This is a genomic window from Aquibacillus albus, from assembly GCF_016908325.1.
GTDB classification, from domain to species: domain Bacteria; phylum Bacillota; class Bacilli; order Bacillales; family Amphibacillaceae; genus Aquibacillus_A; species Aquibacillus_A albus.
This window is the reverse complement of the sequence record NZ_JAFBDR010000013.1, coordinates 1-107826: the sequence shown is the minus strand read 5'-3', so window position 1 is coordinate 107826 and position 107826 is coordinate 1. Positions and strand designations below refer to the sequence as shown.

At 36.3% G+C, this 107826-nt stretch carries 102 protein-coding genes, 2 tRNA genes, 1 riboswitch and 4 other annotated features; of the genes, 9 read left to right on the top strand and 95 right to left on the bottom strand.

The genetic code is table 11. From position 1 onward, the window contains the following. The 4 genes from safA to nadB form a co-directional block, all read right to left on the bottom strand. A partial coding sequence (safA, locus tag JOC48_RS12455; RefSeq protein ID WP_204500166.1) for a SafA/ExsA family spore coat assembly protein occupies window positions 1-1031 on the bottom strand: 1031 nt, incomplete at its 3' end. Between the two features lie 216 nt (window positions 1032-1247). Further along, window positions 1248-2354, bottom strand: coding sequence for a quinolinate synthase NadA (gene nadA / locus JOC48_RS12450; RefSeq protein ID WP_204500165.1), 1107 nt, complete (start codon window positions 2352-2354; stop codon window positions 1248-1250). After that, window positions 2351-3199, bottom strand: a complete 849-nt coding sequence (gene nadC, locus JOC48_RS12445; RefSeq protein WP_204500164.1) for a carboxylating nicotinate-nucleotide diphosphorylase — start codon at window positions 3197-3199, stop codon at window positions 2351-2353. Before nadC ends, nadA begins: the two co-directional genes overlap by 4 nt. Then, window positions 3196-4776, bottom strand: a complete 1581-nt coding sequence (gene nadB / locus JOC48_RS12440) for an L-aspartate oxidase (RefSeq protein ID WP_338024300.1) — start codon at window positions 4774-4776, stop codon at window positions 3196-3198. Before nadB ends, nadC begins: the two co-directional genes overlap by 4 nt. Before the next feature lie 183 nt (window positions 4777-4959). Between nadB and JOC48_RS12435 the strand changes: the two genes are divergently transcribed. Both JOC48_RS12435 and JOC48_RS12430 read left to right on the top strand, forming a co-directional pair. Beyond that, window positions 4960-6096 (top strand): IscS subfamily cysteine desulfurase, encoded by a 1137-nt coding sequence (locus JOC48_RS12435; RefSeq protein WP_204500162.1) that lies wholly within the window; start codon window positions 4960-4962, stop codon window positions 6094-6096. After that, window positions 6089-6625 carry a transcription repressor NadR gene (locus JOC48_RS12430; RefSeq protein WP_204500161.1) on the top strand — a complete coding sequence of 179 codons (537 nt, stop codon included), beginning with the start codon at window positions 6089-6091 and terminating at the stop codon, window positions 6623-6625. The genes JOC48_RS12435 and JOC48_RS12430 overlap by 8 nt, the downstream gene beginning before the upstream one ends. 49 nt (window positions 6626-6674) lie before the next feature. Here JOC48_RS12430 and pheA read toward each other — a convergent pair whose 3' ends face one another. The 27 genes from pheA to JOC48_RS12295 all read right to left on the bottom strand — a co-directional run bounded on the left by pheA (window position 6675) and on the right by JOC48_RS12295 (window position 30753). Next, window positions 6675-7547: a prephenate dehydratase gene (gene pheA / locus JOC48_RS12425; RefSeq protein WP_204500160.1), complete on the bottom strand. Its 873-nt coding sequence runs from the start codon at window positions 7545-7547 to the stop codon at window positions 6675-6677. 16 nt (window positions 7548-7563) lie between these two features. Then, a complete protein-coding gene (locus JOC48_RS12420; RefSeq protein WP_204500158.1) occupies window positions 7564-8013 on the bottom strand; it encodes an ACT domain-containing protein in 450 nt (149 codons plus the stop codon). 105 nt (window positions 8014-8118) lie between these two features. Beyond that, window positions 8119-9399: a GTPase ObgE gene (gene obgE / locus JOC48_RS12415; protein ID WP_204500157.1), complete on the bottom strand. Its 1281-nt coding sequence runs from the start codon at window positions 9397-9399 to the stop codon at window positions 8119-8121. A 15-nt stretch (window positions 9400-9414) separates the two neighbouring features. Continuing rightward, a complete protein-coding gene (locus JOC48_RS12410) occupies window positions 9415-9954 on the bottom strand; it encodes a Spo0B domain-containing protein (RefSeq protein ID WP_239584350.1) in 540 nt (179 codons plus the stop codon). A gap of 465 nt (window positions 9955-10419) precedes the next feature. Next, entirely contained in the window at window positions 10420-10710 is a 291-nt protein-coding gene (rpmA, locus tag JOC48_RS12405; protein ID WP_204500155.1) for a 50S ribosomal protein L27, read from the bottom strand. A 14-nt stretch (window positions 10711-10724) separates the two neighbouring features. After that, complete coding sequence (locus JOC48_RS12400) at window positions 10725-11057, bottom strand: ribosomal-processing cysteine protease Prp (RefSeq protein ID WP_204500154.1); 333 nt, start codon at window positions 11055-11057, stop codon at window positions 10725-10727. Window positions 11058-11069: 12 nt separating this feature from the next. Next, a complete protein-coding gene (rplU, locus tag JOC48_RS12395; protein WP_204500171.1) occupies window positions 11070-11378 on the bottom strand; it encodes a 50S ribosomal protein L21 in 309 nt (102 codons plus the stop codon). A 15-nt stretch (window positions 11379-11393) separates the two neighbouring features. Further along, window positions 11394-11467 (bottom strand) — a sequence feature (ribosomal protein L21 leader region). 36 nt (window positions 11468-11503) lie between these two features. Continuing rightward, window positions 11504-12964, bottom strand: coding sequence for an Rne/Rng family ribonuclease (locus tag JOC48_RS12390; protein WP_204500153.1), 1461 nt, complete (start codon window positions 12962-12964; stop codon window positions 11504-11506). 16 nt (window positions 12965-12980) lie between these two features. Continuing rightward, window positions 12981-13847: a M50 family metallopeptidase gene (locus JOC48_RS12385; RefSeq protein WP_204500152.1), complete on the bottom strand. Its 867-nt coding sequence runs from the start codon at window positions 13845-13847 to the stop codon at window positions 12981-12983. Next, window positions 13834-14604, bottom strand: a complete 771-nt coding sequence (locus tag JOC48_RS12380; RefSeq protein ID WP_204500151.1) for a M23 family metallopeptidase — start codon at window positions 14602-14604, stop codon at window positions 13834-13836. The genes JOC48_RS12385 and JOC48_RS12380 overlap by 14 nt, the downstream gene beginning before the upstream one ends. Before the next feature lie 214 nt (window positions 14605-14818). Further along, window positions 14819-15616, bottom strand: a complete 798-nt coding sequence (minD, locus tag JOC48_RS12375; protein WP_204500150.1) for a septum site-determining protein MinD — start codon at window positions 15614-15616, stop codon at window positions 14819-14821. Then, window positions 15609-16295, bottom strand: coding sequence for a septum site-determining protein MinC (gene minC / locus JOC48_RS12370; protein ID WP_204500148.1), 687 nt, complete (start codon window positions 16293-16295; stop codon window positions 15609-15611). Before minC ends, minD begins: the two co-directional genes overlap by 8 nt. Before the next feature lie 198 nt (window positions 16296-16493). Beyond that, on the bottom strand, window positions 16494-17027 hold the full coding sequence (gene mreD / locus JOC48_RS12365) for a rod shape-determining protein MreD (protein WP_204500147.1): 534 nt from the start codon (window positions 17025-17027) through the stop codon (window positions 16494-16496). Then, a complete protein-coding gene (gene mreC / locus JOC48_RS12360; RefSeq protein ID WP_204500146.1) occupies window positions 17027-17911 on the bottom strand; it encodes a rod shape-determining protein MreC in 885 nt (294 codons plus the stop codon). The genes mreD and mreC overlap by 1 nt, the downstream gene beginning before the upstream one ends. Before the next feature lie 14 nt (window positions 17912-17925). Next, entirely contained in the window at window positions 17926-18966 is a 1041-nt protein-coding gene (locus tag JOC48_RS12355) for a rod shape-determining protein (RefSeq protein WP_204500144.1), read from the bottom strand. 255 nt (window positions 18967-19221) lie between these two features. After that, window positions 19222-19911, bottom strand: a complete 690-nt coding sequence (gene radC, locus JOC48_RS12350; RefSeq protein ID WP_204500143.1) for a RadC family protein — start codon at window positions 19909-19911, stop codon at window positions 19222-19224. 21 nt (window positions 19912-19932) lie between these two features. Further along, a complete protein-coding gene (locus JOC48_RS12345) occupies window positions 19933-20508 on the bottom strand; it encodes a Maf family protein (RefSeq protein ID WP_204500142.1) in 576 nt (191 codons plus the stop codon). Window positions 20509-20689: 181 nt separating this feature from the next. Further along, on the bottom strand, window positions 20690-21673 hold the full coding sequence (locus JOC48_RS12340; RefSeq protein ID WP_204500140.1) for a hypothetical protein: 984 nt from the start codon (window positions 21671-21673) through the stop codon (window positions 20690-20692). A gap of 119 nt (window positions 21674-21792) precedes the next feature. Further along, window positions 21793-22413, bottom strand: a complete 621-nt coding sequence (gene pilO / locus JOC48_RS12335) for a type 4a pilus biogenesis protein PilO (protein ID WP_204500138.1) — start codon at window positions 22411-22413, stop codon at window positions 21793-21795. 1 nt (window position 22414) lies between these two features. Next, a complete protein-coding gene (locus tag JOC48_RS12330; RefSeq protein ID WP_204500136.1) occupies window positions 22415-22963 on the bottom strand; it encodes a PilN domain-containing protein in 549 nt (182 codons plus the stop codon). Between the two features lie 26 nt (window positions 22964-22989). Continuing rightward, the gene (gene pilM / locus JOC48_RS12325; RefSeq protein WP_204500133.1) at window positions 22990-23925 is read right to left on the bottom strand and encodes a pilus assembly protein PilM; all 936 of its coding nucleotides are present in this window, start codon (window positions 23923-23925) and stop codon (window positions 22990-22992) included. Window positions 23926-23963: 38 nt separating this feature from the next. Continuing rightward, window positions 23964-24719, bottom strand: coding sequence for a prepilin peptidase (locus JOC48_RS12320; RefSeq protein WP_204500131.1), 756 nt, complete (start codon window positions 24717-24719; stop codon window positions 23964-23966). 55 nt (window positions 24720-24774) lie between these two features. Beyond that, complete coding sequence (locus JOC48_RS12315) at window positions 24775-25140, bottom strand: competence type IV pilus major pilin ComGC (protein WP_239584342.1); 366 nt, start codon at window positions 25138-25140, stop codon at window positions 24775-24777. Between the two features lie 74 nt (window positions 25141-25214). Further along, a riboswitch (cyclic di-GMP riboswitch) is annotated at window positions 25215-25299 on the bottom strand. A 63-nt stretch (window positions 25300-25362) separates the two neighbouring features. Beyond that, window positions 25363-26577: a type II secretion system F family protein gene (locus tag JOC48_RS12310; protein WP_204500129.1), complete on the bottom strand. Its 1215-nt coding sequence runs from the start codon at window positions 26575-26577 to the stop codon at window positions 25363-25365. Between the two features lies 1 nt (window position 26578). Then, window positions 26579-27613, bottom strand: a complete 1035-nt coding sequence (locus JOC48_RS12305; protein WP_204500127.1) for a type IV pilus twitching motility protein PilT — start codon at window positions 27611-27613, stop codon at window positions 26579-26581. A gap of 12 nt (window positions 27614-27625) precedes the next feature. After that, window positions 27626-29254, bottom strand: coding sequence for a GspE/PulE family protein (locus JOC48_RS12300; RefSeq protein WP_239584349.1), 1629 nt, complete (start codon window positions 29252-29254; stop codon window positions 27626-27628). A gap of 212 nt (window positions 29255-29466) precedes the next feature. Then, complete coding sequence (locus JOC48_RS12295; RefSeq protein WP_204500122.1) at window positions 29467-30753, bottom strand: bifunctional folylpolyglutamate synthase/dihydrofolate synthase; 1287 nt, start codon at window positions 30751-30753, stop codon at window positions 29467-29469. 205 nt (window positions 30754-30958) lie between these two features. Here JOC48_RS12295 and JOC48_RS12290 point away from each other — a divergent pair, with 205 nt between their 5' ends. After that, window positions 30959-31846, top strand: a complete 888-nt coding sequence (locus tag JOC48_RS12290; RefSeq protein ID WP_204500119.1) for an ATP-grasp domain-containing protein — start codon at window positions 30959-30961, stop codon at window positions 31844-31846. A gap of 111 nt (window positions 31847-31957) precedes the next feature. Here the strand turns inward: JOC48_RS12290 and JOC48_RS12285 are convergent, their stop codons facing one another. After that, complete coding sequence (locus JOC48_RS12285) at window positions 31958-34609, bottom strand: valine--tRNA ligase (protein ID WP_204500117.1); 2652 nt, start codon at window positions 34607-34609, stop codon at window positions 31958-31960. Window positions 34610-34675: 66 nt separating this feature from the next. Beyond that, window positions 34676-34915, bottom strand: a binding site (T-box leader). Between the two features lie 165 nt (window positions 34916-35080). On the opposite strand from JOC48_RS12285, the gene JOC48_RS12280 reads away from it, so the two are divergent. Beyond that, the gene (locus JOC48_RS12280; protein ID WP_204500116.1) at window positions 35081-35269 is read left to right on the top strand and encodes a hypothetical protein; all 189 of its coding nucleotides are present in this window, start codon (window positions 35081-35083) and stop codon (window positions 35267-35269) included. Here JOC48_RS12280 and JOC48_RS12275 read toward each other — a convergent pair. From JOC48_RS12275 to hemA, 8 genes are all read right to left on the bottom strand, one after another. Next, on the bottom strand, window positions 35266-36306 hold the full coding sequence (locus JOC48_RS12275; RefSeq protein WP_204500115.1) for a protein kinase family protein: 1041 nt from the start codon (window positions 36304-36306) through the stop codon (window positions 35266-35268). The two genes, JOC48_RS12280 and JOC48_RS12275, sit on opposite strands and share 4 nt — an antisense overlap. A 111-nt stretch (window positions 36307-36417) precedes the next feature. Next, complete coding sequence (gene spoVID / locus JOC48_RS12270) at window positions 36418-37557, bottom strand: stage VI sporulation protein D (RefSeq protein ID WP_204500114.1); 1140 nt, start codon at window positions 37555-37557, stop codon at window positions 36418-36420. Between the two features lie 392 nt (window positions 37558-37949). Beyond that, window positions 37950-39239, bottom strand: coding sequence for a glutamate-1-semialdehyde 2,1-aminomutase (hemL, locus tag JOC48_RS12265; protein ID WP_204500113.1), 1290 nt, complete (start codon window positions 39237-39239; stop codon window positions 37950-37952). 14 nt (window positions 39240-39253) lie between these two features. Then, on the bottom strand, window positions 39254-40231 hold the full coding sequence (gene hemB, locus JOC48_RS12260) for a porphobilinogen synthase (protein ID WP_204500111.1): 978 nt from the start codon (window positions 40229-40231) through the stop codon (window positions 39254-39256). A 6-nt stretch (window positions 40232-40237) separates the two neighbouring features. Next, a complete protein-coding gene (locus JOC48_RS12255) occupies window positions 40238-41029 on the bottom strand; it encodes a uroporphyrinogen-III synthase (RefSeq protein WP_204500109.1) in 792 nt (263 codons plus the stop codon). After that, complete coding sequence (gene hemC, locus JOC48_RS12250; RefSeq protein ID WP_204500107.1) at window positions 41029-41958, bottom strand: hydroxymethylbilane synthase; 930 nt, start codon at window positions 41956-41958, stop codon at window positions 41029-41031. The genes JOC48_RS12255 and hemC overlap by 1 nt, the downstream gene beginning before the upstream one ends. Before the next feature lie 40 nt (window positions 41959-41998). Next, window positions 41999-42817 carry a cytochrome c biogenesis protein gene (locus tag JOC48_RS12245; protein WP_204500104.1) on the bottom strand — a complete coding sequence of 273 codons (819 nt, stop codon included), beginning with the start codon at window positions 42815-42817 and terminating at the stop codon, window positions 41999-42001. A 111-nt stretch (window positions 42818-42928) separates the two neighbouring features. Next, window positions 42929-44296, bottom strand: coding sequence for a glutamyl-tRNA reductase (gene hemA / locus JOC48_RS12240; RefSeq protein WP_204500098.1), 1368 nt, complete (start codon window positions 44294-44296; stop codon window positions 42929-42931). Window positions 44297-44529: 233 nt separating this feature from the next. Here hemA and JOC48_RS12235 point away from each other — a divergent pair, with 233 nt between their 5' ends. Next, on the top strand, window positions 44530-45012 hold the full coding sequence (locus tag JOC48_RS12235; RefSeq protein ID WP_204500095.1) for a LiaI-LiaF-like domain-containing protein: 483 nt from the start codon (window positions 44530-44532) through the stop codon (window positions 45010-45012). Between the two features lie 200 nt (window positions 45013-45212). Here the strand turns inward: JOC48_RS12235 and yihA are convergent, their stop codons facing one another. The 19 genes from yihA to JOC48_RS12140 all read right to left on the bottom strand — a co-directional run bounded on the left by yihA (window position 45213) and on the right by JOC48_RS12140 (window position 65503). Continuing rightward, entirely contained in the window at window positions 45213-45800 is a 588-nt protein-coding gene (gene yihA / locus JOC48_RS12230; protein WP_204500093.1) for a ribosome biogenesis GTP-binding protein YihA/YsxC, read from the bottom strand. Further along, window positions 45781-48120, bottom strand: coding sequence for an endopeptidase La (gene lon / locus JOC48_RS12225; RefSeq protein WP_204500091.1), 2340 nt, complete (start codon window positions 48118-48120; stop codon window positions 45781-45783). The genes yihA and lon overlap by 20 nt, the downstream gene beginning before the upstream one ends. A 123-nt stretch (window positions 48121-48243) precedes the next feature. Beyond that, window positions 48244-49911 (bottom strand): ATP-dependent protease LonB, encoded by a 1668-nt coding sequence (gene lonB, locus JOC48_RS12220; protein WP_204500089.1) that lies wholly within the window; start codon window positions 49909-49911, stop codon window positions 48244-48246. Between the two features lie 175 nt (window positions 49912-50086). Next, the gene (gene clpX, locus JOC48_RS12215; protein WP_204500087.1) at window positions 50087-51364 is read right to left on the bottom strand and encodes an ATP-dependent protease ATP-binding subunit ClpX; all 1278 of its coding nucleotides are present in this window, start codon (window positions 51362-51364) and stop codon (window positions 50087-50089) included. A 450-nt stretch (window positions 51365-51814) separates the two neighbouring features. Continuing rightward, window positions 51815-53101, bottom strand: a complete 1287-nt coding sequence (gene tig / locus JOC48_RS12210; protein WP_204500085.1) for a trigger factor — start codon at window positions 53099-53101, stop codon at window positions 51815-51817. 280 nt (window positions 53102-53381) lie between these two features. Then, on the bottom strand, window positions 53382-54359 hold the full coding sequence (locus JOC48_RS12205) for a tetratricopeptide repeat protein (protein ID WP_204500083.1): 978 nt from the start codon (window positions 54357-54359) through the stop codon (window positions 53382-53384). A 180-nt stretch (window positions 54360-54539) separates the two neighbouring features. Then, window positions 54540-54613 (bottom strand) — tRNA-Arg (locus JOC48_RS12200). Between the two features lie 165 nt (window positions 54614-54778). After that, window positions 54779-54852: transfer RNA gene (locus JOC48_RS12195), tRNA-Gly, on the bottom strand. Window positions 54853-55119: 267 nt separating this feature from the next. Then, window positions 55120-55638, bottom strand: a complete 519-nt coding sequence (locus JOC48_RS12190) for a metallophosphoesterase family protein (protein WP_204500081.1) — start codon at window positions 55636-55638, stop codon at window positions 55120-55122. Between the two features lie 16 nt (window positions 55639-55654). After that, window positions 55655-56248 (bottom strand): XTP/dITP diphosphatase, encoded by a 594-nt coding sequence (locus JOC48_RS12185; RefSeq protein WP_204500078.1) that lies wholly within the window; start codon window positions 56246-56248, stop codon window positions 55655-55657. Beyond that, window positions 56241-57005 (bottom strand): ribonuclease PH, encoded by a 765-nt coding sequence (gene rph, locus JOC48_RS12180; RefSeq protein ID WP_204500076.1) that lies wholly within the window; start codon window positions 57003-57005, stop codon window positions 56241-56243. The genes JOC48_RS12185 and rph overlap by 8 nt, the downstream gene beginning before the upstream one ends. A gap of 148 nt (window positions 57006-57153) precedes the next feature. Continuing rightward, window positions 57154-58542: a group II intron reverse transcriptase/maturase gene (ltrA, locus tag JOC48_RS12175; RefSeq protein ID WP_204500075.1), complete on the bottom strand. Its 1389-nt coding sequence runs from the start codon at window positions 58540-58542 to the stop codon at window positions 57154-57156. 478 nt (window positions 58543-59020) lie between these two features. Further along, on the bottom strand, window positions 59021-60148 hold the full coding sequence (locus JOC48_RS12170; protein WP_204500074.1) for a GerMN domain-containing protein: 1128 nt from the start codon (window positions 60146-60148) through the stop codon (window positions 59021-59023). Window positions 60149-60385: 237 nt separating this feature from the next. After that, entirely contained in the window at window positions 60386-61192 is an 807-nt protein-coding gene (gene racE, locus JOC48_RS12165) for a glutamate racemase (protein WP_204500073.1), read from the bottom strand. A 1-nt stretch (window position 61193) separates the two neighbouring features. Then, window positions 61194-61694, bottom strand: a complete 501-nt coding sequence (locus JOC48_RS12160) for a MarR family winged helix-turn-helix transcriptional regulator (protein WP_204500072.1) — start codon at window positions 61692-61694, stop codon at window positions 61194-61196. 203 nt (window positions 61695-61897) lie between these two features. Beyond that, the gene (locus tag JOC48_RS12155; RefSeq protein WP_077621319.1) at window positions 61898-62122 is read right to left on the bottom strand and encodes a helix-turn-helix domain-containing protein; all 225 of its coding nucleotides are present in this window, start codon (window positions 62120-62122) and stop codon (window positions 61898-61900) included. A gap of 184 nt (window positions 62123-62306) precedes the next feature. Next, window positions 62307-63068 carry a succinate dehydrogenase iron-sulfur subunit gene (gene sdhB / locus JOC48_RS12150; RefSeq protein ID WP_204500071.1) on the bottom strand — a complete coding sequence of 254 codons (762 nt, stop codon included), beginning with the start codon at window positions 63066-63068 and terminating at the stop codon, window positions 62307-62309. Window positions 63069-63086: 18 nt separating this feature from the next. Then, window positions 63087-64838, bottom strand: coding sequence for a succinate dehydrogenase flavoprotein subunit (gene sdhA / locus JOC48_RS12145; protein ID WP_204500070.1), 1752 nt, complete (start codon window positions 64836-64838; stop codon window positions 63087-63089). Between the two features lie 44 nt (window positions 64839-64882). Next, on the bottom strand, window positions 64883-65503 hold the full coding sequence (locus JOC48_RS12140) for a succinate dehydrogenase cytochrome b558 subunit (protein ID WP_204500068.1): 621 nt from the start codon (window positions 65501-65503) through the stop codon (window positions 64883-64885). Between the two features lie 278 nt (window positions 65504-65781). Between JOC48_RS12140 and JOC48_RS12135 the strand changes: the two genes are divergently transcribed. Further along, the gene (locus JOC48_RS12135; protein WP_204500066.1) at window positions 65782-66216 is read left to right on the top strand and encodes a DUF2507 domain-containing protein; all 435 of its coding nucleotides are present in this window, start codon (window positions 65782-65784) and stop codon (window positions 66214-66216) included. A 90-nt stretch (window positions 66217-66306) separates the two neighbouring features. On the opposite strand, the gene uvrC is transcribed toward JOC48_RS12135, so the two are convergent. From uvrC to zapA, 11 genes are all read right to left on the bottom strand, one after another. Continuing rightward, complete coding sequence (uvrC, locus tag JOC48_RS12130) at window positions 66307-68085, bottom strand: excinuclease ABC subunit UvrC (protein ID WP_204500064.1); 1779 nt, start codon at window positions 68083-68085, stop codon at window positions 66307-66309. A 112-nt stretch (window positions 68086-68197) separates the two neighbouring features. Further along, on the bottom strand, window positions 68198-68512 hold the full coding sequence (gene trxA, locus JOC48_RS12125; protein ID WP_204500062.1) for a thioredoxin: 315 nt from the start codon (window positions 68510-68512) through the stop codon (window positions 68198-68200). Between the two features lie 310 nt (window positions 68513-68822). Further along, window positions 68823-69803 (bottom strand): electron transfer flavoprotein subunit alpha/FixB family protein, encoded by a 981-nt coding sequence (locus tag JOC48_RS12120; RefSeq protein WP_204500060.1) that lies wholly within the window; start codon window positions 69801-69803, stop codon window positions 68823-68825. Window positions 69804-69966: 163 nt separating this feature from the next. Beyond that, window positions 69967-70740, bottom strand: coding sequence for an electron transfer flavoprotein subunit beta/FixA family protein (locus tag JOC48_RS12115; protein WP_204500058.1), 774 nt, complete (start codon window positions 70738-70740; stop codon window positions 69967-69969). Window positions 70741-70793: 53 nt separating this feature from the next. Continuing rightward, window positions 70794-71384: a TetR/AcrR family transcriptional regulator gene (locus JOC48_RS12110; RefSeq protein WP_204500056.1), complete on the bottom strand. Its 591-nt coding sequence runs from the start codon at window positions 71382-71384 to the stop codon at window positions 70794-70796. A gap of 123 nt (window positions 71385-71507) precedes the next feature. Then, window positions 71508-73214 (bottom strand): AMP-binding protein, encoded by a 1707-nt coding sequence (locus JOC48_RS12105; protein WP_204500054.1) that lies wholly within the window; start codon window positions 73212-73214, stop codon window positions 71508-71510. Window positions 73215-73560: 346 nt separating this feature from the next. Continuing rightward, a complete protein-coding gene (locus tag JOC48_RS12100; protein ID WP_204500052.1) occupies window positions 73561-73968 on the bottom strand; it encodes a DUF350 domain-containing protein in 408 nt (135 codons plus the stop codon). Between the two features lie 48 nt (window positions 73969-74016). Then, window positions 74017-76359, bottom strand: coding sequence for an endonuclease MutS2 (locus tag JOC48_RS12095; RefSeq protein ID WP_204500050.1), 2343 nt, complete (start codon window positions 76357-76359; stop codon window positions 74017-74019). Beyond that, window positions 76356-78092: a DNA polymerase/3'-5' exonuclease PolX gene (polX, locus tag JOC48_RS12090; RefSeq protein WP_204500047.1), complete on the bottom strand. Its 1737-nt coding sequence runs from the start codon at window positions 78090-78092 to the stop codon at window positions 76356-76358. The genes JOC48_RS12095 and polX overlap by 4 nt, the downstream gene beginning before the upstream one ends. Before the next feature lie 89 nt (window positions 78093-78181). After that, on the bottom strand, window positions 78182-78736 hold the full coding sequence (locus JOC48_RS12085; protein ID WP_204500046.1) for a CvpA family protein: 555 nt from the start codon (window positions 78734-78736) through the stop codon (window positions 78182-78184). Then, complete coding sequence (gene zapA / locus JOC48_RS12080) at window positions 78729-79010, bottom strand: cell division protein ZapA (protein WP_420829219.1); 282 nt, start codon at window positions 79008-79010, stop codon at window positions 78729-78731. The genes JOC48_RS12085 and zapA overlap by 8 nt, the downstream gene beginning before the upstream one ends. Before the next feature lie 169 nt (window positions 79011-79179). On the opposite strand from zapA, the gene rnhC reads away from it, so the two are divergent. Next, the gene (gene rnhC / locus JOC48_RS12075) at window positions 79180-80112 is read left to right on the top strand and encodes a ribonuclease HIII (protein ID WP_204500044.1); all 933 of its coding nucleotides are present in this window, start codon (window positions 79180-79182) and stop codon (window positions 80110-80112) included. Window positions 80113-80275: 163 nt separating this feature from the next. Here rnhC and pheT read toward each other — a convergent pair whose 3' ends face one another. From pheT to JOC48_RS12060, 3 genes are all read right to left on the bottom strand, one after another. Beyond that, entirely contained in the window at window positions 80276-82702 is a 2427-nt protein-coding gene (gene pheT / locus JOC48_RS12070) for a phenylalanine--tRNA ligase subunit beta (RefSeq protein ID WP_204500043.1), read from the bottom strand. 21 nt (window positions 82703-82723) lie between these two features. Further along, window positions 82724-83758 carry a phenylalanine--tRNA ligase subunit alpha gene (pheS, locus tag JOC48_RS12065; protein WP_204500042.1) on the bottom strand — a complete coding sequence of 345 codons (1035 nt, stop codon included), beginning with the start codon at window positions 83756-83758 and terminating at the stop codon, window positions 82724-82726. A gap of 48 nt (window positions 83759-83806) precedes the next feature. Next, window positions 83807-84049 (bottom strand) — a binding site (T-box leader). Window positions 84050-84147: 98 nt separating this feature from the next. Then, complete coding sequence (locus JOC48_RS12060) at window positions 84148-84897, bottom strand: TrmH family RNA methyltransferase (RefSeq protein ID WP_204500040.1); 750 nt, start codon at window positions 84895-84897, stop codon at window positions 84148-84150. 383 nt (window positions 84898-85280) lie between these two features. On the opposite strand from JOC48_RS12060, the gene sspI reads away from it, so the two are divergent. Beyond that, window positions 85281-85496, top strand: a complete 216-nt coding sequence (sspI, locus tag JOC48_RS12055) for a small acid-soluble spore protein SspI (RefSeq protein ID WP_239584341.1) — start codon at window positions 85281-85283, stop codon at window positions 85494-85496. Between the two features lie 141 nt (window positions 85497-85637). Here sspI and JOC48_RS12050 read toward each other — a convergent pair whose 3' ends face one another. Both JOC48_RS12050 and JOC48_RS12045 read right to left on the bottom strand, forming a co-directional pair. After that, window positions 85638-86723, bottom strand: coding sequence for a M42 family metallopeptidase (locus JOC48_RS12050; RefSeq protein ID WP_204500036.1), 1086 nt, complete (start codon window positions 86721-86723; stop codon window positions 85638-85640). 109 nt (window positions 86724-86832) lie between these two features. Continuing rightward, window positions 86833-87318: a dUTP diphosphatase gene (locus JOC48_RS12045; protein ID WP_204500034.1), complete on the bottom strand. Its 486-nt coding sequence runs from the start codon at window positions 87316-87318 to the stop codon at window positions 86833-86835. Window positions 87319-87435: 117 nt separating this feature from the next. Between JOC48_RS12045 and JOC48_RS12040 the strand changes: the two genes are divergently transcribed. Continuing rightward, entirely contained in the window at window positions 87436-87825 is a 390-nt protein-coding gene (locus tag JOC48_RS12040) for a sigma-w pathway protein ysdB (RefSeq protein ID WP_204500033.1), read from the top strand. 18 nt (window positions 87826-87843) lie between these two features. Here the strand turns inward: JOC48_RS12040 and JOC48_RS12035 are convergent, their stop codons facing one another. The 20 genes from JOC48_RS12035 to JOC48_RS11940 form a co-directional block, all read right to left on the bottom strand. Beyond that, window positions 87844-88431 carry a TVP38/TMEM64 family protein gene (locus JOC48_RS12035; RefSeq protein ID WP_204500032.1) on the bottom strand — a complete coding sequence of 196 codons (588 nt, stop codon included), beginning with the start codon at window positions 88429-88431 and terminating at the stop codon, window positions 87844-87846. A gap of 111 nt (window positions 88432-88542) precedes the next feature. After that, window positions 88543-88812, bottom strand: coding sequence for a DUF1294 domain-containing protein (locus JOC48_RS12030; protein WP_239584340.1), 270 nt, complete (start codon window positions 88810-88812; stop codon window positions 88543-88545). Window positions 88813-88912: 100 nt separating this feature from the next. Then, window positions 88913-89269: a 50S ribosomal protein L20 gene (gene rplT, locus JOC48_RS12025; protein WP_204500031.1), complete on the bottom strand. Its 357-nt coding sequence runs from the start codon at window positions 89267-89269 to the stop codon at window positions 88913-88915. Window positions 89270-89527: 258 nt separating this feature from the next. Next, complete coding sequence (gene rpmI, locus JOC48_RS12020; RefSeq protein WP_204500030.1) at window positions 89528-89722, bottom strand: 50S ribosomal protein L35; 195 nt, start codon at window positions 89720-89722, stop codon at window positions 89528-89530. Window positions 89723-89780: 58 nt separating this feature from the next. Continuing rightward, window positions 89781-90284: a translation initiation factor IF-3 gene (infC, locus tag JOC48_RS12015; protein WP_204500028.1), complete on the bottom strand. Its 504-nt coding sequence runs from the start codon at window positions 90282-90284 to the stop codon at window positions 89781-89783. A gap of 126 nt (window positions 90285-90410) precedes the next feature. Continuing rightward, window positions 90411-90533, bottom strand: a sequence feature (ribosomal protein L20 leader region). A 238-nt stretch (window positions 90534-90771) separates the two neighbouring features. Beyond that, window positions 90772-92721 (bottom strand): threonine--tRNA ligase, encoded by a 1950-nt coding sequence (gene thrS, locus JOC48_RS12010; RefSeq protein WP_204500026.1) that lies wholly within the window; start codon window positions 92719-92721, stop codon window positions 90772-90774. A 406-nt stretch (window positions 92722-93127) separates the two neighbouring features. Next, window positions 93128-93982, bottom strand: coding sequence for a sporulation protein YtxC (gene ytxC / locus JOC48_RS12005; RefSeq protein WP_204500023.1), 855 nt, complete (start codon window positions 93980-93982; stop codon window positions 93128-93130). Window positions 93983-94131: 149 nt separating this feature from the next. After that, window positions 94132-95067, bottom strand: coding sequence for a primosomal protein DnaI (dnaI, locus tag JOC48_RS12000; protein WP_204500021.1), 936 nt, complete (start codon window positions 95065-95067; stop codon window positions 94132-94134). Between the two features lie 38 nt (window positions 95068-95105). After that, window positions 95106-96467: a replication initiation and membrane attachment family protein gene (locus JOC48_RS11995; protein ID WP_204500018.1), complete on the bottom strand. Its 1362-nt coding sequence runs from the start codon at window positions 96465-96467 to the stop codon at window positions 95106-95108. Window positions 96468-96545: 78 nt separating this feature from the next. After that, window positions 96546-97007: a transcriptional regulator NrdR gene (nrdR, locus tag JOC48_RS11990; protein WP_204500015.1), complete on the bottom strand. Its 462-nt coding sequence runs from the start codon at window positions 97005-97007 to the stop codon at window positions 96546-96548. 30 nt (window positions 97008-97037) lie between these two features. After that, entirely contained in the window at window positions 97038-97433 is a 396-nt protein-coding gene (locus JOC48_RS11985) for a cytosolic protein (protein WP_204500013.1), read from the bottom strand. 289 nt (window positions 97434-97722) lie between these two features. Further along, the gene (speD, locus tag JOC48_RS11980) at window positions 97723-98100 is read right to left on the bottom strand and encodes an adenosylmethionine decarboxylase (protein ID WP_204500011.1); all 378 of its coding nucleotides are present in this window, start codon (window positions 98098-98100) and stop codon (window positions 97723-97725) included. Window positions 98101-98446: 346 nt separating this feature from the next. Continuing rightward, on the bottom strand, window positions 98447-99046 hold the full coding sequence (coaE, locus tag JOC48_RS11975) for a dephospho-CoA kinase (protein WP_204500009.1): 600 nt from the start codon (window positions 99044-99046) through the stop codon (window positions 98447-98449). A gap of 48 nt (window positions 99047-99094) precedes the next feature. After that, window positions 99095-99733 (bottom strand): sporulation membrane protein YtaF, encoded by a 639-nt coding sequence (gene ytaF / locus JOC48_RS11970; protein ID WP_204500007.1) that lies wholly within the window; start codon window positions 99731-99733, stop codon window positions 99095-99097. A gap of 63 nt (window positions 99734-99796) precedes the next feature. Continuing rightward, the gene (gene mutM / locus JOC48_RS11965; protein ID WP_204500005.1) at window positions 99797-100627 is read right to left on the bottom strand and encodes a DNA-formamidopyrimidine glycosylase; all 831 of its coding nucleotides are present in this window, start codon (window positions 100625-100627) and stop codon (window positions 99797-99799) included. A 19-nt stretch (window positions 100628-100646) separates the two neighbouring features. Next, window positions 100647-103289: a DNA polymerase I gene (polA, locus tag JOC48_RS11960; protein WP_204500003.1), complete on the bottom strand. Its 2643-nt coding sequence runs from the start codon at window positions 103287-103289 to the stop codon at window positions 100647-100649. Window positions 103290-103446: 157 nt separating this feature from the next. Next, window positions 103447-104376 carry a protease modulator HflC gene (gene hflC / locus JOC48_RS11955; protein ID WP_204500000.1) on the bottom strand — a complete coding sequence of 310 codons (930 nt, stop codon included), beginning with the start codon at window positions 104374-104376 and terminating at the stop codon, window positions 103447-103449. Further along, on the bottom strand, window positions 104366-105346 hold the full coding sequence (gene hflK / locus JOC48_RS11950) for an FtsH protease activity modulator HflK (protein ID WP_204499998.1): 981 nt from the start codon (window positions 105344-105346) through the stop codon (window positions 104366-104368). Before hflK ends, hflC begins: the two co-directional genes overlap by 11 nt. Before the next feature lie 116 nt (window positions 105347-105462). Next, complete coding sequence (gene pnpS, locus JOC48_RS11945; protein ID WP_204499996.1) at window positions 105463-106836, bottom strand: two-component system histidine kinase PnpS; 1374 nt, start codon at window positions 106834-106836, stop codon at window positions 105463-105465. Continuing rightward, window positions 106833-107531 carry a response regulator transcription factor gene (locus tag JOC48_RS11940; protein ID WP_204499994.1) on the bottom strand — a complete coding sequence of 233 codons (699 nt, stop codon included), beginning with the start codon at window positions 107529-107531 and terminating at the stop codon, window positions 106833-106835. The genes pnpS and JOC48_RS11940 overlap by 4 nt, the downstream gene beginning before the upstream one ends. Window positions 107532-107826 lie beyond the last annotated feature (295 nt).

Below are 107826 nucleotides of genomic sequence, written 5' to 3'. Positions count from 1 at the left end.
GCTCCCGGAGTCTGCCCATATCCTTGGCCTGGTCCTCCTGGTGCTGGCCAATATCCTTGACCCTGTGCTCCCGGAGTCTGCCCATATCCTTGACCTGGTGCTCCTGGTGTTGGCCAATATCCTTGACCTGGCGCTCCTGGTGTTGGCCAATATCCTTGACCTGGCGCTCCTGGTATTGGCGCATATCCTTGAGAATCCATACCTTCGTACATACCTTGTAAATGTGTAGGCATTTCAGGCATTTCCATGCTGGATGATTCCATTAGTTCATCCTCATTAATTGGAACGTTGTTTGCACCTGGTTGCGCATAAGCATTATTATTGTAACCTGCGTGATGATGAACTGGATAAGGTACAGGATTTGTTGGGACACAATATGGCATGGATGGATAATTAACAGGCATCATTGGTTGATGATGAGCTGGAAATGTTGCTTGATGATGCGGCATTGCCTGGTGATTTGATGGAAATGTCGGTTGAATTGGTACAGTAGGTTGAGTTTGTGTATGATGATGAAATTCTTTTTCCTTTGTAAAATGAGGAACTTGTGGGATATCAGCTTTATCTGGAGATTCCTCCATATAATGTTCCATCATTGGCATTTTTGGTAAGTCTAATGGTTTTTTTGGTAATTTTTCTTTTCCTTTTTTTGGTTTTTTATAATCATCTTCTTTTATTTCTGGAATTGATTTACCTTTCGTATCTTGAAACAAAGGTTTTGTATCCTCTTTTTCTTTTTTTTCCTTTTTTTTGTCGGTTGTAGGGATTTTTTTCATTCCCTTATCTAATGGCTGTTCCTTCTTTTTTGAGTAATCTTTTGGTTTATCTTCTTTTTTCAATTTGTCAACAGGTTTTTGTTCCTCCTTCTTCACCTGTTTTGTTGAAGATGGAATTTTGATTTTCATTCCAGGCATGATCATATCTGGATTAGATAAATGACTATTTAACTTCTTTAACTCTTCGAAATCAACACCGTATTTTTGTGCAATTTTCCATAAAGTCTCGCCTTGTTGCACTACATGTATTTTCACAATTGGAACTCCCTTCTGTTCGTAATTAATATAGTCAGACAACATAGTAAGTCAATATCAACATATGCGAATTACCCAAAATGTTGAATAAAAAATTAAAAAAGCCCAACATTTTCTTATACTTCATTCCTTAAAATTTTATGCTTTCTTAACGTGCAAAAAAGCAAAGAGATGAAATAGAAATCTCTTTGCTTATCGTGAATGAATGATTCAATTTTAGGATTGCTTTAACATGCGATTTAACGCAAGGATCGCATAATCTGTTGTCTGATTATCAACAACAATTTGATTGATGACATTATCCTTGTCTAATTCCTCAAGTGTCCATAATAAATGTGGTAAATCTATTCTGTTCATCGTTAAACAAGGGCACATGTAAGGATTTAATGACACGATTTCCTTATCCCGGTGATTGTTTATTAATCTGTTAACTAAGTTCATTTCTGTACCAATTGCCCATTTACTGCCTGCTGGAGCTTTTTCAATTGTATCAATAATATATTTGGTTGAACCAGCATAATCAGAAAGAGCTACTACTTCTCTACTACATTCTGGATGCACTAATATATTCATGTCAGGTTGCTGTTTTCTAATGTTTTCTACATTTTTCACTGTAAAATTCTCGTGGACAGAACAATGTCCTTTCCACAGAATTACCTTTACTTCTTCAATATTTCCCTCATATTCAAAGTTATCCGTATGAGGATTCCAAATAGCCATTTTGTCCAATGGTACGCCTAAATCATATGCGGTATTACGCCCTAAATGCTGGTCAGGTAAAAATAGGATTCTTTCTTTTTGTGTAAAGGCCCACTGTACCATATCTTTTGCATTGGAAGATGTAACTGTAGCGCCACCATATTTTCCAACAAAAGATTTTATTGCTGCTGTCGAATTAACATAAGTTAAAGGAAGAACTGTATCTCCAAACGTTTGCTGAATGATTTCCCAGCTACGTTCTGTCTGGTCGATATCAGCCATATCTGCCATTGAACACCCTGCACGCATATCTGGTAAAATAACCTTTTGATTATCTTGCGTTAAAATGTCAGCAGTTTCTGCCATAAAATGAACACCACAAAAGACGATGAATTCTGCAGCTTTATTCTGAGCAGATATTTGTGCAAGCTGTAAAGAATCCCCTGTAGCATCTGCAAACTGAATGACTTCATCTTTTTGATAATGGTGTCCTGGAATAAATAATCGTTCACCAAATTTTTTCTTAATTTTACGCACACGATTCTCCATTTCTTCTATGGATAAATCTTTGTAATGCTCAGGCATTTGATTTGAATCCGTATTTAACATCTCTAAAATATTCATTTTTCTCCCCCCTGATTTTTTACATTAAAGCTGATATCTAATGATTTTGTTGAATGGGTTAAAGATCCCATAGATATATAATCTACATTGCACTCTCGATATTGTGAAATTGTTTCAAGCGATATATTCCCTGATGCCTCTGAAATAATCGTACCTGGAATTAGTTGCACCATTTCAAATACTTCCTCAGGTGTTCGATTATCTAACATAATCACATCTGCCCCTGCTTCTACAGCCTCCAAAACCTGTTGTTTACTCTCCGTTTCAACCTCTATCTTCACCATATGACCAAGCTGCTGTCTCACTTTTTGTACAGCTGTTGTTATGGAACCACAAAAAGCAATGTGGTTATCTTTGATCATGACACCATCGTATAGCCCAAAACGGTGGTTATATCCTCCACCACAAGTGACAGCATATTTTTCAAATGTTCTAAGTCCTGGTGTCGTTTTTCGAGTATCACATATTTTTGTTTTTGGACTATTTAATTCTTTAACTGCTTCGTTCGTCATCGTAGCAATACCACTCATCCGTTGCATTAAATTTAATATAATTCTTTCCCCGGATAATATCGAACGAACATTTCCTGACACAGTTGCAATCCTATCACCCTTTTGAAGAACATCTCCATCCATTATATCTACAGTGATGTCAATGGATGGATCAAGTAAATGGTAAACCTCTTTAATAATTTGCGAGCCAGAAAGAATTCCTTCCTCTTTAGCGATGAATTCTCCTTCCCCTTGTAACCCCTCAGGGAATATGGTTTCAGTCGTAATATCGCGATCTCCGATATCCTCTAATAAAAATTGTTGTAAATGCTCCCTTATTTTTAAGTGATTCATGATTCCACTCCAGTCATTTGCAAACTTTTATTTCGATTTTCGTTTTTATGTCGGATAATATGCCTCGCCCCCCACTCCAAATCGTTAGTCTTAGGATAATCGCTGCGATAGTGTCCTCCTCGACTTTCCGTTCTCATTAAAGCAGAGGTTATGATTAACCAACAGCTAGTAAGCTGATTTATTTTTTCTAGTTGTTCATTTGTGTAGTCGGATATATGTTTTTGATTAAACTGTTGAAAATTAAAGCGTTCCATCCACTGTTTAGCAAATAAAAGCCCTTCACGCGAACGTTCGATACCAACATATCTCGTCATAACTTCTTGTATTTCTTCTTTTGATGGTAATTCTAGATGGTTTCTGCTTGGGTTTGATTTTTGTTCAACTCTTTGTTTTATCGTGTTCGATTGACCTGGAAAAGAAAGCAACCGGTCAGCTAGTAAATTAGAAAAAACAATCCCCTCTAATAATGAGTTACTAGCTAATCTATTTGCACCGTGTACACCATTACATGCAACTTCTCCAATTGCGTAAAGTCCCTCAACATTTGTCTCTCCATACAAATTTGTTTTCACTCCTCCCATTAAAAAGTGAGCACCCGGAGCCACTGGTAGTAATCCATTTTCAATGAATATGTTAGCTTTTTCACATATCGATGTAATCGTGGGGAATTTTTGCTGAAAATCTTCAATCATCGATATATCCAGATAAATAGTTTCTCCATTGTTTAAATACGTTTGAATTTCCCTTGCAACAATATCTCTTGGTGCTAAATCTTTCAAAGGATGCACCCTTTCCATAATTGGCTTCCCATCCTTCGTTTTAAGAACTGCCCCTTCACCACGAACAGCTTCTGACACAAGACCATAGCACCGATTATTGGTATAAAGCATTGTTGGATGAAATTGCATAAATTCTAAATCGTTTAATTCAGCACCCGCTCGATAAGCTAGTGCAATTCCATCACCGGCAGTAGTTGAGTCGTTTGATGTAACTTGATACAAACCTCCACAACCACCCGTCGCCAAAATAACATGGTCTGCAGTATAGTAGTTCAGATTACCATTTTTATTGCTTGTTATAACACCAACACATTTCGTTCCATCCATGATTAAATCAAGGACATTTTCACCTTCTATTACTGATATTTGTAAATGCTTGATTAAAAAATCCATTAGTACATTTCCAGTTGCATCTCCACCAGCATGCAAAATTCTTCGATGCATGTGTGCGCCCTCTTTACCTAACAACAGTTCACCTTTAGCATTTTTATCAAATGGAAGACCTCGGTCCATTAGTTTTTTAATATAATGTGGGCCTTTTTTCACTAATACTTCTACTGCTTGTTCTTCATTGAAAAAACACCCTGCAGTCATCGTATCCTGATAGTGGCTTTCCCAGTGATCGCCTTCCCCAACAGATGCGGCAATTCCTCCTTGAGCCTTAACAGAATTACTTCGGTGTATCGTTGACTTTGTTAAAACAATCACATTTTTATCTCCAGAAAGTCTTTCAGCTATCGTTAATGCAGCCAAACCACTTCCAATAATAACAACATTTTCTTTTTCGATTGTAATCACACCTAACCTAAGTGTCTTTACACCTATATTTACACATAACTATATAGATGACAAGACTTTTTTTAAAATGTTATGATAACAATATAAGTGCGTGTTCAATAAGTCGGTAAATTAGCTTATCATTTGGTGACTTTTTTGAACAACCTCTGTAAAAAACTTTTGTTAAAAGAAAGGAAAAGTATCATGATATACTTAGATTACGCGGCAACTACTCCAATGAATGAACATGCATTACAAGTATATACAGAAGTTTCACAACGCTTCTTCGGTAATTCCAATAGTTTACATGATGCAGGTACTACTTCTAAAGCCCTTTTAGAGCAGTGTAAAGAAGAGCTTGCAAAACTAATACATGGTCAATCAAGAGGGATTTTTTTCACTAGTGGCGGGTCTGAATCGAATGTATTAGCAGTTAAATCGTTGTTACATGCTGCGAACGCTAAAGGTAATCATATTATTACAACTAGAATGGAACATTCATCCTTAATCAATTATTTTGATTACTTAAAAACCGATTGTGGATATGAGATTACCTATTTACCGGTAGATCAAACCGGGGTAGTAAATATTCATCAGCTCAACGAATCTATCTGCGACGAAACAGTGTTGGTTTCTATTCAACATGCTAATTCTGAAATCGGAGCGGTTCAGCCTCTTGAGGAAATTGGACAGCTGCTTCATAACAAGGGAATTTTATTTCACAGTGATTGTGTCCAAACTTTTTGTAAATTACCTATTCAGGTAGAATCCTTTTATTTAGATAGTGTTTCTATATCTAGCCATAAGATTTATGGACCTAAAGGTGTAGGAGCAATATATCTTCATCCCTCATTAAACCTATCTAAATACATTTCTAACATTCGTCCAGGCACCATGGATGTCCCAGGCATTGCTGCATTTGTATCAGCTTCACAACAGGAAACACATAATATGGAGCAGGAGCAACAACGATTATCACGAATTCGACAACAATTTGTTGATCAGATTAAAAAACGCAGATTAAACGTTGAAATCATTCAATGTAACCAGCAATTACCTAACATTATTGGTTTATTTGTAAATAACATGCAAGGGGACTATTCGATGCTGGAGTTTAACCGGAATGGAATTGCAGTATCAACAGGTAGTGCCTGTACAGTTGGACAACAGGAACCGTCAAAAACATTATTGGCAATTGGAAAATCTCCAGAGCGAGCCAAACAATTTATTCGTCTATCACTAGGAAAACAAACAACTAGTGAACAAATGGATAGAGTTGTTAACGTATGTGAGTCCATTATCCAATCAAACCAAAAGAAAGGACTAACAACCAATGTGTAAGAAAGATAAAGTATTAGGTAAGGATCGAAAGGAGCTTATTTTAAAATGGCTAAAAGAAAGCAATACACCAATGACTGGTGGAGAACTTGCAGATAGAACGAATGTCAGTAGACAGGTAATTGTTCAAGATATCTCTTTGTTAAAGGCTAGAAATGAACCAATTCTGGCTACAAGTCAGGGGTATATGTATATGAAACAAAATAAACCAAAGCAATTCGAACGAGTGATTGCTTGTAAACACACACCAGAAGAAACTAGAAAAGAACTAGAACTAGTTGTTGATCATGGGGTTACCGTTAAAAACGTTTTTATCGAACATCCTGTATATGGGGATTTAGAGGCATCCATTATGGTAAGTAATCGCAAAGAGGTAGATCAATTTATTCAAAGAATTAAAGAAACAAATTCTCCATATCTTTTACAATTAACAGGTGGTATTCACTTACACACAATAACTGCAGATACTGAAGAAAAGTTAGATTTGGCTTTTAATGCTCTTGATCGTGCAGGAATTATCATTGAATCATAAAGGTCCATTCCCTCCATTTGTATGAGAATGGACCTCTTTTTTGCCGTCCTTAAATGGATAAGCCATTATATAAAAAATACGGATAGCTACCGAGAATTTCTACTGTACATCCTAGTGTTTCCAACTCCTGAATGGCATTGGGAATTAGAATATTATCAATTTTTTGCTCAATGTCAACTAAGAAAAAATAGTTACCTAACCCTGTTTTCATCGGTCTTGACTCTATTTTTGACAAGTTTAAATTTCGCCAAGCAAACGCAGACAACACCTGATGAAGTGCACCAGGATGATCATCAGAAGGTAACGTAATCATTAATGTTGTTTTGTACCCCTTCACTTCCAGCCTTTTTGAATAATGCTCTGAATCGCCTTTATGCAATACAACAAAACGAGTATGATTATTTTGGAAATCATGAATATCCCGTTTCACGATAGATAAGCCATATTCCTCTGCTGCTAAATGATTACCAATTGCTCCAATGTTAAGCTCCTCATGTTGACTAACATAATCAGCAGCTGCACCAGTAGAAGACAAATATTCCGTTTTTGCATGCTTCATTTCTGTATGAAGGAATCGATGGCATTGGGCAATGGCATGCGGATGGGAATACACACAATTTAGGTCTTCCCAGCTTGTTTGATTTGATGGATGAACCATTAAGTGCTGTCGAATCGGAACAATAATCTCACTAATTATTTTTAGTCGTTTTTTTTGAATAATATAGTCAATCGTTAAGTTGACGGATCCTTCTAATGCATTCTCCAATGGTAGTACACCATAATTTATATTTCCTTGGTCAACTGCATCAATACACTCAGGAATTGTTTTGTAGCTTACTTTATCCTCTCCGTTAAAAAGGGCATCTACTGCTACTTTTGTAAAAGTTCCTTTAGGTCCTAGGTAACCAATTCTGTGTTTCATCTATTTCTCCCCCTGTCTAAGCCCCTGTACTTAAGATTTCTACTTTATCTACAAAGTCTAATTGTGTCAATTCTTGCAACAATGTATCTATACTTATTGCCATTCCAGCTGTATTTAATGAAATGGTCACGTTTGCTTTCCCTTGTAGTGGAATCGTTTGATGAATGGTTAAAATATTTCCACCTGCACCAGCTACAGTTGCAAGTAATTTAGACAAAGTCCCTGTTCGATCTTCTAGGTGAAAAAAAAGTGTGATCATTTTTTCTTTAACCATCTTTTGGAAAGGAAAGACAGCATCTCTATATTTATAAAATGCGCTTCGTGATAAATTCAATTGCTTTACAGCTTCCGCTATCGAGTCTACTTTTCCTCGTTCGAGTAGTTCCTTAGCTTCTATTGTTTTTCGCATTGATTCGGACAAAAAATCACTACGGATTAAATAAAACTTCTCATCTTTTTTTTCCATTTGTACTCCCCTTTAAACAAACGATCGAATGATGTCGTTAACAACGTCTTTTTGCTAAAGAGAAACTAGCCAAAAAGACGTCCTTAACACAATCTTCCACTATACCTACTCAACAAATTCAAATTCATAGTCTAATAAACGGACGGTATCCCCATCTTTGGCACCTCTATCACGAAGTGCATCATCTATCCCCATCCCTCTTAATTGACGTGAAAATCTCTGGATCGACTCGTCTCTATTAAAGTCTGTCATCTTAAATAGCTTTTCTAGCTTATCACCAGAAAGGACGTAAGCTCCATCTGGATCTCTTGTAATATGGAAGTCATCTTTTTCTTGATGGTGACGATAAACGACTCGTTCCTCTTTTTGTTCTATTGGAGTTGTATCTTTAGGAATTGTTTCTAGTTTATCTGCAATTGCAAATAGTAATTCCCTTAATCCTTGCTTGGTAACGGTAGATACTGGATATACAGGGAAATCATCTGTCAATTGTTCCTTGAATTGTGTTAACTGTTCCTCTGATCCTGGAATATCCATTTTATTAGCAACAATAATTTGTGGACGCTGCATCAGTAATTCGTCGTATTCCCTTAATTCTTTATTAATCGTAACATAATCGTTGTAAGGATCTCTCCCCTCTGTTCCGGCCATATCAATAACATGAACGATAATTCGTGTGCGCTCTACATGCCTTAAAAACTGATGTCCTAAGCCGATACCTTCATGAGCACCTTCAATTAGCCCAGGTAAATCGGCTAACACAAAACTACGTTGGTCTTCTGTCTCGACTACTCCTAAATTAGGAGCTAACGTCGTAAAATGATAATCTGCAACCTTTGGCCTGGCTGCACTGACAACAGAAAGCAAGGTTGATTTTCCTACACTTGGAAAGCCAACTAACCCAACATCAGCTATTAATTTTAATTCAATTTGAATATTCCTTTCAGAACCTGGTTCCCCGTTTTCAGCGATTTCAGGGGCAGGATTTCGTGGAGTAGCAAACCGAATATTGCCTCGTCCACCACGCCCGCCTTTAGCTATAATAGCTTGTTGTTTATGTTCAATTAAATCAGCAATAACTTCACCAGTATCATCATCACGTACCGTTGTACCAGGTGGAACAGATAATATTAAAGGCTCAGCATTTTTGCCGTGCTGACCTTTACTCATTCCATTCTCACCACGGGTGGCTTTAAAGTGTTTTTTATAGCGAAAGTCCATCAACGTATTCAAGCCTTCATCAACTTCGAAAATGACATCACCACCGTTACCACCGTCACCCCCTGCTGGTCCACCCATCGGTACATATTTTTCTCTTCGATAGGCAACAAGCCCATTGCCACCATCGCCTGCTTTTACATAAACTTTGACTTGATCAACAAACATGCGTAGAACACCTCTTTAGTTGCAAATATACGTCATTGTACATTGGATTTTTTTATTCGATAATGGAGATAGGTTTACTTTATGTAGTTGTTGATTTTCTACTAATTCTTTTTCTAAAATTTCTATGTGTGAAAAAGTTCCGCTTATCGAGAGCACTAATTCTGTTGCTCCTTTTTTATTGGTACTTTCCTTAATAACAATCTTGACATGATAAAGTTCCATCTCATCACTTTGTGAAGAAAATAATTTTATTAGTCTTTCTAGTTGATTATGTATTTGATCGTCATAGGATGCAAGGTTATTGTTTGTCTCCACTTGATAATCCATTCGAAAGTTATCATATCTCCAATTAAAACTAATAAGCCAAATAGCAGTTTTAGGAATAGATAAACGATCTAAATTACGTTCTTTGTTTGCCCCTTCTATGACTTCCTTTAATTTATCTTGTACTTTGTCCAACTTCCCCATAGATGAATAGCCCATTAATAATTGAACTTCATTCAACCAATCATGCCGGTAGTGGCGCAAAAGATCAATCATATCCTCTTCCTTCATCAATTGACACTGCCCCCTATGTTTGAAAAAAATTATAGCGTTGTATACTGTAAAAATTTTTTGTTTGAAGTGTCCTCTTAAAGTGCACGTTCAAACCTCTAAAAGGATGACATAATTAATAATAACAAAATTGTTGAACAATTACGAAAACAATTAAAGAACAAAAGCGCAAGCGCCCTGGTAGTGACGTATGGACTGGACAGAACCGCAGGAGATAAAGGAAACATGCCCCTTCATAGGGGTATGCCGACGTTGGGCGCAAAGCCCGGTTTTAGTCGGCCTTCCTTAAGTTGGAACCGATGTTGAATTATCGTACGGAGGTGAGGGAAGTCTCACTAGTCGCTGGGCGCTGGAGCTGGACGTCGCTAACCTACACCATTTAACCACAAACCAGACATTTTATAATTTCCTATAAAATTAAAAAGAACTCTAACCACAAAGGCTAGAGTCCTTTAAGTTTTTTCATTAAGCTTCTTGAGCTACTGGATACACGCTAACTTTTTTACGGTCGCGTCCTAAACGCTCAAACTTTACAACACCATCTGTTTTTGCAAATAGTGTATCATCACCACCACGGCCAACATTTTCTCCCGGATAGATCTTTGTTCCGCGTTGACGGTAAAGAATAGATCCACCTGAAACAAATTGTCCATCAGCACGCTTCGCACCTAAGCGCTTTGCTTCTGAGTCACGACCGTTTTTTGTACTACCTTGACCTTTTTTCGTCGCGAAAAACTGTAAATCTAGACGTAGCATTGGTTCGCACCTCCTTATTTTTCGTAGATGGATATATAGGAACCATAATCACGTTCAATGGTCTCCAAAGACACCAACATACCCTCAAGTATGATTGCTGTTTTCTTCTGAATTTCATCTGTTAAGCCTTCAGGAAGTTCCATTCTTAAGTACCCGCCTTCATTACCAGCTTGCTCAATGATTGGATCAATATCACAAAGCTTAATAATAGCATTGACAGAACCAAATGAAACGGCTGAGACACCAGCGCAGACTAAATCATATCCTTCAGACACACTGTTTGCATGACCACTCAGTTCAAAACCATATATATTGCCATCACTACGGTAAACTGTCACTTTTATCATTCTGTACTAACCTTACGCATTAATTTTTTCAATTGTAAGTTTGGTATACGGCTGACGATGACCTTGTTTACGATGGTAGTTTTTCTTTGGCTTATATTTGAAAACAGTTACTTTCTTCTGACGGCCTTGCTTCTCAACTTTAGCAGTTACTGAAGCACCATCAACGTACGGAGAGCCGACTTTTACATCTTCTCCTCCAACAACAAGCACTTTATCGAAAGTTACTGAATCCCCAGCAAATCCATCAAGTTTTTCTACAAAGATAGCTTGGCCTTCTTCAACTTTCACTTGCTTACCACCAGTTTCAATAATAGCGTACATACTATATGCACCTCCTCTAAGACTAAGACTCGCCATACAGGTGCTATAATTATAGCTTAATAACCTGTTCTGTGCGGTTGTAGTAACGGGTGCTACTACAAATAACGGATTAATATTACCATAAATTAAAAAACTTTGTCAATAGCGTCGCTAGAAATTCTAGATACTTGCTCATTTATCAAAGCAATACTACCCGCCAATTTTACACGGTACGACTCAATCCCTTTCGCTTTTACCATATACACTTCCTGTCCAACTTTCTCTTTTACATTTTTTATGGATATGGATTGAAAAAAAACTTGGTAAAGTTTAGGATTTATCTCTATAAGCATTGCTTCTACATTACTTCCACGATAGCTTAACAGCTCCCTCTCTAATAAATAAGCTTCCGTAATCCTTGAAAATTTTTGTTTACTCTGGTCTTTATCCAATAATAAATTAGGCAATGTATCCAATTCTCGTTTCCTTGTCATCTCAAGTAAGCCAAGCTTTGTAAATCCATATATTTCAGATCGGATAGGGTCATTGGCGAATGCCTTTTTTAAAGTTGCAATAATATTCTTTCGATGGCTTTCCATTTTCATGCTAATAAAGTCAATGATAATAATGCCTGATAGATTCCTTAATCTGACTTGTTTCGCTATTTCAACGGCTGCGTGTATATTCGCTTTTGCAAGGGTCTGTTCTTTGTTTGACCTTCCTGCAAAAGTAGCAGTATTTACATCGATAATCGTCATTGCTTCTGTTTGCTCAATAATAATTTCTACCCCTTTAGAAGTGACGACCTTTGGAGCAACTACCTCCTCCATTAACCGATATATGCTATATGGCAATTGTTTTTCAATATCATTCAGCCACTTAACTTTTTCTTTAACATTTGGATAAGTTTTTCGAACGTAATTAGCAAGTGATAAATCATCGATATAAATGGTCTTAATCAATGATGGAGGAAATTTACGTACGATTCGATCCGGAACTGTTTTATCCTCTAAAAGGCAACAAGGGACTTTCTTACTTTTATTTTGTTTTTCGAGTTCTTGCCAACGTGTTCGAAGGCTAATGAATTCTTGTTCAACTTCCTTCTCAGGACGATTTTTTGCAGATGTTCGAATAATTGCTCCCTCTTGTAAAATCTTTATTCGACTCACATACGTACTTAAACGACCACGGTCATCATCTGATAGCTTCCGTGATGCTGCAACATAATTACCAAATGGCAAATATATAATATCTATCCCAGGAATCGTGATATTCGCTGTTAAACGTGGCCCTTTCTCACCATAGGCATCTTTAATAATTTGAACAACGATTGTCTGTCCTTCTGTTATCAGTGATTCGATAGGTGGATTGCTATCATCTCGAGCACTTGGTATTTCCTTCTTCTGCAAAAAACCAAGCTTCTCATTACCTATATCAATAAAAGCTGCTTGCAATCCCTTTTCAATTGAATTTACTTTCCCAAAATAAATATTTCCGACCTGATTCCTTACACCAGGCCGGTCAATCACTAATTCCTTTATTTGCTTTTCTTCTTCTATAATCGCAACACGTTCCGTTGTTTGAGATTGGATATAAATGGAAACCATCTTTCATCACTCTTTTCTAATACCGTAACCGTGTCATTTCCCCTACAGTGATTTCGTACTGCTTCAAACGAAAGTATGTACGCAAACAATCTTCCTCATCAATTTTTAAAGACCGACTATTCCAATTGTCTTTCACATGAATGTCATGACGATAATTCCGTCTGAAATAAGCAAAAACTTTTCGAAGCGGAAGATCTGGATGAACCACGATCGGGCTAACTCTTTTTATTTCTTTAAGATATATTTGTCTATTCAATAAAAAGCGAATAAACGTATAATACCTTCGTTTCCATTCTAGTCTATTTTCCCATAAGATAAAACCCAGTAGCAGTAATGTACTCATAGAATAGGTATAAAAAAGAAAAAATAAACTAGTTGTACACAACAAGCAAAGAACGGAACAGATTATCATAGCTGAATGTGCGGTTTTATAAGGGAGAAACGATGATAAAAAAAGCATTAGAAGTTTACCACCGTCTAATGGCCATATTGGCAATAAGTTAAAAATCAGAATGGTTATATTGAATTGTAATGCTAATTCAGTAATGGAGGGGGATAGAAAGCCGGTTCCTGCACAATAAAGTAGAAGAAAGTGAATCCAAATATGCTGAACTGGTCCCGCCAATGTAATGAGAAGCTCTTGTTTCATAGGCTTACTTGTATGTTCTTCTGTTTCCATGACCCCTCCAAAAATCCAAAGATTAATTCTCCTTATTCTCCATCTGAAATATCTAGCAACTACATAATGGCCAAATTCATGAAACATAACAATTAAAAAAATAAAACTTAATTCAACAAATGTCCCTGTCAATATGGATATAAGAATAAAAAAGCCTAAGACTGGATGTATATATAAAGGTGGTAATAGCTTAAGGACGCTCATCAACTTGCATCACCTTTACTGGATCAAGATATTGATTGTCCTTTTCAATAGCAAAATAAACATTACTAGCATTAGCTTCTGACGGTTCAAATTCACCGATAATAGCATTGCTTGCTACAAACTGATAGTGATGTACATGAATAGATGATAAATTTCCATAAATTGTTTTACTCCGATCTGGATGTTGAATAACAACTGTTTTATTTGTTTTGGAATCATTCCCAGCAAAAATTACCGTACCTTGTTCTACAGCGGTAACTTTCGTTGCCCCTTCTGCCTTTATCATTATTCCTTCACCATTCATTTCAAATGACTGACTAACTGTACCATTGACCGGTAGTGTTGCTGGATTCTCGCTATTTTGTCCGTTGTTAGGAGTAAGTGCTAATGTTGATCCAAATTTCTTTTGATACCATGCGTTCACAGTAGCAAACGGAAACTCTTCCGTTAATGCATTGCTTGTCCATTGTTTTGGTGTATTTAGCCATTCTCCTTCCATACGCATGAATATAGCTACACCAAAAAAAAGGACTGCTGCTAAGATGCTCTTCATTAAAAAGGATGCAACAAATGTATCCTTCATGCTTTTGCTAGAACTTACCGATTCGGAAATAGGCATATAGCCGTGCTTCTCTTCGTCTTGAGGAAAGACATGGTTAACGAAGCTCTTTTTGGGAACACTCATATTGCTTGTTAATGATTTTTCTCTTTTTCTTTTTGCAATACTTTTTCGTACCTTATAAATGTCTCTTCTCATATACACTTCACTTTCCTTCACGTTATATTTGTACAAGTCTATGAAGTAAAAATGAAAGATATTCAAAGAAACATAAGAAAGTAGATAGAGAATAATTGAAGTTTTGATATGTCCAATTGTTTTACTTATACTTTCAACCAACAAAACTTCTAAATTCTAAAAGTGTAATAGAAAAACCTCCTTTTCTTGAAGGAGGCTTTTTATAACTTATCTATTATGACTTCATACCAAAAAACTTTTTCACCCTCGAGAACATTCCCTTTTCGTCTTCCAATGATAATAACGGAACTGATTCGCCTAGGATTCTCCTAGCTATATTTCGATATGCTATCGATGCTCTTGTATTTGGTTGAAAAGCTACTGGCTCTCCATGATTGGAGGCCTTTATGACTTCATCATCATCCGCGACAATTCCAAGCAATTCTACTGAAAGTATTTGAACGATCTCATCTACATCTAGCATATCCCCGTTTTTTACCATATGATTTCGAATTCTATTAACAATCAAATGCGGCGGATCAACGTCCTCTTGTTCCAATAGCCCTATGATTCTATCAGCATCACGCACACTAGATTTCTCAGGAGTGGTTACAACAATAGCTTTATCTGCACCCGCAACAGCATTTTTGTAACCCTGCTCAATACCAGCTGGACAATCGATTAATATATAGTCGTAGTCTTGTTTTAATTCGGAAATTATTTCTTCCATACCTTCTGGGGTAACTTCCGATTTATCACTTGTTTGAGCAGCTGGCAAAAGATACAAGCATTCAAATCGCTTGTCTTTAATAAGCGCTTGATTAAGCTTACACCGCTTTTTAACAACATCAACAATATCATAAATAATTCGGTTTTCAAGGCCCATTACTACATCTAAATTTCGGAGACCAATATCTGTGTCAATTAAGCAAACTTTCTTCTCTAATAATGCTAGGGCTGTTCCTAAATTAGCTGTTGTTGTTGTTTTTCCAACCCCACCTTTACCAGAAGTAATAACAATTGCCTCACCCATTTAAAATTCTCCTTTCAAACCCGTTTAAATCCGGTCGTTTTTGTGAAAGAACCTGAAGTCGGTCAATAACTATTTTAGACTTTTCTTCATCAATTAAGCCGCATTCCATGTACACACCATCTGACTCATAATCTGGAGAACGGCTAATCATATCAGCAATACGGAGTTGACTTGGTTGCATATAGGAAGCAACAATAACTGATTCTCTATTCCCATAAAACCCAGCATGAGCAACGCCGCGCAGACTACCTAATACAAAAATATTCCCACTCGCCATTATTTTCCCACCTGGGTTCACATCTCCAATTAATAAAAGGTCCCCTTTTACTTCAAACACTTGCCCCGAACGGACAATTTTATTAATAACTTTAATATCACTTTCCTCTTTCCACTTGAGTGCTTGTTCCTTCGTTATTACATTAGATTCAATGGATTGTACAACTAACTTATTTTTTTTCCGGATAATTTCTTTCAATTCCTCTTCTTGATTTTTATGTAAATAACGATTACCCAATTGAACGGTAACCGTAATTAATGGATCATTTTTATCAGTATATTTTGTTGACAGCACTTGCTCTAATTCTTGTAATACCTCATCAAAGGAACACGAATCATCTATGTATAATGTAAGACCGTCTCGCGTCCCCTTTATTGTTATTAATTGCTTGTTGCCTATCACGATAGGTTCACCCCAAAAGATAAATTTCAACTCTTAATGATAGTGGATGTTTAAAATTTTCAAATACTATAACAGCGAATTAATCTTTAAATTGTTGGTAAGAGGAGGTTAAGCGGCCATCTCTTCGTTGGCTCGTTCTTCGCTGCCTCAACCTGCTTTTCTTCTAATTTACCGACTTTTTGAACACGCACTAATAAGTTATTTTTTGATATCAAATTGCTGTGACGACCATCTAATAAGTTTTCTTTTTATAAATGGATAAATAACTAAGAAAAATAGAACATTAGCAATAACAGTAGGAGCTAATCGATAAATAATATAGTTATTCCATAGCACATCATTTATTCCAATAAAGTAATAAATGATATAAATACCCAAATCTGCTAATCCCACTCCAATAATACATGACAAAAGGGCTACAAAAACATTCGTGTGCAATACTTTCCGGATGCCATGAATAAAGTATATGACTATGGCATAAATAAACATATAAACACCAATTACATTTGTGTATACTATATCTACTATTAAACCAAAAATGATTGCATATAGCACGGAATAATACGTGTCTTCAAAATCAAAAAAAATAGTAATCATAATTAAAAAAACAAATAACCAGTGTGGGATAATCATCCAATTACCAGCAACAAGGCTTCTCGGAAGAAAGTCGTAAGCGACTCCCTCTATTACAATAGTTAATAATAAGAAAAAGGGGAGATAGAACCGGTGCATTACTCTCCCCCCTCTTGGGATTGTCCATCTATCTCATCTGGCTGAGCGATTGATCGATCAACAACAATCACATGATTTAGTCGATTCAAATCAGCAGATGGTTGCACGTAAGCAATTTGTGTTAGTCCATATCTATCAGGTGATACTTCCTTTATTGTACCTATTTCTAGCCCTTTTGGAAATACCCCTCCTAAACCAGAAGATACGACGAGCTCTCCCTCTTTCAGTTTCGTATCGTATTCATTAAGCTCAAGCTCAAGCAATTCACTTTCTTCATCATAACCGACAATAAAACCGGGCACATCATCCTCAAGCTCCTCACTATTAACGTAAGCAGAGATACGGTTTGTACGATCAAAACCAGATAGCAATAAAACAGTCGAGGAAAACTGTGAAGCTGATTGTACTTTACCAATCATACCTTTTCCTGTAATAACAGCCATATTTGCCTCGACTCCATCCTGTTTGCCTCGATTGATTTTAACTTGCTGAAACCATTGTTCGGGTCCTCGTGCAATTACAGTGGATTGAATGGGACGAAAATCGGTGATTGATTCTGTTTTCTCTAAGATATTCCTAAGATCCTCATTGTCTTGGCGGAGTTCTTGTACTTCATAAATTAAATTTTTATATTCATTTAAACGTGACTTTAATATTTGATTTTCATCATAAGTATTACGTATATCATCGATATTGGAGAAAAAACTAGTTGTAAATTCTACCGGTACATGAACAATGCTTTGAAGCCACCCAACTGTATCATGCAAAAACTGTTCAAATGTAGACAAATCATCCCGATCTCTTAATGAGAATCCGATTAGTCCAACTAGGATGATAAAACCTATAAGGATGGTAAATAGTCGTTTTCTGCGAAAAAAAGACATCCAATTACACCTACTTATTCCATTGTAGAGCGTGACGATACATTAGGGTGAGATTTAAAGTGTTGAATATAATCCAATGATTTACCGGTCCCAATTGCAACACTATCGAGTGGCTCCTCTGCTACAAACACAGGCATTTTTGTCTCGTCACTTATTACTTGATCAAGATGTTTTAAAAGTGCGCCACCACCGGATAAAACGATCCCGCGATCCATGATGTCGGCTGCTAATTCTGGTGGGGTTCTTTCTAATGTCATTTTTACTGCTTCTACAATCGATGAAACAGTATCTTCTAGTGACACAGCAACCTCTTTAGCTGTAATCGTAATCGTTTTTGGTAAACCAGTTAATAAATCCCTTCCCCTGATGTCCATTTCTTCGTTTTGCTGTGGTTTTCCTGCTGATCCAATATCCATTTTAATGGACTCGGCGGAACGTTCCCCAATCATCAGATTATAATGTTTTCGAACATATTGAATAATCGAATCATCCATGTCATCCCCAGCTATTCGAATCGATTGACTTTTAACAATTCCACCTAAGGAAATGACAGCAACATCTGTCGTCCCTCCACCAATGTCCACAATCATACTTCCAGTTGGTTCCCAAACTGGTAATCCGGCTCCAATTGCCGCTGCAAAGGGTTCCGCGATCGGAAATGCTTCTTTTGCACCAGCCTGTTTTGTTGCATCCAGAACAGCACGCTCTTCCACCATGGTAATTCCAGACGGAACACAAACCATGACGTTTGGCCGCTTGGCAAAGGATGACCTATTTTTTTGAGCTTGTTTAATATAATATTTCATCATTGCAGCTGTTGTATCATAATCAGCAATAACTCCATCTTTCATCGGTCGAATGACAGATATATTTCCCGGTGTTCTTCCAATCATATTTTTGGCAGAACTACCCACTGCTTCAATCTCTCCAGTTGTTTTATTAGTAGCCACAACAGATGGTTCACGAACGACAATACCCTTCCCTTTAACAAAAACTAATGTATTTGCTGTACCTAAATCTATCCCTAAGTCTTGTGAAAAACTAAATCTTGCCAAAGAAATCTCCCTTTCCAAAAGCTATCTTAAATTTTCTATTGTTAATACCTATATGTTAGTGTTAGTTTTTCTATAACGTTTCCTATCATAACATACAAAAAAAGCCAACATTACTTTTTCTCTGCTAACATCCTTGTGTTTTTGCTTCGTCGAATTATGTAATGAGAATAAGCGCCACTTACAAGCAATTACCTTGTGAATGGCGCTAACAGCTTTGATAATAATTATACGAAAAAATGATGAAAATAGATAGTATTATAAATATCCTTTTTCTTTTAATGACACAAATTTGTGATCACCAATAACTAAATGATCTAATAATTCTATACCGATCATTTTACCACATTCAGATAATCGTTTTGTTACATGGATGTCCTCTTGTGATGGGGATGGATCTCCAGAGGGGTGATTGTGTGCGCATATAATAGAGGCTGCGGAGCGCTTAACTGCTTCACGAAATACTTCTCGTGGGTGGACGATTGAGGCATTAAGGCTGCCGATAAAGATCGTTTGCCTATGTATAATTTGATTCTTAGTGTTCAGAAACAGGCAAACAAAATGTTCTTGATTTAAGTTTCTCATTTCTTCCATAACATAATCTGCTCCATCTTCTGGGCTTCTTACAACATAGCGTTCATGGACTTTAAATTGATGCATTCGTTTTCCAAGTTCAATCGAAGCCAAGATAAGCACTCCTTTTACCGCACCAATTCCTTTAATTGCAGTCAACTCTTCAATCGTTGAGTCACGTAGTAAGCTCAAGCCTTCAAAATGCATTAACACTCGCTGGGCTAACGTGTTGACGGACTCTTCTTTTGTACCAGTTCCTAATAGGATGGCTAATAATTCTTGATTAGATAAATTGCTTGGGCCATACTCCAATAACCTTTCCCTTGGTCGATCTTGCTTTGGAACGTCCTTCATCGACATGTTGCCATTTGCCATATACATATCTCCTTTATCATTTTATTTAAAAAACGATGGATAAATATGAAACCGAATTAATTCTTGTACAACTCTTGATATTGGTAAACCAACTACATTGAAATAATCTCCTCTGATTTGTTTTACCAAAAATGCTCCTACTGATTGGATACCGTAACCCCCTGCCTTATCAAAGGGTTCTCCTGTGTTCATGTACTGTAATAATACTTGTTCAGGTACATTCCAAAATTCAACATTCGTAACCGTAGAAAAAATAACTTCTTCAGACAAGGATCGAATCATTACACCTGTATATACTTGATGTTCCTTGCCATTTAACATGTTTAACATCTGCAAAGCTTGGTCATCATTGTCCGGCTTTGTTAATACATTCCCCTCATAGCATACGACTGTGTCAGCACTAAGTACTACTTGTTTTTCCTTCAATGATATCGCTTGTCCTTTACGTTGGGCTAGACTTTCCACTAATGCCTTAGGGTCATCAGCTGTTACAAATGATTCATCAATATTTGTAGAACGAACAACAAAAGAAAAACCAACCTGTTCTAATAAATCTCTTCTTCTTGGTGAACCAGATGCCAAAACTAACTCCGCCATTCTTTTTCTCCTTTCATCTATTCGTTAATCCTTATTTTACTCATTATTAACTACTTCAACAACTTGACATTTTATTAGTATAGTGAACCTTTATATCATAAAAATTCTATTTTTCCTTAGTTATTTTTAAAAAGTTTATCTCACTCTACATAAAAAAAGAATAAGTAAGTAAACAACCTACTTATTCCTTTCCGATATTCGTATAGGCTTTCCACATATGCAGTAGTTGAATTTGTAACTGATTCATGCTGGCATCATCATTAACTACTTCAACAAATGCTTTTGCTTCTTCACTCAAACCTTGTAATAAGCTATTTTCTGTATCTGGTGTTTTTTCCAACCACTGCTCCCAAGTTGTAGCAAGTTCCGAATGACTGGAATCCTGATTGATTAAGCTTAAAGTGCTGTTCCAGTTCATTAGGAAACCTTCTAACCAATCAGCAGCACTAGACGAAACATCTACACTAAATCCATCTGTTTGCCAAGGTCTAATATAAAGTTCAAGATCAACATTAGACATTCCAGAGACCTTTTCATCCAGATAGACCTCGCTATCACTGATACCTGCAAAGATTCGGTACTCATCACCATTCTCCCAAATCATCGTTGGAATACCTACAGAATCGAAATGCTGTTGCCATACCTGTGCTTGATCCATTGATGAGAAAACACCACCTTGTACAATATATGCTTCCATCCCATCTAATGTAAGAGCAGTTGTTGAAGCAGAATTACCTGGATTGGATTCCTCTGTCGTTTGATTAGAAGCTTCATTTGTAGAAGTTACAGCCGGCGGGTTTATCTCTGTCGATTGCGCAGCCTCTACCCCTTCATTATCAATCCCAGCAAACATTCGAAGCATAATAAAACCTAATGATACACCAATTAGGGTCGCAGAAATAGCAGCAAAGCCAAAAACCTTAAATACTGGAGGTATCCTTTTATGAGACTTTATAGGTCTGTTCAGATTAAGCCATTCATCAATATCTCCAGAATTATGTTTTTTTTCGTATTCTACTAAATCGTCCGGCTCATAGCTATTTTCTATTGAAGCTGCTTGTTCTTGATAAGAAGACTCTAACGAATCATTTTTTTGCCCGTTATTACTAGGAATGGTTGATTCTTTTCCGTTCAACTTAATTGAAATTGTTTTATAGTTGTCCACTTGCTCCCCTCGCTTCTAATAGAGTTTATTCAACTCTATCACAGCATGTCTAAAAAGTAAGACGAGGTTTGTCAAATGGTATTTGCTAGATTACAACAAATAATTCCATTCTTCCTATCTTAATTGAATCTTTCCAACGGTACTGTTTTCTGAGCAGGTTCTTCGTAATCAATAACAGGTGCTTCCTCTAGTAACTTTTCAAAAGATGGATTGTAATAAGCAGAGAAACTGACACTATAGGTCATTATATTATTAGAACCTGATCCAAACTGAAAGCTGTGAATATTTATAATTCTTTCTAATTGATCTAACTCTGTTAAAAAAGCACGAAAACGACGATAGTCCGGAGCTGTAACTTCTAATTCAAATCCTACTTTTTTCAATTGATCGGAAATGAGCATATCATCACTGTTTTTATCAGTTATTGTCGAACTATTATTGTCTATGACAAAATTAGTGATTATATTATTTGTCTTATCTTCTATATTACTTAACTCGACTAATAATTGATCAATCGCTTTTTTCACTGGCAACTGCCTTTGCAGATTTGTAGACGTAGATATAGCATTTTCTTCCGTTTTTTGTTCATCCAGTAAACGTTTTTGTATTTCTAGCTGTGTCGTTAAATTATCAGCTTCTTTTTTAACTGGTAGCACATGATAATAGTAACCATAGCTAAATAAAAGCAACGTAAAAATAACGATACCTATTAATAGATAAAGAGGCTGTTTTCGTGACATTTTAGTTTGCCTCCTTTATCCAACTTTGATTATTAATTGTGATTATGTAGGAAGCAATATAAACATTCTGATTAGACGCTTCTTGTCTTCCTTGAATTGAAGCTACGTCCACATTGGTTATATAAGCCTCTCTTTCCAGTGCAGAGGTATAAGCAGCTATTTCCATCAAATCATTCGCTTTCACAACAATTTCTAGCCCGGTACTAGCATCAAATGTGTAGCTCTCAAAATAACCGGTTGCAGGTAATAAAGCAACCATGCGGTCTAACAAAGTAGTTGAAGGGAATACTTGTGAACGAAGTTGATCAACCTGCTGACTGAATTGTTGTCGTAAACGATCAAGGTCATTTGCACTTTGATCATTTGTTGTTTGTTGAACAGTGGCATCCAGTTGCTGTTGAAGGTCATTTCTTTGCTGAACAGCTGATTCATATTGAATATATAAAAGGGTTGCGGCTGACAATATAAGAAAAAGACAGGCTATTCCTAAAAAACTAGGAACGATTTGCTTATTTTTTTCCTTTTGCAAAAAGTTTATTTCTACTACCATCTTCTTTTCTCCTCATCACAAGCTTTTTAATACTTTTTGATTGCCAAGCCTACGACATCTGCATATTTTCCTGGTGCATGAAACCTTTCCTCATACAATGCCATATATTCAATACTCCCAGTAAAACGTTCCGATAATAAAGCCTTTACTCGTTCCAAATAAGGATAATCCCCAGACAATAAGACCTTTGTAATTTGATCATTACCATGCATGACTGAATATTGATAAAAATCCATAAACCGTTCAACCTTCGTTAGCTGTTCTTCTTCATATGCTTCTAATGAGATTTTTTTATCTGACCAGATAAGCTCGTTTTCCTGAACATCCCATGTCCATCCCCCTGCATCTAAAGAAGATTTAATATACCTAGTAAAAACTGGCTTATTTTGATTAAATGCTGTTAATACGATAGAATCCTTATCCCATTGAACAGATAAAAGATGCTCTTTCGCAGACGGTAAATCCAATGTAAAATACAACCGAAAGATCGACAACGAAGAAATGTCTGCCACAATTGGCTTTAGGCCAAGATTAACAAAGAGGTTGACATAGGATTCTAATCGTTCCTTTGGATAAGCAAAAAGAAGAATTTTCGTTTGTTCATCTTCTTCCCCGATAATCTCAAAATCAATGGCTGGGTTTGTAAACGGTAATCGAATACTTTCGTCTAACTCCATCATTATATACTGTTTGATTTCATCTTTCGTCAAACCTTTCGGAACCATTTGCTCTCGTATCGAAATTGCAGCATCCGGAACACAAAAATATAGTGGTTTGTTTTTCCATTTTTTGTCCCTTATTAAACGGTCTAATACGGCATTAAATGCTTTCTCATTAATAATTTTTCCGTCTTCAATAATGTTTTCCTGAAAAAACCTTTCTCCATAATCAATCACGTCATCAAAGGAGGAGCCAGTTGAAACTACATACCGAATCACTTGATCCTTAATAATTAGATTCACGTGTTTTTTCATCCTAGTAATCAATGATGTCACCTACTTTAGAAAAAAATTGAAAGATACCAATCAATCACCTTGTCGCCAAAAAAATAAGCCACAATGGTTCCTATTACAATATAAGGACCAAACGGAATTGCTTTTTTTCGATCCACCAGTTTAACTCCTACTAAAATCCCACTAACAATTGCACCAATTAGTGTTGCTAAGAAAAAGGCTACCAATACTTTAGATATTCCCAACACAATCCCAAGTAATCCGAATAGCTTCATATCTCCACCGCCCATACCACCACGGCTAACGATAATAATTATTGCCAAAAGTCCAAACCCAACGACCGCTCCAAACACACTTGACCACCACGGGTCTAAAGGCTCAATAAAACGAAGAATTATAAAAAGTGGCAGGAAAAAAAGTAAGATTTTATCTGGAATCAACATATATTTAGTATCTGATACTACAATAATAGACAATAATGACAGGAGTAGCAATGATAGAAGTAATTCTATTTGAAAGCCAAAATGCAAAAAGCTGTACGCAAATAGGACACCTGTCATAAACTCAATGATTGGGTAAATACTAGAAATATGACGTTTACAGTGGCGACACCTTCCGAATTGGAGGATAAAGGAGAGAATTGGGATTAGTTCATACCATCGAAGTGTATGGGAGCAGTGAGGGCAGTACGAACGTTGTGATTGAAAGAGCTGTTTGTTTGGGACTCGCAAGCCGACAACATTAAAAAAGGAACCGAATACCGTTCCAGTCACAAAAAAATAGATAAGATAGAAAGTTTGCATAAGTTATTCTCCTGTTTATATGTATAGAGACCCCTGCAAGAGGGATCTCCATAATTTAATCATTAACATAAGTATACTCATTATCATCGATTTCAACATAATCAGCATCATCACTGTAAGCATCTGTATCATCAACGTCTAAATAACCTTCATTTTTGAGAGTGGAGATCAAAAATCCATTCTCAGAACCATCTCCCACGTCATCCAAATCTACCTCACCTTGAATATGCGCTAACCTCGCAGCCTCAATTACCATCTCTTCGTCGATTTCCTCTGCATCTTCTCTAGCATTATCAATCACATTTCCAATACTCGGTACAGCAATTGCAACAATAATTCCTAAAATCGTAATAACTGCCAATAACTCTACTAACGTGAAACCTTTTTGTTCCTTGAACTTGTTCATTATTTTTTTAATCAACAACTTCTAACTCCCCCTCATACATTTATATATTTTGAATATTTTGGTAAATTACAAAAAAAGACTCACTATATGTAATAGCCAGCCGGTTGCACTACTTGCTCCCAACCACCTAAGTGCCCACATACAGATGGAAGATCGTTGCTCTCTGTTTTATATATTATATTAATATCGTACTCTATATTACTATTCTTTGTCTACTACTTTTATACTAGATTTTAATTAAAACGTATCAAATACAGCGAATAAAGGTAATATTATTGCTAGAACTATTGAACCAACAACTACCGCTATAAAAATAATTAATAAGGGCTCAATCAGCGTTTTTAATTTTTCAGCAGCATTGTCCAGTTCCATCTCATAAAAGTTTGCCACCTTATGAAGCATTTCATCTAGTTCACCAGTCTGCTCTCCTACTGCAATCATTTCTGTAACCATCGCTGGAAATACCCAATGCTTTTTCATTGGAATGGCCATAGACTCTCCTTCTTCTAACGACAACTGACTTTTCTGTAATACATGTTTTATCACACTGCTATCAACTACGTTTTCCGTAATCTTCACCGCTTCAACAATAGGTACAGAGCTGTGCAGCAAAGAACTTAATGTCCGAGTCATTCGTGCCAAAGCTGCTTTTTTCACCATATTACCAAAAAGAGGAATTTTCATTTTGATAGAATCTAAACGATACGCATAATTAGGTTTAGTAGCGAGGTATTTATTAAGAACAACAAATCCTACAAATAATAATGGAATCATCCACCAAAAATACTGTAAAAAACTGCTAATACGAAGTACAAATGCTGTATATAAAGGAATTTCTTCTCCAATGGAAACAAACATGTTTACAAATGTCGGTACAACAAATGCTAATAAATAAATGGTGATAAATAACGAGACGATCCCAACTACCATTGGATAAGTAAGTGCAGTAATAACTTTTTGCCGTTGTTCGTATTGCTTTTCATAATAATCTGCCATATTCTCTAAAATCTCATCTAAATTACCGCTAACTTCTCCTGCATGAACCATATTAACGAGAAGTTCAGGAAAAATAGATGGGTACTTTTTCATTGATTCAGATAATGATTGTCCTGCCTCTAATTGGTCAATAACCCCAGTTAATGCATGTTTTAAATGTTTATTTTCGGTTTGATCTTCTAAAATCGTTGCAGATTCCACTAAGGAAATACCAGCATCAACCAGTGTGGCGAATTGCCTAAGAAATATAATAAAATCTCGCTTTTTTACTTTGTTTCCTAATTGAATCCCTAGGTTGATTTCCTTATAAAGCACGCTATTTAATTCACGAATATCAAATACAACAATTCCATCACGTTTTAACTGGGAAATGGCATCTCTTTCTGTTTCAGCTTTCAGCTTCCCAACCTTTCGTTTTCCACTATTATTTCTTCCCTTATAACGAAAATATGCCATACTAATCACCCTTTCGTATATAAGGAATTGCATGATCCTCTGTAATGATACCATTTTGTAATAACTGTTTAATATCCATTGCCATCGTATGCATCCCGTGATCCTTTGAACTTTGCATAAATGTGGGGATTTGATGCATTTTTTCATTACGAATTAAATTTTTAATCGCGGTCGTATTACGTAATATTTCTGTTGCCGCTCTTCTTCCACAATAATCTGCTGTTTGAAAGAGGCGTTGTGAAATAATTGCTTGTAATACATTGGCTAATTGAATGCGAATTTGGCTTTTTTGATGGGACGGAAATACGTCTATGATTCGATCCATCGTCGAAGCTGCATCTGTCGTATGTAATGTCCCCAAAACTAAATGTCCTGTTTCTGCTGCTGTGATAGCAGTAGAAATTGTTTCTAAATCGCGCATTTCTCCTACTAAAATAACATCCGGATCTTGACGTAAGCATGCCCGTAATCCATTTGCGAAATTATGCGTATCAAAACCAACCTCCCGTTGGTCAATAACGCAATGTTGATGAGAATGTAGGTACTCAATTGGATCTTCTAATGTAATAATATGTCTCTTCATTGTTTTGTTCATATAATCAATCATTGCAGCAAGTGTTGTACTTTTCCCACTTCCGGTCGGGCCTGTCACAAGCACTAATCCTTGATTACTTTGTGCTATTTTTTTTAACGCTTCCGGCATATGTAAATCTTCCAAGCTAGGAATCTCCTTTGGGACTACACGAATGGCTAAAGAAATACAATTCCTTTGAAAAAAGGCATTGATACGAAAACGAGATAGTCCTGGAATGCTATACGAAAAATCCAGCTCTCTATTCTCTTCAAACTGGCTCCATTTATGATCAGGAATGACTGTCCTTGCCATTACCTCTGTGTCCTGTGGCGTCAACACGTTGTCTCCGTGTGTTTGTAAATCCCCATGAATACGAAACACAGGAGGAATGCCCACAGTCAAATGAATATCTGATGCAGACATACCAAATGCTTCTCGTACTAACCCTTCCAAATGATCCATCTTTTTATCCTCCTACATATCTGATGCTACTCTTAGTACTTCTTCAATTGTCGTCAACCCTTGTTTCACTTTTGCTAAACCGTCATCTACTAAAAATTTCAAGCCATTATTCCTAATATACTGACGAATTTCGGTTATTGATTGGTTATTCATCATCATTTGTCGAATATCATCATCTATAACAATTAATTCATGAATAGCCATTCTACTTTTGTATCCGGTATGCTGACAGCTATTACATCCTTTCCCATAAGCAATCTCGTTCAATTCAATGCTGTGCCTATTCAGCAGCTTCTTTTCCATGTCCGTAATTGATCTTGCCGTTTTACAATCTCGACAAATACACTTCACAAGCCGCTGTGCCATGATTGCGGATAAAGAAGATACAACTAAGTAAGGTTCGATATCCATATCAATTAGCCGTGGAATAGCAGCAACTGCACTATTCGTGTGGAGTGTGCTAAAAACTAAATGACCTGTTAAAGATGCTCTGATTGCAATTTCAGCAGTTTCTGTATCTCTGATTTCACCGACCATAATAATGTTAGGATCCTGACGTAAAATCGACCGTAACCCCGTTGCAAACGATAGTCCAACCGAGTTGTTCACTTGTACTTGGTTAATTCCATCTAATTGATATTCAACCGGATCTTCAATCGTCATAATGTTAACTTCTTCCCTATTTAAATGATTAATAGAAGCATATAATGTTGAAGTTTTTCCTGATCCAGTTGGTCCTGTCAATAAAATTAATCCAGATGGTTGCTCAATAAGCTTTACATATTTTTCATAATTATCTTCACTAAAATCTAGCTGGAGTAAGCTTTTCAACACATTTTCCAAATCTAAAATTCGGATAACAATCTTTTCTCCAAATACAGTTGGTAATGTAGCTATTCTCAAATCTACTGGAACTTGATCAATCGTTGTTCGAATACGCCCATCCTGCGGGAGTCTCGTTTTAGTAATATCTAAATCGGCAAGTATTTTAACTCTTGCTGTTAACGAATTTTGCATATCTTTTGGAATTGCTCGCTCAGTACGCAAGATCCCGTCCACTCGGTATCGAATAAGGATATTGGTATCATTTGGATCAATATGAATATCACTCGCTTTTAACGTCACACCTGTTTGTAGTAATTGATCGATAATTCTTATTGCAGGCGCATCATCTTCTTCGGAAGTGGCAATCGTTTCCGTTTCCATATCATTAATGTTGTAGTACCTGTTAATTGCTTGGAGTATATCATCTTTAGTGGCAATCACAGGAGAAATTTGAAACCCAGTTGATAATTCCAGATGATCAATTGCATAATAATCCATTGGATCTCGCATCGCAACCGTAATGGTATTGTCCTGCTGAGAAACAGGAATTAGCAAATTCTTTCTAGCAAATTCTTTTGGTACAAGTTTCACTAATGCTGCATCAATAGGATAACGATAAAGCGCTACACTAGGTATTCCCAATTGGAATTCCAGGACCTCGATTAGCTGTTGTTCTGTTATAAGCCCTCTGTCTAATAATGCATCCCCTAATTTTTGTCCCTCTTTTTTCTTCTGTAACGTTTCCTCTATTTGTTCTTCCGTAATGAAGCCAGATTCTTTTAATAAGTCACCTAATTTTTTTCTTCTTTGCACCAGTATCCCCTCATTCCACTTTCACTAGTAGCTGTTCGTTTCACTTAATTTTTCATCGATTGCTTCCTTGTTTCGACCTTATTGTTTGGAAACCAACCGGATGCGGTTCTAAAGAATCAAGGACAAAAGCATTAAATAGAAATAAAAATTGCATAACATAAGAAAATCATGGGAAAATCCGACCATTTGTTAGTTCAAACATATCATAATTTCAATCAACTCACAAAATAAGTTCGAACTACTTGAATAAAATTTAAGGATCCTGTAACACATAAAATAGCTTCATCATCACCGTTTTTAATATACTCCTGTAGAAAGTTCTCCCATGAAGGTATTATTCTCTTAACATTATGATGAGACAATTGATACAATGCCTCTGCCCTTTCAGCTCTTGGATGATGAAAGCTAGTGTACATCACTTTATCAAACACTTCATCCATTCTTTTAATCATCGGATCTAAAGGCTTATCCTTGAATGCCGCAAATAAAAGTAACTTTTTGTGATTCGGATAGTATTCGTTTATCGTCTGAATCATTGTAATTACACCTTCTAAATTGTGGGCACCATCAAGAATGACTGTAGGTTTTCTACTAATTACTTCGAACCTTCCAGGATGAGAGGTACGATAAAGACCGTGTTGAATGTTCTTGATACTTATAGTCAATCCTCGTTCCTTTAAAATGATCAGAGCCATACATGCTAGCGATGCATTGATTACTTGATGTTTCCCTTTCATTGTCAAAGATATAGGAATTGAATAGTTATTGGAATGAAAAAGAAACGACTCTTCCATTTCTGCATTTAATTGAGTACATTTGACTGAAAAATCCTTTTGATATTGAATGACTGGTGCAGCCTTGTCGTCCGCCTCAGCTTTTATAATAGCCATTGTCTCTGATTTAGTTTCACCGACTACTAACGGTACATCTTTCTTGATGATTCCTGCTTTATGTTTTGCGATTTCTTCATATGAATTTCCTAGGAACTCTACGTGGTCCAGTCCAATATTAGTAATGATTGTTAGGATGGGATTGATAAAGTTTGTGCAATCTTCTCTTCCACCCATGGCAGCTTCAAAAAGAACAATATCTACTTTTTCATAATAGAAATGAAGGGTTGCCATCATAACTAGAATTTCAAATTCTGACGGAGGATTATTTTTTTGATCTAGCAAATCAATGATTGGTTTCATTAAATTCACTAAGTGAACAATCGAATAACTATCGATAGACTGTTGATTAATTTGGAAATGATCTTGTAAAAGGGCATGAGGTGAAGTGAAGGCCCCTACCTTATAGCCACTATCCTTTAAGACCTGACTTAAGAAAGCTAGCGTAGAACCCTTCCCATTTGTTCCAGCAATATGTATGAATGTAAGTTTTTTATCAGGCTGCCCAAAATAATCAAGCATTGCTTCTATACGTGACAAACCTGGTTTTATTCCAAGTTGCCTCCTTGACTGGAGAAAATTATACACTTCTTGAATGGTTTCCATTTTCATCGTTTATCTACCTCTTAACAGAAAGAATTAATAGCTTAGAATAATGTAAATACTTTTATCACAGTTGTCCATGTTTCACCGTTATTTCCATTTCATTATACACTTGCTAAAATAGATTAGAAACATGCACTAGATTTTACTCCTACAGCTAATTGCATTTATTTTTACAGGAAATAAAACTATCGTTCAGAAAGGATAATATATAATGTACGGATGGGTCATTTACAATGGGCACTTACCAGGAGACACGTTTATAAATTTTGCTAAATGGATAAGAAATGCGGGCTTGGAAAAAGGAATTACAATCGACATCGTTAAAAATAATTCACTGTTTGCTGAGCTTTCTAAAAATAAAAATCAACTGATCCGAACTGTGTTACTGAAAAATCCAGATTTTGTTATTTTTAACGACAAGGATATTCCTTTAGCGAGACAATTAGAAGCTATGAATATTCCTGTGTTTAATTCTTCTTCCGTCATTGAAATATGCGATAACAAAATAGATACGTACCAACGATTAGTTCAGCATAAGCTTCCAATTCCAAAATCCTTTATTTCACCAAAAATATTTCCAGGTGTAGAAGAAATAGACATGGAAAGCTTTCTTATGCTCGAACAGCAGCTAGACTATCCTTTTGTTATCAAAGAGGCATACGGTTCTTTTGGTGAGCAGGTGTATTTGATTAAAAACACAGAGGAGTTTACAAAAAAACTAAATGAAATAAAAGAAAAGCCTTTCGTTATTCAAGAGTTTATTTCTACAAGCGTTGGTAGAGATGTTCGGCTGAATGTTGTTGGAAAACGGGTAGTTGCCTCCATTTTGCGGAAAGCTAATAATGATTTCCGGGCTAATGTGCAGGCGGGTGGAACGACAGAACAATATACCCCCACTAAACAGCAATGTGAGTTAGCGATAGAAGCAGTATCAGCAATCGGTGCAGATTTTGCTGGGGTCGATTTATTGTTTGGAAAAAATGGTGATCCTATCATTTGCGAGGTTAATTCGAATCCCCATATCCAAGGAACCTATCGTGCAACTGGTATAAACGTGGCAGAACATATCATTGATTATATCGAAGAAAAACTCCGATAAAGCAGAATACGAGGCTGTCCCCTTTGCTTTTGGGACAGCCTCGTATTTAACATTTACTTTTAGAGGATGTTCAAAAAGTCCGGCCACGAACTTCTATTTGAACACATACTACTACGATTGTAACTCTTTTATTCTTGCCTCAACCTTTGCTCGCTTATCCAAGTAATCTTTTTCTTTTTGTCGTTCTTCTTCTACCACTTTCTCCGGAGCTTTCTTCACGAATCCTTCGTTTGATAATTTTTTTTGTACACGGTTAACCTCTTTTGACCATTTTTCTAATTCATTATTTAGTCGTTCAATTTCTTTATCAACATCAATTAGACCTTCAAGAGGAAGGTAAATTTCAGCACCTGTAATAACAGCAGACATTGCTTTTTCTGGCGCAACAACATCAGTCGCAATTGTCAGTGTACTCGGATTACAGAACTTTTCTAAATAATGACGATTTTCGCTCAACTGTTCAACAACCTTATCGTCCTTTGCTTGAATCAGTAATTGAATCTGTTTAGACATTGGTGTATTAACTTCTGCCCTAATATTACGTACGGATCGAATAATTTCAACAAGGCGCTTCATTTCTTCAGCCGCTTCTGAATCATGCAGGTCCTGTCTTATTTTTGGCCATTCTGCTCTTGTTATCGAACTTCCTTCATGTGGTAGCTGCTGCCAAATTTCTTCTGTTACAAATGGCATAAACGGGTGAAGCATACGCATAATGTTATCTAATACATAAGCTAATACAGATCGGGTCGTATGCTTCTCGTCCTCATTTTCTCCGTATAAAGGTAGTTTAGCCATTTCGATATACCAATCACAAAACTCATCCCAAATAAAATTGTACAAGTGTCTTCCTGCTTCACCGAACTCATATTTATCAACGTTTTTATTTACCTGCTCTATCGTTTCATTTAATCTGGTTAAAATCCATTTATCTGCAACAGATTTCTTACCAGATAAATCGATGCTTTCTTTATTTAAATCACCTAGATTCATTAACACGAACCTGGATGCGTTCCAAATTTTATTAATGAAGTTCCAGGTTGACTCAACCTTTTCCCATTGGAATCTAAGGTCTTGGCCTGGAGTAGAGCCTGTTGATAGAAAATACCTTAAGGAATCAGCACCGTATTTCTCGATAACCTCCATCGGATCCACACCGTTACCGAGTGATTTACTCATTTTTCGACCTTCTGCGTCTCGAACCAATCCATGGATTAAAACATCTTTAAATGGACGTTGATCATTAAACTCAATCGATTGGAAGATCATTCGTGCAACCCAGAAAAAGATAATGTCATAGCCAGTAACCAATACATTGGTTGGGAAGAAATGCTTAAAGTCTTCATCGTCTGTATTTGGCCAATTTAACGTTGAGAAAGGCCATAAGGCAGATGAGAACCATGTATCTAACACATCATCATCCTGTACCCAGTTTTCTATGTCTGAAGGTGCCTCTTTCCCTACATAAACTTCACCAGTCTCTTTATGATACCAAGCTGGAATACGATGACCCCACCATAATTGACGAGAAATACACCAGTCGCGAATGTTTTCCATCCAATGTAAATAGGTTCGTTCAAAACGATCTGGAACAAAGTTTACTTTTTCTTCCTCAGACTGTTTTTGTAAATCCACTGCTGCATCTGCCAATGGCTGCATGTTCACAAACCATTGGGTAGAAAGATACGGTTCTACAACGGCGCCGCTACGCTCGGAATGGCCAACGGAATGCATGTGTTCTTCAATTTTGAAAAGAACTCCCTCATCCTGTAAATCTTTAACAATTTGCTTTCGACAATCAAAACGGTCCATCCCTTGATATTTATCAGCATTTTCATTCATCGTTCCGTCTTCGTTCATAACTAATACCCGTTCAAGGTTATGACGATTTCCAATTTCAAAATCGTTTGGATCATGAGCAGGTGTAATTTTAACAGCACCAGAACCAAACTCCATATCTACATAATCATCAGCAACGATTTCTATTTTACGACCAACGATTGGCAAAATTACCTTTTTACCAATTAATTTCTTGTATCGATCATCATCTGGATGTACTGCAACGGCTGTATCTCCAAGCATCGTTTCTGGACGAGTGGTTGCCACCTCTATATGACCAGAGCCATCTTCTAATGGATATTTCATATGATAAAAGTGACCCTGTACCTCTTCATAAACTACTTCTATATCAGATAAGGCCGTTTTCGTTGCCGGATCCCAGTTGATAATATATTCACCACGATAAATTAAGTCTTTTTCGTAAAGCTTTACAAATACTTCACGTACCGCATCTGATAATCCCTCGTCCAATGTAAAGCGTTCCCTGGAATAATCCACACCTAATCCTAATTTAGACCATTGTTCTCGAATAAAGCTAGCATACTCTTCCTTCCAATCCCATGCTTTTTCAAGGAACTTTTCTCTTCCAAGATCATGCCTGCTTTGTCCTTGTTCACGGAGCTTTGCTTCCACTTTCGCTTGTGTTGCTATTCCTGCATGATCCATCCCTGGCAAATACAGCACATCATAGCCCTGCATACGTTTTATTCTTGTAATAATGTCCTGCAATGTTGTATCCCAAGCGTGCCCGATATGAAGTTTTCCAGTAACATTCGGTGGTGGAATTACGATAGTAAATGGCTCTTTTTCCTTGTCACCACTCGCTTCAAAATACTTTCCATCCACCCAAAATGTATAACGATCCTTTTCCACTGCAGTAGGATCATACTTGGGCGGTAATGATACCTCTTTATTTTCCTCCATCTAAAATCCTCCTTTATCTATACCATGGTTATCTCCATTTTTGCCATTAAAAAAACCTCTTCATCCAAAAAGGACGAAAAGGATTATTTCCGTGGTACCACCTTCATTTGCAGAATAAGAATCCATTCTCCATCTCATCTGCACACTCATGAACATAACGGCATTTAACCGGCTTCTTCTACTATGATTCAAAGAAGCTGCATCCGAGGCGACCTTCCAAAGAAAATGCTCCTAGGAAACCTTTCAGCTGACGATTTCCCTCTCTTTAGGTATTTACTTTGTACTCTTCCTCATCATGGCATTTCATCTATTTATATTTGTTATTTTATCCAAAAAATCACATATAAGTCAATAGCCACTTGTTTTAAGTTAAAAAAAGAACGTTCCATCCTACATATTCATTTATTTTTATGCACAATTATATAATATTTAAGCATAGAATACACCAAAAGGAAAGGGAGAGGTGAGAGTATGGCACGCTTTTATCGATATCGATTACCACCATGGGCAAGATATTGGTTGTTAGTATGTGAAAGGTGTACATTACCAATTGTAATATTTCAAGCAATTCGAACCATTTTTTTCCCAACTACCTTTGATGTATTGCTGCTTGGAATCTTAATTGGTATCTTTTTCGCCTTCTACTTGGAGTGGATTTAATCGTCTGAATCATTTTGCGCTTCCCATTCTTTTCTCTTTATTTCTTGTCGAACCTGATACAAATGATGTTGAATCTTTAGTCCATGAACAAGCTGACGATATCCATACTCTAATTGCTTAATCTGAAAGGGCTGACTGATTCTAAATGCTTGACTTTTATACTTTTCTATTATTTTAAGATACCTAGTCGGATAAAGTAAATAAACCGCTAACAAGCTACGCTCACTTGCTAAAAGTGGATTATATTTTTCATATACAGAAAATGCCTGATTAACATCATCGATATAAGCATCATGATACTTCAGTTCTTGATAAAAATATCGACCTAGATCCTCGATGGGACTTCCAATAAACGTATTCTCCCAATTAATTAAATAAGTTTGATTCGCTTGATAAATTTGGTGAGACCGGCGCAAATTACCATGACATAGAGAAATGGAGACTTTTTCATCACTTTTCATATCCTCAAGATAATAGTCGTACCATTCATCTAATAATGAAATAGCCTTCTCTATGTCTCGGTATTGCATACATACCCGAAGTTCAAATGGTGACATGAACCTTTTACGCTCAAATGTCTCGATATGATAAAGGAGTTTCTTTCTATACTCATCGATCTTTTTCTTCTCATGAGATATATATTGCTCGACTTGTTGTAAATTTACAGATTTTTCTTGCCTGGTTTTATGGTGAATTTCTCCAATGACATGAAAAAAAGATTCTAACTCATGTTCAGGTTTATCATCATTTTTTGTTTCTTTCCATGGTGAAAGATAATAAATTTGCTGTTGATCAACTATGTACGGCTTATTTGTTCTTGTTAAATAAACGGATAAAATTGGTGACAAGTGGTGTTGATTCGCTTGAACAAATACGTGCTCCCAGCGTTTTAACGATTCGGCTGATAACCTCGAACGTTTCAAGGCATACGTATAATTATGACTATGAACCTTGTAAACTCGTCGTGTTATCGGGATTATCTCAGTCGGTTCAATTTGGTATTGCCCTATTAAGCCACTTATATTTGTCATTTCCATCCACTCCACCTTTAATGGTTTAACTAAACTAAAAAAGTTACTCTCTTGAAACAAAATCCCTTGTCACCATATCTTTGTGGCAAGGGATTTCACTTGTTTGCTACTGACTGATTAGCTCTTAACTGGTATATATAATATTTGCCCAACCGACAATTCATCATCCATTAGTTTATTTGACTGCGAAATTTGATAAGCAGAAATTTCATACCTTTCTGCGATCGAATCTAACGTATCATCATCCTGGACGATACACATTTTCAAACTAGAGTACCGTTCCTCTTCCTCTTCCTCTTCTTTATGATCAAAAATATTTAATAAGTAAGTAGGATCCTGCTTGATTTCTTCTTCTCTAGGTGATTCTATTTCATCATCAGGAAACTCATCTTTACCATAAGCCGAGTAGTTTATCACACTTTCTTCAAACTCACTGGACTCCTCCATATTAATAATTTCTTCCTCCTCATTATATTCCTCAACACTTTCTTCCTTTGGTTCCTCTTCCTTTCCAAAGAATTCTGCAAATGATTGTGACTTTTTATATTTCCACCTATCTTTTTCTGGAGCTTTTGCAGTTTTTTCTTCTTTTTCAAACGCTACTTCTTTTTCTTTTCCAAAATTAACATCCTTTATGGATTCAGCACTTTTCATGGGTTCCTTTTTATCAAGCTCTTCTTTTTCTTTTATATCAAACTCAAAAGTTTCTTTACTAGGAAGCTCTGGTGGCTTTTCTATTAACTCTTCTTCTAAATCAATGTCAGAATTAACTAGATCATCATCTGGTTCTTCTTCTCTTAGTTCCTGTTGACCTTCATCTTGCACTCCATGAATAGCAATGGTAGCACTAAGCTTTAGCTGACTTTGCTCAGGAATCTCATAATCAAATGACTCTATCCCAACCATAACATCATCTAATTCATCAATACGGTATTTAGGAATAGATACTTCAACCGGAAAATGATGGAAAAACTCATTGATTCCATCCTCATAGCTTTCTACTCGATCAACAAATCGTTGACTCGACTGATCATTAAACGAAACAACCTGATCTTCTTCCACCTCATCCTTGTTTACTTGAAAATATTCTCCTTTTAATTCAATGACACCACGAATAGAAACAAAATCATCATAATCATGAATAGATATCTCAGGCTCGAGTGAAATCCCCATTATTTCCTTTACTTCCTGTCCTTTTTTAAACCACAACGACTCATATAGATCAAATGTAAAAACTCCTTGACCTCCATTACTCAACACGAATTCCTCCCCTCAAAATCTATACGCAATACGTACCATATCCCTCATTTCAGATATATGAAAAAAATTATGAATTATGCATATAGCTTTGCGTTTGCAATAATAGGATGCCTACAGAATTATCCAAAGAACAAAAGCGCAAGCGCCCTGGTAGCGACGTATGGACTGGACTGAACCGCAGGAGATAAAGGAAACACGGTGAACAAAGTGAACCGATGTTGACTTATCGTACGGAGGTGAGGGAAGTCTCACTAGTCGCTGGGCGCTGGAGCTGGACGTCGCTAACCTAGGCCATTTATCCATAAGCCAGCCATTTTATAATTTCCTGTATACCATAAAAAAAGAGACACTCCAAATGTTATCCTTTTAGAAGTGTCTCTTTATGATTGCTATGATGTAATTCTTTTAAATGCTTTTCGTGCTGCTTCAATTGTTTTTTCAATATCACTATCGGTATGAGCAGTTGACAAGAAAGTTCCTTCAAACTGTGAAGGTGGCAAGAAAATTCCTTCCTCAATCATCATCCGATAATAACTAGCAAAATGCTCCAAATTTGACTCGCTTGCCGATTGATAATTTATGACCTCATTTTCATTGAAGAAGAATCCAACCATCGAACCAGCCCTATTTACTTGTAAAGGAATGTTAAATTCTTCTGCTGCAGACTTATATCCATCTACTAATCGATCAACTTTTGCATTGATTTGATCATACTCTTCTGGTGTCATTGCAACGAGTGTTTCATAGCCTGCTGTCATCGCTAATGGGTTACCAGACAACGTTCCTGCTTGATAAATATCCCCTGTAGGAGCTACCTTTTCCATAATTTCTCGCTTTCCGCCATATGCTCCAACCGGCAAGCCTCCTCCAATAACTTTTCCTAAACAAGTCAGGTCTGGAGTGACGCCAAAATGACCTTGGGCACAGTTATACCCAACACGGAATCCGGTCATTACTTCATCAAAAATAAGTACTGTTCCATGCTGTTCTGTGATGTCACGAAGCTTTTGTAAAAAATCATTGTTTGGTGGAACCACTCCCATATTACCTGATACTGGTTCAACAATAACTGCTGCTAAATCATCTCCAAACTGTTCAAAAGCATAATCCACACTTTCCATATCGTTATAAGGTACAGTAATTGTATTTTTCGCAATCGATTCTGGTACACCAGGACTATCAGGCAATCCCAAAGTCGCTACACCTGAGCCTGCCTTAATTAACAAGGAATCCCCATGGCCATGATAATTTCCTTCAAACTTAAGTATTTTATCTCGTCCAGTATAACCACGCGCTAGGCGTAAGGCACTCATTGTGGCTTCAGTTCCAGAATTAACCATTCGAACCATTTCAATTGATGGTACTCGTTCAATCAATAGATTTGCTAATTTATTTTCAATTAACGTCGGAGCGCCAAAGCTTGTTCCATTTTCTGTTACAGTTTTTAGTTTTGAAACGACCCTCTCATCAGCATGGCCAAGGATAAGAGGTCCCCAGCTTAACACATAGTCAATATATTCGTTTCCATCAATATCAAAGATTTTGGATCCTTTTCCTCTTTCCATAAAAATAGGATTCATACCAACAGATTTAAATGCTCGAACAGGTGAGTTTACCCCACCAGGCATTAATTCCACTGCTTCTTTATAAGCATCTACCGACTGCTCAAAGTTTTTCACTTTATAACCTCCTCTTATCGATTTATCCATTTAGCTGCATCTTTTGCAAAATAAGTAATAATAAGGTCTGCACCTGCCCGTTTCATCGATGTTAATTGTTCTAAGACAATTTCCTTTTCATCAATCCAACCGTTTTGTGCAGCTGCTTTTACCATGGCGTATTCTCCACTTACATTGTAAGCCACCAATGGCGCATTAAACCGTTCTTTTACATCACGTATAATATCCATATATGATAGAGCTGGTTTTACGATTAAAAAATCAGCACCCTGAATTATATCAGACCCCGCTTCTCTAAAGGCCTCTAAACGGTTTGCTGGATCCATTTGATACGTTTTTCGATCACCAAATTGAGGTGCTCCTTCAGCCGCCTCACGAAAAGGTCCATAATGGGAAGATGCATATTTAACAGCATAGGACATTACAGGTATATTCTCAAAACCAGCATTATCTAATCCTTTACGAACTGCTGTAACAAAACCATCCATCATGTTCGATGGAGCGATAATATCTGCACCAGCTTTGGCCTGAGAAATAGCAGTTTCAACAATCAATTCAAGTGATTCATCATTGTGTACATCTCCATTATGGATAACACCACAATGACCATGAGACGTGTATTCGCACAAGCATGTGTCAGCAATAGTAATTAACTCAGGTACATCTTGTTTAATTTGCCGAAGTGCTTCTTGTATAATTCCTGTTTCACAATAGGCTTGAGAACCAACTTCATCCTTTTCTTTCGGTATCCCAAAAAGTAATACAGAACGAATCCCTAATTGAACAAGTTCTTTCATCTCATCCGTTAAATAATCAAGCGAAACCTGAAATACTCCTGGCATAGAAGAAACCTCTTTTTTAATATTACTTCCTTCCACAACAAATATTGGGTATATTAAATCATCCGGAGTCAGCTTTGTCTCCCTTACCAATGCCCTCATATTTGTTGAATTTCTTAATCTCCGATGCCTCTTAAATGAATGATTTTCCATATATTTTCACCATACCTTTTCATTAAAATACGTGATTAATTCTTGAACCATCCCATCAATCGTAAATTCATTCGGAACACGGACATGGTTGAACCTAACATCTTTTGCTCGTTCTAATGTAGTTGTTCCAATACATAAGCATAATTGTGTCTGCTTTATCCTGTTGATATCCCCTGATAGATGACTAGTTAATGTCTCAAAGGCATCAATCGTTGACGGACTTGTAAAGGTAAATACATCAATAGACTCCTTTAATAACACATGCTCTAACTGTGATTGAATTTCCCAATTAATGTGCGTGTCATATACATCTAAGCGGTCAAAGCGCACCTCATGTTTTTGTAATTCATTCGGAATATCGTCCCTAGAAAGGTTTCCACATACCAATAAAATTTGCTGTTCCTTCGAATATTCTTTAAAAAATTCCTTTACCATCTTCTTCCCTTGAAAGAACTCCGGAGTAAAATCAGCAGTGAATCCAAAGGTTTCCAGCATCTTATTCGTCTTCTCACCAACAACAGCAATATGTAAATGATTGACAGCTGTTGTTGGAATAGCTAACCATTCAAGCTGCTTGAAAAAAAACTTCACGCCATTGGCACTTGTAAAGAACACCCATGTGAAGTCGTGAAGTTTATCCAATACGTTATTGCTTTCAGTTAACAATCGCGGTTGGATGGTAAGTAAAGGTGCAACGATAGGAGTTGCACCTACTTTCTTTAATTGTTGTGCAAACACATCTGCTTGTTCCTTAGCACGAGTAACTAATATTTTCTTTCCGTATAACGGAAGGTCCATTATTGGTCAAGCTCCTCTTTCGCATCATCAATGATTTTCTGAGCTCCCTGTTTTTTCATTCGGCTAGCTGCTTCTAATCCAATAGCTACTGGATCGTTGCCACGAACCTCTTCCTTAAGAACTGTTTTACCATCTGGAGTAGCTACCAACCCAAGAAATACGACCTCATCGTTGTCTAAATAGGCATAACCACCAATAGGTATTTGACATCCTCCATTCAGTTCATGTAAAAAGGTTCTTTCAGCTGTTACTGTTCGTGTTATTTTTGGATTCCTTATTTTTTCTAACCAGTCTCTTAGATCCGCATCGTCTTCTCTACATTCAATCGCAAGTGCACCTTGCCCAACAGCTGGAACACAAACTTCAGGGTCTAGGTATTCTGTTACTACATCATCTCCCCAGCCCATTCGACTTAATCCAGCTGCAGCAAGAATAATTGCGTCAAAATCTTCGTCTTTTAATTTTCTTAGGCGCGTTTCTATATTTCCACGAATCCATTTTATTTCAAGATCTGGTCGGGCTACTAAAATTTGTGATCCTCTACGTAAACTACTAGTTCCCACAATTGAACCTGATGGTAAATCTTTTAACAAAACATTTCCGTTCGAAATAAACGCATCACGATGATCTTCTCGATCTGGAATTGTACCGATGGTTAATCCCTCTGGTATTTCTGCCGGCATATCTTTCATACTATGAACAGCCATATCAATTTCTTTGTTATACATGGCTTGTTCAATTTCTTTTACAAACAATCCCTTACCACCAACTTTAGAAAGGGTTACATCAAGAATTTTATCTCCTTTCGTCACAATCTTTTTAATTTCAAAGTCAAATGGAGCACCAATTTCTTTCAGTTGCTCAATCACCCACTCTGTTTGTGTAAGTGCTAAATTACTTTTCCTTGAACCGATAACTATTTTTCTCATGGATGATCCTCCCGATCTTGATATTTTAAATTAGAGTTGTTCAAAATTGAAAGTGAAAATTTGATAATGAAGTAAACAACAAAAAGTTTGTTAATAAAAATAAAAATGCACCTGAATTAAAGATGGAAATAGTTTTCCCTTGGTATCCCCTGCCGAGCCTTAAAAATAGATAAATAGTATAAACAAACAGAACGATGATTGATCCAATTGTTTTTATATCGTACCAATAAAACTCTGCACCTGAAGAATATGCCCAGACAACACCGAGAATAATAGAAATTAACAACGAAGGGACACCCAATGTAACGGTTTGAAATGAAAGTCGATCTAGCCGTTCTAAATCACCTAATCTTCTTAACCATCGGTATCCTTTTTTATTTTTTAATAATTTATATTGCAATAAAAACATGATTGAAAATACAAAGGATAACGTAAAAAAACCATAAGAAGTTAAAGCCAGCGTAATATGAGCAATCAATAACTCATCAAATAACCTTACCCCTCGTTCCCCATTGGATGCATTGGAAGTAATATGCAACAACATAATAAAGAAACCTAATAGATTCGTAAAAAAAACGATAAAATCCATCTTAAAGAAACGATTTACAAATAAAGAAAATGTAACAAGAATCCAAGCATAAAAAAACAAACCATCATAAATAGAGAATACTGGAAAGTTCAGTCTTTCTATTACTTGATATAACAAAAAAAAGGTTTGTAATATCCAAACCATCATAAGTAACCAGAAGGCAAACTGATTTACCTTCCGGTTACGCTGTACAAAATCAATAAAATATCCGAATACACTTGCTCCATATATGAATAATATTAACTCTTGCAACCATCTTATTTCCAGCATTAGTGAAATCCTTTCAGAGGAATGTCCAAAAAGGACAAAAGATAGACCAATAACAGAGTCGATATAAGCAACATTACCGACTTATTTTAACTTTTGAACACTTGGCATCCATTAATTGATTGTAGCGTTTTTAACAGAGCGAAGTGATATTTCACCGCTTTTTTTAACCGTAACAACTTTATTTTTTTCCTGTTTATTTAATTCATCACGAACCATATCTTCAATACCAAAGATTCGCATAAATAATTGGAGATTTTCATCCGCATTAGACTCTCCAGCAATTTCCTTCGCCTGTAAAATTGGCTGTTTTAATAATTGATTAATAATACTCTTTGTATGTTTGCTCAGCACTTTTCTTTCACGATCAGTAAGATTAGGAATTTTCCGCTCAATACTTTTCATCGTTTCGGATTGAATAGAAAGTGCATGTTCTCTTAATGCAGAGATGACAGGTACGACTCCTAACGTCTGTAACCATTCTTTAAACATAACAATTTCATTCTCAATCATTAGTTCAATTGCAGTTGCAGCCGTTTTTCTTACTTCTTTGTTTGCATCAACTACACCTTGCAAATCATCAATATCATACAAAAATACATTATCCAAATCACCTAAGTTCGGATCTAAATCACGAGGTACTGCAATATCCACTAGAAATAAGGGCTTACCTTTTCGTTTTTTATGAATGGGTGCCAATACTTCTTTTGTTAATACATAATTATTAGACCCAGTTGAACTAATTAATATATCTGCATCCTTCAATGTTTCGACAAGAGCTTCAACTGGTTGCGCTTCACCTTGAAACTGTTTTGCCAAAGCTTGAGCTTTTTCAAGTGTCCGGTTAAGTACCGTTACTTTTCCTACCCCCGACCCTTGTAAATTTTTGGCAGCTAACTCACCCATTTTTCCAGCACCAAAAATCATCACATGCTTACTAGTTAAATCACTAAAGATTTTCTTTGCTAACTCAACTGCTGCATAACTAACGGAAACGGCATTTTCTCCGATTTCTGTTTCTTTATGTGCTCGTTTCGCCAGAGTAATGGCTTGCTTGAACAATTCATTAAAAATTGTTCCTGTAGCCTCTGATTGTTGTGCAAGCATAAATGATTGTTTTATTTGACCCAATATTTGTGTCTCACCAACCACCATTGAATCTAAACCACTTGTTACTCGAAACAAATGCTCCATCGCACCATCATTTTCATAGATCTTTAAATAGGAAGAAAACGCTTCTTTTTCTATACCGAACCAATCAGCTAAAAATTGCTTGATATAATATCGACCAGTATGGAGTTGATCAACCACTGCATATATCTCTGTACGATTACATGTGGAAATAATCACATTCTCCAATATGCTTTTTCTTTGATTTAACATCTGCATGGCATTAGTGAGCATGTCCTCATCAAACGTGAGATTCTCTCTAATTTCTACTGGGGTGGTTCTATAATTTATACCCACCACTATTATGTGCATAACATCTACCCCCAAAAACATCAACCGTAACAATCATACTATAGTTTATTATAACATGAGTATTCTTTGTTTTTTCTCTTAAATTTGAACAGATTTTGAATTCTTTATGGTAATATATTGTAAGAAAGATTTATTATATCACTTCATTAAATACGTATGTACTTTACCATATCCATTATACATAATCAAGAAATTAATACTAATTAATAATTATTTTAATCTAGGAGTTTGCAATGAGAAAACAAAATGCTTTTATTGGATACTTATTAATAGGAATCGGTGCTTTTTACTTATTTAGGCAATTGCAATTACCCATATTTACAAATTTTTACTCATGGCCTACATTGCTAATCATTATTGGAATCTCATTTCTACTACATAGTTATGGTGCCAAAGAATACGGAAATTTATTCCCAGGAGCTATCCTATTAGGATTGGGACTTCACTTCCATAGCGTAAACCATTACTCCTTTTGGATAAACCATTGGGGAATGTATCCACTCATCATTGGAATAGCTTTTTTACTAAGTTATTCAAAAACTAGATCAGGTTTGATTCCCGGATTGATACTACTGTTTATTTCTTTGTTTGCAATTTTTGTAACAGATAAACCGGAGTGGTTTGGATGGATTAATGAAATCGTTCTTCTAGCGACCAACTTTTGGCCAATCATTCTTATTATTGGTGGCGGTTATTTTCTATTAAAGAAAAAATAGCTTAATTATTTAAAATATGCATAAAGAGACTGTCCCATAAGGGTCTGACACCTCGTTATACTACAACAATTAATGTTTATTATAATATTACTAGATGTTGTAGTTGAGAGGTCTGACCCTTTGCTTGTAGGACAGCCTCCCTAGAAAAATTCATTGTTCATCTTATAATGGTTTATTTCTCCGCTACAATTTTATTTGTCTCAACGTGAAATAAATCCTTGAATAGCCTTCCACGCATCATCCTTCCCTTCTCCAGTTTCTGAAGAGAATGGGATGATTAAATCTTCTGCTTCTAAATCCATTTTTTTTATTGCACGTTGTAAATGATTCACTCGCTTATTTTTTGAAATCTTATCTACCTTCGTTGCAATAACTATAACTGGAAGTTCATAGTGTTTTAAAAAATTATACATTCGAACATCATCAGCTGTTGGTTCATGCCGAATATCAGTAATTAAAGTAGCCACTTGAAGATTTGATCGTTCCGTAAAATATTGCTCAATCATTCTTCCCCATGCTTCTCTTTCTTTTTTTGAAACCTTGGCATATCCATAACCTGGTACATCAACAAAATAAAAAGCTTCATTTATTTTATAGAAATTAAGGGTTTGTGTCTTACCAGGCTTTGAAGAAGTTCGAGCCAAGTTCTTACGATTAATCATCTTATTGATAAAAGATGATTTTCCTACATTTGACCTGCCGGCTAACGCAATTTCAGGTAATTGATCACCTGGATACTGTTTACTAGAAACAGCGCTAATGACTATTTCAGCGTTGGTTACCTTCATTTTTCTCCTCCGATAATGCATGTTCTAATACTTGATCCAAATGACTAACTGGAACAAATGTTAATTCATCTCTAATACTTGCGGGTATATCTTCTAAATCCTTTTCATTATCTGCAGGGATAATAATTTTTGTTATCCCCGCTCGGTGTGCACTAAGTGACTTTTCCTTTAGACCACCAATTGGTAATACTCTTCCCCTCAGTGTAATTTCACCAGTCATACCAACTTCTTTTCTAACGGGTCTTCCAGTTAAAGCAGAAACAAGTGCTGTAGCCATGGTAATTCCAGCTGAAGGACCATCTTTAGGTGTTGCCCCTTCAGGCACATGAATATGAATATCATTATTTTCATGAAAGTCAGGATCAATATTTAGTTCTGTGGCACGTGATCGTATATAACTAAAAGCGGCTTGTGCGGACTCTTTCATCACATCTCCCAACTTGCCTGTTAATGTTAGCTTCCCTTTCCCTGGATAAAGACTCACTTCTATCGATAATGTATCTCCACCAGCTGTTGTGTAAGCTAAACCAGTGGCAGCACCCACTTGGTCTTCCTCCTCCATCACTCCATAACGAAACTTAGGCTTTCCTAACATCACTTCTAGCTGTTTTTCTGTAATAATTACACGTCGCTTATTTTCAGATACAATAATTTTTGCTGCTTTCCGGCACAAGGAAGCAATCTGTCTTTCTAAACCTCGCACACCAGCTTCTCTCGTGTACATACGGATTAATTTTAACAGTGCTTCATCTCTTATCTGCACCTGACTTTTTTTCAATCCGTTTTCCTTGATTTGCTTTGGAATTAAATGATTTTTTGAAATATGGAGCTTCTCTAATTCCGTATAGCCAGCAATCGTTATTACTTCCATTCGATCCAACAATGGACCTGGGATAGTAGTTAAATTGTTAGCAGTTGCAATAAACATAACTTGCGATAGATTATAGGTTTCTTCAATGAAATGATCACTGAATGTACTATTTTGTTCAGGATCCAATACCTCCAACATAGCTGATGATGGATCACCTCGAAAATCACTTGCCATTTTATCAATTTCATCAAGAAGAAATACAGGGTTTATCGTTTCTGCCTTTTTCATCCCTTGAATTATTCTTCCGGGCATTGCACCTACATAAGTTCTTCTGTGGCCTCGAATTTCTGCTTCATCTCGGACTCCACCTAAGGAAATTCGGACAAAATTTCTATTAATTGCACGAGCAATCGAGGTCGCTAGGGAGGTCTTCCCTACACCAGGGGGTCCAACTAGACACAGTATTGGGCCTTTCAGAGATTGAGTAAGCTGTTGGACAGCTAAATACTCAAGAATACGTTCTTTGACTTTTTCCAAACCATAATGGTCTTCATCCAAAATAGCTTGAACATGACTTATATCCAATGTATCTTCAGTCTCATTATTCCATGGTAAAGCTAATAGCCAATCCACATAGTTTCTAATAACGGAGCTTTCTGCAGAGCTTTGTGGTACTTTTTCGTACCTGTCTAACTCTTTCATTGCAACGTTCATTATTCGTTCAGGCATATCGGACTTTTCAACCTTATCTCTTAATTGAGCGACTTCACCGGCCTTACCGTCTTTATCGCCTAGCTCTTTTTGAATCGCCTTCATCTGCTCACGCAAATAATACTCTTTTTGTGTCTGTTCCATTGATTTCTTAACACGTTGACCGATTTTCTTTTCAAGGTTTAAAACTTCACGTTCATTAGAAATAATATTAATTAATTGTTGCAATCTTTTTTTAATGTTTTCCGTTTCTAGCAATTCTTGCTTATCTTTAATTTTTAGTGATAAATGAGACGTGATAATATCTGCGAGACGTCCTGGTTCATCAATATCAGAGACAGTTGCTAATGTCTCTGGAGTAATTTTCTTTGAAATTTTTATGTATTGCTCAAATTGATCAAGCAATGAACGCATAAGCGCTGATTCTTCATTTTTGTTACCATGAATGTCTTTGAATTCCTGAACCTCTACGAGAAATTGATCATCATCCTCCAAAAATTGAATGATTTCTCCTCGATGAATTCCTTCTACTAATACTCGAATCGTACCATTCGGAAGCTTTAACATTTGCTTAACCTTTGCTAATGTACCAATTCGATAGATATCCTTTGCATCTGGCTCATCAATTGCACTTTCCTTTTGTGCAGCTAAGAAGATGTTATTATCCTCCATCATTGCTTTTTCGAGCGCATTTACTGATTTATCACGTCCTACATCCAGATGTAATACCATTGTAGGAAAGACTAAAATGCCACGTAAAGGTAGGAGGGGGATGTGAATTTTATTTGGTTCTGCCATTTATTGCACCTCCATTAGTTAGACGCTTTTTACCATTATATTTTGCTTTGATAAAATAATCCTTAATACCTAGTTATAACTAGTTTTCTTAAAGTTTAAAGAAAAGTTTAGATTTTGTAAACTTTAAGCTGATGAGCTTGGAAGAAAAAGCTCATCATCCTTCCCTTTATTTTCTGATAGATATTTTAAATCTAATATTAAAGGCAGTGCCTCTTTAAATGTTTCAACTGGAAAAATTTCGATTCCTGTTATTTTGTCACAAATTGCTTGGTAGTTTGCCTTTGGAATAACAACACGCGTTGCTCCTGCCTGTTTTGCTGCTTTAATTTTCGTTAAAACACCACCAATTGGCTTAATTTCTCCATAAAGGCTAACTTCTCCAGTCATTGCCGTATCATAACGAACTGGTATTTTTCGAATAGCAGAGTATATTCCAGACGCCATTGCTAAACCAGCCGAAGGTCCATCTACAGGGATACCACCTGGAAAATTGACGTGCACGTCGTATTCATGCGCAGGTATTCCAAGTGATTTAAGTAATGTCATCACATTTTCGACAGAACCTCTCGCCATACTCTTCCTTTTAATTGATTTAGATTGGTTACCAATCGTTTCTTCTTCTGCTATTCCTGTTATGGTTATCGTTCCTTTATCGCTGCACGGTAAAACCATGATTTCTATTTCCAGTAAATTTCCGGTACTCGGTCCTTGCACTGCAAGTCCATTCACTTTACCGATTTGGTTCTTTGGTGTCACATTTGGCTTCAGTCTTGGTGATAAGCGACTAGAATCAACAACCCATTCCATATCAGATTGTGAAATTAAGTCTCTAGCCTCTTTCATTGCAATACTTGCAGCAATCTGTATCATATTTACAGCTTCTCTTCCGTTACGAGCATAAACAGATAATACCTGCAACGCATCGTCTGAAATTTTACAATTTATCTTTTTGCTTGCCCTCGTTGCTACGTTTATTATCTCTTCAGGTTCTAATTCTCGAAAGAATATTTCTAAGCACCTTGAACGTATAGCAGGAGGTATTTCCTCTGGCATTCTAGTTGTTGCACCAATTAAACGAAAATCAGCTGGTAACCCATTTCTAAATATTTGATGTATATGTGTTGGGATATTTTTGTTTTCTTCGCTGTAATAGGCACTTTCATATTGTACTTTTCTATCTTCTAATACTTTTAATAATTTATTCATTTGAATTGGGTGCAGTTCCCCTATTTCATCTATAAACAACACGCCACCGTGAGCATTTGATACTGCGCCCCTTTTAGGCTGTGGAATTCCTGCTTGGCCCATAGCACCTGCTCCTTGATAAATCGGATCATGTACAGATCCCATTAATGGATCTGCAACACCTCTTTCATCAAATCTTGCAGTCGTTGCATCGATTTCAATAAAAGGAGAAGTCTCTCGAAATGGTGAATTTGCATTCCGCTTTGCCTCTTCCAGTACGAGCCTAGCTGCAGCTGTCTTACCAATCCCTGGTGGGCCATAAACAATAACATGTTGCGGATTACTACTACAAAGCGCTGCACGTAATGCTTGAATACCATCCTCTTGGCCGATAACCTCAGACAAGCTACTTGGTCTAATTCTCTCCGATAGTGGTGCAGTTAGTTGTACCTTTTTCATAGCACGAAGCTTTTCCATTTCTTTCTCAGATTCTTTTTCAATTGCATTTTTATTTGTTCGTTGGCTCCTAAGTAAATTCCAAAAGTAAAGCCCAATCACAACACCAAAGAATAGTTGAATTATAACTACAATACTAACAAGATCCATGATGTACCTCCAATAAAATGTGATACTCGTTAGTATTTCCGCAGCTATAACTTACTAAACACTTATTATTAAAAGTCTTCACAAAACTTGCAGGGTAAAGTTTTCTATCACACTGAAATCCCTTGCTATCGAAATAACAAGGGATTTATGACTAAATTTATATTTGTTTAAAGTTTTATGCACTTTCTTTCGGTGATTCTTTATTTTCATCCTTAATTGTACCGTCATTCATTACAAGTTTAGGACGGCCATTTTCCAGTGCGACGGTTTCTTTTGTAATAATACACTTTTCTATATCATCACGAGAAGGAAGCTCAAACATAACATCTAACATAATGCTTTCTATAATAGAGCGAAGTCCACGTGCACCTGTTTTTCGCTCAATTGCCTTTTTAGCTATTTCTATTAACGCTTCTTCTTCGAACTCTAATTCCACATTATCCATTTGGAATAGTTTGTCATATTGCTTCACTAATGCATTTTTTGGTTTAGTTAAGATTTCTACTAATGCATCCTCATCTAACGGCTCTAGACTACCAATTACTGGTAATCGACCAATGAATTCTGGAATTAATCCAAATCGAAGTAAGTCTTCTGGCAGTACTTTCGAAAGCAATTCACCTTTATCCATATCCTGATTTGCTTCTTCAGCACCAAATCCAATTACTTTTTTACCTAAACGACGCTTAATAATTTGTTCAATACCGTCAAACGCTCCACCACAAATAAACAGTACATTTGTTGTATCAATTTGAATGAATTCTTGGTGAGGATGTTTACGTCCCCCTTGTGGAGGAACACTTGCAGTTGTACCTTCAAGAATCTTAAGCAACGCTTGTTGCACACCTTCACCTGAAACATCCCTTGTAATTGAAGGATTTTCTGACTTACGAGCTACTTTATCAATTTCATCGATGTAAATAATACCTTTTTCTGCTTTTTCTACATCATAATCAGCAGCTTGAATAAGTTTTAGTAAAATGTTTTCTACATCTTCACCGACATAACCCGCTTCCGTTAGGGAGGTTGCATCAGCTATTGCAAATGGAACATTTAAGATTCTAGCTAAGGTTTGGGCAAGTAACGTTTTACCACTACCAGTTGGACCAATCATAGCGATATTACTTTTAGCGATTTCTACATCGTCAGATCCTTTTGATGAATTAACACGCTTATAATGGTTATAAACGGCGACAGATAAATTTTTCTTCGCTTTTTGTTGACCAATTACATAATCATCAAGAATTTCACAGATTTCTTGTGGTTTAGGAATATCTTTAAATTCAACTTCCTCTTCGTTCCCTAGCTCTTCCTCAACAATTTCCGTACACAATTCAATACACTCATCACATATATAAACGCCAGGACCAGCTACTAACTTTCGAACTTGATCTTGACTTTTTCCACAGAAAGAACATTTCAATTGCCCTTTTTCTTCATTAAATTTATACATCTCTATTTCACCCCTCTAATTAAAGTATCTATATAGGAATTATTCATACAATATCACATCTTTAGCTCATCATATCAGATTAATGAGCGATTACAAAACAATATACATTTGGATGAATATTCCTAAAAAGTTTACGAAAGTTAATGATGATAAGTAGGCTAGAACTCTTTATTGTTATAACACTTTTATAGACTACCTTATAAGAAGTCTTTCCAAGTATCGATTCCTATAAACTGTTCCATAATCTTTTTAGTAAATTGCCCAAAATTCAAATATAAATAAAGGTACATTTAATTATGTATAAACCTGACAAAAAGTCAAATGATATATACCTTAGTATATGTAACAATTCTTTTTAAAAATACGTATTTTTCACAAAAACGTTAATCTTTATTTTTAGAGAAAACAAGGCACGAAAACTCGCGCCTTGTTTATCTATCTACACATGTCTTATTTTGTTTTACTTTGATCAACTAGCAAGTCAATTGCCTTTTTGAACTTAAGGTCTTCCTTAATTGCATTTGTGTTCCCACCAAGCATTTGAGTTAGTTGCTCAACATCCGCCTGGTACATAGAAGCCATAGATTCCAATTCTTTATTAACATCTTCATCTGATACCTCTATATTTTCTGTGTTTGCAATAGCTTCAAGCGTTAAATTCGTTTTGACACGTTTTTCAGCATCTATTTTCATTTGCTCTTTCAATGCGTTTTCATCTTGACCAGAGAATTGATAGTACATATCAATTGTCATACCTTGCATTTGAAGTCTTTGCTCAAATTCTTTAAGCATCCGATCAAGCTCACTATCTACCATCGCTTGTGGAATATTGACTTCAGCATTATCACTTGCTTGTTCAATTAATGATTCACGCTTTTGGTTCTGTGCATCGTTTTCCTTTTGTTCTTCTAGACGTTTTCTAATTTTTTGCTTCAATTCATCTAGAGTTTCTACTTCCTCATCAACATCTTTCGCAAATTCATCATCAAGCTCCGGTAATTCTTTTGCTTTAATCTCATGAATCTTCACTTTAAAGGTTGCTTCTTTACCAGCAAGGTTTTCTGCATGATACTCTTCTGGAAAAGTGACTTTTACTTCTGTATCTGCTCCTGCTTCTTTACCAACTAATTGATCTTCAAAGCCTGGAATGAAAGATCCTGAACCAATTTCTAACTGATGGTTTTCCGCTTTTCCGCCTTCAAATGCTTCCCCATCAACGAAACCTTCAAAATCAATTGTCACTGTATCACCATTTTCAACAGTACCTTCTTCTTTTACTACCAATTCTGCTTGTTGCTCTTGTTGTTGCTTTAATTCATTCTCTACATCTTCATCTGTTACTTCCGTTTCTACTTCTTCTACTTCAAGTCCCTTGTACTCACCAAGCTTTACTTCTGGCTTAACCGTTACTTTTGCTGTGAAAATTAACGTTTTACCTTGCTCTATTTGAGTAATATCTACTTCCGGTTGATCGATTGGTTCAATTCCTGTTTCCTCAACAGCATTCGTATACTCCTGAGGCAAGATAATATCAACAGCATCTTGATATAAAGATTCAACTCCAAAACGTTTGTCAAATATACTACGTGGAATCTTACCTTTACGGAACCCTGGAATTTGGACTTGCTTTACTACCTTCTTAAAAGCTTGATCTAAAGCCTGGTCAAACTTTTCGGCATCAACTTCTACCGTAAGTACTCCTTCATTACCTTCTTGTTTTTCCCATTTCGCTGACATGTATTTCCCTCCAAAATCTATGTTCATAATTTCCTGTTTTACATACATTTGATGTGTATAATAGGCGGAACTCAAATTACAACCATTTTATTATAACATAATACGCTATGCTTTCAACAATTTGATTACTAGTGTGTGTTCAAAAGTCGCTCAATTAGAAGTAAGCAGGTCGAAGCGGTGAAGCTTCGGGCCGGTGTGTAGGCTTTCCCTGCAAGAGGAACGGAATAACGAGCCAATGCAGAGGCCGCTTATCATTTGGTGACTTTTTGAACATCTTCTACTAGTCTTCTATGATAGAGGAATATTCTTTGTTACATTCTATAATCTCAATTATGTACTTATTTACTTCATCTTGCTCATTTATAGTCCTTTCTATTTGAAGATATTGGTAGCCCAAAATTTCAAGGGCTTTAGATATTTTTGGGTATGCTTCTTCGTTAGGAGTAAAAGGGTATACAACGTATAAATAATGTTGACAAAGCTTTTTAATCAAGTCAAACAAAGTTGGGTTTTCCTGTTCAACATCTTCTAGCAAGCCTAATATATTCACACTAGAATAATCACTATTTACCTTCCTAAGTTCAGAGGGTTTAATCTTCATGGTTTGATTATATTTGCTTATTTCTACCTCTTCCTCAACTTGCTGTTCTAGAAATCTTTCGATGATTGCTGTTTTGACGACTGGATGAATCGCTTGATCAACCAATAATTGTTGTAATTCATGTACATAAGGTTGAATAGAGACATGTTTGCACTTTTCTATGATTCTCCATTGAACTACATCATCCTTTTCTATCACGGCCCTTTTTAGATGATTAATATAACGTAGTGCCTGCTCTGATTTTTTATCCTCTTTTAAACTTTTACTTACCTCTAACATCTGTTGGAATTGCTGTTCCATAGATTCAGGTAAATCATCTTGCTCTATAATCTCTAGTAATAATTCAATCAATAGCTCATACTGACCGGTTTGAAACAAAATCGTGCTATAAATATGTACATATTCGTAATAGAAGGCATCCTCTTTAGTTACCAAATCCTGACAAAGGTCTTCTGCTTGCTCCATTTCTCCTAATTCCATTAAACAAATTAATTTACCGATCCATAAATCATGGCTTGTTTTGTCGTATTCGATTAATTGATTTAAAAGATAAAGTGCATCTTTATATCGTTTCTCTTCTATCGCTTGTTTACTATCTTTCTCCAATGATTTTTGCCATTTTGGAAACATTACAAGTTTCTCATTATGATCATTCACAATTAACCAACCTAGCCTTTCTAGCTTTTTATTAGTCAGTCTATTGTATATCTCACCTTGCGTGACTGCAACCTTACTGTCGATCTATTCACCGTCCTACGTACACAAAAAAAGATGTCTTTAAGGTAACTTTTTTCACTTTAAGAAAAAAGCACTATAAAGACATCCTCATATATCTAGCGTCCCAGGCAGGATTCGAACCTGCGACCCACAGCTTAGAAGGCTGTTGCTCTATCCTGCTGAGCTACTGGGACATAGTATAAAAATTTAAAACATCTTACCTATTTTAATGATATGAAATTCATCCTGTTCCTGCATCTGCTAGTTTATTCGAAGATGTTTTTGCTTCGGAACAACTCGCAGCTATTTCATTGATGCCTTGCTTGTTGCTGAGCTACTGGGACATAGTATAAAATTTATGGAGCGGGTGAAGGGAATCGAACCCTCGACATCAGCTTGGAAGGCTGAGGTTTTACCACTAAACTACACCCGCACATTGGATAGATTTTTTTCTTGTTTTCGTTCCGCTCTTTCATGTCCCTGCATCTTCCAGTTGATTCAAAGATGTTTTTGCTTCGGGACAACTCGTAGCTTATTCGGTGGATGTTTTGCTCGTGGCTGAGGTTTTACCACTAAACTACACCCGCCCGAATTTCAAAAGACAAATTTTATTATATAAATTTTGAAGGAATTTGTCAACTATTAATTACCAAATTTTATTAAATTAGAGTTGACCTATTTTAGCAGGCCAACTCTAACCCTAAGAAAGACTTGTTTGAAAAGTAAGATCTTCAACCTTATGACCTTGCAACGTGTAAAATTCAATTAAAATATCATCCATTGATTCCCAGCTCATTATCGCGTAGGTTCCTTCTCTTCGCATTCTCGGCAATCGAATACTACCTGGGTTAAGAATAATTCGATTACCAATTTTTTCAGCTTTTGCTATATGAGAGTGACCATGGCAAACAACATGTGCACCTAGCTCCTCTGCACGATAATCTAACCTCATTAAAGTTGATTTAACATCATATAAATGACCATGTGTAACGAAGAAGTTTAGCGTTCCAATAGTAATTTCAACTTCATTAGGAAATTTCGAAGCAAAATCGCAGTTTCCCGCAACAGTCAAATATTGATTAAGTTCAGTAGCATCCGTTTCTAATTCAGAATCACCACAATGGATAAATTGATCGACTTCTTCCGAATGCCTGTCTTTGATTTGACTAACTTCATCTCTCCACCCATGACTATCACTTATAATCAACACCTTTGGCATCAAATCACCTCAAATCTCATTTGTTTTTCAGCCAATTTTCTAATTGAATCATTGCATTTCTACGATGACTTATTTCATTTTTTTCCTGAGAACTTAATTGAGCCATTGTTTTATTATAACCTTTCGGGCAAAATATGGGGTCATATCCAAAACCATTTTCACCCATAGGATTCTCGACTATGGTTCCTTCACATGTACCTTTTTTAAAAATGATAGGTTCATTTGGATGTGCTAAGGCCAAAACACAAACAAACCTTGCAGTTCGTTCTTCTTTCGGCACACCTTCTAATTCATTTAATACCTTATGTAAATTAGCGGTATCATCTTTTTCCACACCGGCGTAGCGTGCAGAATAAACTCCTGGTTGTCCATTAAGAGCATCAACTTCTAACCCAGAATCATCAGCAAGTACTGGAATATTTAGCGCCTTTACGATCGTCTCCGCTTTTATTGCTGCATTTTCTTCAAAGGTATCTCCAGTTTCTTCTATATCGGGTAATGAATCATCTAAATCTAATAAAGAAATGATGTTAATGTCATATTTCGCGAATAAACCTTTAAAATCCTTTATTTTCCCATTATTTTTCGTTGCAATGAACAACTTATTCATCGGCTTCCCTCATTATACTTTCCTCCATAATTGGTGCCCATTTCCCAAGAGCTTCTTTTTGTAATTCGATTATTTCTGTTAAGCCATGATTTGCCAATTCTAACATTTTTTGTAACTGCTCCGGAGTAAACGTCGCTTCTTCTCCCGTACCTTGAATCTCAACAAATTCTCCTTTTCCTGTCATTACAATGTTCATGTCAACCTTCGCTTTAGAATCTTCCTCATATTGTAAGTCTAATATTTCCGTACCATCTGGGAGAATACCTACAGAAGTAGCAGCTAAATAGTCATTAATAGGTATATGGTTAATTGTATCTTTGTCCATTAAAGTGCCAAACGCCAAGACAACTGCAACAAATGCACCAGTTATAGAAGCTGTTCTTGTTCCTCCATCTGCTTGTATCACATCACAATCAACCCATACTGTTCGTTCACCTAATTTTTTCAAGTCAACAACAGCTCGCAGGGAACGACCAATTAATCGTTGAATTTCCATAGTCCGACCTGATACCTTTCCTTTTGAAGATTCACGTATATTTCTTTGTTCAGTTGCTCTAGGTAACATCGAGTACTCAGCAGTTATCCAACCTCTTCCCTCTCCTCGCATAAAAGGCGGAACACGTTCTTCAATACTAGCATTACATATAACTTTGGTATCTCCTACCGAAATTAAAACGGAACCTTCAGGGTGTTTTGTATATTCAGTCTCAATTGTTATTGGCCTTAATTGATTTACTTTTCGTTCGTTTATTCTCATATAAATCCTCCTTTTCACCTTTATAATCGTAACATATTTTCGCCTAATTCATGTATCCTCATACAATAATATAATATAATCGAGTAGGAGGAGGTGACTAACCTCCGACCTCTCACACCACCATACGTACCGTTCGGTATACGGCGGTTCAATAGTTTGAGTGTGCTTTCTCGAGGAGTTGGTTTAGGTTTTTCAAACCAATTTTCTCGAGAATTTCATTCTTAATGGCTCTATGTAGAATATGGCTACATGCTATGTGCCAATGTCCTTTTCGTGTGTTAGCCCATTCCCAAGCTTTTTGCTTTGGAATTTTTAATTTGATAAGACTTCTGTATCGTGTCTTAACCATCTTCCATCGCTTCCATATGATTTGCCTAATTCTCCTCCTAATCCATCGGTTGATATTACGAATATAGTTTTTCATATAGCCGATGCCATAGTAATTAATCCATCCTGTTGTGACCTCATTAATTTCTTTAATGATTTGTCGAATGTTTCCACTACGGTTTCGCTTGGTTAGTTGTCTGAGCTTTTTTTCAAATTTCTTTTTAGATTTGTGATGTGGGCGAAATCCTACACCTGCTTTTGTTGCATGTATGCAAAATCCAAGAAACTTTCGTTTTGTAGGACTTCCCACCTTACTTTTCTGATGGTTCACTGTCAGCTTAAGGTTTTCCTCTAGGAATTTTGTGATACTATCCATCACTCGATTCCCTGCCTTTGTAGTTTTCACGTAGATATTACCGTCGTCAGCGTACCGAACGAACCTATGTCCTCGTTTTTCAAGTTCTTTATCCAGTTGGTCAAGGTAGATATTACTCAGAATTGGAGAGAGATTCCCACCTTGAGGGCAACCGACTTCTGTGGGATAGACTTTCCCTTTTATGGAAACCCCACTTCTTAAAAATTTCCGTATAAGCCGGAGGATTATTGGGTCTTTGATATGCTTCTCAACATGAAACATTAGTTTATCGTGATTAACCGTGTCAAAGTATTGTTTCATATCAATGTCTACCACTGTTCGATAGCCATCTCCATAGTATTTCTTTGCTTGTTTCATTGCGTCGTGAGCACTACGGTTAGGTCTAAATCCAAAGCTAGAGTCTGAGAAGGTTGGGTCAATAATTGCTTCGATGATTTGGAGGATTGCTTGTTGGACAAGTCGGTCAATCACCGTTGGCACACCTAACTTTCTCTTTGAACCATCATCTTTGTCTATTTCCACACGCTTCACGGGCTGAGGCTCGTATGAGCCATCTTTGATTTGGGATATTAGAGTCTCCCTATTTAATATTAAATAAGGGTACAATTCCTCTACTTCCATCCCGTCTACTCCCGAAGAGCCTTTGTTAGCCTTTACTCTTTTATATGCCTTATTTAGATTGTGTCGGCTAATTACTTTATCAATAAGATTAGTCACACCATCTCTTCCTTCAGATTCACCGCGAGAAATACTACACGCTTCCACTATACCTTCAGATTCCATCCTATTCTCTTGTGGATAGCCGTCTTTCAACGTTGTCTGTGGTTTTTGCATTTCTCACACCTCCACTGTTTCCAAGATTACTATTGTTCAGCCCTTCATCCTTTCGGACTACTATGGCATCTGCTGACTTCTTACAATTCATCACAACATCACTGCCATGATTGTTCTTGTGGGAAATTCCTTCCCTCTTGTCTAGAACCCTTGTAAGACCTCCCCGGGTAAGAGTTATAACCTTCCTCCCATGTAACTGCTGTATTTACTGTATGGGACTCGTGCAGTATTGGATTTCGTTTTGTATGGCAAACTCATCCATCCCAATTCAGCCTTATATACAATTTCTGTTCGTCAGTTCGGGATTTCGCCTCCGACTTCCTTCAGATTCCATCTCACGATGGACACCCTTGTCATTGGCTAACAGTTCCTACTGCCAAGCCTGTAGTGGACTTTCACCACCAAGTTATAACCCATGCCGGGCACACCATAAAAAAAGAGCTGAGGCACCTCAGCTCTTTTTTCATTCTGTTTTAAATTATAGACTGCCAGTAGGTACAAATGTATCTCTAGTAACTGGCTCTGAATATGGAACGCCGTCTTCATTGTAAACTTCATCTACATTTTCTACTGTAATATTGACCGCATCTACACCAGGCTGTTCTGTAAGTGTTAGTACTAAGGTTTCCATTACTTCATCACTAATCGAGCTAGTATCTATACTATTTAGAACATTCTCATTAAAGCTCAAAGTTAGAACACCGTCATTATATGTCGGTTCCTCTATTAACTCCGTACCACTATTAAACACGTTTAACAAATTAAGATCATACGAAGGTCCTTCTACTAATGCTTGTACAATAGATTGATAAGCATCATCATTATTCATCTCTATATGTTGAGTTACTGGTACATAATAGAATTGGTCTTGTGTTTGTGCTGGATAGTAAAGCGTTACCGCTTCACTATCCATTAAATCAACCGATTCACTTAGAGTTAGATTAATCCCGTTCGCTCTTGAATATCCATTTGATATTGGTGTTCCGTTTACAGGCATTACATCCTGTTCATATCCATTTATCCATAGTTTCACTCGCTTGACATTTTCAAACTGTGTTAGGGTAAACGTCATAGCCTGAACAATTTTTTGTTCATCTTCTGGGCGATATTCCGCAAATTCCTTAGACACGTCTACTATTAATGTACCATCTTCCTCCAAATTAAGACCAATTATTTCCGTACCTGATGGTAGTACAGCTTGAAATCCATTAGGAAGGAGCTCTGTTACAGGTCCACCTTTAACTAAATATTGCAACGTTTGTTTAGCCACTTCTTTAGACTCTGCTTTTGGTAACTCTAACGTTTGTGGAACAACCATCCCATTGGAATCTAATAAATATAATTGTCTTTCAACTGTCTCTATACTTTCGTTCGTTCCCTCCTGTTCATCGCCTTCCGATTCATCTGACCCTTCTTCACCTTCCGTTCCCTCATCAGGTGCTCCTTCTTCCGAAGCATTATCCAAATCATTTGTTAAGCTTGCTTCCTCAGGAGGAGTATCCATTTCCTCTATCGTTTGTTCACCTTTAAAAATGCCACATCCAGATAACAAGATAATTGTCATACCGAATATGACGGTATAGATAAAATACGCACGTCTCTTCATGCTTTTCCCTCCCACGATGGTTTGTACTATTATATATACGAGCTTTTTAACAAAATAGACCATGCCAATGAAATTTTATTTATACAATTTAAAGATTCTATATTAGCTTGTTACTTATTCCTAACCTTAAATGTTATTTCCGAAAGTAAAAAAAAGAACCACCAATTAAAATTGGCAGCTCCTATATATAAAAAACCCGTTAAAAAACTGCCCGACATCGGACAGTTCCGCTTCTAATTAATTGACACCAATAACTGCATTTTCAATCATAGATATTGGCTGGTTTAACCAAAGTTTTGCAATTCGATCAAACACCGCTAAATGACCAGTAGTATAAAACTGATGGTTTGGTTCCTTATCACCATTATACAATTTTTTATGATAACTAAGAATAGTACTTACCTCACGAGCAGTTTCCTCACCTGAAGAAATAATCTGAATATGATTCCCCATCACTTCCTGAATGATGTCTTTTAACAAAGGATAATGGGTGCATCCAAGTATTAAGGTATCAATATGATTTTTTTCCTTTAGCGGCTTCAATGATTCATAAACTACCCTATGTGCTTCAGGACCAGATAAAATGCCCTCTTCCACTAATGGAACAAAACGCGGACAAGCTAAATCATTAACACGAATGGTTGAGTTTATATCTTGTAAGGCTAGTGGATAAGCTTTACTATTAATGGTTCCTTCTGTTCCTATTACTCCAATACGCTTATTGTTAGTTATTTTAATTGCTGCTCTAGCCCCAGGCTGAATGACGCCTATTACAGGTATCGTTAACCTTGACCGAAGCAAATCTAATGTGAATGCTGTGGCGGTATTGCAAGCGACTACTAGCATTTTTATATTTCTGTTTAAAAGAAAATCAACCATTTCCATTGTATATTGGATGACTTCCTCCTTAGGTCTTGGACCATACGGACATCTTAGCGTGTCTCCAAGGTAAATTAACTGTTCCTTAGGAAGCTGTCTCATTAACTCACTAGCAACTGTTAATCCCCCTACTCCTGAATCAATTACCCCTATCGGTTGATCCATTTTATCCCCTCTTTGTCTTGATGTTAATTGTTTCTACCTCTTTCATCTGTTCATGAAGTAAATGAAGGATGTCATAAAGTAAATCTACTTTATCATTTGGTACATTTTCCAAAACCTCACCTAAGTACTCTTGTCGCTTTCGGATTACTTCATGAATAATGGTTTTTCCCTTTTCTAATAAATGTATTCGTACTACTCTTCGATCTTTTGGGTCTCTAGCTCTTTCCACTATTTCATTTTTTTCCATTCGATCAACAAGATCAGTCGTTGTACTACACGCTAAATTAATTTTATTGGATAGTTCCCCGATTGTTAAGTCTCCCTCTTCTAACAGCCACTGTAGTGCTACAAATTGTGGTGCTGTAATTGGGTAACTATTCAATATTTCTCTACCTTTTTGTTTAATTATTCCTGCAATATATCTTAACTCTTTTTCTATTTCAGTTATTGCTTGTTTAGGTTTCTTATTATCTTGCAATGACAGGTACCCTCCTTCATTCATAGGGGCGAATTATTACGAACATCTATCAGAATCTAGTTCTTGTTACTCCTTTTTCTTTTTACCATTACATAATATTCTACTATATTTCTTGCAAAAATTGCTCGATAATTTTTTATAATTCTCTATGACTAAAAAATACTGGGTGAAGGTGTTATGTCCACCCGATGAAAAAACCGACTTTCCCAAAAGAAAGTCGGTTTTTGCTAGAGCTTTAACTCCCCCATACGAAGGAGCTCTACTACAGCCTGTGAACGCCCCTTAACACCTAATTTTTGCATAGCATTTGAAATGTGATTCCGGACAGTCTTTTGTGATATAAAAAGTTCTTGGGCTATTTCTTTTGTTGTTTTATCCTGTACTAGAAGCTCAAATACTTCTTTTTCCCGTTTTGTTAATAATTGCTTCGGCTTGTAGTCATTATCCTTCAAGTCTTAACCCCTCCTTGCTGTCTTCAGAGCTGCATTTTGAAGGGTATTTATTTAGTCATGGTATTTTATGAAAAATATAGTTAAACTGTGCTTAAATTAGTCGTTAATCCATATAAATTAATGAACGAAATAAAAGATGTAAAAAAAAACCTTCCCACCATAAAGTGGAAAGGTTTTTTTAAGATTAATATGCGTAGTCACTGCCAAAGAAATTCTTAAAAGATTGAAGGCTTGTTTCACGATTTAATGCTGCGATAGAAGTGGTTAACGGAATACCTTTTGGACAAACTTGTACACAGTTTTGTGAATTTCCACAACCAGCAAGACCTCCGTCTTCCATCAATGCAGTTAAACGTTCTCCTTTATTCATTTCCCCTGTTGGATGTGAATTAAAGAGACGTACTTGTGATAATGGAGCTGGTCCTATAAATTCTGATTTACTATTTACATTTGGACAAGCCTCTAAGCATACACCACATGTCATACACTTGGATAGCTCATATGCCCATTGACGTTTTTTCTCCGGCATACGCGGACCTGGTCCAAGATCGTGTGTACCATCAATTGGAATCCAAGCTTTTACCTTTTTAAGAGAATCAAACATTCTGCTTCTATCAATTGCCAAATCTCTCATAACCGGGAATGTTGCCATTGGCGCAAGACGGATTGGTTGCTCTAATTTATCAACTAACGTCGAACACGCCTGTCTTGGTGTTCCGTTGATCACCATGGAACAAGCTCCGCAAACCTCTTCCAAGCAGTTCGATTCCCAAGCAACCGGAGCAGTTTTTTCACCATTAGCATTAACTGGGTTCCTTTGAATTTCCATTAAAGCAGAGATAATATTCATGTTCTCTCTATATCGAACATTAAACGTCTCCTCATAAGGAGTAGAATCAGGGCTGTCTTGACGAGTAATAATTAACGAAATTGTTTTATCAGCCATAAACGTTTTGCCCCCCCTTTACTTCTTTTTACTGTAGTCACGTTTTCTTGGCTCAATAAGTGAAACGTCTACATCTTCATAACTAAACGTTGGCGCATTTGATTCAGGGTCAAATTTTGCCTTTGTTGTTTTTAACCATTCCTCATCGTTTCGTTCAGGAAACTCTGGTTTATAATGTGCTCCTCGACTTTCGTTGCGGTTATACGCACCAACCGCTATAACACGTGCAAGGTGAATCATATTTTTCAACTGTCTTGTGAACATAACACCTTGGTTGCTCCAACGAGATGTATCATTTATATTAATATTTTCCCAACGCTCCAATAATTCTTGAAGCTTTTCATCCGTTTTTAATAATTTTGCATTATCACGAACAACTGTAACGTTATCAGTCATCCATTCTCCTAATTCTTTATGGATTTGATAGGCATTTTCTTCTCCGTCCATTTTCATTAATTCTTCAAAGTAATCTTCTTCTTCTTTTAATTTGTTATCAAATAGACTAGAAGGTAAATCATCAATCGTTTTTTCTAAACCATTTATATATTTGATAGCGTTTGGACCAGCTACCATTCCACCATAAATAGAGGAAAGCAATGAATTTGCTCCAAGTCGATTAGCACCATGCTGTGAATAATCACACTCACCAGCTGCGAAAATACCTGGTATATTTGTCATTTGATCATAATCTACCCACAGGCCACCCATTGAATAGTGAACAGCAGGGAAAATTTTCATTGGTACTTTACGCGGATCTTCACCAACAAATTTTTCATAGATTTCAATAATTCCACCAAGCTTAACATCCAGTTCTTTTGGATCTTTATGTGAAAGATCTAAATAAACCATGTTTTCACCATTAATTCCTAGCTTTTGATTGACACACACATCAAATATTTCTCTCGTTGCAATATCACGTGGAACAAGATTTCCATACGCTGGATACTTCTCCTCCAAGAAGTACCAAGGCTCACCATCTTTGTACGTCCAAACTCGTCCACCTTCACCACGCGCTGATTCACTCATCAATCTCAGTTTATCATCTCCAGGGATTGCGGTTGGATGAATTTGAATAAATTCACCATTGGCATAAATGGCACCCTGTTGATATAAAGAAGCCGCCGCAGAACCAGTATTAATTACCGAGTTTGTTGATTTTCCAAAAATAATCCCAGGACCACCTGTTGCAAAAATAACCGCATCTGCTTTAAATGCTTTTATTTCATGGGATTGTATGCTTTGCGCAACAACTCCTCGACCAACACCCTCTTCATCAATAATGGCTGAGGTAAATTCCCATCCCTCGTACTTTGTAACTAGCCCTTCTACTTCATATCTTCTAACCTGTTCGTCTAAGGCATATAAAAGCTGTTGTCCTGTTGTTGCACCTGCATATGCAGTTCTATGGTGTTGAGTTCCACCAAAACGTCGGAAGTCAAGCAGACCTTCTGGAGTACGATTAAACATAACTCCCATTCGATCTAACATATGTATAATTCCTGGCGCAGCTTCACACATTGCTTTTACTGGAGGTTGGTTTGCTAAGAAATCCCCTCCATAAACTGTATCATCAAAATGTTCCCAAGGAGAGTCCCCTTCTCCTTTTGTGTTTACAGCTCCATTAATTCCACCTTGAGCACAAACAGAGTGAGAACGCTTTACAGGTACAATCGATAATAAATCAACAGAAACTCCTGCTTCTGCAGCTTTTATCGTTGCCATAAGGCCTGCGAGACCGCCACCTATTACAACAATTTTGCGATTACTCATATCCTTACTCACTCCCTAACTTTCTATTTATGAAAACTTCGATTCTATATACCATAAGCAAATTTAATTAATGCTCGTACACCGATGTACGTTACACCGATAAATACGATTAATGTAGCGTAAGTAGCAATTTTCTGAGAACGTGGAGAAACAGTTATTCCCCATGTTACTAAGAAACTCCATAGTCCATTAGCAAAATGGAATGTTGTTGATACAACACCAATTAAATAGAACCAAAACATAAATGGATTTGCTAAGATTGTTTCCATCAGACTATAATCTAGTTCTACATTTCCTAAGCCAATCTGAACTCTTGTTTCCCAAACATGCCATACAATAAAAATTAATGTTATGACCCCAGTTATTCGCTGGAGATAAAACATCCAATTTCGGAAAAAGCCATAACGGCTCGTATTGTTTCTTGCTACAAACACTATGTAGACACCCAATATTGCATGGAATAAAATAGGAAGAAAAATAATAAAAGTTTCTAATAAAATACGAAATGGCAAGTCATGCATAAACATAGCTGCCTTATTAAAACTTTCTTCTCCATATACAGCAAAGTGATTGACGACTAAATGCTGAATTAAAAATATTCCAATTGGAATAACCCCTAATAATGAATGTAACCTACGATAAAAAAACTCCCTATTTTCCGCCATAAGAACCCCCCTCAACTAGTATTGTTAGTGTAATAATCTAAGTCATATACCTTTTCTAGCAATAAAGCGCTTTATTTTCTGTTTCACTTTATTAATTTAAGTAGAAAACGTATATTTATACCACAAACTATTGTACTTCTATCCTGTAAAAGCGTCAAGAAAACGAACCCCTTAAATGTAGATAGAAATCGAATATTGCAATCAATAACGTTTCAAGGGATAATAAAATTTATACATATGGATAATCCGCATTGTGCAACAAAGAAAGGAGTTAAGTAGTGGACATAAACCGAGAAAAATTAGAAACAGCAGTTAATCAACTACAAATAACTGGTTCAGGTTATGACATACTTCGCTATGTGTGTTTACCAGAATTGCTTGGGAAAAATTCAAATACAATTCTTTATATTATGGGAAAAAATTTATCAAGAAAGCTTATTTTTTCATCCTATGAAGATATTTATAGCTTTTTTGCAAAGGCAGGATGGGGAAATTTAACGCTAATAAAAGAAAAACGTAGAGAGATTATCTTTGAACTATCAGGAGAAAGTATTGATCAGCGACTAGATACGGAAATTGGTCAGGAGTTTCGGTTGGAAGCAGGCATTCTATCAGAAGCAATTGAGCAAATAAAGTCGGCCTCTTGTGAATGTATAGAAGAGATAAAAAGAAAGAAACATTCCGTTCAATTTAACGTTATTTATTCAAAATAACAGATAAGCTTCGACACGCTTTAACAAGTGTCGAGTTTTATATACTTTTAACCAAAAACAATATGCGGATATCATAAATGATATCCGCAATTAATTATCTTTTTTTAAGTGTTCTAGAATCGTCTCCGCAGTGGGCTGTGGTATCCCTAGCTTCATCAATTCTTCCATTGACGCTCGTTTAATCTCAGTGATTGATTTAAAATGAGTTAATAGTAGCTTTCTTCTCTTTTCTCCAACTCCAGGTATCGCATCTAATTCTGACTTGAAAGCACTTTTCCCCCTTAATTGACGGTGAAATGAGATAGCAAATCGGTGAACCTCATCCTGTATTCGTTGAATTAGATAAAATTCTTGAGATTGACGATTTAAAGGAACGACGGCTGGTGGATTACCATATACTAGTTCACTTGTACGGTGCTTTTCATCTTTTGCAAGCCCACATAAAGGTATATCTAAGCCAAGTTCATTTTCTAGTACATCTAAAGCTGCATTCATTTGTCCTTTCCCCCCATCAATGACGATTAAGTCGGGGAGAGGCAGCCCTTCCTTCAGGACTCGGGAATATCTTCGACGAACAACCTCTCTCATCGTCTCATAATCATCAGGCCCTTTCACATGTTTAATTTTGTATTTCCGATATTCTTTTTTCATTGGTCGACCATCTATAAACACGACCATTGCAGACACAGGGTCTGTCCCTTGAATATTAGAGTTATCAAAAGCCTCAATCCGGTGTGGTGTTTCAATGTTAAGCTTTTCTCCCAGTTGATCTATCGCTTTAATTGTTCGTTCCTCATCTCGCTCTATTAACGAAAATTTTTCCTTTAAAGCAAGTTGAGCATTTTTTTCTGCTAATTTAACTAATTCTTTTTTTCTACCCCGATAAGGAATACGGACATCAAGCTCTAATAATTCTTGCAGCAATTTATCATCGGTTGGCGCAGGAACGAGTATCTGCTTTGGTTTAGGATGGTTTTGATGAAAATAAAACCTGCCGATGTAGCTTAAAAATGTGTCATCAGGTTCATCAAAGAATGGAAAAATAGAAACATCTCTTTCAATTAATTTGCCTTGCCGAACAAAAAATACTTGCACACACATCCAGCCCTTATCATACGCATAACCAAAAATGTCACGATCCACTTCATCGTTTAACGTCATCTTTTGCTTTTCCATTACGGCTTCAATATGTTGAATTTGATCACGAAGTTCCTTTGCACGTTCAAAATCAAGTGATTCCGATGCCTGAAACATTTTTTGTTGTAGATCTTTTTTTATCTCTTTATGACCACCACTTAAAAATGACGTAATACTTTGAACAATAGACTGGTTCGTTTCCTGGGATACTGGATAAACACAAGGACCTAAACATTGATTCATGTGATAATATAAGCAAACGCGGTCTGGCATTTTGTTGCACTTCCGCAAAGGATATAGCCGATCCAATAGTTTTTTTGTTTCTCTTGCTGCTAACACATTAGGGTATGGGCCAAAATACTTTCCTTTATCCTTTTTTACTTTCCTTGTCACAATCAATCGCGGATGCTCTTCTGCAGTTACTTTTAAATAAGGATAAGATTTATCATCTTTTAACAAGACATTAAATTTAGGATCATATTTTTTTATTAAATTCATTTCCAAAATTAATGCTTCTATTTCTGAGGAAGTCACAATGTATTCAAAATCTACAATTTCATGAACAAGTCGTTGTGTCTTTTGATCATTTGCTCCGGTAAAATATGATCGAACTCTATTTTTTAATTTTTTTGATTTTCCTACATAAATCACTGTATTATACTTGTCTTTCATTAAATAACAACCTGGTTGAGCGGGGAGAACTGCTAGCTTCTCTGTTATCTGACGATTCATTTTTTCACCCTACCTGCTATCTTTATTAACAATAATCATGTATTTTATTGTAACAAAAAATAATCCCCCTGTTATCCGTAACAAGGGAATTAGAGAAAACTTTTATACTAAATTAAGCATGTTTATTAATTAATTCAACTAAAGCTTCTTTTGGCTGAAAACCAATTATTTGCTCTACTACTTCGCCTTCTTTGAACAAGAGAAGTGTTGGGATACTCATAACTCCGTGTTTACCAGCAGTCTCTTGGTTTTCATCGACATCTAGTTTTACGATTTTTACTTTATCGCTCATTTCACTATCAATTTCCTCTAAGACAGGTGCTATCATTTTACAAGGTCCACACCATGGTGCCCAGAAATCTGCCAGCACAACACCTTCACTCGTTTCCGTATTAAAACTTTGATCATTCGCGTTTACAATTGCCATTCCTTATTCCTCCTCAATATAAAATGAAACTTTTTATCTCAGGGGTTTATCATTCCCCTTAATGATACTCCCTTAACTAAAAGGGTAATTTGAAGTGAATCAGGCTGTGTTCTTCTGTACTATCTTCAATAAAGATACAATACATTTCGTACATCAGTATGTGATTCTCAATTCCACTTGAGTATATCATTCCATTTTATTAAAATGCTACTAGTTTGCTCCTAGTATACCCTTAAAGGATATATCCATGTAAATCATGCGATTTAAAAAACTGCAACAGCGTAAGTAACCGTTGCAGTTTTGGGACGTATTAAGCATTCACTTTGATTCGTTTAATTTCATCCACCAGCTTCGGTACTACTTCAAATAAATCCCCAACGATACCATAATCTGCTACCTTAAAAATATTGGCTTCTGGATCTTTATTTATAGCAACAATAACTTTTGAATTAGACATTCCTGCAAGATGTTGGATCGCTCCTGATATACCACAAGCAATGTAAAGGTCTGGTGTAACAACTTTTCCTGTTTGACCAATTTGCAAAGAATAATCACAGTAGTCAGCATCACAAGCTCCACGAGAAGCACCTACTGCACCACCTAATACTCCTGCAAGTTCATACAACGGTTCAAAGCCTTCTTTGCTTTTGACACCTCTTCCTCCAGCAACAATCACCTTAGCCTCTGATAAATCCATTCCATCGGATGTTTTACGAACGATATCTTTAATAATTGTTCTTAAATCTGTAATCTCTACATCTAGTTTTGATATATCAGCCTTTTGGCTTTCATCCCGACTTAAAGCTTCAATATTGTTCGGTCGGATAGTAGCAAATATCATGTCATCAACAAAAATTTTCTTCTCAAATGCTTTACCTGAATAAATAGGTCGAGTGAACACAATATTATCAGCAATTACATCTATTTCCACTACATCGGAGATTAAACCCACATCTAACCTACTTGCTAGTTTAGGTGTTAAATCCTTTCCAATAGCGGTGTGGCCCATGACAATAGCATCTGGTTCTTCTTTTTTGATTACCTCAAGTATCACTTGCGAATATCCATCAGATGTATACGTTTTTAATTTTTTGTTTTCAATGATTTGCACTCGATTGGCTCCATAATATACCATTTCCTTTGCATATGCTTCTAATTGGGTAGAACCACAAATGACACCCAGTATTTCCCCATCCCCAGCCAAAGTTTTAGCTGCCGCTATCGCTTCAAAGGATACATGACGAAGAGAACCCTCACGTATTTCACCAATTACTAACACTTTCTTACCCATTAATAATCTCCCTTTCCATATTTAGCAAACAATACGATTAGTTGCCCCGATAGTAAAAGAAAATTAAAAGGCGTTATCCAAAAAGTAGACAAAAATACCCTTGGAACAAAACACTTTTTCTGTTTCCGAAGATTTTTACCCTTTTTGAACACACACTACAAGACTATAATACTCGTGCTTCATCAGATAATAATGAGATTAACTCTTTTACTTGTTCGTCAATTTCTCCTTCTAATATTTTTCCAGCTTGACGTTCAGGTGGTAAGAAAACTTCGATCGTTTTTGTTTTCGGAAGTACATCTTCCTCATCCAGTTCCAAATCATCAATTTCTATCTCTTCTAGAGGTTTTTTCTTTGCCTTCATAATTCCAGGTAAAGATGGATATCTTGGCTCGTTTAACCCTTGTTGGCAAGTAACTAACACAGGTAAAGTTGTTTCTACCAATTCCGTATCTCCCTCTACATCCCTCTCTATTTTGACTGCTTTATCTTCCACTGCTATCTTTGTAATTGTTGTAATACAAGGGATTCCGAGTCGATCAGCAAGTCTAGGTCCGACCTGGCCACTCGCTTTATCAATTGCGACATTTCCAGCCAGAATGAGGTCTATTTGTTTGTTTGTAAAATACGTTTCTAAAATTTTGGTAGTAGTAAACGGATCAGTATCCTCTAAGTCATCTTCAATATTGATTAAAACAGCTTTGTCTGCTCCCATTGCCAAAGCAGTTCGTAATTGCTTTTCTGCTTGATCCGTTCCCACTGTAACAACTGTTATTTCACCACCATGTAACTCTCTTTGGTTTATTGCCTCTTCAATCGCATATTCATCGTAAGGATTAATAATAAACTCCGCACCATCCTCCTCAATTTTGTTGTTATGAATAACGATTTTCTCTTCTGTATCAAACGTACTTTTCATTAACACAAAAATATTCACTTCTTTCACCCTTTCCACACTTAAGCTTTATGAAGCCTATTAACAAGTGAAAGTCAATCTACGTTAGATGATAATCCTTGGATAATTAGCTCATGAACCTCATCTGCCTGTTTAACAACGTTATATTTCTGATCCTTCATTACCCAATTTGTTGCGATTTCGTCTATTGTTCCAAAGATCATTTGGCGAGCTAGCCGAGGGTTTAATTCCTTTCTAAACACTCCTTGATTTATTCCGGCATCAATAATTTCATCGATAATTTTCAAATACTTTTTTAGGATTTCATTAATTTTCAAACGTAAAGCTATATTCGACTGCCTAAGCTCTAGCTGCGTTACAATCGCTAAATCATGATTCTCTGCTAACTGATTAAAGTGCATCTTTATTAAAATGCCTAGTTTTTTCTCAGCGTCGTCAACATCATTGATTTCCTTTTCTATTTTTTCAATAAAAATACCCATTTTCTCTTGAAATAGCGAAACAAGAATGTCTTCTTTATTTTTAAAGTAAAGATAAATGGTTCCATCTGCTACACCAGCTTTTTTTGCAATTTTAGATACCTGTGAAGCATGGTAACCATTTTCCGCAATAACATTTACTGCTGCATCAATGATTTGTGTATATTTTGGTTTATTTGTTTTCAAAATCATCCCTACCTACGACATTTTAAAAATTGAATGACTATTCATTCATGAAGTATCGTACATTTACCATTACCTTTTGTCAATAGCCTGGCCTGTCACAAACAGACTGTACAGGACAAGCTATTAACTCGTTTGATCTTTTACGTCATTTATTTTCAACTTTTCCTCTTCAATTAATGTTCTTCTTAATATTTTACCAACAGCGGTTTTGGGAAGTTCTTTACGGAATTCATATATTCTTGGTACCTTAAAGGAAGCAAGGTTTTTTCTAGTAAATTGATCAAGCTCCTCTTCTGTTAAATGATATCCTTCCTTGATAACTACATACGCTTTAACGGTTTCTCCCCTGTAAGGATCCGGTATCCCAGCCACAACAGCCTCTTGGATTGCTTCATGTTCATATAACACTTCTTCTACTTCTCTTGGATAGATATTATATCCACCTGCAATAATCATATCTTTTTTTCGATCAATTACATAGAAGCATCCATTTTCATCCATATAACCAATGTCGCCAGTGAATAACCAGCCATCTTTTAACGCTTGCTCCGTCTCCTCAGGATTATTCCAATAGCCTTTCATTACCTGTGGACCACGAACAACTATTTCTCCCGCTTCCCCAGCTTCTAAAGCTTCACCGGTTTCCATACTAATAATTTTGGCATCAGTGTCTGGCCAAGGAACACCAATTCCTCCTTGCACTGTATCTGATGCTAAGAAATTTGCATGTGTAACAGGAGAAGATTCCGTTAATCCATAACCCTCGATTAATCGACCACCAGTTATTTTTTGAAACTTATCCTGCACTTCAAATGGTAGCGGTGCTGATCCGCTAATACACGCTTCGATGGACGACAGGTTATAGTCCTTTAACTTAGGGTGATTCAATAAACCAATATAGATAGTTGGTGCTCCAGGGAATATCGTTGGTTTTTGCTTATCAATGGTTTTAAGAACATCCTCTACTTCAAATTTCGGCAATAATACCATTTTTGATCCAGTAACTAACGAATAATTCATTACCGTAGTCATCCCATAAACATGAAAAAAAGGCAATACACCCAAAACGATGTCTTGTTTCGCTTTATTTTCATCCAACCAAATTTTACACATTTGAACGTTGGACACTAAATTGTAATGCGTTAACATAACACCTTTCGGAAAACCGGTCGTTCCACCTGTATACTGTAAAAGTGCTAAATCATTTTTAGGATCAGTTGGATATTCTTTAAAACTAGTCCCTTGATTTTTTAAAATGTAAGTCCAAGGATGAATCGAATCTGTTTTCTTTGGCTTAACGAGATCTGGATATTGCTTTTTCTGAATAATAGGATAAATTACATTTTTCGGAAATGGTAGATAATCTTTAATACTAGTAACTATTACATGTTCCACTGACGTTTGTTTTTTAGCCTTTGAAACAATTGGCATTAATAAATCTAAACAAATAATTATTTTTGAACCGGAATCCTTTAACTGATATGCAAGTTCACGTTCTTTATAAAGTGGATTTGTTTGAACGACTATTCCACCAGCTAGAAGGACACCATAATAACTTATAACAGCTTGAGGTGAGTTTGGTAACATGATGGAGACTCGATCACCTTTTGTTAATCCTAAGGCTTGAAGGTAAGAAGCAAGTTGCTGGGATTGTTGAAACAATTCTTGGTAGGTTAATTCTTTTCCCAGAAAGTAAAGCGCATTCACATTTGGATGATTAGATGCACTTTCTTTTAGGAAGGCTTGGAGTGGTTTTTCGTCATACGTGACACTTTTAGGAATGTGCTCCGGATAATGTGCCAACCACGGTCTTTCCCCAATTTGATTCATTTTATTCCCTCCTTTTTTTACCTTACTTCTATTATAACGACTGAGTATTCATTTTAGAATAAAGAATCATCATAATTCTTATGACCTACAGAAAAAAACGTAAACATTTTATGACCACCGAACTTTAACACATCCTACCTATAAAAAAATGACGGACTAATCCGCCATTTTCAAGTGTTATTAACCATAAAAAAAATACCTACGATCAAAAAAAGGAAAGCAATAATCACTAATATTTTTGCCAAAGTCTTCACAATTTTCTCTCCCTCTACCAGCGCTTTGTCCCAAACAAATGAAACAATCAATATAATCTATGGTGTTATTTACATGCAAATATTTCCAATCCTCACCCTATACTAGCCCCGATAACAAAGGACAAACCAACCGAAATGACCATCGAAATGAAACCTACAGCACGGTTGTCTTTAGCAATCTCTTGATCAATTTTGTAGGTTGGTGTTAAAAACTCAAAAATAAAATAACCAATAAGTAATAACAAGAAGCCATATGTTCCCCAACTAATACTTTCAACAACTGTATCATTGTGTTCGATCGAATACCGAAAGATATTTGCAATTCCAAATATCTTTCCACCGGTTGCCATTGCAACAGAAAAGTTTCCTTTTTTAATTTCCTCCCAGTTTTTATAACTGGTCACTAGTTCAAAAATCGCCAAAAAGACAATCAGGCATAAAATTGCAACACTATACCTTGCTGCAGTTTCGATCAATACGTTTTCCCAAAAACTGCTCATCCACTCTACCTCATTTCTTTCAATCGGTTGACCTCTCCCTTTTCAAACTTAACGAAATTCTAATATCGTTACTCCACTTCCACCTTCATTCATACCGCCAGCTCGGTGATCACTAATATGTGGATGCTTCTTTGCAAAGGACTGCACCCCACTTCTTAACGCTCCTGTTCCCTTCCCATGGATAATAGACACTCTTGGATATCCGGCAAGCAGTGCGTCATCCACATACTTCTCTAATTGAAGCAAGGCATCCTCGAAACGCTCACCTCTTAAATCAAGCTCAGGCTTCACGTGATAACCTGCCCCTTTTACTGTTGCCATTGGTTTTTCAACGAGTGGTTTTTCACGTTTGACGAATTCTAGGTCTTTTCGCTTTGCTTTTACTTTCATGATACCAACTTGTACTTGGTATTCACTTTCACTTACCTTTTCCAGAATTGTTCCATTTTGATTTAATGTAAGCAATTTAACTTCATCACCAGCTTGCAGCTCTTTGTTCGTTTTGGACTGTTGCTTTACATTTGGTTGTTTCTTCGTTAAATGTGGTTGTGCATCTTCAAGCATTTTTCTGGCTTCAATCCATTCGTGCTCTTTAATGGTTGCTTGGTTTTTCATATTTTTTAATTCAGTTACAATGTCTTCTGCTTCATCACGGGCTTTCTGGATAGCCTTTTCTGCTTTTTCTTCTGCTTTTTTATATAGATTTTCTTTCTTCTTCTCAAACATTGCCCACTGTTTTTCTAACTCAGATCTTAACTCTTCAGCTTCTTGAAGTGTTTGCTCCGCTTGTTCATAATCCCTATCAGCACCTCTTCTTGACTCTTCAAGTGATGCAATCATATTTTCAACACTTCTCGAATCTGTACCTATTTGACTCTTGGCTTTTTGAATAATAGAGGAATCTAAACCGAGCCTTTTGGATATTTCAAATGCATTGCTTCGGCCTGGTACACCAATTAATAGTCGATAGGTTGGCTTTAAAGTTTCTACGTCAAATTCAACAGATGCATTTACAACCCCTTCACGATTATAGCCGTAAGCTTTTAATTCTGGATAATGGGTGGTTGCAATAATTCTTGCACCGCGTTGTACAACTTCATCCAGAATTGCCATCGCAAGTGCTGCACCTTCCTGCGGATCGGTACCTGCACCGAGTTCATCAAATAATACAAGGGTTCGGTCATCTACTTGTTTCAAAATACTAACAATATTTGTCATATGAGAGGAAAAGGTACTTAAGCTTTGCTCAATCGATTGTTCATCACCAATATCAGCAAAAACGTTAGAAAAAATGGCCATCTCACAACCATCAAGAGCAGGAACCTGTAATCCAGACTGTGCCATCAACGTGCATAACCCTACTAGCTTTAATGTTACCGTTTTACCACCTGTATTCGGACCAGTTATTACGATTGATGTATAGGATTCACCTAATTCAATATCATTAGCAACTACCTCTTCCTCAGAAATTAACGGGTGTCGAGCTTGTTTCATTTTAATAATGCCTCGATCGTTCATGGACGGTTTAGAAGCCTTCATCGACTGTCCCAATTTCGCACGTGCAAACATAAAATCTATCTGTGTTAAAGCTTCTACATTTTGATATAAAAACGATTGATCTTCAGCAATCAACTGTGATAGCTGCTGAAGGATCCGTTCAATCTCATGTTTCTCTTGAACCCTTGCTTGTTGTAACTGGTTATTTAAATCCACGACTGTTTGTGGCTCCATAAATAAGGTTGCTCCTGAAGCCGATTGATCATGAACAATTCCCCCAATTGCACCACGGTACTCCTGCTTTACAGGTAATACATAACGATCATTACGGATTGTTACAATGGCATCAGAAAGCATTTTAGCTTTTGTTTTCGTGTATGAATCGAGCTTATCCCGAACTCGACTTTCATTTGATCGTATGCTCGAACGGATCGTTCGTAATTTATCAGAAGCGCCATCCATGACATGACCATGATCATCAATTCGACTTTTAATTTGCCGTTCCAATTCATTAAGTGAAACAATTTGGTCTGTTAACTCTCTTAATATTGGTAGTTCTGGTTCTTCCATTGATTCAACAAATTGTTTCATCTGCTTTCCACCATAGATTGTACTTGCAATGTCTAAACATTCTTGAGGATTTAATACCCCGCCAATCATTGTGCGCTTGATACTTGGTTTAATATCAAAAATTCCACCAAGCGGGACATTTCCTTTTAATCGTAAGACATCAGCTGCTTCATCCGTCTCTTCTTGCCAGTTGATAACCTCTTCTAAATCCGTTGACGGCTTTAAGGCTTTCACTCTTTCTTTACCTAATGAAGATGCAGCTTGTTTACTTACCATCTCTAATATTTTATTATATTCCAGTACGTGAAATATTCGTTGATTCATGGCTTGCTACTCCTTTTTCGTTTACTACGAAATAACGCTGACAATTGTTCCTTAGACCATGTATTTATTACCGTATCTGTGTGTAACCAACCTTTGCGAGCAATCCCGACTCCTATTTCCATAAAGTCTAATGTTTGATAGCTATGCGCATCTGTGTTTACAGCGATAGAAACCCCCATTTCCTGAGCTAATTTTACCCAGGAGGCTGACAAATCAAACCGATTAGGATTAGCATTTAACTCCAATACGGTACCAGTATCCTTTGCTTTTTCAATAAATCTCTCTACATTCACCTTATAACCGTCTCTTCGTCCAATTAGTCGACCAGTGGGATGGGCTATAATATTCACATAAGGATTCTCTAAAGCATTTTGTAGTCGATACATGATCTGTTCTTCTGATTGATTAAAACTAGAATGAATCGCACCAATAACGTAATCCATTTCCTTCAAAAAGTCATCTGAAAAATCTAATGAACCATCTGGCAAAATATCCATTTCTATTCCAGCGAAGATATGAAAGTTTGAATATTTATTGTTCAGGCGATTAATTTCCTCTCTTTGTTTTCTTAGTCTATCTTCGTTTAATCCGTTTGCTACTCGTAAGTATTTTGAGTGGTCTGTTATAGCAATATACTCATAACCTTTCTCCATCGCTCTATTGACCATCTCTTCAATCGATTGAGCACCGTCACTCCATGACGAGTGCATATGCAGGTCCCCACGTATATCTGAAAAAGTTACAAGTGGAACCGCTGTTTTAAACGATTCTATTTCACCATTATTTTCTCTTAACTCTGGCGGAATATAAGATAATCCAAAATGATGAAAAAATTGTTCCTCGTTCTCAAAAGTAATGACTTCTCCTGTTTTGCTATCCTCCACCCCATATTCACTGATTTTCATTCCCATTGATTTTGCCAACTGTCTCATTGCAACGTTGTGATCCTTGGAACCAGTAAAATGGTGTAGTGTTGTTGCAAATTCTTGATCCGTTACAATTCGAAAATCCACATTAATATCATAGCCCTCATCAAGTGTAATAGAAACTTTTGTCTCCCCTGCAGCAATCGTATCTTTGATTGCGTCCATTTTTAGTAAAGCCTCTTTCACTTCATTTGGGGATTCAGATGCAATGATAAAATCCAGATCTTTAACCGTTTCACTTAACCTCCGCACACTCCCTGCTCGAGAGAATCTTTGAATGGAAGGTATTGTTTGTAAATAGGCTTCTATTCTTTCTACAATCGGAAGCATGAAGGCAATTGGTAAACGTTCAGGACGACTGGCGTGCTCCTCCAGTGCTTTTGTAATTTTTTCTGCCGATTTTTTTCCAAACCCACTTAACTGCTCCACTTTTCCTTCATCACATGCTTGCTTTAAGGATGCTGCATCTACTACTTCTAATTCCTGATATAATTTTGAAAGTTTTTTCCCACCTAGACCAGGTAAATCAAGTAACGGAATTAATCCACTAGGCACTTCAGCTTTTAATTGTTCTAGCGTTTCAGACTTCTCATTATTTATAAATTCTGTTATAACGGATGCCGTTCCTTTTCCAATTCCGTTAAGCTTTTTAAAATCATCTATTTCTGACAGCGATCGGTCATCTGTTTCTAAAGCTTGAGCGGCTTTCCGGTAAGCAGAAATTTTAAACGGGTTTTCCCCTTTCAACTCTAAATAAACAGCAATTGTTTCTAATAGTTTTATGACTTGCTTCTTATCTACAGCCATTATGATCACCGTCCTCTTTATTCATTGAACCTCTTATGCGGATAAAAACCCTTGCTCTACTGACGCAAGGGTATACTTTTAGGGTCTATTTAATTATGCATTAAACTTGATATATGCTCAAACCATAAAGAATTTATTTGCTTTGAAATAAATGGTGTTCTTTCTACGATAAAGGCTGCTACCGATGAGCCTTCAACCATTTCTTGAATAAACCCAATTGGTGCTAAAGCAATTATGTAAAGAAAAATAAATAATATACAGTACGTTTCTATAAAACCTAAAATTGCTCCTAACCACCCATTTAATACATTCAATATCGGAAGATCAGCAACAAAATCTAACATGGAAGCAATGATTTGTAAAACAATTTTTGTAATAAAAAATAATAGCGCAAATGAAACACCATTATAAAATGCACTTTCTAATGGTAATGTTTCCAAAAAAATTGCCCATGTTGCATCTTCGGGTAAATCCGGATAAGGAATCCATAAATCAAGCTTTTCTGCTAAATCATCGTAATAAATTACAGCAACAATGAAAGCTACAATAAACCCTAATAAATGTAATAACTGTAAAATGAACCCTCTTTTTAAACCTATTAAAAAACCTAGTAATAAAATCCCCAGTAAAATTAAATCAATCATTTTTTTCCTGTTCCTCTTTCTGTTTTATTGAACCAAGAAGTTCGGTATATTCCTCTTTTAATTTCAAATAATCATTCATTGTATTTACAGCAGTTAGTACTGCTAGCTTGTTTGTATCAAGGCTACTGTTTGAATCGTGAATTTCTCTCATTTTTTGGTCCACAAGACTAGCAACCATCCGTACATGATGTGCTTGCTCTTCCCCAATTATCGTATACGATCTTCCATATATATCAACGGTTATCCGTGTTTTCTCAGGATGGGACACGACCATACCCCCTCATTACTTTCAAATCCTAAAATTAATATTAACATGAAGGACATCATTTAGGAAACTATTCACTAATAAGTTATCTTTGCTATACTAATAATAACTTTTTAACTACAAAATTTACGACAAGAAGCTACATAATCATCTATGTTTATTAGATTGGAGAGATACAATGCCACAAGTTGTACGAAAGCTCACTAAAGAAAATATAACAAAAATGAAAGCTCATTATGAAGGAAAGTTAAAAGCCACCCCTCCTGGTGCAATATTTTCTGCAAAGACGGAACATGCTGTCATTACGGCTTATAAATCCGGAAAAGTATTATTTCAAGGTAAATCCCCTGAAGTCGAAGCAAATAAGTGGGGGATATCTGAAACAAATACAGCTAATACAAAGCATAAAAAAACTGCCTCCGGACATTCCTATGCCCCGCCAAATGAATTATTTACAAGCTCTCATATTGGTTCTGATGAAGCAGGAACAGGTGATTATTTTGGCCCAATCACGGTTGCTGCTGCCTATGTTAGAAACGATCAATTGCCCCTATTAAAGGAAATCGGGGTGAAGGACTCTAAAAACTTAACAGATAAAACTATTCGACTAATAGCGAAGGATCTTATTAAATTAAACATCCCTTATTCACTCGTTGTTTTACATAATGAAAAGTATAATCGTCTCCAAAGCAAAGGTTGGACGCAAGGAAAAATGAAAACACTTTTGCATCACCATGCCATTACAAAATTACTAAAAAAAATCGATCCTGAACAACCCGACGGCATTCTCATTGACCAATTTTGTCAGCCAAACGTCTATAAAAATCATTTGAAGACAGAAGGAAAACAGCTTCAGGAAAAGGCTTATTTTATGACAAAAGCAGAAAGCTACTCGATTGCTGTAGCAACTGGCTCGATTATTGCTAGAGCGAGCTTTGTGAAGGAGATGGATAAGCTATCAGATATAGCTGGAATACAATTGCCTAAAGGAGCCTCGCAAAAAGTTGATCAAGTCGCAGGAAGTATATTACGTAAAGGTGGACATCAAGAATTGTCGAAATACACCAAGTATCATTTTGCTAATACAAAAAAAGCCGAAGCCTATCAATAAATTACCTGCCCCTTTGAAATAGGTCGTTATTTTTTTAGAAATGGCGAACTCATTACCCTAGGTAGCCACAGGATTCTAGTTAGAAAAGCGTATGAAATTCGAATGAATCATACGCTTTTCTTTAATGTTTGTAGTTGAGGGGTCTGACCCCCTTCGCTTTTTACTAGCCTCTTAATTCAGCTTCGTGTTCATCTTTAACTGCAGTCAGTATAGCTTGATAGGACTCTTCTACTTCTTCGTCCTTAAGTGTTCTTTCCGGATCTAAATATAACAAGCGAAATGCTAGCGATTTTTTACCGGACTCTAAATGTTCCCCTTGATAAACATCAAATACCTGGACTTCCTTCACCAATGGACCACCAGCTTTGAAGATTGTTGTTTCTACATCCCCCGCATTTAAATTCTCATCAACCACTAGTGCAATATCTCTTGTGATAGAAGGATAACGAGGTATCTTTGTAAAGCTTGGTTCATTTTCATAGATGCTGAATAGATAGTCTAAATCAAGATCAAATACATACGTATCCTTTAAATCAAAGTTATTTTGCAATGTTGGGTGAACCTGCCCGATAAAGCCTACAGGTACATCGCCAATTAAAATCTGGGCTGTTCTTCCTGGATGCATCCCCTCTAACTTTAGGTGCTTATAATCTGCTACAATATTTAATTTATTAAATAACCCTTCCACAATTCCTTTAACTAAGAAGAAATCTACTTCCTTTTTCTCCTGTTGCCAAGGGTGTGTCAGCCACTCACCAGTTAATGCACCAGACACACGCAGCTTTTCATCCGGTTGCTTCGTAACTGTTTCTTCTTGAGATACAAATACAGTCCCTACCTCATAGTAAGCTAGGTTGGTTTGCTTTCTTGCTACATTATAGGAGAGAGAAGCTAACATTTCAGGTAAAATACTAAGCCTTAATGTGCTATGCTCTTCACTCATCGGCATTGCTAGTTCAACAGATGTTACGGCTGACTCTTTCACCTCTGGACTAACCAAAAGCGTTGCGCGATCTTTACTTGTTAAAGAGTACGTAATTGTTTCCATTAATCCAGCACCCTCAAAATAATGTTTAACCTCACGCTTTAATTGTTGTAATTCTGTTAATCCCCCAGCCTGTGAAGCACCTTGTGGCAATGTATAAGGCAAATGATCGTAGCCGTATATACGCGCTACCTCTTCTACCATATCTTCAAAAATAGAAATATCCTGACGACGTGTAGGTACTTGAATGGAGAACTGTTCGCCATCTTGCTCATATTTAAAATTCAATTTACGCAAAATGTCACCGATTTGATCATTGGAGATGTCTGTCCCTAGTCTTTCGTTCATTTTACTCGTTGTAATAGCAACCTCGGCTTCCTTTTTGTCCAATTCATCAAATTCAACTACTCCATGTAAAACTGTACCATTTGCATATTCGCTTAACAGCTGACAAGCACGAAGACCCGCACGTTTTACACGGTTTGGATCCACTCCCTTTTCAAAACGATTACTAGATTCACTGCGGAGTCCGAAATCCTTAGAAGCAGTACGAACTGCAGCAGGATTAAAATAAGCAGCCTCTAGTAACACCGTTTTTGTATCATTCGATACTTCGGAGTTTGCTCCACCCATGACACCAGCAAGTGCTGTTGGCTCATTTCCGTTAGTAATAACTAGATGATCAGATGAAAGTTTTCTTTCTTGATCATCTAATGTCTGCATTGTTTCCCCTTGCTTCGCACGTTGTACAACAATTTCCTTTGAACCGAACTTATCATAATCAAACGCATGCAACGGCTGGCCATATTCTAGTAATACATAGTTTGTAATATCAACTACATTGTTGATTGGTCGAATGCCTGCAGCAATTAAATAGTTTCTCATCCACAGGGGAGATGGACCAACTTTTATATCCTTTATGACAAATGCTCCGTAGTAAGGATTTAGGTCAGGATCATCTACTTTGACAGAAACATGGTCGGAAGCCTGTTCTCTAGACTGTTCCACATCTTCCTTTGGCAGGCGAATTGGTACATCTAAAATGGCAGCTACCTCATACGCGACTCCCAGCATACTTAATGCATCAGAACGGTTTGGCGTTAAACCTAGTTCTAAAATAGCATCATCCAAATTTAACAGGGATAATGCATCTGCACCAACCTCTGTATCTTCCGGAAATACAAAGATCCCATCTGCATATTCTTTCGGAACATATTTTTCTTCAATACCAAGCTCTTGTAAGGAACAAATCATTCCATTGGATTCAACACCACGAAGTTTTGCTTTCTTAATTTTAAAATTACCTGGTAAAACTGCACCCGGCTTTGCAACAGCAACCTTTTGACCGTGTGCGATATTTGGTGCACCGCAAATAATTTGCAACTCTTCTTCCCCAACGTCTACTTGGCATAGATTTAATTTATCCGCATTTGGATGCTTTTCACATTCCTTCACATAACCAACGACAACATTAGAGCTTTGTTCTGCAACGTATTCAATTCCCTCTACTTCAATACCTGTTTTCGTGATTTTTTCTGCTAATTCTTCAGCTGAAACATTATCTATGTCTACATAGTTTTTTAACCAATTTAATGAAACAAACATGATTATCCTCCTTCACTTTGCTTAGGCTTTATGATATTGCTGTAAAAAACGAACATCATTTGTATAGAAGTGTCGAATGTCATCGACTCCATATTTCAACATAGCGATACGCTCCGGCCCCATACCAAATGCAAAGCCGTTGTATACTTTCGGATCATATCCGGCCATCTCTAATACACGTGGATGGACCATTCCACCACCTAAGATTTCAATCCAGCCAGTTCCTTTACAAACCGAACAACCTTCTCCATTACAAACCTTACAGGATATATCCATTTCAACAGATGGCTCAGTAAATGGGAAAAAGCTTGGACGTAATCGGATTTCTCTGTCTTCCCCAAATAATTGCTTGGCAAATCGATTTAAAACACCTTTCAAATCACTCATTCGAACGTTTTTATCGACATATAATCCTTCTACCTGTGTAAATTGGTGAGAGTGGGTAGCATCATCCGTATCACGACGATACACTTTCCCAGGACAGATCATTTTAACTGGTTTATTCCCTTTATACTCGCCCATTGTTCGAGCCTGAACCGGGGACGTATGCGTACGCATTAACAGCTCTTCTGTAATATAAAACGAATCTTGCATATCACGAGCAGGATGTCCCTTTGGCAGGTTTAACGCTTCGAAATTGTAGTAGTCTGTCTCAACCTCTGGACCTTCTTTTATCTCAAAGCCCATCCCAATAAATAAATCCTCAATTTCTTCTACAATACTAGTTAACAAGTGAGGCCCACCGACCTGTACTGGTCTTCCAGGTAACGTCACATCTAATGTTTCTTTCTCCAACCTTTTTTCTAACCCGGCTGCCTCTAACTTTTCCTTTTTTGCATCCAATTCATTAGCAATAGTTTCTCGGACTTTATTTGCTAATTCACCAATAACTGGCCGTTCTTCTTTAGATAATTTCCCCATACCACGCAGCACTTCCGTGATTGGTCCTTTTTTTCCTAGATAAGCAACTCGAATATCTTGTAAATCGGAAAGTGTTGCCGCTTCTTCAACCTTTGTTAATGCTTCCGCTTGTAGCGCTTGTAAACGTTCTTTCATACGATAAAACCTCCTTATTTTTGAACAATTAAAAAAGCCCCGCCCCAAAAAAGGGACGAGACTTGTTATATCGCGGTACCACCCTTGTTGACAATGTAAAAACACATGCCCACTTGGATTTTGATAACGGAAAATATTCCGGATTGTCTTTACTTGCAGGTAGCAAGGTCCTGACAACAGCTCCAGAGTGAAACTTCAATAATTACCTCGATAGAAATGCTTTCAGTCCATGACATTTCTTCCCTAGTATCGATATTTGTAATTATTTACTGGCTCCTTCTTCGCCTATATATACACATTATTTTTTTATTATAGAAAAATAGAGGAAAAGATGCAACCAAAATCGTCAAATTTCACGTAATTAGGCGGCTAAAACATAATATTGTTCTTCATTGATTCGGCGTAATTGCAAGATGGTATATCAAAATTCCCGTTGCAATACTAACATTTAATGATTCTGCTTTTCCGAAAATAGGGATTGTAACTTTATGGTCAGAAACTTCTAAAACATCGGGCTGAATTCCGGCTCCTTCATTTCCTACAACTAAGGCAACTCGATCAGGAACTGTCAACGTATGATAATCCTCTGCTCCTTCTAATGTTGAAGCCCAAACCGAAACGTCTTTTTGCTTTAAGAAGTGAATCGTTTCGCTTAAATTTTCTTGAAGAATAGGTAAATGGAATAAAGAGCCTTGAGTTGCCCGAATAACCTTTTCATTATACATATCAACTGTTCCTTCACCAAGAACAACGCCATCAAAATCAGCTGCATCTGCTGTACGAATAATTGTCCCTAAATTACCTGGATCTTGAACAGCATCTACTAATAATAACTTGTTATAGCTTTGTAGTGCTTGTTGTTTGATTTCGACAACACCAGCAATTCCTTGAGGGGTTTGTGTATCTGAAATCGCTTTGAATACATGACTAGACACAGTTGTCAATGGGCAGTTCGGAAGCCAATCTGGTACCTCTACTCCGTCTTCAACAATCACTTCTTTTAGGTTCCATTCACTTTTTACGGCCTCTTGAACTAAGTGAAAGCCTTCAATTAGAAATTGTTGAAGCTGTTGTCTATCTTTTTTCTTTTTTAATTTATTCCATTGCTTCACTTTGTTGTTTTGTGCTGATGTTATCAAATCAATCATCCTTTTAGCGTAGCAGATTATTTTCTATTATGAACTATTTTTCTAAAAAGGCTCTTTTCGTATTCTTTATTTGTTTTACTACACAATAGACCTATAATGCGACATAACTGCAATGTTGATTTCCGCTACGGGCAGTCGCTTTCCGCAGCGATATTCGAAGCTCTCACTCTGGCGCATTAAACTTATATTGTGAATTTTAGTTATTTTCCTCTTCCTTTGTAAACTTCATAAATATCATCCGTAGATACATAAAGGCTAAATCCTTATCTATCATACATAAAAAAAACCTTTACGGTCAAACTAACCTTAACACATCTGGAAATTCGGTTGTTTCAGATGAATACTTAACAAATTGCACACGAGAGGTGAAAACAATGGACTTAAATTTAAGAAAAGCAATTATGTCTAATGTTTCTGACAATAATGCAGAACAATTAGAGGCTACAATCGTCGATGCCATTCAAAACGGTGAAGAGAAAATGCTTCCAGGCTTAGGTGTTTTCTTTGAGTTACTCTGGAAAAACTCTGATGAAAATGAAAAACAAGAATTACTAGAAACATTAGAACAAGGTGTAAAACAAGCTCAATAAGTTGAATAAAACTTACTACAGGATTGAACAGTTAACTGGCAAACAGAATAAAAATTTATAAAATAAGCTTGGATTTCCAAGCTTATTTTATACTTAACGTGCAAAAAAACGAGCTTGAATTAAATCCAAGCTCGCTTTCTCTTAACGGAAGGTAATTTCATTCACCTTATCCACATCAAGACCTTTTATTACTTCAACAATTAATCGCACAGCATTTTCAAAATCCTCTCGATGTAAAATGGCAGCATGTGTATGAATGTAACGCGTTGCAATCGTAATCGATAGCGCAGGAACACCATTAGCTGTTAGATGGATAGAACCAGAATCTGTACCTCCACCAGCCATTGATGCGTACTGATATGGAATGTTCTTTTCATCAGCAGTATCGATAACATAATCACGTAGTCCTTTATGTGAGATCATGGAAGCATCGTATAAGATAATTTGAGGCCCTTCCCCTATTTTACTATCAGCTTCTTTCTCAGAAATTCCAGGTGTATCACCAGCAATACCAACGTCCACACCAAAGCCTATATCAGGTTGAATACTATTGGTTGATGTTTTTGCTCCGCGCAAGCCAACCTCTTCTTGAACCGTTCCAACACCGTAAACAATGTTTGGATGTTTTTCATTTTTTAATTGTTTCAAAACCTCAATAGCTATCGCACACCCAATTCGATTATCCCAAGCTTTTGCTAACAATAACTTCTCATTTTTCATTTGTGTAAATTCAAAATAAGGAACAATGGAGTCACCAGGGCGCACACCAAATTCTTCTGCTTCTTCTCTACTAGAAGCACCGATATCAATAAACATGTCCTTAATTTCAACAGGCTTCTTTCTAGCTTCAGGAGGTAGGATATGTGGAGGCTTAGACCCAATAACCCCTGTTACATCTCCTTTTTTTGTTAACAAGGTCACGCGCTGCGCTAACATTACTTGACTCCACCAGCCTCCAACAGTTTGGAAGTAAACAAATCCTTTGTCATCAATACGTGTTACCATAAATCCTACTTCATCAAGGTGTCCTGCAACCATAATCTTAGGTCCATTTTCTTGTCCCACTTTTTTTGCAATTAAACTACCTAAATTATCCGTGTAGACTTCATCAGCAAATGGAGAGATGTATTTGCTCATTACCTCTCTTGCTTCTTTCTCATTTCCAGGAATTGCACGAGCATCTGTTAACTCTTTTAACATACTTAGTGTTTCATCTGTATTAGCCATATGGATAAAAATCCTCCTTTGACAGTGAATTTGGAATCAATTACCTATAATCAAAAATTCCATCTTTACAAATTATAGCCTTTTTTCTATGTATTAACAAAATATATCATTAATATCCTTGATTTTGTCTTTCATGGTTTATCTTATTTTTGTCAAAATAAGCTGTTTGAATATCCTCCTCGCTAAACCCTAATACACTTCCCAAAGAAATATATTGTTGGAACAATTGTGTGAATTTTTCTTTACTTGGATCTTGCTTAAATGCTATGATTTGCTCAAACACAGTATTAAACACGTCTGTAACCGATAATTCGGATTGACTTATATACTCTTTGTTATAACTATATTCTTTTTCTAATCCTAAAGATAAAATAAAGTGAAGTCCATCTACATATTCTTCTAATATTACGGATTGCTCACTAGGAGCCTTATTGCTCCAAAACTTAAAACAACGTGTTTCATTTGCTAATTCACCGACTTCGACTAATAAAGCTAGTACTTTCTTATCAAATAAATTTACTGATTCTAACTGGTGGGTCGTTTGTATGTAGCTATCTAATTGCTTTTGCATTCTAAATAATTTTTCCCAATTCATTCATTACTCTCCTTTTTTATTTTTTTCGATTATAACATGCCAATTTGATTTTTAGTGAAACCAAAAGAATTTATCATTCGTATACAAGTGTGAAGCTATAACAGGGAGACGATGAGCATGATTATCCTTTTATTCCGATTTCTTATATTTATAGCAATAATTCTTCTATTATATACCGGATATAAATATATCATGAATCCGAAAAGAAAGTTAGAAGTAGCAAAAGACAAAAAAGATTTTTTCTTTTTAGATGATCCTGATAATATTAAAAGAAATTTCTTGCTGACCTATAAAGGTATATTATTTGAGGGTGAAAAATATTTAGGAACAACAGAACGGTCGTTTGATGTTGTCAATATTATCGTCCAAGCTCATAATCCTGGTGAATTAAAGGGGCTTGAAAGAAATGACCTATATTTTTTGGAAAAAGAAATACTGATTCATTATCCATATGCGGAAGTGGAATGGAAGTATCCTTTAGATAAGCTTCTCTTAAATCACCATTAAAAAACTGGCGCCTAATAGTTAGGCACCAGTTTTTTGTGTTCGAACATTGAAGAAATCTTCCCATTTGATAATGATCTCTTTTCTTCTTAACAAATACAAGATTGGTAATATACCAATGAGAATGCTTGCAATCATTACCGGTGACAAGCTAGAAATCCATCTTCCAACCGAAGTATAAACGACTGCTAAGGGTATGTTTGAAAAAAAAGAAGACTTCATATATCCTTTAAAATTATCTGAGACCTCTAAAATACATAATGACAATAAATGAAAGTGAATAAAAGGAACTAAACGTAATAATGCTACCTGTGATATCGTCAAACTTGAATGCTTTCCCATCAGCTTTTTTTTCATTCGGACTAGTTTATCAAGTGTTTTAGGCATCCACTGCACCATCCGATAAAAAATTAGACTAGAAAGAGTAATACCAACAATGGAATATAGAGTACCAGCTACCGCTCCAAACAACACCCCACCGGATATACAAATAAATACGACAGGAAGAAAAAATAATGGCCGAAGTAAGTGAAATCCAATGAATAACAATGGAGCGAATAAACCTCCTGTTTCTAAGATGGCCATTACATACGTACCCAAGTATTCCATAGATAGCCTCCTCATAGATGTGTCAAATTATATATATGACATAAGACGAGCTATTATGACAAAAAGAATATAGACGGCTATAAAAGCGTATTGTATCCTATAGTTGCATTCTTAAAAAAGGTACAAGAGAAAACAAATTTGTATAACGCAAAGGATTGGCAGACCATATTTAAAAGTCCTATGCATGGTTTTATGTTTATAGGCATTCATTGCAACCATACTCCCAAACGCTCCACCAATTATTGAAATGAACCAAAGTCTTTTTTCCGGTATTCTCCAGGCTTTTCTCCTTGCTCTTCTTTTATCAATCCCCATTAAACTATATGACAATAAGTTAATGATTAGAAGATAGCCGATAAGTCCAAGCATAAACGTATTCAAGATTAATTCCTCCTGCGTGCAAACGAAAAAAAGGTTGATTCACCTAATAACTTTTCCTTAGTAAGAAATAAGCCATTAATGAATCAACCTTTATTTTCTATTATTTAAGTGCAGCTTTTGCTTTTTCTGCTAATTGTGCAAATGCTTTTTCATCGCTAATTGCTAGTTCAGAAAGCATTTTACGGTTTACTTCAATGCCTGCTTGCTTTAGACCATGCATTAAACGGCTATAAGAAAGGTCATTCATACGTGCTGCAGCATTAATACGTGCAATCCATAATTTACGGAAGTCACGTTTTTTCTGTCTGCGGTCACGATAAGCATATTGACCAGATTTCCAAACTTGTTGTTTTGCTGTTTTAAACAGTGAATGTTTTGAACCATAATAACCTTTAGCTAGCTTTAAAATACGTTTACGACGTCTGCGTGTAACTGTTCCACCTTTAACACGTGGCATAGTAATTCCCTCCTAATATATATCAACGATTCACGTTATTGTTTATTCTTGTCTAGCTCCGAGCACCCAGCGACTAGTGAGACTTCCCTCACCTCCGTACGATAAGTCAACATCGATTCGCTAAAAGCTTATCGTGTTTCCTTTATCTCCTGCGAAGGAATGTTCGGTTAAGATCGCTGCAATGTGCAGCAACACCGAACCACCCGCGATGCGCGGGCGCAGTCCATACGTCGCTAAACGGGTGCTCTACGCCTTTCTTTATTTTGGTAACATTTGTTTGATACGCTTATAGTCACCAGCTGATACAAGTGTGCCTTTACGTAATTTACGCTTTTGTTTTGGAGACTTGTTTGCAAATAAGTGACTAGTAAATGCGTGAGAACGTTTCACTTTTCCTGTACCTGTTTTTCTGAAGCGTTTTGCAGTACCGCTATGAGTTTTCATTTTTGGCATGAGTAGTTCCTCCTTGTAAGCTAAAACTATTTGAACATCTCTCTAGGAGTGCTCTCTATTATTTTTCGTTTACAGGTGCGAGCATTAAAAACATGCTACGACCTTCCATCTTTGCTTTCTGCTCCACTGTGGAAAGATCCTTACATTCTTCAGCCATACGCTCAAGAACTTTTTGACCTAGCTCTTTATGGGTAATTGCACGTCCGCGGAAACGAATGGACACCTTTACTTTGTCACCTTTATCAAGGAATTTCCTTGCATTACGTAACTTTGTATTAAAATCATGCTCTTCAATTCCGGGGCTAAGACGTACTTCTTTTACGTTGATAACTTTTTGCTTTTTACGAGCTTCTTTTTCTTTCTTCTGTTGCTCAAAGCGATATTTACCGTAGTCCATTATACGACATACTGGTGGTTTCGCATTCGGTGCAACTAGTACAAGATCCAAGTTTCTAGTTTGAGCAATATCCAACGCTTCTTGACGAGATTTTACGCCAAGCTGTTCCCCATTTGAATCAATGAGACGAACCTCGCGTGCTCGAATTTTCTCATTGACGTTCATATCCTTGCTAATAATCAGCCACCTCCAAATTTTTTAAAACAAAAAATACCGTAAGTGGAATTATTAATGACCGTTAGTATTACTACTAACAAGACCTTATTGGCCTTTGACAAGTGCTCTAATGAATCAACAAAAAAAGTGTCGGTACACACACTGCACCCACACGTCTCCTGTTTTAAAACGGACGAACCTGCCAACTGCACTTATATGCGTCAATCAGGTGAGAAGCGGGTGCTTCTACTTGCCATTGATCATATTTAATTTCACTTTTTCTATGTTAACACAAGCATACATTTGTGTCAACATAATCTTCTGTCGCTAAAAATAGATTATCATAGCTCGTTCACCTTTTCAAGTTATGTTTAGGAAAACATGTCCTTCCAATTTTAAATGAGGCTGTCCATAGGGATCAGACCCCTTTACTTTTGGGACAGCCTCATTTTTTGTCTTTATCTCTGTTAACTTAACGGATTAAAATCTACTTTGTTTATTTTTTTCGTAATGATTTTTCCGCTATTTCCTGTTTTAATTCTTCCATAAAGGTTTGTAACGGTTTTGTATTTGAATCTTTTTCCCCATATCGGCGAATATTTACTGCTTCGTTTTCAATTTCTTTGTCACCAACAACAAGTGCAAATGGAATTTTTTGTGTTTGTGCTTCACGGATTTTATAGCCGATTTTTTCGTCTCTTTGATCCACTTCTACACGTACCCCATGTAAACGTAATTCATCTTCTACCTTTTTGGCATAATCTAAATGCACATCTGCAGATACCGGAATAATTCTAGCTTGTACTGGTGCTAACCATGTAGGAAATGCCCCTTTATACTCTTCAATTAAAAAGGCTACGAATCGTTCCATTGTCGATACAACACCACGGTGAATAACAACAGGACGATGTTCTTTTCCATCTTCACCAATGTACGTTAAATCAAAGCGCTCTGGTAAATGAAAGTCTAGTTGAACAGTAGAAAGTGTTTCATCCTTACCTAAAGCTGTTTTCACTTGAACATCCAGCTTCGGACCGTAAAAGGCTGCTTCTCCTTCTGCTTCTACATAGTCTAACTCCATATCTTCCATTGTTTCTTTCAACATTGCTTGTGCTTTATCCCACATTTCATCATTATCCACATATTTTTCTTTATCCTCTGGATCTCGGTAGGATAAACGGAAATAGTAGTCATCAATGCCAAAGTCTTTATAAACATTTTGAACAAGCTGAACTACTCGAATAAATTCATCCTTTAACTGATCAGGACGAGCAAAAATATGGGCATCATTCAAGGTCATCGCTCGTACACGCTGTAAACCAGCAAGTGCCCCAGACATTTCATGACGATGCATCGTTCCTAACTCGGCAATCCGAACGGGTAGATTTCGATAACTGTGCAACTCATTTTTAAATACCATCATATGATGCGGGCAGTTCATTGGGCGTAATACTAAATCTTCATTATCCATTTCTAAAGTTGGAAACATATCATCTTTATAATGATCCCAGTGTCCACTTGTTTTATATAAATCTACACTACCTAATACTGGAGTGTACACATGGTCATATCCCAAACGCTCCTCTAAATCAACAATGTATCGCTCAATAGTACGGCGAATCGTAGCTCCCTTAGGTAGCCAAAGCGGTAAACCTTGTCCAACCTTTTGTGACACAGTAAATAGTTCAAGTTCTTTTCCTAGCTTACGATGATCCCTTTCCTTTGCTTCTTCTCGGAGACGTAAATATTCATCTAATTGTCCTTTTTTCTCAAAAGCTGTTCCATAAATACGTTGAAGCATTTTGTTATTACTATCTCCACGCCAGTATGCACCTGAAATGCTTAATAGCTTGAACACTTTTATTTTACTTGTAGAAGGAACATGAACACCGCGACACAGATCAAAAAATTCGCCTTGTTGATAGATAGATACTTTCTCCCCTTCAGGAATCGCATCTAATAACTCTAACTTCAACTGGTCGTCAATTTCTTCATACATTTGCTTTGCTTCTTCTCTAGAAACTTCTTTCCTGACAATTTCTAAATTTTCATCAACAATTTTTTGCATTTCCTTCTCAATACGGGGTAAATCCTCTGGTGAAAGACTTTCTTCCATATCAATATCATAATAGAACCCATTCTCAATCGTTGGGCCTACACCTAATTGAACATTGCCATAAAGTCGTTTTACTGCTTGAGCCATTAAATGAGCTGTAGAATGTCTCATAATTTCTACGCCTTCATCATTTCTTAACGTAATAATTTCAATTGTTCCATCACCTGGTAAAGCTGATCTTACATCATATAGCTCACCATCCAATTTAACTGCCACCGCTTGTTTTTTTAATCCTGGCGAAATGGATCCAGCGATATCTTCACCTGTCGTTCCTATAGGAAATTCCTTTACCGCACCATCAGGAAATGTAATATTGATTTGATTAGACATATTCGTCACTCCTTCTTTCTTCTAACACTAATTTACATAAAAAAACGCTCGTCCCTCTGTATATATACAAAGGGACGAGCGTTGGCTCGTGGTTCCACCCTGATTTCCGCAAAATAGTAATTTAGTCCAAAAAACTAACCAATTTACGGCTCATTTGCATCTGTAACGTAGATGAGGCGCTGTTTTTTACTCACATAGAAGCTTCAAAAACAGGGTTCGGAGGTGGTAATTCTATGTTGAGGTACAGGAAGTTCTCAGCCTATGACTTCCCTCTCTTTGAACTCTTTACACAGAATCTTGTCCTCGTCTTCACCGATTACAAATTCTTTCATTTAACTTTAGTACAGTTAATTATAAAAATGATGTATGAAGGTATTATAGCGACACTAATGTAAAAAATCAAGTGCTATCCATTCGAGTTTAAAGATTTTTCGAAAGGGAACGACTTCATTGGCTTCAAGCAAACCTTTTCCTGAAATATATTTAAAACTGTCAATGTTTTCGCCTCAGATGGAGAGTCACCATAAATAATTATTTTTTCTGGTGCCATTGCCAATAGGGGCGTTAGATTCACTTCATCTTGATCTAGTCCAACTATGTAAAGTGGTTCCTTCGAGATTAATGATTTTAATTCCATCGTCGTATATACTTCACCATTCGATTTGTAAAAAATGAAATTATCTCCTTGTAATAGATGGACAATTGAGACTTTCGTTTTTCTTTTTGCGATGTATTCTCTAAGTGAATGTACAAAAGATTGGTACTCCTCCTCTCTCTTAAATTCATCAATCGCTAGTCCTACTACCTCAATTAATTCACTTTGAAACAATTGCATTCGAAAATTAACAATAGAATTAAAGTGTATGATATCCTCTCGGGAACCTAACTCAAAAATCTGTAACAAAGTATCTCGAGGTTTATTTTTTTTAATAAATTGTACTAATTCCACATCCTCTCCAGAGATAATGGAATGTGTGATATCAACAATCCGTTGAATCTCATCCTTGTTTGAAAAGTAATATACTTTTGTTATCACTTCGGTCACCCAATTTAATTCCCTGTGAAAAATAAACACATCTGTCATCGCTTTTGCAATGAAGCGATACTGTTGATACGTGCTTGACTTACTAGTAGTCAGCTTTAATTGATTTCCCCATGATTGATCGGTATTCCATTTTATTTTTACATGTGGATCATATAAGAGTAGCCTCTCACAAAATGTTTCTGCTTCTTTTTTAATTTCAAAATAGACCTCAAGCAATACATATCACCCTCATTACGCTCAAACTGTTATATTATATGGGCAATAAGAGGGAAAAATGAATAATCTAATTAAAATAGTAAATCTAGTATTCTTACGCTTCAGGCATGGAAGCAGAAAAAAACCTGTGTTTAATTATCACAGGCTAATTACATATCTCTTCTATTGTGACCAAACAAAGGGACCTCTTTACTTAAATGCTTGATTCTTTCAGCTATTCTACCGGCTTTTACTACTTCAGTATCCCCACGATTAGAGGTTGCAAGATGCTGCTCCAATTGTTTCATATTGTAATTAGAACTGAAAAATGTGGGTAATCTCTCCATCATACGGTATTGTAGAATAGAACCCAGAATTTCATCTCTAAACCAAGCGGATAATGATTCCGCTCCAATATCATCAAACATTAATACGGGAACTTTTTTAAACTGATCAATTTTTTGATTAATGGAATCATCTTTTAGCGATGATTTTATTTCTCTGACAAATTCAGGCATATAAATGACCATAGAAGATATACCTTTATCTGCTAATTCATTTGCTATTGCCCCTAAAAAATAAGTCTTTCCTACACCAAACGGGCCGTAAAAATAGAGGCCTTTTTCAGCTCTTGATGTACCTATCGATTGAACATAAGCAAGTGCTTCACGAATTGCATCATGTCTTTCAGCATCCTGATGGTCAAAACCTTCAAACGATGCCTCCAATATATCCTTGGGCATATACAAGCTTTTGACCAATGTTTGCTTTTGTTTTTGTTCATCATCTTTTCGCTTGCGTTTACACTTTTCATACGTTAAATGGATGTCTTTTCCATCAACTTGAATAAATGGCGTATAGCCTTGGAGAATGTTCACACATTTATCTAGCGATGGACAATTCTCACAATGCTTTGACTGCGATTTAAATTCATAAAGTTTCATCAGGCTTTTGTCTATATCACTTTTTGTGAATTCGGGATGTTTATCCAACAATTCCCTAACCTCAGGATCCATTAATATTTCATGTCTTAGTTGGTTATAATTTACTTGAAAGTTTTTATTCTCTTTCATCCATTTTTTTAATGAAGATTGTATAGGTTCCATTTCAATCATCCTTATTTAGGTAGTTCAAACACCGTTCGTCAACCTCTATTATTAATCGATTGTTTGTTCTTCGTGTAATTCTTCAATAATTCATTAATATCCTCTTTGGTTTGTTTTGTATCACTTTTCGCACCATTATTTTGTTGACTATTATTAAACCATTCTGGAATTACTTCCTTTTTATTCGTTTTATTTTGTTTTTTATAACTACCCCATTGCTGATATTTTTTGTTTTCAGATTTCGCAAGTACCATTGCTTGTCTAACCGTTTTTATATTTTTTCGCGCCCAGTGACTAGCAATTTTTTCTAAATAGGCTTTAGATAATTTCATATCCGTTTTTAACAAAACATAATGTACTAAAACATTCATAACACCAGAAGAAAGTCCTTGCTGGGTCATGACATCCCCAACTACTTTTAAATCTTGAGGGGATGCTTCATTCCCGCCAGACAAATCCTCTAACAATTGTCTCGGTGAGATGTTTTCGAGCATTTGGATAAACTGCTCCTCTTTGCTCTTTGGTTTCGATTGATTTTCCTCACGAAATGGCTTCTGATCTACCAAATTAGGTTTATTCTTTTGTGTCCCTGACTTAAAGATATCCAGACAAGCAACTTTAAACTCGCTTACATCTAAATAATTTTCATCATTAATTGCCCATAAAAGAGCATTTTCTAACTCTTGGCTGGTTAAATCATATAAAACAACCATTTGGGTCATTAACTTTCGATTGGAAGGGGTTAAAATTTTTGAAGGTTGTATCATACGTTGATGCAACATGTGTTCCATCCACCCAAAATCAATCACATCTTTTGAAATGGCTGGTCCTGTTTTCGTTGGTTCCGATTGCTTTTGTTGATGGTGATTCTTGGCTAAAATCTGAAAGTTTTTTTGTGATTGAAACACTTCATCAAAACGAGCCGTTATGTTATCACTTTGATCAGCTATATAGGAGGATTCACCAACAAATGCTTGATATAAATTGTTATATTTATCATTCCCTAACTGATGATATAACAATTGCGAGAGCATACCATCCTTAAAAAATTCACCAGGACTAAAAGGTGGATGTAGTTGATAAATATAAACACTATTAGGTTCTGACTGTTTTTTATACGTTTCAAGCAAACCTATTCCTTCTAATTTTAACCGTGCTTTATAAATTTCGTCTAGTGGAAGTGACAAGTAAGTCATTAATGTATGATGTGTTTGAGGACTACTGTTTAGATTCACTTGTGTTTCTGTTAAAAGCGTTTGATACAATGATATAGCGTGTATACCAATTAAAGGTTGGTACAAATGTGTTAAAGATTGGAAATAAGTGGTTGAAATTTCTCCTCGAAATAATGAGAAATAGCCTTCTACTGGAAGAAGTTTTCCTATATGGTTTGCTGTCAATGTTTTCAACCCCTTTACATTCCATTAATTTCAATATTTTCGGGAAAGAAAAAAGAGCCGATGTGGCCCATCGGAACTCTATTTCTTATCAGTTCGAATCAAATCCTTTAATTCATCTAAAAATACGTTAATGTCCTTAAATTGACGATATACCGAAGCGAACCGTACATATGCAACTTCATCGATAGAAGACAACCGATCCATTACCATTTCCCCAATATCATCGCTTTGTACTTCAGATGTTCCCCGATTTCGTAGTTCCTTTTCTACTTCAGCAGCAACTGTTTCTATTTGTTCAAGGGCAACGGGTCTTTTTTCACAAGCTTTAATTAATCCCCGCAGTAGCTTTTCTCGGCTAAATTCTTCTCTTGTTCCTTCTTTTTTAACAACGATTAAAGGAACCTCTTCTAACCGCTCAAAGGTTGTAAAACGAAATCCACATTCTTCGCACTCTCTTCTTCTTCTAATGGAACGACCATCTTCAATAGGTCTTGAATCCAATACCTTCGTGCTTTTATATTCACAATTTGGACAACGCATATGTATCAGCCCCGTTAACTTTTACAATTATTACTGTTCTTTTGATGTATCAATAGGTGTTAAATCTTTCTTCAGTTCATCATAAAATTTTGGAATTAACTTATGGCTATACCCTAAATCGAAAGGAATAACTGATTCCGTTGTGACCGATAAATCAATAGCAGTTCGATAAGGTCTAACCATGATTACTGTTGCAATAACAAAAGCTTTACGACCTCGGGAGTAATTTGCACTAATTTCCCCACGTTCCTCTGAAGCTGCTACAATTTCAAACGTAGATGACCGTCTAAACATTTCTTCAACAGCTTTAAACCCTTTTTCCTTTGTTGTTTTAAAGTATCTCGTTTTCAACTGCGGATCCCAATGCTTTTCCGTTGTTTCTGAATGATTATTAAAATACTTATTAAATGTTTGTTGAATTGACATTCACTGCACCTCATTGCATTCATTATAACAGATTTTTTAACAATTCTTATACCATTTTAACACGTTTCTTTAAGGAAAACGATACCATCTTTTAAATTTGGCCGCTCTATTAAAAAATAGTGTTAATATTTTGTATTTTTAAATTCAATACTGAACTTTTCCTACATCTAAATTTGAATCAGGCTGTCCCAAAAAGCAAGGGGTCAGACCCCCTTAGCTACACGTGACATAAAAAATCAATTTGAAAAACCCTTGCTATAATTAGCAAGGGTTTTTCATTATTTAACGACTATAATGCTTTAGATTGATTCACATTCACTGGACCCATACCACGAGGTACTTCAACTTTTTCACAAGTTTTAGATTCCAGTGCTTCTGCAATAAAATCAGTAGCAACATTTGGATCAATAATGTCACCACAAGTATATACATCGATACTTGCATAGCCATGCTCAGGAAAACTGTGGATCGTTAAATGTGACTCAGAAATAATTACTACACCACTCACCCCATAAGGAGCAAATTTGTGGAAAGCAACTTCCCTTATTTCTGCACCAGCTTTTAAAGCTGCATTAACGAAAATTTGTTCTATTAACCCCATATCATTCAGCTTGTCTATATTACAGTCCCACATTTCAGCTATTACGTGTCTTCCCATTGTATCCATTGTATATCTCCCCCTTTAAATTGGCTTCTAAGATATTATGCATGAGCTGCCACGGGGGAAAGTTAGTCCAAAGAGGTCCTAACCCTTTAAGCACCCATTAACGCACATATCCAGAAGATTTTCTTCTTATGAACGTTGACTTGTGCACACTTTTATATTACGCGCAAAAAAAGTATAAATGGTTTACCCCGTTTTGGCAAGAAAAATTACAATTTTTTTCAAAGAACTTCCTCAGGATTAGGAAAAAAGGAACACCTAAAGCGTTCCTTTCTTATTATGAGATATATACTACTCTTTATCCAAAAACAGGTGTTACTAAACATAATTCTGCTTAATCGAGGATTTTCTAGATGATTTTCCAATCAATGAATATTTTTTCTAATTGCTTCCTTGATTGTTCCAAAGAACCGCGGTTATCAATAATAGCATCAGCCATTTCCTGCTTTTGTTTTAGTGGCATTTGAGATTTTATACGACTTTGGGATTCCTCTTCAGTAAATCCATCTCTTTTCATTAGTCGACTTAGTTGAGTATCCTCATCTACGTAAACGACAAGTATTTGATCAACAAGTGCGGTTCGTTTACTTTCAAACAATAATGGAATATCTAATACAACAGCTTTATTTCCAGCATTGATTAGATCTTCTTTTTGGTTAAGCATTGTTTTCCTAACTTCCGGATGTACCATTTTATTTAAAGCTTTACGCTTTTCTTCATCTGAAAAAACAATTTGACCTAATTTGTTTCTATTGATCGTTCGATCGTCATGAAGAATATTTTCACCAAAATAATCAACAATTTTCCGATAAGCTGATTCTCCAGGCTCTACCACTTGTCTCGAAATAACATCTGCATCTATAACCGGAATTCCAAATGTTGTAATCATATTCGAAATAGTGCTCTTGCCACTTGCAATTCCTCCAGTAAGGCCAATCACCATTGCCATTAAAACCACCTCAACCTTCACCAATAAACTGTTGCTGTTGATGTTCTATTACGTTATTTTATAAATTCCTAATAATAATAAGATAATTCCAGGGATAAAGCAAAGACGTTGTATCCAATACCAATTAGAAAACAAAAATCCACATGTTAGGCCTAATTTTAAAAATAACCCTGTAGTCAATCCGATGATGACTGCCGCGAACATAGGTGTAAACCCGAGCATAGCTGCTCCAATTCCGGACCCAAAGGAATCAAGCGAAAGAGCTACACCTAATAAAAACGCTTCTAACCCTGTAATTTTACCTGAACGATCGATATCAGCAGTTAGTGGCTTTTTTAAAATTTGAATAACTAACCCTAGCGATTTAATTTCAAATTTTACTACTTTTGGTTCCTTACACTGTTCACTCGATTGCTTATCTTTTCTAAAAAATTGATAAATGATCCATACACCTATGACAGCCAATACACTACCGCCTATTGCTTCGGTAATCTTTGGTGATAAAAAAGAAGCGGCAATATGTCCTATAATCATCGAAAGATAAAAGGTAAATCCAGCAATGATTGCAATTAAGGAAATCGAACTCACTGGAAGCTTCATTTGTCGAATACCGTAAGTGAACGCTACCGTAAAACTATCTAGACTAACTGCAAATGCAAGTAGTAAAAACGTGGTGATTTCAGCCATGTTATAGCTCCTTTTCCCATTTTATTACTGTATCAGTATATGGATGGAGCCATTTTATTGTGCCTATTTAAGTGGCTGACAGGTTTGACAAAAATGTGTACCTCGGCCGCCTGCTTTTATTTTTGACATTGGTGTTCCACATTTTTTACACGGCTTATTCTCTTGTCCGTAAGCAAAAAGCTCCTGTTGAAACATACCTATTTGCCCCTGTGTATTAACATAAGACCGAATGGTAGTTCCTCCCTTGGCAACCGCTTCTTCCAATGTTAACTTGGCATATTTTTGCAAAAGTCGAACTTCTGTTTTTGTTAGCTTTGAACCTTTTTTTAATGGGTGAACCCCTGCTTTAAAGAGTGTTTCATCTACATAAATGTTCCCTAAGCCAGCAACAACTGTTTGGTCGAGTAAAATATTTTTTATAGATCGATCACTTTTATGAATTTTCGCGTAAAAATCTTCAAACTGAAAACTTTTCTCCAAAGGATCTGGTCCTAATTGATTTAAAGGCTTTTCCAATAACTCCTTGCCTTTTGGAAACAAATGCATCGTACCGAATTTTCGAACATCATTATATCTTAACTCATTCCCATCTTTAAAATGAAAAATAACATGGGTATGCTTTATCATTGGATCATCGTGTTTGAAAACACCATATTTCCCTTCCATTCTTAAATGGGATACGAGAACAAAATCAGTTAATTGAAACAACAAAAACTTACCTTTACGATCAATATCTAATATTTGTTGATTGGAAATTTGATGCTTGAAAACTTCAGCATCATCAGGTTCCTTGATTATTTTCGGCCAAAAAACCGACACAATATCTATTTCCTTTCCGATAACTAACTGTTTTAACGTATTTCTTATTGTTTCCACTTCAGGCAATTCTGGCATACCTAAAACAACCACCTATCTATTTAGCATCATACCATGTTTTTCCGTATGAATAATCAACTTTCAGTGGAACAGTTAATTCCATAGCATTTTCCATTACAGATGGTACTAATTCCTTTAACCGATTCATTTCATCACTAGGTGCTTCTAAGATTAATTCATCATGTACTTGCATTAGCATCCGTGATTGCAAACCTTCCTCTTTTAATGCATGATGAAGATTAATCATAGCTAATTTAATAATATCAGCTGCACTTCCTTGAATTGGCGTATTCATCGCTGTTCGTTCAGCAAAGCTTCTTCGATTAAAATTTCTGTTTGTAATATCGGGTAAATACCTTCTTCTATTCATTAACGTAGTAACATACCCTTTTTGCTTGGCATCTTGAACAATATCCTCCATATAGTCTCTTACACCTGGATAACTATCCAAATAACGATCGATGAATTGCTTTGCTTCTTTTCTTGTAATACCTAAACTTTGTGATAACCCATAGTCACTAATCCCATACACAATTCCAAAGTTTACTGCTTTTGCATGTCTTCTCATATTAGCGGTAACCTCATCTTTATTTACATGAAAGACTTCCATTGCGGTAGTAGTATGAATATCCATTCCATTAACAAAGGCTTGAATTAACTTCTCATCATTTGCGATATGTGCTAATACTCGAAGTTCAATTTGTGAATAATCTGCTGCGAAAATGTACCAGTTTTCTTCTGACGGAACGAATGCTTGTCTAATTTTCCTTCCTTCTTCTAACCGAATAGGGATATTTTGCAAATTAGGTTCTGTCGAGCTTAATCTACCTGTTTGAGTTAATGCTTGATTAAACCTTGTATGGATTTTATTTGTCTCCGGGTGAACAACTTTCAACAAGCCTTCAATATAAGTGGATTGTAATTTTCCTAACTGTCTATACATTAATAACTTAGGAATAATCGGATGCTTATCATATAATTGTTCTAATATATCTGCTGATGTGGAGTAACCTGTTTTCGTTTTTTTAATTACAGGTAAGCCTAACTTTTCAAATAATATTGGTCCCAGCTGCTTTGGAGAATTTACATTAAATTCTTCCCCAGACAGTTCATGAATTTCAGCTTCAATAGCTTGTAACCGTTCTTGTAATTCATCTCCCATTTCTTTTAAACGCGCTTTATCCACTTGGACACCTGTTGCTTCCATCTTTCCAAGAATGATGGCTAATGGTAATTCAAGTTCTTGGAAAAGTTTATCCTGACTATTTTCCTTCAATTCCTTTTCCATGTATTCTTTTAAAGAAAAAATCATGCTCGTTTTTCGTACTAAGTGATCAACAAATTTTTCTTCCTCAGGAATCTTCATCTTTGCACCTTTTCCGTATACCTCTTCATCAAATAAAACAGCTTGTTGTCCCATTCTATGGCTAATTGCCGGAATATCATGATGGTTCTCAGAAGGATCAATCAAATAAGAAGCTAACAACAAATCAAATTCTATTCCTTCCATAGGAACGCCACATCTCAGCAAAGCAACCATTACTTTTTTTGCATCAAATACCCACTTTTTCTTAGCCGGGTTTTTAGCCCATTCTTTAAATACTTCTGACTCCAACGCAATCTCTGTAGGAATGAAGTAATGATTTTGACCATTAACAACTGCAAATCCTTCCATTTTAGAAGTATGATAATTTTCCTCCAGCATCTCCACTTCAAAAGCTTCTTGACCTGTAAACATATCTTCTTTCAACTCTGTTACAACTTTTATATCCAATTTTGGAAGATCGACTTTATCTGCTTCCGCTTGATCTGATTCATCACCACTGACTCTATCAAGTAATGACTTAAACCCAAGCTCTTTAAATATACCGCTAACTTTATTTGCATCAAAGCCTTGATAGCTAATATCTTCTAATTTAACCTCTATTGGAGAGTCACATTGAATCGTAACCAATTCTTTACTCATAAAAGCCTCTTTCTGATGATTCTCCAGCTTCTCTTTTAATTTTTTGCCACTTACTTTGTCTAAATTTTCATAAAGGTTTTCTAATGTTGAAAACTCTTTTAATAACTTAATCGCCGTTTTTTGACCTACCCCAGGAACACCAGGAATATTATCAGAGTTGTCACCCATGAGTGCTTTCATATCAATAATTTGTTCTGGGCTAATTTCTAACTTTTCCTGTAAAAATGATGGTGAATATGTATCAACTTCACTAATACCCTTCCTTGTTAAATTTACGATTACTTGGTCAGATACCAATTGCAGCAAATCTTTATCACCAGAAATAACTTGGACATCCCAATTTTTTTGCTCGGCATCTCTTGATAATGTACCGATGATATCGTCTGCTTCATATTGTTCGAGCTGATAATGTTTGACGTTAAAAGCATCTAAAACTGACTTTAGCAATGGAAATTGTTCAGATAATTCTGGTGGAGTTTTTTGCCTTCCACCCTTATATTCTTGATATGTCTCGTGTCGAAATGTTGTCTTACCTGCATCAAAAGCAACAAGCATATGTGATGGCTTTTCGTTTTCTAAAATTCTCAATAACATTGTTGTAAAACCATAAATTGCATTGGTATAAACACCTTTATCATTACTTAATAAAGGCAAGGCAAAAAATGCACGATAAGCAATACTATTTCCATCTATCAATACAAGTTTATTTTCCATTAACTGCACTCCTTTTAATCACTAAGAATTAACCGAGGTTAATTATACACATTTTATCATTTTTCTATACGATTAGAAAAAATAAGCATCTGACACACAGTCATACCACTCTCTCACGTGATATTATTTGCAGTCAGACACTTATAATGAAAGTTTTTTACTCAAAATAACCTAACAATGTTTCAACATACGGAGAATTTGAAGGTAAAATAATAGTTGTTTCCCCATTTATCGTCTGCTTATAAGATTCTAATGTACGGTATAATTGATAAAACTCTGTATCGCGCTGAAAAGATTCATTATACATGGAAGCAGCTTCTTCCTCTCCTTCTGCTCTTATCTGGGATGCATCTGCATTTGCTTTGGAAAGCATCTCTTTTACCTCACGATCTGTTTGCGCAATCATACGATTCTTTTCAGCTTCACCTTGTGACAAATATTCTTGAGCAGTAGATTCGCGCTCTGAGATCATACGTCTAAATACAGATTGTTCATTTTCATCTGGCAAATCCGTTCGTTTAATTCTTGCATCTACTACACGAATTCCATAACGATCCCGTTCCAACAATAGATTAACTTGTTCCGTAATACGTTCATTTAAATCACCACGAGTACTACCTTCATCATTTATTATTTCATCATAATTTAATCTTCCTAACTCAGACCGAATAACCGAAAAGATAAATTCACCCATTCGAGCTTCAGCATTAAGCTCTGTATTCGCGGTTGATATCATTAACTGCGGATTCGTTATTTCCCAAACGGCATAATTGTCAATAATCATTCGCTTTTTATCTAACGTATTTATCTCCTTTTCTGTTACATCATAGACCAATTTCTTTTGTGGCAGAGTAGTAATGGAATGCAACAATGGAACACGAAACTTCAATCCCGGTTCATCTTCAACTCGAATAACCTCTCCAAATTGACGAACAACCTTATACTCACCCTCTTTAACAATAAAAATACTACTTAATATAAGTCCGATCATTATGAGAGTTATTAAAATGGAGATACCCATTTTCATATACTTTTTATATTCCTTTGGGGTCTTATCCTTTAAATCAACGATATTTTCATCGCTCATTATTTGCACCACCCTCCGTTTGTTCTCCGGTATTATTTTCATCAGGAACAAGTGCTCTTGAGCTATTATTGGTACCAATCGGTAAATATTTAAGCGTGTTTCCTTCATCATTCATAATATATACGTTTGCATTTGGAAGAACCTCTTCTAAAGTTTCGATGACAAGTCGTTGTTTTGTAATGTCTGGATTGTTTTCATAAGCATTAAATAATGCATTGAAAGAAGCAATATCACCTCTCGCCTTTTCTATCCGTTCAATTTTATCACCTTCAGCTCTCGAGATGATTGCATCTTTCTCACCTAGAGCTTCTTCTAATTGCTGATTGCTATATTTTTGTGCTTCATTTCTTTTCGTTTGCATAGTCTCCCTTGCATCGGTAACCTTCATAAAAGCTTGACGAACCTCTTCATTCGGAAGGTCAACTTCTTGTAATTTCACATCTGAAATAGATATTCCGATAGCATAACTGTCAATTAAGCTTACTAGAAGCTCTCTTACTTCATTTTCAATTTCAGCTTTTCCATCAGTTAATGCATCATCTATTGTAGATGAGCCTATAATACTTCTTAACGAGGCAGAAGTGGCACTAAATAAGATTTGCTCAGGGTCATTTGATTGGTAAAGATACTCTGCTGGTTCTGTTATTTTCCACTGTACAACCAAGTCGGCTTGAACAATATTTTCGTCCCCTGTAATCATACGAACTTGACTTGCACTCTCCTGATTTTCTGGACTATAGCCGAAATCCAGACTAAACGTTTCCTTTGATAACACTTCAACTTCTTGAACTGGCCACGGTAATTTAAAATGTAAACCTGGCTGTGTTATATTTTCATCAGCATTTCCAAAGGTTAAGATGACTGCTTGTTCAGACTCATCAACTGTGTACCAGCTTGTTAAGCCTACTATTGCTAATAAACCTAATCCTAGAATCATTGCAAACCACGTGTATATTTGCTTCATTGTCATATATTTATATCTCCTTTCTAACCTATTTACGTTCGTCCTTATGATTTAGTTTCATCTTTTAAAACTTTACTCCTTGAAATGTAAAAAAGGAAGCTTGATGCTTCCTTTTTCCTTTTTTATTTTTTGGGAAATGTTATTTCAAAAGTTGACCCATGATTTAACTTACTGATTACTTTAATTGTTCCATGATGAGCCTCAACGATATGCTTTACGATAGCTAACCCTAAACCAGTACCACCTGTATTTCTACTTCTCGCACGATCCACCCGAAAGAAACGCTCAAATATTCTTTTTTGCATATCCTCTGGAATTCCTATGCCCGTGTCTGTGACAATTACTCGAACAACCTCCTGTTCTTCCTTAACAATTAAATGAACTTCACCATTTTGCGGGGTATAGTTGATGGCATTATTTAGTAAGTTAAGAAACACTTGCTTAAGACGATCAGGGTCGCCTTCCATTTCTGTATCACTATCAATACTAGTAATGAATTGTATAGATTTATTGTTAGCTTGCTGTTCAACAATTGGTAGGATATCTTGTAGAAATTGAGGAAGAGATATGTGTTCATATTTCAGCGTCATCTCATCTTTTTCTAACTTTGATAGTTCAAGCAGATCATATACTAATGCTTGTAATCTTTCACTTTCCTTTAAAATAATTGTTAAAAACTCATTTCTCAAGTCCTCATTTTCCATTGCACCATCCAACAAGGTTTCTGCAAAGCCCCGAATGGAAGTAATTGGGGTTTTTAATTCATGAGAAACGTTAGCAACAAAATCCTTTCTCATCTGTTCAATACGCTTGTGCTCAGTAATGTCATGAAAAACAAGTACAACACCCTTTAAGTCATGCTTCTCATTAAAAATAGGTGCTCCAACAATTTCAAAATATTTTTTCTCAATTTCCATAGAAAATACAAATGAATTTTTAACCTTTTCCTCATATAAAAAAGCTTCTTGTACTGCATTATGAATTTTCACTTGATCGATTACATCGTAATATAAGTAACCAATATAATCATTCGATTGCTTACCAAACATATTTAAAAATTTACGGTTAACTAGATGCACATATCCTTTGTCATTAATGAACATGACACCACTTTCCATATTATCAATAACTGTTCGCAGCTGACTTGCTTGAATTTTCTCTTGTATAACCATTTCTTGAAGGCTTCGCGCTAATACATTAATGGAATGGCTAAGCTTTCCGGCATCTCCATAATAATTAACATAGGTTCTTGCTTTATAATTTCCTTTTACTAATTCATCGGCTACTAATGCCGCCGAACGAACTGGCTTCATATATTTTTCAAAAATATTGTATATTAGAACAAGAAAAACAATGAGACCACTAATAAGAGCGAATGAAGCAATTATTTTTTCGTTACCACTAATCAGTGGAATGATTATCAAACCCATACTTATCATGACAGCAATTACAATCACAATATATGTAAAAAAAAGGCGTGAATTTGATGAAGTCATAGATTAGGCTCCTCCATTTTATACCCAAGCCCGCGAATCGTTTTAATATAAACAGGATGCTTTGTTTCCGGTTCAATTTTTTCTCTTAAATGGCTAATATGAACATCAACAATCCGAGTATCTCCTACAAAATCATAATTCCAAACCGCACTTAATAATTGATCTCTCGATAACACCTTACCTTTATGCTTTGCGAGATAAAGGAGTAATTCAAATTCCTTTCGAGTAAACGTTAATGTTTCATCATTAATCATAGCTTCATATTGTTCGGGGTAAATAATGATTTCGCCAATTTTTATAACAGGCTTGTCTAACTCTGATTCTCTTTTAACTGTTCTTCTTAAAATTGCTTTTATTCTAGCAACAACTTCCTTTGGACTAAATGGCTTTGTTAAATAATCATCCGCACCTAATTCTAGTCCCAGTACTTTATCAAATTCATCATCCTTTGCCGTTAACATGAGAATGGGAGTTTCTATTTGACGCTGTCTTAGTTGTTTACATACTTCCGTACCATCTAATTCAGGAAGCATTAAATCAAGTACAATAAGATCAAATGACTTTTCTGTTGCTTTATTTAAAGCTTCCATTCCTGTATAGGCAACTTCTGTCGCAAATCCTGATTTTTCAATATTGTATTTTAATAGTGTTACTATAGATTCTTCATCATCTACAATTAGGACTTTTTGGATCATAGCTATCACCTCATCTAATATTCTATGTTCATCATACAATGAAGGTAAATTGATGTGAATACTAGTAACGAATAAACTAACCCTATTGTTTGTAAAAATTTTTTTACAATTCTATAGACTTTTTTTACAATGCGCATTTTGATTCTTAATATCGTTCCTTTTGGACAAGCAAAAAGAGGCTGTTGCCCAAAAAGCCTTTTTAAAATGGACCCTGTAGAATAGACAGTTTAAAAAAAGAGGCTTGTCCTTGAACTTTTTACTGACTCTGTTTTGCAGGGTCTTTTTTTTGTTATAG

Coding starts and splice junctions, on each gene's coding strand:
- nadA (WP_204500165.1), bottom strand. CDS start 2,354: ATGAATATTTTAGAGATGTTAAATACGGATTCAAATCAAATGCCTGAG.
- nadC (WP_204500164.1), bottom strand. CDS start 3,199: ATGAATCACTTAAAAATAAGGGAGCATTTACAACAATTTTTATTAGAG.
- JOC48_RS12435 (WP_204500162.1), top strand. CDS start 4,960: ATGATATACTTAGATTACGCGGCAACTACTCCAATGAATGAACATGCA.
- JOC48_RS12430 (WP_204500161.1), top strand. CDS start 6,089: ATGTGTAAGAAAGATAAAGTATTAGGTAAGGATCGAAAGGAGCTTATT.
- pheA (WP_204500160.1), bottom strand. CDS start 7,547: ATGAAACACAGAATTGGTTACCTAGGACCTAAAGGAACTTTTACAAAA.
- JOC48_RS12420 (WP_204500158.1), bottom strand. CDS start 8,013: ATGGAAAAAAAAGATGAGAAGTTTTATTTAATCCGTAGTGATTTTTTG.
- obgE (WP_204500157.1), bottom strand. CDS start 9,399: ATGTTTGTTGATCAAGTCAAAGTTTATGTAAAAGCAGGCGATGGTGGC.
- JOC48_RS12410 (WP_239584350.1), bottom strand. CDS start 9,954: ATGAAGGAAGAGGATATGATTGATCTTTTGCGCCACTACCGGCATGAT.
- rpmA (WP_204500155.1), bottom strand. CDS start 10,710: ATGCTACGTCTAGATTTACAGTTTTTCGCGACGAAAAAAGGTCAAGGT.
- JOC48_RS12400 (WP_204500154.1), bottom strand. CDS start 11,057: ATGATAAAAGTGACAGTTTACCGTAGTGATGGCAATATATATGGTTTT.
- rplU (WP_204500171.1), bottom strand. CDS start 11,378: ATGTACGCTATTATTGAAACTGGTGGTAAGCAAGTGAAAGTTGAAGAA.
- JOC48_RS12390 (WP_204500153.1), bottom strand. CDS start 12,964: ATGGTTTCCATTTATATCCAATCTCAAACAACGGAACGTGTTGCGATT.
- JOC48_RS12385 (WP_204500152.1), bottom strand. CDS start 13,847: ATGAGCGTCCTTAAGCTATTACCACCTTTATATATACATCCAGTCTTA.
- JOC48_RS12380 (WP_204500151.1), bottom strand. CDS start 14,604: ATGAGAAGAGACATTTATAAGGTACGAAAAAGTATTGCAAAAAGAAAA.
- minD (WP_204500150.1), bottom strand. CDS start 15,616: ATGGGTGAGGCAATTGTTATTACTTCTGGTAAAGGTGGGGTTGGAAAA.
- mreD (WP_204500147.1), bottom strand. CDS start 17,027: ATGCACCGGTTCTATCTCCCCTTTTTCTTATTATTAACTATTGTAATA.
- mreC (WP_204500146.1), bottom strand. CDS start 17,911: ATGTCTTTTTTTCGCAGAAAACGACTATTTACCATCCTTATAGGTTTT.
- radC (WP_204500143.1), bottom strand. CDS start 19,911: ATGGCAAATGGCAACATGTCGATGAAGGACGTTCCAAAGCAAGATCGA.
- JOC48_RS12345 (WP_204500142.1), bottom strand. CDS start 20,508: ATGGCGGAGTTAGTTTTGGCATCTGGTTCACCAAGAAGAAGAGATTTA.
- pilO (WP_204500138.1), bottom strand. CDS start 22,413: ATGTCACGAAAACAGCCTCTTTATCTATTAATAGGTATCGTTATTTTT.
- JOC48_RS12330 (WP_204500136.1), bottom strand. CDS start 22,963: ATGGTAGTAGAAATAAACTTTTTGCAAAAGGAAAAAAATAAGCAAATC.
- JOC48_RS12320 (WP_204500131.1), bottom strand. CDS start 24,719: ATGCAAACTTTCTATCTTATCTATTTTTTTGTGACTGGAACGGTATTC.
- JOC48_RS12310 (WP_204500129.1), bottom strand. CDS start 26,577: ATGGCATATTTTCGTTATAAGGGAAGAAATAATAGTGGAAAACGAAAG.
- JOC48_RS12305 (WP_204500127.1), bottom strand. CDS start 27,613: ATGGATCATTTGGAAGGGTTAGTACGAGAAGCATTTGGTATGTCTGCA.
- JOC48_RS12295 (WP_204500122.1), bottom strand. CDS start 30,753: ATGAAAATGGAAACCATTCAAGAAGTGTATAATTTTCTCCAGTCAAGG.
- JOC48_RS12290 (WP_204500119.1), top strand. CDS start 30,959: ATGTACGGATGGGTCATTTACAATGGGCACTTACCAGGAGACACGTTT.
- JOC48_RS12285 (WP_204500117.1), bottom strand. CDS start 34,609: ATGGAGGAAAATAAAGAGGTATCATTACCGCCCAAGTATGATCCTACT.
- JOC48_RS12280 (WP_204500116.1), top strand. CDS start 35,081: ATGGCACGCTTTTATCGATATCGATTACCACCATGGGCAAGATATTGG.
- JOC48_RS12275 (WP_204500115.1), bottom strand. CDS start 36,306: ATGGAAATGACAAATATAAGTGGCTTAATAGGGCAATACCAAATTGAA.
- hemB (WP_204500111.1), bottom strand. CDS start 40,231: ATGGAAAATCATTCATTTAAGAGGCATCGGAGATTAAGAAATTCAACA.
- JOC48_RS12255 (WP_204500109.1), bottom strand. CDS start 41,029: ATGGACCTTCCGTTATACGGAAAGAAAATATTAGTTACTCGTGCTAAG.
- hemC (WP_204500107.1), bottom strand. CDS start 41,958: ATGAGAAAAATAGTTATCGGTTCAAGGAAAAGTAATTTAGCACTTACA.
- JOC48_RS12245 (WP_204500104.1), bottom strand. CDS start 42,817: ATGCTGGAAATAAGATGGTTGCAAGAGTTAATATTATTCATATATGGA.
- hemA (WP_204500098.1), bottom strand. CDS start 44,296: ATGCACATAATAGTGGTGGGTATAAATTATAGAACCACCCCAGTAGAA.
- JOC48_RS12235 (WP_204500095.1), top strand. CDS start 44,530: ATGAGAAAACAAAATGCTTTTATTGGATACTTATTAATAGGAATCGGT.
- yihA (WP_204500093.1), bottom strand. CDS start 45,800: ATGAAGGTAACCAACGCTGAAATAGTCATTAGCGCTGTTTCTAGTAAA.
- lon (WP_204500091.1), bottom strand. CDS start 48,120: ATGGCAGAACCAAATAAAATTCACATCCCCCTCCTACCTTTACGTGGC.
- lonB (WP_204500089.1), bottom strand. CDS start 49,911: ATGGATCTTGTTAGTATTGTAGTTATAATTCAACTATTCTTTGGTGTT.
- clpX (WP_204500087.1), bottom strand. CDS start 51,364: ATGTATAAATTTAATGAAGAAAAAGGGCAATTGAAATGTTCTTTCTGT.
- tig (WP_204500085.1), bottom strand. CDS start 53,101: ATGTCAGCGAAATGGGAAAAACAAGAAGGTAATGAAGGAGTACTTACG.
- JOC48_RS12190 (WP_204500081.1), bottom strand. CDS start 55,638: ATGCCAAAGGTGTTGATTATAAGTGATAGTCATGGGTGGAGAGATGAA.
- JOC48_RS12185 (WP_204500078.1), bottom strand. CDS start 56,248: ATGAATAAGTTGTTCATTGCAACGAAAAATAATGGGAAAATAAAGGAT.
- rph (WP_204500076.1), bottom strand. CDS start 57,005: ATGAGAATAAACGAACGAAAAGTAAATCAATTAAGGCCAATAACAATT.
- ltrA (WP_204500075.1), bottom strand. CDS start 58,542: ATGCAAAAACCACAGACAACGTTGAAAGACGGCTATCCACAAGAGAAT.
- JOC48_RS12170 (WP_204500074.1), bottom strand. CDS start 60,148: ATGAAGAGACGTGCGTATTTTATCTATACCGTCATATTCGGTATGACA.
- racE (WP_204500073.1), bottom strand. CDS start 61,192: ATGGATCAACCGATAGGGGTAATTGATTCAGGAGTAGGGGGATTAACA.
- JOC48_RS12160 (WP_204500072.1), bottom strand. CDS start 61,694: ATGAATGAAGGAGGGTACCTGTCATTGCAAGATAATAAGAAACCTAAA.
- sdhB (WP_204500071.1), bottom strand. CDS start 63,068: ATGGCTGATAAAACAATTTCGTTAATTATTACTCGTCAAGACAGCCCT.
- sdhA (WP_204500070.1), bottom strand. CDS start 64,838: ATGAGTAATCGCAAAATTGTTGTAATAGGTGGCGGTCTCGCAGGCCTT.
- JOC48_RS12140 (WP_204500068.1), bottom strand. CDS start 65,503: ATGGCGGAAAATAGGGAGTTTTTTTATCGTAGGTTACATTCATTATTA.
- uvrC (WP_204500064.1), bottom strand. CDS start 68,085: ATGAATCGTCAGATAACAGAGAAGCTAGCAGTTCTCCCCGCTCAACCA.
- trxA (WP_204500062.1), bottom strand. CDS start 68,512: ATGGCAATTGTAAACGCGAATGATCAAAGTTTTAATACGGAAACGAGT.
- JOC48_RS12120 (WP_204500060.1), bottom strand. CDS start 69,803: ATGGGTAAGAAAGTGTTAGTAATTGGTGAAATACGTGAGGGTTCTCTT.
- JOC48_RS12105 (WP_204500054.1), bottom strand. CDS start 73,214: ATGAATCAAATTGGGGAAAGACCGTGGTTGGCACATTATCCGGAGCAC.
- JOC48_RS12100 (WP_204500052.1), bottom strand. CDS start 73,968: ATGAGCAGTTTTTGGGAAAACGTATTGATCGAAACTGCAGCAAGGTAT.
- JOC48_RS12095 (WP_204500050.1), bottom strand. CDS start 76,359: ATGAATCAACGAATATTTCACGTACTGGAATATAATAAAATATTAGAG.
- polX (WP_204500047.1), bottom strand. CDS start 78,092: ATGGCTGTAGATAAGAAGCAAGTCATAAAACTATTAGAAACAATTGCT.
- JOC48_RS12085 (WP_204500046.1), bottom strand. CDS start 78,736: ATGATTGATTTAATTTTACTGGGGATTTTATTACTAGGTTTTTTAATA.
- zapA (WP_420829219.1), bottom strand. CDS start 79,010: ATGGTCGTGTCCCATCCTGAGAAAACACGGATAACCGTTGATATATAT.
- rnhC (WP_204500044.1), top strand. CDS start 79,180: ATGCCACAAGTTGTACGAAAGCTCACTAAAGAAAATATAACAAAAATG.
- pheT (WP_204500043.1), bottom strand. CDS start 82,702: ATGTTTGTTTCATTAAATTGGTTAAAAAACTATGTAGACATAGATAAT.
- pheS (WP_204500042.1), bottom strand. CDS start 83,758: ATGAAAGAACGTTTACAAGCGCTACAAGCGGAAGCATTAACAAAGGTT.
- sspI (WP_239584341.1), top strand. CDS start 85,281: ATGGACTTAAATTTAAGAAAAGCAATTATGTCTAATGTTTCTGACAAT.
- JOC48_RS12050 (WP_204500036.1), bottom strand. CDS start 86,723: ATGGCTAATACAGATGAAACACTAAGTATGTTAAAAGAGTTAACAGAT.
- JOC48_RS12045 (WP_204500034.1), bottom strand. CDS start 87,318: ATGAATTGGGAAAAATTATTTAGAATGCAAAAGCAATTAGATAGCTAC.
- JOC48_RS12040 (WP_204500033.1), top strand. CDS start 87,436: ATGATTATCCTTTTATTCCGATTTCTTATATTTATAGCAATAATTCTT.
- JOC48_RS12035 (WP_204500032.1), bottom strand. CDS start 88,431: ATGGAATACTTGGGTACGTATGTAATGGCCATCTTAGAAACAGGAGGT.
- rplT (WP_204500031.1), bottom strand. CDS start 89,269: ATGCCACGTGTTAAAGGTGGAACAGTTACACGCAGACGTCGTAAACGT.
- rpmI (WP_204500030.1), bottom strand. CDS start 89,722: ATGCCAAAAATGAAAACTCATAGCGGTACTGCAAAACGCTTCAGAAAA.
- infC (WP_204500028.1), bottom strand. CDS start 90,284: ATGAACGTCAATGAGAAAATTCGAGCACGCGAGGTTCGTCTCATTGAT.
- thrS (WP_204500026.1), bottom strand. CDS start 92,721: ATGTCTAATCAAATCAATATTACATTTCCTGATGGTGCGGTAAAGGAA.
- dnaI (WP_204500021.1), bottom strand. CDS start 95,067: ATGGAACCTATACAATCTTCATTAAAAAAATGGATGAAAGAGAATAAA.
- nrdR (WP_204500015.1), bottom strand. CDS start 97,007: ATGCGTTGTCCAAATTGTGAATATAAAAGCACGAAGGTATTGGATTCA.
- JOC48_RS11985 (WP_204500013.1), bottom strand. CDS start 97,433: ATGTCAATTCAACAAACATTTAATAAGTATTTTAATAATCATTCAGAA.
- speD (WP_204500011.1), bottom strand. CDS start 98,100: ATGGATACAATGGGAAGACACGTAATAGCTGAAATGTGGGACTGTAAT.
- coaE (WP_204500009.1), bottom strand. CDS start 99,046: ATGGCAATGGTGATTGGCCTTACTGGAGGAATTGCAAGTGGCAAGAGC.
- ytaF (WP_204500007.1), bottom strand. CDS start 99,733: ATGGCTGAAATCACCACGTTTTTACTACTTGCATTTGCAGTTAGTCTA.
- mutM (WP_204500005.1), bottom strand. CDS start 100,627: ATGCCAGAATTGCCTGAAGTGGAAACAATAAGAAATACGTTAAAACAG.
- polA (WP_204500003.1), bottom strand. CDS start 103,289: ATGGAAAATAAACTTGTATTGATAGATGGAAATAGTATTGCTTATCGT.
- hflC (WP_204500000.1), bottom strand. CDS start 104,376: ATGAGCGATGAAAATATCGTTGATTTAAAGGATAAGACCCCAAAGGAA.
- hflK (WP_204499998.1), bottom strand. CDS start 105,346: ATGACAATGAAGCAAATATACACGTGGTTTGCAATGATTCTAGGATTA.
- pnpS (WP_204499996.1), bottom strand. CDS start 106,836: ATGACTTCATCAAATTCACGCCTTTTTTTTACATATATTGTGATTGTA.
- JOC48_RS11940 (WP_204499994.1), bottom strand. CDS start 107,531: ATGATCCAAAAAGTCCTAATTGTAGATGATGAAGAATCTATAGTAACA.